Source organism: Butyricimonas sp. DFI.6.44 (assembly GCF_022132345.1).
GTDB lineage: Bacteria > Bacteroidota > Bacteroidia > Bacteroidales > Marinifilaceae > Butyricimonas > Butyricimonas muris.
The window spans coordinates 1-115,343 of the sequence record NZ_JAKNJD010000004.1; the positions used below are offsets into that span (position 1 = coordinate 1).

At 45.3% G+C, this 115,343-nt stretch carries 85 protein-coding genes (1 of these 85 running past the window's edge); 62 read left to right on the plus strand and 23 right to left on the minus strand.

What is annotated here, in order from left to right:
* Positions 1-95 precede the first annotated feature (95 nt).
* From L0M98_RS06715 to rsmA, 4 genes are all read right to left on the minus strand, one after another.
* Positions 96-1,445, minus strand: a complete 1,350-nt coding sequence (locus tag L0M98_RS06715; protein ID WP_099290054.1) for a deoxyguanosinetriphosphate triphosphohydrolase — start codon at positions 1,443-1,445, stop codon at positions 96-98.
* Positions 1,446-1,524: 79 nt separating this feature from the next.
* Positions 1,525-2,832 carry an acetyl-CoA hydrolase/transferase family protein gene (locus tag L0M98_RS06720; RefSeq protein ID WP_099290055.1) on the minus strand — a complete coding sequence of 436 codons (1,308 nt, stop codon included), beginning with the start codon at positions 2,830-2,832 and terminating at the stop codon, positions 1,525-1,527.
* Positions 2,833-2,969: 137 nt separating this feature from the next.
* A complete protein-coding gene (gene mgtE, locus L0M98_RS06725) occupies positions 2,970-4,337 on the minus strand; it encodes a magnesium transporter (protein WP_099290056.1) in 1,368 nt (455 codons plus the stop codon).
* A 28-nt stretch (positions 4,338-4,365) separates the two neighbouring features.
* Positions 4,366-5,154, minus strand: coding sequence for a 16S rRNA (adenine(1518)-N(6)/adenine(1519)-N(6))-dimethyltransferase RsmA (gene rsmA / locus L0M98_RS06730; protein WP_227215460.1), 789 nt, complete (start codon positions 5,152-5,154; stop codon positions 4,366-4,368).
* A 130-nt stretch (positions 5,155-5,284) separates the two neighbouring features.
* Between rsmA and L0M98_RS06735 the strand changes: the two genes are divergently transcribed.
* The 5 genes from L0M98_RS06735 (at position 5,285) to nifJ (ending at position 13,942) form a co-directional block, all read left to right on the plus strand.
* Positions 5,285-6,289 carry a lysylphosphatidylglycerol synthase transmembrane domain-containing protein gene (locus L0M98_RS06735; protein WP_186977992.1) on the plus strand — a complete coding sequence of 335 codons (1,005 nt, stop codon included), beginning with the start codon at positions 5,285-5,287 and terminating at the stop codon, positions 6,287-6,289.
* Positions 6,276-6,902 (plus strand): 16S rRNA (guanine(527)-N(7))-methyltransferase RsmG, encoded by a 627-nt coding sequence (gene rsmG / locus L0M98_RS06740; RefSeq protein WP_227215470.1) that lies wholly within the window; start codon positions 6,276-6,278, stop codon positions 6,900-6,902. Before L0M98_RS06735 ends, rsmG begins: the two co-directional genes overlap by 14 nt.
* 130 nt (positions 6,903-7,032) lie before the next feature.
* A complete protein-coding gene (rho, locus tag L0M98_RS06745) occupies positions 7,033-9,033 on the plus strand; it encodes a transcription termination factor Rho (RefSeq protein WP_227215459.1) in 2,001 nt (666 codons plus the stop codon).
* A 141-nt stretch (positions 9,034-9,174) separates the two neighbouring features.
* Positions 9,175-10,350, plus strand: coding sequence for an AAA family ATPase (locus tag L0M98_RS06750; RefSeq protein ID WP_099290061.1), 1,176 nt, complete (start codon positions 9,175-9,177; stop codon positions 10,348-10,350).
* A gap of 55 nt (positions 10,351-10,405) precedes the next feature.
* Positions 10,406-13,942, plus strand: a complete 3,537-nt coding sequence (nifJ, locus tag L0M98_RS06755) for a pyruvate:ferredoxin (flavodoxin) oxidoreductase (RefSeq protein WP_227215458.1) — start codon at positions 10,406-10,408, stop codon at positions 13,940-13,942.
* 112 nt (positions 13,943-14,054) lie between these two features.
* Here nifJ and L0M98_RS06760 read toward each other — a convergent pair whose 3' ends face one another.
* Positions 14,055-15,377, minus strand: a complete 1,323-nt coding sequence (locus L0M98_RS06760; protein WP_227215457.1) for a TIGR01777 family oxidoreductase — start codon at positions 15,375-15,377, stop codon at positions 14,055-14,057.
* Positions 15,378-15,538: 161 nt separating this feature from the next.
* On the opposite strand from L0M98_RS06760, the gene L0M98_RS06765 reads away from it, so the two are divergent.
* Positions 15,539-16,312 carry a glucose 1-dehydrogenase gene (locus L0M98_RS06765; protein WP_227215456.1) on the plus strand — a complete coding sequence of 258 codons (774 nt, stop codon included), beginning with the start codon at positions 15,539-15,541 and terminating at the stop codon, positions 16,310-16,312.
* A 57-nt stretch (positions 16,313-16,369) separates the two neighbouring features.
* Here the strand turns inward: L0M98_RS06765 and L0M98_RS06770 are convergent, their stop codons facing one another.
* Complete coding sequence (locus L0M98_RS06770) at positions 16,370-17,131, minus strand: SecDF P1 head subdomain-containing protein (RefSeq protein ID WP_227215455.1); 762 nt, start codon at positions 17,129-17,131, stop codon at positions 16,370-16,372.
* Between the two features lie 128 nt (positions 17,132-17,259).
* Here L0M98_RS06770 and L0M98_RS06775 point away from each other — a divergent pair, with 128 nt between their 5' ends.
* From L0M98_RS06775 to mgtA, 3 genes are all read left to right on the plus strand, one after another.
* Complete coding sequence (locus L0M98_RS06775; RefSeq protein ID WP_186977980.1) at positions 17,260-17,949, plus strand: response regulator transcription factor; 690 nt, start codon at positions 17,260-17,262, stop codon at positions 17,947-17,949.
* Positions 17,946-19,313, plus strand: coding sequence for a sensor histidine kinase (locus tag L0M98_RS06780; protein WP_099290065.1), 1,368 nt, complete (start codon positions 17,946-17,948; stop codon positions 19,311-19,313). The genes L0M98_RS06775 and L0M98_RS06780 overlap by 4 nt, the downstream gene beginning before the upstream one ends.
* Before the next feature lie 114 nt (positions 19,314-19,427).
* Positions 19,428-22,082 carry a magnesium-translocating P-type ATPase gene (gene mgtA / locus L0M98_RS06785; protein WP_099290066.1) on the plus strand — a complete coding sequence of 885 codons (2,655 nt, stop codon included), beginning with the start codon at positions 19,428-19,430 and terminating at the stop codon, positions 22,080-22,082.
* Positions 22,083-22,198: 116 nt separating this feature from the next.
* On the opposite strand, the gene L0M98_RS06790 is transcribed toward mgtA, so the two are convergent.
* Positions 22,199-22,549, minus strand: coding sequence for a DUF1622 domain-containing protein (locus L0M98_RS06790; protein ID WP_186977974.1), 351 nt, complete (start codon positions 22,547-22,549; stop codon positions 22,199-22,201).
* A gap of 128 nt (positions 22,550-22,677) precedes the next feature.
* Between L0M98_RS06790 and L0M98_RS06795 the strand changes: the two genes are divergently transcribed.
* Together L0M98_RS06795 and pepT are read left to right on the plus strand one after the other, a co-directional pair.
* Positions 22,678-24,642 (plus strand): OPT family oligopeptide transporter, encoded by a 1,965-nt coding sequence (locus L0M98_RS06795; protein ID WP_186977972.1) that lies wholly within the window; start codon positions 22,678-22,680, stop codon positions 24,640-24,642.
* 123 nt (positions 24,643-24,765) lie between these two features.
* A complete protein-coding gene (gene pepT, locus L0M98_RS06800; protein WP_099290069.1) occupies positions 24,766-25,983 on the plus strand; it encodes a peptidase T in 1,218 nt (405 codons plus the stop codon).
* A 122-nt stretch (positions 25,984-26,105) separates the two neighbouring features.
* On the opposite strand, the gene L0M98_RS06805 is transcribed toward pepT, so the two are convergent.
* A complete protein-coding gene (locus tag L0M98_RS06805) occupies positions 26,106-26,708 on the minus strand; it encodes a hypothetical protein (RefSeq protein WP_227215454.1) in 603 nt (200 codons plus the stop codon).
* Positions 26,709-26,875: 167 nt separating this feature from the next.
* Here L0M98_RS06805 and L0M98_RS06810 point away from each other — a divergent pair, with 167 nt between their 5' ends.
* The 4 genes from L0M98_RS06810 to L0M98_RS06825 all read left to right on the plus strand — a co-directional run bounded on the left by L0M98_RS06810 (position 26,876) and on the right by L0M98_RS06825 (position 31,096).
* Positions 26,876-27,448 carry a Crp/Fnr family transcriptional regulator gene (locus L0M98_RS06810; protein WP_227215453.1) on the plus strand — a complete coding sequence of 191 codons (573 nt, stop codon included), beginning with the start codon at positions 26,876-26,878 and terminating at the stop codon, positions 27,446-27,448.
* Positions 27,449-27,518: 70 nt separating this feature from the next.
* Entirely contained in the window at positions 27,519-28,370 is an 852-nt protein-coding gene (locus tag L0M98_RS06815) for a GNAT family N-acetyltransferase (RefSeq protein ID WP_227215469.1), read from the plus strand.
* Positions 28,371-28,450: 80 nt separating this feature from the next.
* Positions 28,451-29,299: an AAA family ATPase gene (locus L0M98_RS06820; RefSeq protein ID WP_227215452.1), complete on the plus strand. Its 849-nt coding sequence runs from the start codon at positions 28,451-28,453 to the stop codon at positions 29,297-29,299.
* Positions 29,300-29,308: 9 nt separating this feature from the next.
* Positions 29,309-31,096 (plus strand): cobaltochelatase CobT-related protein, encoded by a 1,788-nt coding sequence (locus tag L0M98_RS06825; RefSeq protein WP_227215451.1) that lies wholly within the window; start codon positions 29,309-29,311, stop codon positions 31,094-31,096.
* 118 nt (positions 31,097-31,214) lie between these two features.
* Here L0M98_RS06825 and L0M98_RS06830 read toward each other — a convergent pair whose 3' ends face one another.
* Both L0M98_RS06830 and crcB read right to left on the minus strand, forming a co-directional pair.
* Positions 31,215-32,414 carry an aminopeptidase C gene (locus L0M98_RS06830; protein ID WP_227215450.1) on the minus strand — a complete coding sequence of 400 codons (1,200 nt, stop codon included), beginning with the start codon at positions 32,412-32,414 and terminating at the stop codon, positions 31,215-31,217.
* 66 nt (positions 32,415-32,480) lie between these two features.
* Positions 32,481-32,897, minus strand: a complete 417-nt coding sequence (gene crcB / locus L0M98_RS06835; protein ID WP_227215449.1) for a fluoride efflux transporter CrcB — start codon at positions 32,895-32,897, stop codon at positions 32,481-32,483.
* Positions 32,898-32,990: 93 nt separating this feature from the next.
* On the opposite strand from crcB, the gene L0M98_RS06840 reads away from it, so the two are divergent.
* The 27 genes from L0M98_RS06840 to L0M98_RS06970 all read left to right on the plus strand — a co-directional run bounded on the left by L0M98_RS06840 (position 32,991) and on the right by L0M98_RS06970 (position 76,078).
* Positions 32,991-35,096: a M3 family metallopeptidase gene (locus L0M98_RS06840; protein WP_227215448.1), complete on the plus strand. Its 2,106-nt coding sequence runs from the start codon at positions 32,991-32,993 to the stop codon at positions 35,094-35,096.
* A 217-nt stretch (positions 35,097-35,313) separates the two neighbouring features.
* Positions 35,314-38,424: a SusC/RagA family TonB-linked outer membrane protein gene (locus L0M98_RS06845; protein ID WP_227215447.1), complete on the plus strand. Its 3,111-nt coding sequence runs from the start codon at positions 35,314-35,316 to the stop codon at positions 38,422-38,424.
* 12 nt (positions 38,425-38,436) lie between these two features.
* A complete protein-coding gene (locus tag L0M98_RS06850; protein WP_099290074.1) occupies positions 38,437-40,062 on the plus strand; it encodes a SusD/RagB family nutrient-binding outer membrane lipoprotein in 1,626 nt (541 codons plus the stop codon).
* Between the two features lie 222 nt (positions 40,063-40,284).
* Positions 40,285-40,770 carry a Dps family protein gene (locus L0M98_RS06855; protein ID WP_227215446.1) on the plus strand — a complete coding sequence of 162 codons (486 nt, stop codon included), beginning with the start codon at positions 40,285-40,287 and terminating at the stop codon, positions 40,768-40,770.
* A 120-nt stretch (positions 40,771-40,890) separates the two neighbouring features.
* Positions 40,891-41,961 (plus strand): A/G-specific adenine glycosylase, encoded by a 1,071-nt coding sequence (mutY, locus tag L0M98_RS06860; protein WP_227215445.1) that lies wholly within the window; start codon positions 40,891-40,893, stop codon positions 41,959-41,961.
* Between the two features lie 58 nt (positions 41,962-42,019).
* Positions 42,020-42,595, plus strand: a complete 576-nt coding sequence (locus L0M98_RS06865) for a sigma-70 family RNA polymerase sigma factor (protein ID WP_186977956.1) — start codon at positions 42,020-42,022, stop codon at positions 42,593-42,595.
* 383 nt (positions 42,596-42,978) lie between these two features.
* The gene (locus L0M98_RS06870) at positions 42,979-45,060 is read left to right on the plus strand and encodes a hypothetical protein (protein ID WP_227215444.1); all 2,082 of its coding nucleotides are present in this window, start codon (positions 42,979-42,981) and stop codon (positions 45,058-45,060) included.
* Positions 45,061-45,151: 91 nt separating this feature from the next.
* Positions 45,152-46,315: a FecR family protein gene (locus L0M98_RS06875; protein ID WP_227215443.1), complete on the plus strand. Its 1,164-nt coding sequence runs from the start codon at positions 45,152-45,154 to the stop codon at positions 46,313-46,315.
* Positions 46,316-46,422: 107 nt separating this feature from the next.
* Entirely contained in the window at positions 46,423-50,034 is a 3,612-nt protein-coding gene (locus tag L0M98_RS06880; protein WP_227215442.1) for a SusC/RagA family TonB-linked outer membrane protein, read from the plus strand.
* Positions 50,035-50,046: 12 nt separating this feature from the next.
* Complete coding sequence (locus L0M98_RS06885; protein ID WP_227215441.1) at positions 50,047-51,507, plus strand: RagB/SusD family nutrient uptake outer membrane protein; 1,461 nt, start codon at positions 50,047-50,049, stop codon at positions 51,505-51,507.
* A gap of 4 nt (positions 51,508-51,511) precedes the next feature.
* Positions 51,512-52,813 (plus strand): hypothetical protein, encoded by a 1,302-nt coding sequence (locus L0M98_RS06890; RefSeq protein ID WP_227215440.1) that lies wholly within the window; start codon positions 51,512-51,514, stop codon positions 52,811-52,813.
* Positions 52,814-52,915: 102 nt separating this feature from the next.
* Positions 52,916-54,091, plus strand: coding sequence for a hypothetical protein (locus L0M98_RS06895; protein WP_227215439.1), 1,176 nt, complete (start codon positions 52,916-52,918; stop codon positions 54,089-54,091).
* Between the two features lie 28 nt (positions 54,092-54,119).
* Positions 54,120-55,094 (plus strand): metallophosphoesterase family protein, encoded by a 975-nt coding sequence (locus tag L0M98_RS06900; protein WP_227215438.1) that lies wholly within the window; start codon positions 54,120-54,122, stop codon positions 55,092-55,094.
* Entirely contained in the window at positions 55,094-56,227 is a 1,134-nt protein-coding gene (locus tag L0M98_RS06905; protein ID WP_255723090.1) for an alkaline phosphatase, read from the plus strand. The genes L0M98_RS06900 and L0M98_RS06905 overlap by 1 nt, the downstream gene beginning before the upstream one ends.
* Before the next feature lie 4 nt (positions 56,228-56,231).
* The gene (locus L0M98_RS06910; RefSeq protein WP_227215437.1) at positions 56,232-57,899 is read left to right on the plus strand and encodes a metallophosphoesterase; all 1,668 of its coding nucleotides are present in this window, start codon (positions 56,232-56,234) and stop codon (positions 57,897-57,899) included.
* On the plus strand, positions 57,896-60,784 hold the full coding sequence (locus L0M98_RS06915; protein ID WP_370645593.1) for a GH92 family glycosyl hydrolase: 2,889 nt from the start codon (positions 57,896-57,898) through the stop codon (positions 60,782-60,784). The genes L0M98_RS06910 and L0M98_RS06915 overlap by 4 nt, the downstream gene beginning before the upstream one ends.
* Before the next feature lie 45 nt (positions 60,785-60,829).
* A complete protein-coding gene (locus L0M98_RS06920; RefSeq protein ID WP_227215436.1) occupies positions 60,830-62,239 on the plus strand; it encodes a thioredoxin family protein in 1,410 nt (469 codons plus the stop codon).
* Between the two features lie 147 nt (positions 62,240-62,386).
* A complete protein-coding gene (locus L0M98_RS06925) occupies positions 62,387-63,292 on the plus strand; it encodes a S1 family peptidase (protein ID WP_227215435.1) in 906 nt (301 codons plus the stop codon).
* Positions 63,293-63,377: 85 nt separating this feature from the next.
* Positions 63,378-63,917: an RNA polymerase sigma factor gene (locus L0M98_RS06930; protein WP_186977930.1), complete on the plus strand. Its 540-nt coding sequence runs from the start codon at positions 63,378-63,380 to the stop codon at positions 63,915-63,917.
* A 92-nt stretch (positions 63,918-64,009) separates the two neighbouring features.
* Positions 64,010-65,179, plus strand: coding sequence for a FecR family protein (locus L0M98_RS06935; protein WP_227215434.1), 1,170 nt, complete (start codon positions 64,010-64,012; stop codon positions 65,177-65,179).
* Positions 65,180-65,325: 146 nt separating this feature from the next.
* Complete coding sequence (locus L0M98_RS06940) at positions 65,326-68,763, plus strand: SusC/RagA family TonB-linked outer membrane protein (RefSeq protein WP_227215433.1); 3,438 nt, start codon at positions 65,326-65,328, stop codon at positions 68,761-68,763.
* Between the two features lie 6 nt (positions 68,764-68,769).
* Positions 68,770-70,323, plus strand: coding sequence for a RagB/SusD family nutrient uptake outer membrane protein (locus tag L0M98_RS06945; RefSeq protein ID WP_227215432.1), 1,554 nt, complete (start codon positions 68,770-68,772; stop codon positions 70,321-70,323).
* Positions 70,324-70,347: 24 nt separating this feature from the next.
* Positions 70,348-70,971, plus strand: coding sequence for a hypothetical protein (locus L0M98_RS06950; RefSeq protein ID WP_227215431.1), 624 nt, complete (start codon positions 70,348-70,350; stop codon positions 70,969-70,971).
* Complete coding sequence (locus L0M98_RS06955) at positions 70,968-71,537, plus strand: hypothetical protein (protein ID WP_227215430.1); 570 nt, start codon at positions 70,968-70,970, stop codon at positions 71,535-71,537. The genes L0M98_RS06950 and L0M98_RS06955 overlap by 4 nt, the downstream gene beginning before the upstream one ends.
* A gap of 14 nt (positions 71,538-71,551) precedes the next feature.
* A complete protein-coding gene (locus L0M98_RS06960) occupies positions 71,552-74,344 on the plus strand; it encodes a M16 family metallopeptidase (protein ID WP_227215429.1) in 2,793 nt (930 codons plus the stop codon).
* A 729-nt stretch (positions 74,345-75,073) separates the two neighbouring features.
* Positions 75,074-75,442 (plus strand): hypothetical protein, encoded by a 369-nt coding sequence (locus L0M98_RS06965; protein ID WP_141560859.1) that lies wholly within the window; start codon positions 75,074-75,076, stop codon positions 75,440-75,442.
* 105 nt (positions 75,443-75,547) lie between these two features.
* Positions 75,548-76,078, plus strand: coding sequence for a hypothetical protein (locus L0M98_RS06970; RefSeq protein WP_099290095.1), 531 nt, complete (start codon positions 75,548-75,550; stop codon positions 76,076-76,078).
* A gap of 170 nt (positions 76,079-76,248) precedes the next feature.
* Here the strand turns inward: L0M98_RS06970 and L0M98_RS06975 are convergent, their stop codons facing one another.
* A complete protein-coding gene (locus L0M98_RS06975; protein ID WP_227215427.1) occupies positions 76,249-77,646 on the minus strand; it encodes a CCA tRNA nucleotidyltransferase in 1,398 nt (465 codons plus the stop codon).
* A gap of 135 nt (positions 77,647-77,781) precedes the next feature.
* Between L0M98_RS06975 and L0M98_RS06980 the strand changes: the two genes are divergently transcribed.
* A complete protein-coding gene (locus tag L0M98_RS06980; RefSeq protein ID WP_317198013.1) occupies positions 77,782-78,465 on the plus strand; it encodes an HAD family hydrolase in 684 nt (227 codons plus the stop codon).
* A 25-nt stretch (positions 78,466-78,490) separates the two neighbouring features.
* On the opposite strand, the gene rsxA is transcribed toward L0M98_RS06980, so the two are convergent.
* From rsxA to L0M98_RS07030, 10 genes are all read right to left on the minus strand, one after another.
* Complete coding sequence (gene rsxA, locus L0M98_RS06985; RefSeq protein ID WP_099290099.1) at positions 78,491-79,066, minus strand: electron transport complex subunit RsxA; 576 nt, start codon at positions 79,064-79,066, stop codon at positions 78,491-78,493.
* Between the two features lie 75 nt (positions 79,067-79,141).
* On the minus strand, positions 79,142-79,729 hold the full coding sequence (locus L0M98_RS06990; protein WP_227215426.1) for an RnfABCDGE type electron transport complex subunit E: 588 nt from the start codon (positions 79,727-79,729) through the stop codon (positions 79,142-79,144).
* A gap of 21 nt (positions 79,730-79,750) precedes the next feature.
* The gene (locus L0M98_RS06995; RefSeq protein ID WP_227215425.1) at positions 79,751-80,347 is read right to left on the minus strand and encodes an RnfABCDGE type electron transport complex subunit G; all 597 of its coding nucleotides are present in this window, start codon (positions 80,345-80,347) and stop codon (positions 79,751-79,753) included.
* A 73-nt stretch (positions 80,348-80,420) separates the two neighbouring features.
* On the minus strand, positions 80,421-81,395 hold the full coding sequence (locus tag L0M98_RS07000; RefSeq protein ID WP_227215424.1) for an RnfABCDGE type electron transport complex subunit D: 975 nt from the start codon (positions 81,393-81,395) through the stop codon (positions 80,421-80,423).
* Between the two features lie 77 nt (positions 81,396-81,472).
* The gene (gene rsxC / locus L0M98_RS07005) at positions 81,473-82,804 is read right to left on the minus strand and encodes an electron transport complex subunit RsxC (protein ID WP_227215423.1); all 1,332 of its coding nucleotides are present in this window, start codon (positions 82,802-82,804) and stop codon (positions 81,473-81,475) included.
* Positions 82,805-82,854: 50 nt separating this feature from the next.
* The gene (locus L0M98_RS07010) at positions 82,855-83,730 is read right to left on the minus strand and encodes a Fe-S cluster domain-containing protein (protein ID WP_227215422.1); all 876 of its coding nucleotides are present in this window, start codon (positions 83,728-83,730) and stop codon (positions 82,855-82,857) included.
* 66 nt (positions 83,731-83,796) lie between these two features.
* Positions 83,797-84,216, minus strand: a complete 420-nt coding sequence (locus L0M98_RS07015; protein ID WP_227215421.1) for a SoxR reducing system RseC family protein — start codon at positions 84,214-84,216, stop codon at positions 83,797-83,799.
* A gap of 137 nt (positions 84,217-84,353) precedes the next feature.
* The gene (gene der, locus L0M98_RS07020; protein WP_227215420.1) at positions 84,354-85,661 is read right to left on the minus strand and encodes a ribosome biogenesis GTPase Der; all 1,308 of its coding nucleotides are present in this window, start codon (positions 85,659-85,661) and stop codon (positions 84,354-84,356) included.
* Positions 85,662-85,731: 70 nt separating this feature from the next.
* The gene (gene era, locus L0M98_RS07025) at positions 85,732-86,616 is read right to left on the minus strand and encodes a GTPase Era (protein ID WP_099290106.1); all 885 of its coding nucleotides are present in this window, start codon (positions 86,614-86,616) and stop codon (positions 85,732-85,734) included.
* A 271-nt stretch (positions 86,617-86,887) separates the two neighbouring features.
* Positions 86,888-88,627 carry a hypothetical protein gene (locus L0M98_RS07030; RefSeq protein WP_227215419.1) on the minus strand — a complete coding sequence of 580 codons (1,740 nt, stop codon included), beginning with the start codon at positions 88,625-88,627 and terminating at the stop codon, positions 86,888-86,890.
* Between the two features lie 289 nt (positions 88,628-88,916).
* Here L0M98_RS07030 and L0M98_RS07035 point away from each other — a divergent pair, with 289 nt between their 5' ends.
* The 9 genes from L0M98_RS07035 to L0M98_RS07075 all read left to right on the plus strand — a co-directional run bounded on the left by L0M98_RS07035 (position 88,917) and on the right by L0M98_RS07075 (position 101,842).
* Positions 88,917-89,366 (plus strand): YhcH/YjgK/YiaL family protein, encoded by a 450-nt coding sequence (locus tag L0M98_RS07035; RefSeq protein ID WP_186977898.1) that lies wholly within the window; start codon positions 88,917-88,919, stop codon positions 89,364-89,366.
* Positions 89,367-89,431: 65 nt separating this feature from the next.
* Complete coding sequence (locus L0M98_RS07040) at positions 89,432-90,580, plus strand: serine hydrolase domain-containing protein (RefSeq protein WP_099290393.1); 1,149 nt, start codon at positions 89,432-89,434, stop codon at positions 90,578-90,580.
* Positions 90,581-90,668: 88 nt separating this feature from the next.
* Positions 90,669-91,256 carry a sigma-70 family RNA polymerase sigma factor gene (locus L0M98_RS07045; protein WP_227215418.1) on the plus strand — a complete coding sequence of 196 codons (588 nt, stop codon included), beginning with the start codon at positions 90,669-90,671 and terminating at the stop codon, positions 91,254-91,256.
* A gap of 42 nt (positions 91,257-91,298) precedes the next feature.
* On the plus strand, positions 91,299-92,429 hold the full coding sequence (locus tag L0M98_RS07050; RefSeq protein ID WP_227215417.1) for a FecR family protein: 1,131 nt from the start codon (positions 91,299-91,301) through the stop codon (positions 92,427-92,429).
* A 249-nt stretch (positions 92,430-92,678) separates the two neighbouring features.
* Positions 92,679-96,167 (plus strand): SusC/RagA family TonB-linked outer membrane protein, encoded by a 3,489-nt coding sequence (locus L0M98_RS07055; protein ID WP_227215416.1) that lies wholly within the window; start codon positions 92,679-92,681, stop codon positions 96,165-96,167.
* A gap of 21 nt (positions 96,168-96,188) precedes the next feature.
* The gene (locus tag L0M98_RS07060; RefSeq protein WP_227215415.1) at positions 96,189-97,640 is read left to right on the plus strand and encodes a RagB/SusD family nutrient uptake outer membrane protein; all 1,452 of its coding nucleotides are present in this window, start codon (positions 96,189-96,191) and stop codon (positions 97,638-97,640) included.
* Positions 97,641-97,659: 19 nt separating this feature from the next.
* Positions 97,660-98,577 carry a hypothetical protein gene (locus L0M98_RS07065; RefSeq protein ID WP_227215414.1) on the plus strand — a complete coding sequence of 306 codons (918 nt, stop codon included), beginning with the start codon at positions 97,660-97,662 and terminating at the stop codon, positions 98,575-98,577.
* Positions 98,578-98,639: 62 nt separating this feature from the next.
* A complete protein-coding gene (locus L0M98_RS07070) occupies positions 98,640-100,661 on the plus strand; it encodes a TlpA family protein disulfide reductase (RefSeq protein WP_227215413.1) in 2,022 nt (673 codons plus the stop codon).
* A complete protein-coding gene (locus L0M98_RS07075; protein ID WP_227215412.1) occupies positions 100,658-101,842 on the plus strand; it encodes a TlpA disulfide reductase family protein in 1,185 nt (394 codons plus the stop codon). The genes L0M98_RS07070 and L0M98_RS07075 overlap by 4 nt, the downstream gene beginning before the upstream one ends.
* A 78-nt stretch (positions 101,843-101,920) precedes the next feature.
* Here L0M98_RS07075 and L0M98_RS07080 read toward each other — a convergent pair whose 3' ends face one another.
* Positions 101,921-102,415 (minus strand): hypothetical protein, encoded by a 495-nt coding sequence (locus tag L0M98_RS07080; protein WP_237961677.1) that lies wholly within the window; start codon positions 102,413-102,415, stop codon positions 101,921-101,923.
* Between the two features lie 169 nt (positions 102,416-102,584).
* Between L0M98_RS07080 and L0M98_RS07085 the strand changes: the two genes are divergently transcribed.
* The 10 genes from L0M98_RS07085 (at position 102,585) to L0M98_RS07130 (ending at position 114,982) form a co-directional block, all read left to right on the plus strand.
* Entirely contained in the window at positions 102,585-103,178 is a 594-nt protein-coding gene (locus L0M98_RS07085) for a type 1 glutamine amidotransferase family protein (protein ID WP_227215410.1), read from the plus strand.
* A 296-nt stretch (positions 103,179-103,474) separates the two neighbouring features.
* A complete protein-coding gene (locus L0M98_RS07090) occupies positions 103,475-103,834 on the plus strand; it encodes an MmcQ/YjbR family DNA-binding protein (RefSeq protein WP_186977854.1) in 360 nt (119 codons plus the stop codon).
* Complete coding sequence (locus tag L0M98_RS07095) at positions 103,818-104,585, plus strand: alpha/beta fold hydrolase (protein WP_227215409.1); 768 nt, start codon at positions 103,818-103,820, stop codon at positions 104,583-104,585. The genes L0M98_RS07090 and L0M98_RS07095 overlap by 17 nt, the downstream gene beginning before the upstream one ends.
* Before the next feature lie 63 nt (positions 104,586-104,648).
* Positions 104,649-105,206 (plus strand): RNA polymerase sigma-70 factor, encoded by a 558-nt coding sequence (locus L0M98_RS07100; protein WP_099290120.1) that lies wholly within the window; start codon positions 104,649-104,651, stop codon positions 105,204-105,206.
* A 286-nt stretch (positions 105,207-105,492) separates the two neighbouring features.
* Positions 105,493-106,734, plus strand: a complete 1,242-nt coding sequence (locus L0M98_RS07105; protein WP_227215408.1) for a FecR family protein — start codon at positions 105,493-105,495, stop codon at positions 106,732-106,734.
* Between the two features lie 98 nt (positions 106,735-106,832).
* The gene (locus L0M98_RS07110) at positions 106,833-110,540 is read left to right on the plus strand and encodes a SusC/RagA family TonB-linked outer membrane protein (RefSeq protein ID WP_227215407.1); all 3,708 of its coding nucleotides are present in this window, start codon (positions 106,833-106,835) and stop codon (positions 110,538-110,540) included.
* A 33-nt stretch (positions 110,541-110,573) separates the two neighbouring features.
* Complete coding sequence (locus L0M98_RS07115; RefSeq protein WP_227215406.1) at positions 110,574-112,178, plus strand: RagB/SusD family nutrient uptake outer membrane protein; 1,605 nt, start codon at positions 110,574-110,576, stop codon at positions 112,176-112,178.
* A 20-nt stretch (positions 112,179-112,198) separates the two neighbouring features.
* Positions 112,199-113,386, plus strand: a complete 1,188-nt coding sequence (locus L0M98_RS07120; RefSeq protein WP_227215405.1) for a TlpA disulfide reductase family protein — start codon at positions 112,199-112,201, stop codon at positions 113,384-113,386.
* Positions 113,387-113,407: 21 nt separating this feature from the next.
* On the plus strand, positions 113,408-114,565 hold the full coding sequence (locus L0M98_RS07125) for a TlpA disulfide reductase family protein (protein ID WP_227215404.1): 1,158 nt from the start codon (positions 113,408-113,410) through the stop codon (positions 114,563-114,565).
* A gap of 198 nt (positions 114,566-114,763) precedes the next feature.
* Positions 114,764-114,982, plus strand: a complete 219-nt coding sequence (locus L0M98_RS07130; protein WP_099290126.1) for a DUF3791 domain-containing protein — start codon at positions 114,764-114,766, stop codon at positions 114,980-114,982.
* Between the two features lie 83 nt (positions 114,983-115,065).
* On the opposite strand, the gene L0M98_RS07135 is transcribed toward L0M98_RS07130, so the two are convergent.
* Positions 115,066-115,343, minus strand: the 3' end of a protein-coding gene (locus L0M98_RS07135; RefSeq protein WP_099290394.1) for a glycoside hydrolase family 10 protein. It continues 1,204 nt past the right edge of the window; the window shows 278 of its 1,482 coding nt (coding positions 1,205-1,482); the start codon falls outside the window, past its right edge; the stop codon is at positions 115,066-115,068.

Genomic DNA, 115,343 nt, shown 5'->3' on the forward strand with positions numbered 1-115,343 from the left:
ACTCCTCCGGCACTTCGTGCCACCTCCTCTATAAACAGAGGAGGAGCTGGAATACTATCTTGCTTCGGAAGATATTTCTCTATTTTCAATTGTTTTTACCTGATTTCGGGTAGTTCTATGCCTTTTATTTTTCGATATAGGTTTAAGGCATAGGAGTCTGTCATACCGGAAACGTAATCCGTTACGGTTTGTATTTTCGTGTATATGGAGTCGTCTTTATGTACTTTGTATTGTTCTGGCATAACGGAAAGGATATTGCGGGCATAATAAGTTTCCGGTTTTAGAACGGCATCAATGTATTCTTTTAGTATGGTCGCGAGTATTTTGAAACCGGCAATCTGTATTTGGGTGACGATGTTCGTGTGATAAATCCGAGAATATGCCACTTCCGTACAAGCTTCGTAAGCTATTTTGTTAGTACCACTAAGATGGCTTATTAAGCTGCCCTTGAATGTACCGTTCATGATTGCCTCGTAGTTCTGGCAAAAGATGTCGGCACAGGCGTTGATTAATTTATTGATGATCCCGGCTCGTAAGAAGGCGATATATTCATTCTTGTCCGTTACAATTTTGAAGGTACGCGCAATGGTTTTCAAGTCTTCTTTGTCTGCTTCTTTATCGTAGAAATTGAGTAGAATTTTTGTTGTCTCTTCATACGATAGGATTTTCAGTTTGTGGGAATCTTCGATATCCATGATTTGATAACAAATATCATCCGCGGCTTCCACGAGATAGACTAATGGATGGCGGACGTATTGCAGCGGTTTTTCGCTTAATTGGATAATTCCGAGTTCTTCGGCTACTTCTTTGTAAATTTCCTTTTCACTTTGGAAGAAACCGTATTTATGTCCCTTGAGGGAGGCTTTGGATTCAAAAGGATATTTAACGATGGAAGCGAGGGTGGTGAAAGTCATGGTATATCCCCCCGGGCGTCTTCCGTTGAAACTGTGAGTCAATAGACGGAATGCGTTTGCATTTCCTTCAAAGTGACTGATGTCAGCCCATTCTTCGTCAGTCAATAGTTTTTTGAGGTATTGTCCTTCGCCTTCGATGAAAAAATAAGATATGGCTTCTTCGCCCGAATGTCCGAAAGGCGGATTTCCTAAATCGTGGGCGAGACATGCCGTACTCACGATTGTTCCGATTTCTTCCAGTATTTCCGGGTGTTCCAGAATTTCTTTGGTTTTGACAAATTGAGCTATCTTATTACCTAGTGAACGTCCCACGCTGGCAACTTCAAGACTATGAGTCAAACGGTTGTGCACGAATATATTTCCCGGGAGGGGAAATACTTGTGTCTTGTTTTGTAAACGGCGAAAGGGGGATGAGAATATCAAACGATCGTAATCTCTTTGAAATTGTGAACGATCGTGTGAATGAAACATCGTGATCGTGTTTCCCGGTTGATAGCGTCTTGACGATAATAATTTATTCCAATCCATCATAGAGGTTGCCAGTTTATTTGTGTCACACAAATGTAGTAATAAAAAAAAGAGGAAGCAACCGGCTTCCTCTTTATTGTTCTTATTTTGAAATGAAGTGGTAGTGACTACCAAATCTTTCGAATGCTGCTTTGTCAAGCGACTCTCTGTGATCCGGGTGAGCGATGTTTATAAGTGCTTTCGCTCTGTCTTGGAGTGTTTTTCCGTAAAGGTCCGCAATACCGAATTCCGTTACGATGTAGTGTACGTCGAAACGAGTGGTAACGACTCCGGCTCCATTCAACAGTGTCGGGCAGATTTTGCTAACACCTTTGTTGGTTACGGCGGGAAGGGCAATGATAGGTTTACCACCTTCGCTGGCTGCCGCACCGCGGATGAAATCCAACTGGCCGCCGCTACCGCTGTAGAATTTGGTTCCGAGTGAATCGGCATTTACTTGTCCGGTGATGTCAACGGAAAGTGCAGAGTTAATAGCCGTCATTTTCGGTTGTTGAGCAATGATGAACGGATCATTCGTGTAGCCTACGTCCATCATGGCAACTCCCGGGTTGTCATCAATAAAGTCGTACACTCGTTTTGATCCCATGAGGAAGGTTGAAACGATTTTACCTTTATCGAATTTCTTGTTCATGTTGTTTACAACGCCTTTTTCGTATAACGGTAATACTCCGTCTGCGAACATCTCCGTGTGGATACCCAAGTTTTTGTGGTTTCCCAATTGTGAAAGTACTGCGTTCGGAATGGCACCGATACCCATTTGCAGGGTAGCCCCGTCCTCGATTAGGGTAGCCACGTTTTTACCGATAGCGATATCTTGCTCGGTTAAAACTGACGGGTGAGCCTCGATTAGCGGAGTGTTGTCTTCGCAGAAGATGTCAATGTCAGATAATCTGATGATGGCATCTCCCCATGCTCTGGGAACATTCGGGTTGATGACGCCAATAACCGTTTTCGCATTCTGTACGGCGGCTAACGTGGCGTCCACGGAGGTACCCATGGATACAAAGCCGTGTTTGTCGGGAGGACAAACTTGAATCATAACAACATCCACCGGGTGAATGCCGCTTCTGATTAATTTTTGAGTTTCGCTCAAGTGAACAGGTACATAATCAGCGTATCCTTCTTGGGTGGGTTTACGCACGTTACCGCCCACGAAATAAGACTCCAAACAGAATACACCCTCGAATTCTCCCTCCGCGTAAGGGGCGCTACCCTCGGTGTGCAGGTGTTGTATTCTCACGTTTTTTAATTCGCCGGCACGACCTCTTTTGCAAAGTGCTTGAATTAGACCTTGGGGGGCACAAGCCACGCTGTGAATGTGAATCCGATCGTTGGATTTTACTACTTTTACAGCCTCGTCAAATGACACTGTTTTTATTCCCTGATACATAGTAATTTATTTTATTCTATTCTTATGATTTAATAATAGCTTTCTTGTCTAAAAAACGCCGCAAGTTAGCAACACTCTTTTAATTAAACAATTTTTTCCGTAATTATTAGCTGCCAAATTCGAGCGTTGTGGAATCGTCACATTAGCCACCCCAGAATGGCTTTTCCGGTGAAAAGGTAGATGTTCAGTCCGATAATATCATTTGTCAGTGTGATAAACGGTCCGGTTGCCAGCGCGGGGTCGATTTTCATTTTGTTGAGCAATAGAGGAAACGCGGTTCCGAATATGGATGCGAACATGATCACGATGAATAAGGATATGGTTACCGTGATTGGCATCGCGTAGGAGTTCAAGTTGAAAAAGAGGGATAATATGAAGATGATCGAGGAGCAGATACAGGCGTTGATAGTGGCACACGATATTTCTTTCGTGATACTTTGAAAGATATTTTTCGTGTTGAATGAATTGGAGGCAAGTCCCTTTACCACGATAGCCGAGGATTGTATACCCACGTTTCCGCCCATGGCGGTAATGACGGGAATAAACATTGCCGTGGCAGGAAATAGGGCGATATCCGCCTCGTAGAAAGAGATCATGTATGCCGCTAACATTCCCCCGAATAGCCCGATAATTAACCACGGAAGACGGGCTTTGGTTTGATCCCAAACCGTGTCGGAAGATTCCACGTCCTGACTGATACCGGACATCATCTGGTAATCTTTTTCGGCTTCCTCGCGGATGACGTCTACCACGTCGTCAATCGTGATACGTCCTACTAATCGTCCGATGGAGTCGACAACGGGAATGGCGACCAAGTCGTATTTCTGCATGATGCGTCCCACTGATTCGGCGGATTCGTCTGTCGTCACGTAAGTGACGTCCGGGTTATAGATATTTTTTATTTTCGTGGAGGTGGGGGTCAGGATCATTTTCTTTAAAGATAATCTTCCCTTGAGGATGTTGTCATCATCCACCACGTATATGTAGAATATTTCGTCCAGATTTTCGGCTTGCCGACTGAGTTCGCGCAGGCAGGTAAGGACGGTCCAGTTTTCGTTGACTTTGACAAGCTCTTTTCCCATAAGTCCGCCGGCAGAGTCCTCGTCATAATGCAACAAGTCCACGATGTCGCCGGCTTGTTCAAGGTCTTCCATGTGGGAAAGTACTTCTTGTTGCTGCTCGTTGGGCATACTACCGACAAGGTCGGCTGCATCATCCGAGTCCATGTTGTCAACGAAACGTTTCGCGATTACCTCGGGAGGGAACGAATCAATGAAGCGTTGCCGTTCGTCTTCCTCGATCTCGGCGAGTACGTCTCCGGCTTTCTCTTCATCTAACAGTAGAAACAGGTATTGGGCTTCTTCGGTGTCCAGTTCCTCTATAATTTCTGCAATATCTGCCGGGTGTAACGGTTCTACCAGTTTGGCGACGTCTTCCTTGTTATTGGCTTGAATGAGTTTCTCCAAATGGGAAACAAATTCTTCAGAGAGTTCAAACTGTTGCATATTCTACTGTATTTAGAAGTTTAAAAGCCTATTTTTCAGAGGCTTTTAAATTATTAAACGTTTCAATTTCTTTGCATAGAACAATAAAGTCATCCACGCTAAGCTGTTCCGGACGCAAAGATAATCTTTCTGACGTGAAATCGGGTGAAATTATCGGTTTTAACGAGTTGCGTAAGGTTTTGCGGCGTTGGTTAAACCCGGTTTTCACGACATTGAAAAATAGCCTCTCGTCACAATCCAGTTTTTCCCTTTTATTGCGAATCAGTCGAATAACGGCCGATTTTACTTTTGGAGGCGGGTCGAACACTTGTTCCCCCACGGTGAACAGGTATTCAATGTCGTAGAATGTTTGCAGGAATACGCTGAGTATGCCGTATGTTTTATTGCCGTGGGGGGCACTGATACGTTCCGCCACTTCTTTTTGGATCATGCATACCACTTGGGGGATAAGTTCCCGGTTCTCGAGAATTTTGAAAAAGATTTGAGAAGATATGTTATAAGGCAAATTCCCGATCACGGAAAACGGTTCTTGGTAGAAAGTCCGAATATCCGATTTCAGAAAGTCGCCGTATATGATTTGCTGTTTGTGTTCGGGCAATTCCTCGTGTAGATAGTCGATGGATTCTCGGTCGATGTCGATTGCCAACACGGTGAAGTCGGCATCGGCGAACAGGTGGCGAGTGAGTACCCCCATACCCGGACCTATTTCTAGTACCCCTTTGGTTACGGGTAATAAACTTTCCGTGATTTTACGGGCTATATTCTGGTCTTTCAGAAAATGTTGTCCCAGATGTTTTTTTGCACGAACAATACTCATAGAATGAAATCAGGGTGTTATGGGTTAAACTTCCAATTATTTATTTACTTTTGCATCCAGCTTACAAAATAAAGGTTTTATTTTGAGTTGTGAAAATTATTGGAATGTCAATCTTGACTAAATTTTTTGAATGAAGCCGTTTTATAAACAGATTATAAAATTTTTTGCATTCTTGTGCGTGACGGTCGTTTTATTTTGGCTCGTGTACCGGGATCAGGATCCTGCCGAGTTGATGAAGGCGTTGCGAGAAGATGTGAATTACACGTGGATTTGGGTTGCTATCGGGTTGGGAATGCTTAGTCATATAAGTCGTTCTTTGCGTTGGCAGATGCTTACAAAATCAATGGGGTATAAAATATCGTTCATGAATAGTTTCATGGGGGTGATGATCGGTTACTTTGCCAATTTGGCGATACCGCGCATGGGAGAGCTTACCCGGTGCGGGGTGGTGAGTAAATACGAGAATGTGCCTTTTTCAAAATTGCTGGGAACGGTGGTGACCGAGCGGGTTTTCGATATGATCATGTTGTTGTTGCTCACGTTGATTGTCGTGGTGACCCAGTTTAAACAGGTCGGGATATTCCTCGATAATAATGAGGATATTAAAGAAAAGTTATACGGGATGTTTTCTTCTCCCGTGACATGGGGAATATTGGTGCTGTTGGTGCTGGGGTTGATCGGGTTTATCTGGTTTTTGAGAAAAGGCTCTTTCTTTACCCGGTTGCATCATTTTATGACGGGATTGAAAGAAGGTTTGCTGACCGTGAAAGATGTCGATCATAAATGGTTGTTTATAGGATATACGATTTTCATTTGGTTGATGTATTACTTGATGTTGTATGTTTGTTTCTTCTGTTTCAAATTTACATCCGGGTTAGGTCCCTTGGTGGGATTGACTGTTTTCGTGCTTTCGAGTTACGGGATGGTTGCCCCGGTGCAGGGAGGCGTGGGAGCATGGCATTTCATGGTGATTGCCGCCTTGATGATTTATTTGCCGCACACGGAGGGAATCGAGAGTATGACGAAGACTTTCGCTTTGCTGACGCACGGCACGATGACGCTTTTATACATCGTAGTCGGGGTGATTTGTTTGCTGGTATTACCGATATATAATAGAAATAATAGGAATGATTGAGAAGTATTTTACCGGACTGAACGAGATACAGATAAAACAGTTTAACCGGTTGGAAGGACTCTACCGGGAGTGGAACGAGAAAATCAACGTGGTTTCGAGGAAGGATATTGATGCGCTGGAGATTCATCACGTGTTGCACTCTTTGGCTATCGCGAAAGTGATTTCATTCAAGCCCGGAACGCGGGTGCTGGATGTCGGTACCGGAGGAGGCTTCCCGGGCATTCCTTTGGCTATTTTATTTCCGGAGGTTCATTTCCATTTGGTGGATTCTATCGGGAAAAAGATAAAAGTGGTCAACGAGGTTGCCGTTGCATTAGGATTAAAGAATGTGACGGCAGAGCAGGTGCGGGTGGAGAGTATGAGCGAGAAGTTTGATTTTATTGTCAGTCGTGCGGTGACAGCTTTCCCGGCGTTCGTGGCGTTGACGAGAAAACGTCTTTTGAAGGAGAGTTTCAATGATCTCCCTAACGGGATTATTTATTTGAAAGGGGGAGATTTCGAGGAAGAAATACAGGATTTTAGGGAGCGGATTACCGTGTATAATATCCCGGATTTTTTTGAAGAAGAATTTTTTGAGACCAAGAAGGTTATTTATATGAAATATATTAAATAATTTTTTTTACTAACAATTTGTGAGTAAGAAGAATTCTTTATAAATTTGTCGCAGTTTACATTTCCACTTGGTTCATGCCGAGTGATTTTTACTTACTGAAAAAGAAATAATCCAAATATAACGATACTCTATGTATGATATTTTAGAACTGAATGAAAAGTTACTTTCAGAATTGCGTCAAATAGCAAAGGAACTGAATGTTAAAAGGATTGAATCCTATAAAAAGAAAGAATTAATATACAAAATTCTGGACCAGCAGGCTATGGTGGCTACAGAGGAAACGGCTCCGGTGGAAGCGAAAGAGAAAAAACCTCGTGTGCGTGTCATAAGAGGTGGTGCCGAAAAAGTGGGAGATTCTAAAGGCGGGCTACCTAAATTCAACAAGAATAAGGATAACAAGAAGGTAGAAGACAAGCAGGAGCAACCTCCAAAAGAAGAGGAAAAGAAGCAACCCGAAAAGCAGGAACGCGTGAAGGTGAAGGAAGAGGCTCAGCCGATTAATGTCGTACATAGTGATATTCTGGATCAGGATTTGGTCTTGAGTCGCACGGAGAGTGGGATTGTGGTTGAGAAGAAAGCCGAGGTACAGCCGGAAAAAGCAGCCGAGGTGAAAAGTGAGGAAGTTGTCGAAGCGAAACGTGAGCCGGTTGTTCAAAAACAAGAGCGGAAGTTCTTCGAGAAACGGATAAATAAGAAACAAGATAATAAGGAAGCTGCTGTACAAGGAGAAGAGAAAAAAGAAGAAAGTACAGGAGAGAAACCGAAAGAAGAGCAAGGGGAAAGAGTACGTCCTAAATTTATTAAACGCAAACGCGTTGAACGTGACGAGGATGCCATTCGTCAAGATGAAGACGAGGCGAACTTTGAGGAGTCGGAGGGGAAAGAATTTATGCCTGCCAGAGATGAATACGGCAATGAAGGCTATGACAATGCTTCCCCGGAAAATGAAGACAGAAGAGAAAGTGCAAGTAATAAAATGCGTTTTGACAAGCGCGATAAATATTACGAGTTCGAGGGGATTATCTTAAATTCCGGGGTGTTGGAAATCATGCCCGACGGGTACGGGTTCTTGAGATCGTCTGATTATAATTACTTGAATTCACCGGATGATATTTACGTGTCTCAGAGTCAGATCAAGTTGTTCGGTTTGGCAACGGGTGACACGGTCGAGGGTACGGTACGTCCCCCGAAAGAAGGAGAGAAGTATTTCCCTTTGATTAAAGTTTCCAAGATTAACGGCAGGACTCCGGATGCTGTTCGTGACCGGATTCCTTTCGATCACTTGACACCGCTTTTCCCGAACGAGAAGTTCAACTTGACCGGAAGCGGACGTGCAACTATCTCTACCCGCGTGGTGGATATGTTTGCCCCGATCGGTAAAGGTCAGCGCGGATTGATCGTGGCTCAGCCCAAGACGGGTAAGACGATGTTGTTGAAAGAAATTGCCAACGCTATTTCAGCTAATCACCCGGAAGTGTATCTGATTATCCTTTTGATTGACGAACGCCCGGAGGAGGTTACCGATATGGCTCGCAGCGTGAAGGCAGAGGTGATTGCTTCTACTTTCGACGAGCCGGCGGAACGTCACGTGAAAGTGGCTAATATCGTGTTGGAGAAAGCGAAGAGAATGGTAGAGTGCGGACATGACGTGGTAATCCTTTTGGATTCTATCACTCGTCTGGCGCGTGCTTATAATACAGTATCTCCCGCATCCGGTAAGGTTCTTTCCGGTGGTGTGGATGCCAACGCCCTGCACAAGCCGAAACGTTTCTTCGGTGCTGCGCGTAATATCGAAAACGGTGGTTCTTTGACGATTCTGGCAACGGCTTTGACGGATACCGGTTCGAAGATGGACGACGTGATTTTCGAGGAATTCAAGGGAACGGGAAACATGGAGTTGCAGTTGGATCGCAAGTTATCCAACCGTCGTATATACCCGGCTGTAGACCTCACGGCTTCCAGTACGCGTCGTGATGATCTGTTGTTGGAAGACTACACGTTGAACCGGATCTGGATATTGCGTAACTATCTGACTGATATGAATTCAGTGGAAGCTATGCAGTTCGTGAAAGATCGTTTGGAGAAAACTCGGTCGAACGAAGAGTTCCTGATTTCCATGAATGACAAATAATAGGATTCAGGGAAATTCTATAGTATATAACATAGAAAAGCGGGTTAAGGATTACTTAACCCGCTTTTTGTATGTTTTGCAACATGTGGATTACAAAATCCGGCTTTTTTTATTACCTTTGCGTTGCAAAAGAATAGAAAAATGGAGAGCTTACGTAACACGCATAAGATTCTGATGAAAGAAAGAACGTCGGCAATTCGGCGCGGATTGTTGGATACGATAGATAATCGTGCCCGATTGATCGCGATAAAGGGAAGCCGGGGTGTGGGTAAGACTAATTTCCTGTTGGATTTTTGCAAAGAGCATTACAAGGATGATCCCTCTTGCCTGTACGTGAATATCAATAATTTATTCTTCGCGATGGAGGGATTGTACAATTTTGCGGAACGTTTTTACAAACTCGGGGGGAAGGTATTGTTGTTGGATCAGATACACAAGTACCCGAACTGGGATAAAGAGTTACGCGAGGCTTACGACCGTTTCCCGGAATTGCAGATTGTATTCACCGTTTCTTCCATATTAAGAGTAAAGTCAAATAAATACCTTCAAGGCATTGTGGAGATGTACAACTTGAGCGGGTTGTCTTTCCGGGAGTTTTTGGAATTGGAAACGGGACACAAGTTCCCGGTCTATTCTTTCGAGGAAATCGTGGAACGCCACGAGGAGATCGTGGACGATATCTTGGAAAAGGTTCGTCCGTTAGCTTTTTTTAATAACTATTTGAAATATGGTTATTATCCCATATATTTGGAGGAGAAATCACATATTGATTATTTACTGAAGAATATCAATTTAACATTGGAGTTTGATATCCCGTACAATAATCAGATCGAGTTGAAGTATTTGACGAAGCTGAAACAATTGCTTTATATCGTGGCGAACGGTAACAGTAATATAAATATCAGCAAGTTGAGTGCCCGGATCGGAGTTTCCCGTGCAACGGTGTTGAACTACCTGCATTACATGAAGAACGCACGGTTGTTGACGTTGTTGTTTGACAAGGAAAGTGATGATGAGAACGGGTTGAAACCGAATCAGGTGTTTCTGCATAATCCGAATCTGCTGAATGCGGTTTGTCTGGATAATACGGATGCGCTGATGATTCGGAAGACTTTTTTAGCGAGTCAGTTGTGTGCCGTGGCGAGATTACATTATTCCGGAAACGAGGATTTGCTCGTGAACCGGAAATATGAGGTTTCCGTGCGGCAGTCGGACGATAAAGGGCGGGTCCGGGATTCAGTGATTCTGATGACCGATATGATCGAAAAGGGTGAGAAAAATATTATACCCTTGTGGCTTGCCGGTTTCGTGTATTGAGAGAAAATGAAGAATAAATAGAGTGATCAACTATTGTTAGTTAATGTTTAAAAAAATGGCAAAAGAAAAGAAATTTATCACATGCGATGGTAACGCGGCCGCTGCTCATGTAGCTTACATGTTCAGCGAAGTATCGTGTATCTATCCTATTACTCCGTCGTCCCCGATGGCAGAGTATGTTGACGAGTGGGCAGCGAAAGGTCGGAAGAACCTGTTCGGTGAAACTGTTCGTGTAGTTGAAATGCAATCGGAAGCCGGTGCGGCAGGAGCTGTTCACGGTTCATTGCAAGCTGGTGCTTTGACCACGACTTACACGGCATCACAAGGTTTGTTGTTGATGATCCCGAACATGTACAAGATCGCGGGTGAGTTACTTCCTTGCGTTTTCCACGTTAGTGCTCGTGCTTTGGCCGCTCATGCGCTTTCTATTTTCGGCGACCACGCAGACGTTTACGCTGCTCGTCAAACCGGATTCGCTATGTTGGCATCCGGCTCTGTACAAGAGGTAATGGATCTTTCTGCCGTGTCTCATTTGACCGCTATCAAATCGAGAGTTCCTTTCGTGAACTTCTTTGACGGATTCCGTACTTCTCACGAGATTCAAAAGATCGAGGAGATTGATATGGAAGAAATCCGCGGTCTTGTGGATATGGAAGCTTTACAAGCATTCCGTGACCGTGCTCAAAACTCGGAACATCCTGAAACAAAGGGTACGGCTCAAAACCCGGATGTATATTTCCAAGGACGTGAAGCTGCTAATAAATTCTATGATGCAGTACCGGATGTAGTGGCTCATTATATGGATGAAATGTCCAAGATTACAGGACGCACTTATCGCCCGTTCGTGTACTATGGTGCAAAGGATGCCGAGAACATCATCATTGCCATGGGTTCGGTAACTGAAACGATTCGTGAGGTGATCGACTACAAGGTGGCGCAAGGAGAGAAAGTGGGTATGGTTGCCGTTCACTTGTATCGTCCGTTCTCTGCTAAATATTTCATGGAAGCGATACCCGCTTCTGTAAAACGTATCGCTGTGCTCGACCGCACGAAAGAGCCGGGAGCTAACGGCGACCCGTTGTATCTTGACGTGAAAGAGGTGTTCTACGGTAAGGAGAATGCCCCGGTGATCGTTGGCGGTCGTTACGGTTTAGGTTCCAAGGATGTAACCCCGGGACAAATTATCGGTGTTTACAAGAACTTGGCGATGAACGAGCCGAAGAATAATTTCACCATGGGTATCGTGGACGATGTCACTTTCCACTCTTTGCCTGTTGAGCCAGAAGTGAAAGTGAACTCCGATGCCATGTACGAGGCTAAATTCTACGGTTTGGGTTCTGATGGTACGGTAGGTGCCAACAAGAACTCTATCAAGATTATTGGTGGTGCTACCAATAAATATTGTCAGGCTTATTTCGCTTACGACTCCAAGAAGTCAGGTGGTTTCACCGCTTCTCACTTGCGTTTCGGTGACGAGCCTATCCGTTCCACGTATTTGATTACCACGCCGGACTTCGTGGCTTGCCATGTGCCTGCGTATATTCATATGTATGATGTGTTGAAAGGATTGAAGAAAGGCGGTTCTTTCTTGTTGAACTCTCTTTGGGATGAGAACGAGGTTGCCAATCACTTGCCGAATCACATGAAACGTTATTTGGCAGAAAACGAAATCAATTTCTATATCATCAACGGAACAAAAATTGGTCAGGCGTTAGGTTTGGGTAACCGTACCAACACGATCATGCAGTCTGCCTTCTTCAAGATCACGAACGTGATTCCTTATGATTTGGCTGTCAACGAGATGAAGAAAGCTATCGACAAGTCATACGGCAAAAAAGGAGAGGCTATCGTGAAGATGAACTATGCTGCTGTTGATGCCGGAGGTATTGATACCAACGTGGTGAAAGTGAACGTGCCCGCTGAATGGAAAAACTTGAAAGATGAAAATTGCGCTCCCGATGCCAACCGTCCGGAATTTATCCGCAACGTGGTTGACGTGATGAACGCTCAAAAGGGTGATGACCTTCCCGTGAGTGCTTTCGTGGGACGTGAAGACGGTTCATTCCCTGCCGGAACTTCCAAATTCGAGAAACGCGGTATCGCTATCAACGTGCCGGAATGGCAAGTAAACAATTGTATTCAGTGTAATCAATGTGCTTACGTTTGTCCTCACGCTGCTATCCGTCCGTTCTTGTTGACTGATGCAGAGTTGGCTGCCGCTCCTGCCGGAACGGAAACGAAGCTCGCTATCGGTAAAGAACTTGCCGGTTACAAATTCAAGATTCAAGTATCCCCGTTAGACTGTACGGGTTGCGGTAACTGTGCCGATGTTTGTCCCGCGAAGGAGAAAGCGCTTATCATGAAGCCGCTTGAATCTCAAGAAGCCGAGATTGCTCGTTTCAAGTACATGGACGAGAAGGTTGGTTACAAACAAGTTGTTGAGCCTAACAACGTGAAGAATTCTCAATTCCAACAACCGTTATTCGAGTTCTCCGGGGCTTGTGCAGGTTGTGGTGAAACTCCTTATATCAAGTTAATCACTCAATTATTCGGAGAACGGATGATGGTGGCTAACGCTACGGGATGTACTTCTATCTATGGTGGTTCTGCCCCGTCAACCCCGTATTGCAAAAACTACGTTTCCGGACGCGGTGTGGCTTGGGCTAACTCCCTGTTCGAGGATAACGCGGAATACGGATTTGGTATGGCTGAAGGTGCTAATCGCCTGCGCGACCGTGCCAAGAGATTGTTGGAAGAGAATTTGTCAACCTTCTCCGCTGACACGCAAGCCGCTATCAACGAGTGGATTGCTGCTTACGAGGATGGTGACAAGACTTTGGCTACCAGCGACAAGATGTCTGCCGCTCTGGCAAAAGAAACTTCCGCTACCGCTAAAGAGATCATGACGTTGAAACCTTACTTCCCGAAGAAATCTCAATGGATATTCGGTGGTGACGGTTGGGCTTATGATATCGGTTACGGTGGTTTGGACCACGTGTTGGCAAGCGGTCACAACGTTAATGTGTTGGTTGTCGATACGGAAGTTTATTCTAACACCGGAGGTCAATCATCCAAGTCAACCCCCGTGGGTGCTGTGGCTAAATTTGCTGCCAGCGGTAAACGCGTACGCAAGAAAGACTTGGGTGCTATGGCTATGTCTTATGGCTATGTTTACGTGGCACAAGTTGCCATGGGTGCAAATCAGGCTCAATACCTGAAAGCGTTGAAAGAAGCTGAAGCGTATGACGGACCGTCTTTGATTATCGCTTATGCGCCGTGTATCAATCACGGTCTGAAAGCAAGCATGGGTAAATCCCAAGCTGAGGAGAAGAAGGCTGTAGAATGCGGGTACTGGCAGTTGTACCGTTACAACCCGATGTTGGAGGAAGAGGGTAAGAACCCGTTCCAATTGGATTCCAAGGAACCGGATTACTCTAAATTCCGCGACTTCCTGATGGGTGAAGTTCGTTTCAACTCGTTGGCTAAAGCTGCACCGGAAGAAGCAGAGGCACTGTTCGCTAAAACGCAACAGGATGCCAAGTGGAAACTGGATGGCTACAAGCGTCGTGCCGAGATGAAATACGGCGAATAATATTCACAATTATTATAGCGAAAACGAGGTTACTTTCGAGTGACCTCGTTTTTATTATATGCGAAAAAAGTATAAATATCTTTTCCTGCTTGATTGGCTTTGCGGGGGAGTGCTAGGATATGTGTTTGCTTTGGTCTGTCCATAACAGATTGCTTGTGTCGTACCCGCGGTGTGTGGCATTGGCGAGTAATGTTTCTTTTATCTCGTCGGGTAAACTGGGTGTTCGGCTGAGTATCCACAAATATTTGTCGGAACTGCTGCCGATGAGTGCGTATTTGTATCCTGCTTTATCCAGTTCGAGGATGTAATAATCGGCGTAGAACCAGAGGAAGAATGCGACTTTTAGTTTGCCCGGTTGTGTGGTATCGGGCATTTTGGCTCGTCCGACGGCACGTTTGAAATGGTCGTTGCCGTTTTTACCCGTTTGGTACCCGGCATTTTCTACCCGCACTTTTCCGTCGGGGAGTAGCGTGTAGGTTGCCGTCACGTTGGAAAGCCCTCGTTCAAACAGGTGATCAAAGCGGGCGATCTCGTACCAGCGTCCCATGTAACGGGACAAGTCGAGTTGGCCGATCGTGGCGTGGTCTGTTTGTCGCAGGAATTGCTCTATCGTGGCATCGGTGAAGCGGAACCCGGATTCAGTTAAGCGGGTGGGTTTCACGTCTTGCCCCGTGGTGAGAAATGCGGCTCCCTCGCCATACAACGTGCGGAAGCAGAAGCGGGGAATGGTCACAGTACCCCAAGTGTGGCAGGCTTTTGCCACGGCACGGGTGAAGGCATGTTGCGTGAGTCTTCCCGGTGACACGAGATTGACAACGCCTTCTATCGATTTATTCCCGATAATGAATTGCATCGCCCGGCACAAATCATGGATACTGATCCACGGGAAAGGTTGTGTCCCCGGTGCGATGACCGCGGCGAGTTTCATTTTCAAGGGGAGTAACATCTGCCGCATGGCTCCCCCGTCCGGTGAAAGGACGATGCCGAAACGGGTAATGACCAACCTTGTTGCCGGGGGACAATGCCGGGCTTCCTGTTCCCACGCCTCGCAAAGTTCCGGCAGGAAACCGTTTCCCCGTCTGCCCGTGTATTCGTCGTGTGTTCCCTCTGTCGGGTAATATCCTACGGCGGATGCCGAGATCATCAATTCGGGTTTACGGGGAGCGGCGTTTAAGGCTCTCGTAATACTCCGTGTCACCCGGATACGGCTATCCTGTAATTCTTGCTTGTACGAGGCGCTCCAGCGTTTATTGACGGGAGCTCCCGCCAAGTTGATAATTACATCACAGCGTGAAAGTGTTTGTACCAGTTGTTCGAACTTTTTTTCTTGAAAGAATGACCTGTCCAAGGGGACAATCTCGTACCCCGCTTCTGATAGTGAGTTCGTGAGGTGTTTGCCAATAAAACCGCTGGCTCCGCTGATCGCTATATTCATATCCCGTGAATTGTTGTTAATGTATGATATGAAAACGTATTTTGATAATGGAAAGTTGCTTTGAAAGGATAAAATGAACGGGTTGAATGAACATTTTTGAGCTTAAAGGTAACCGGGACGGGGTGAAAAGCGTAACGTGTAAAAATAAAACAAATAAAACTATGGATTTGAATAAAATGTTGAATTTGACGGGCATGGTGGCTGTCGTGACGGGTGGCGGCAACGGTATCGGGTGCGGGAGCGCACATATATTAGCCCAAGCGGGAGCCGACGTGGTGATCGGTGATGTGAATTTGGCGGATGCCGAGGTCGTGGCAGAGGATATACGAGGTATGGGACGTAAAGCGCTGGCATTGAAGTGCGACGTGACGAAGGACGGGGATTTGATGAATCTGGTGCAACGTACGATCGTGGAGTTCGGGAAGTTGAATATTCTGGTGAACAACGTGGGTGTCGGCGGGGGCGGGCAAGAGAATCCTTTCCGCGTGACTGAGGAGTATTTCGAGCGTATATTTAAGGTGAATGTCTTTAGTGCTTGGCGGTTGTGCCAGTTGGCAGTGCCTTACATGAAGCAGGCGGACTACGGTTCGATCGTGAATATTACTTCCATGGCGAGTATCAACAGGAGTCCGGGCATGAGTGCCTACGCCTCGTCGAAGGCGGCGTTGAATCACATGACGGCGAATCTGGCGATGGATTTCGGACCGGACGTGCGGATTAATGCGGTAGGTCCGGGTGCGGTGGAAACGCGGGCTTTGGAATCGGTACTGACACCCGAGATAGAGAAAAAGATGCTGGAACACACGCCGATCAAACGATTGGGGGAGATAGACGATATTGCCGGTGCCGTACTTTTCTTTGCCGCACCCATCTCGAGTTGGATCACGGGACAGGTTTTGTTCGTGAACGGGGGCGGGGTGCAGACGCTGGATTAGAGAGGAAAGGCGGAATCCGTGTTTCGCGATTCCGCCCGATATGCCGGTAGATGAATCTTAATGAGGTCTTCTTTGAGCTCGATTCTTTTTGTATTCTGCCGTTTCGTCAGGAGATGCCGGTTCCACCTTCGCTATATAGCCTCGGGAGGAGGTGTATTCTCCTTTGGGCGTGTTTATTTTTTTGTCGATATTTTCAAAAAAGACTCTGAGCGGAGTGTCTTCTTGTTCTGCTTTTTGTATTTTGTCGAAAACTTTTTTGCCTTCTTCGTGGGTGAGGTCGATGAAAAACATGGCAGCAAAATATGAAACTCCTACACGGGCTTCTTTTTCGTCGTGACTGATGATGTGAGGAATAGAAACATGATAATTTCTAAGTTTCTGTTTGAATAATTCAAGTTCTTCCAGTGAATAGGGATATCCGACCATGGATGCCCCGCTTTGGATTTCGTTTTGGACGGTAGGTGCGCTGATCACGACATTCGTGATAACAAAAGCGAGTTTCTTCCCGATGGATTCACGGGTCGCTTTTGCCCATGCCGGGATTTTATCGGCTTTCAAGGAGAAAAGAAGTTGTGGCGTACCGACAGTGTCGAGTCGTATTTGCTCGAAGTCATCAAGAGTGACAATCGGTGTCGGGTCGAGATAATAGGTTTCGAATGTTCTGTACATTTTTCCTTCGACGCCATGGATGGAATCGGTGACATAATACCAGCCCGTGGGGAGGTATTTGTGTTTTTTCGTGTTATTCTTTTGTGCTTGTAACAAGGGACAACAGAGAATTAGCATGATGAAACAGAGAAACAGATTTTTCATTTTCATAGCTGTAAAAGATTGGTTTATTCACAAATATAAGATTCTTTTCTTTAAGTGTGTTTAGAAATAGGTAAGAATCACCCGTTTAATTTTATACCTTCGCGGGAAGGGCAGAATTGTAATAGTTATTGTTTATGGTTAGAATATTAGTTGTAGAAGATGAACAGCGGGTAGCCGATTTGTTGAGAAGGGGATTGGAAGAATCCGGCTATCAGGTGGTGTTGGCTTATGACGGACAGATGGCTCTCCGGTTGTTTAAATCGGGTGATTTTCAATTAATCATTTCTGACGTGGTTTTACCCAAAATGGACGGGTTCGAGTTTTGTAAAGAGGTGCGCCGGGAGAATGCCGGAGTCCCGATTATCATGCTCACGGCTCTCGGGCAGACGGACGATAAGTTGGAGGGATTTGATGCGGGGGCGGATGATTACATGGTGAAGCCGTTTGATTTCCGGGAGTTGGATGCCCGGATAAAGGTGTTGCTGAAACGGGGAAGTAATGACGTGCAGGCTGTTGCCCCGGAAGAGTTAGTGTACGCCGATTTGAGAATTGCTCTCCGCACGAAAACGGTGTACAGGGGAACGGATGAAATAAGGCTTTCACCCAAGGAGTACAATCTGTTGTTGTATATGGCGGAGAACCCGGAACGGGTGTTGAGCCGGGTGGAGATCGCGGATAAGGTGTGGAACACGCGTTTTGACACGGGAACGAATTTTATCGACGTGTATATTAATTATTTGCGCAAGAAGATAGACCGGGATTACGAGGTGAAGTTGATTCACACGAAACCGGGTATGGGTTTTATTTTTATGGCAGAGAAATGAAGATCAGGAGTAAGTTGACATTGAGGTACACGGGGGTGACTGCGGTTGTTTTTCTGGGGTTGTTGTCGGCAATCTATTTTTTCTCGGAACGAAGCCGAAGCCGGGAGTTTTTCCGGGATTTGAAGAGTGAGGGAATCACGAAAGCAAATCTTTTTCTGAAAAACCAAGTGGATGCCGTTACCATGCAGTCGATTTACTTGAATAACCGGGAGTTTATCAACGAGGTGGAAGTGGCGGTTTATGATACTTCTTTTCAATTGCTATATCATGACGCGAAGCAGATTGATTTGGTAAAGGAAACCCCGGAGATGATGGAAAGGATAACGCGGAATAAAGTTATCGAATTTTATCAAGGGCGTTATCAAGTCGTGGGGATGTTGTACGAGTTCGAGGGAAAGGAGTATATTATAACGGCGGCGGCTTATGACGGGTACGGTTATGCGCAACGGGAGGCGTTGCGCGTGATGTTGGCTTGTATGTTATTGCTGGGACTTGCGATATTGTTGGGAGTGGGATATTTGCTCGCGCGGGGAGCGCTGACTCCCGTGTCGGATATGGTGGAAGAGGTGCGGGCTATTACCGCTTCGAATTTGGATACGCGGGTACCGGTACGGTACGAGAATGACGAGTTGGGGGAGTTGGCGGTGACATTCAATCGGATGCTCGATGGACTGGAAAAGTCTTTCGAGGCACAAAAGATGTTCGTGAGTAATGTGTCCCACGAGTTGCGTACCCCGATGGCGGCTCTTGTTGCCGAGTTGGAGTTGGCTTTGTTGAAAGACCGTGCGCCGGAGGAGTACAGGGAAGCGATACGCAACGTGCTGAATGATGCCCAAGGGGTGGTGAGGCTTTCGGAGGGATTGTTGAATTTAGCGAGAGCCGATTATTTGCCGGAGCGGGTGAAAATGGAGGACGTGCGGTTGGATGAATTGCTGCTGGACGCGCGGGAAATGGTGTTGAAAGCAAATCCTGATTATAAAGTGGAGTTGATTTTCGAGGGGGAAGCCGATGATGACAGGGTACTCACGGTACTGGGGAATAGCTATTTGTTGAGGACGGCTTTCGTGAATCTGATCGAGAATAATTGCAAATTTTCGGGGGATAAGACTTCACTCGTGCAGATTACGTTTTGGGAGGATATGTCTATTATTCGTTTCTCGGATACGGGGATTGGCATGACGCCGGATGATAGGGAAAAGTTATTTTCTTTATTTTACCGCGGGAGTAACAAGGATTACGCCCCGGGAAACGGGATTGGCATGGTATTGACACGTAAGATCGTGACGATGCACAAGGGGACGATACAGGTAAATTCCCAGCAAGGGGAGGGAACTGTTTTCACGGTGGAGTTGCCGCACGTGTAGAGTTTGAATTCTAACGGTTTTCTAATGGTGTTATAATGTTTCTCTAACGGCTTGTCGTGAAGGGGGTGAGTACTTTTGTCCGTGTAAAGTATAACCCTCTAAAAGAAGACAATTATGATTTGGAGAAAGCACAATAGAAGAGAAGGTGCGGCGTTTAATACGGAGAAGGTGTTTCTTGCTGCCACGCAACCATTGAAAACGGTGTACGCCTATTTTCAGACTTCCTGCCGAGGGTTGACGGACGAGGAGATTAAGGAACGGCAAAAGGAGTACGGGCAAAACGAGATCGTGCATGAACAGGCGCAAAAGGCGGTGGTGATGTTCTGCAAGGCATTTATAAATCCTTTCATCGGGGTGTTGATGGCTCTGGCTATCGTGTCGCTTGTGATCGACGTGTGGATGGCAGCACCCGAAGAACGGGAATGGACGAGCGTGGTCGTGATTTCGACGATGGTGTTGTTGAGTGTCGTGTTGCGCTTTAGCCAAGAGTGGAAATCGAGCAGGGCGTCGGACGCATTGAAAAAGATGGTGAAAAATACTGCCAGCGTGTACCGGAACGGACGGGAAGAAAGCGAGGAAGTGAATATCACGGAACTGGTGCCGGGGGATGTGGTCTACTTGGCGGCGGGAGATATGGTTCCTGCCGACGTGCGTGTCGTGGAGTCGAAAGATTTGTTTGTCAGCCAGTCAGCCTTGACGGGAGAGTCGGATGCCGTGGAGAAGAGTACCGTGATTTCGGGCAACAAGCACCGGAGCGGGAGTGTCGTGGAGCTGGATAATATTTGTTTCATGGGTTCGAACGTGGTAAGCGGTTCGGCTATTGCGGTCGTGTTTGCCACGGGTAAAAACACGTATCTCGGGACGATAGCCAAGAGTATCGTGGGAGTACGGGCGCAGACTGCTTTTGACAAGGGAATCAGTAACGTGAGTTTTTTGTTGATTCGGTTTATGCTGGTGATGGTGCCTTTCGTGTTTCTGGTGAACGGGGTGACGAAAGGGGATTGGTTCGAGGCTTTTATTTTCGCCATATCCGTGGCGGTGGGGCTGACGCCGGAGATGTTGCCGATGATTGTTACCGCTAATTTGTCGAAAGGGGCGGTGGTGATGGCGAGGAAAAAAACGATCGTGAAGAACTTGAACGCCATTCAGAATTTCGGCGCCATGAATATTCTATGCACGGATAAGACGGGCACGTTGACACGGGATCAGATCGTGCTGGAAAAGTATATAAACTCGGACGGGAGTAGCGATGACCGGAAACGGGTGTTGAGGCACGCTTTTTTCAACAGTTATTTCCAGACGGGATTGAAGAACCTGATGGATAGGGCTATTTTGTCGCACGTGAAGGAGTTGCAGATGGAGTACTTGAAAGATAATTACATGAAGATTGACGAGATCCCGTTTGATTTTACCCGTCGCCGGATGTCCGTCGTGGTGGAAGACAGGCTCGGGAAGTGTCAGATTATCACGAAAGGAGCCGTGGAGGAGATGTTGGATATATGTGCTTTTGCCGAGTTTGACGGGGAGGTACACCGGATGACCGACGAGTTGCGTGCCAAGGCTTACGCTATCAGCGAACGGATGAACCGGGAGGGGATGCGGGTACTTGCCGTTGCCCAAAAGAGTTGGATCGAGAAAGGACGGGAGTTCGGGGTGGATGACGAGGCGGAAATGGTGTTGATTGGTTATCTGGCGTTTCTTGATCCGCCGAAACCTTCTGCGGCGAGTGCTATCAAGCAATTGCATGAGCATGGCGTGGAAGTGAAGGTGTTGTCGGGAGATAACGAGGCGGTGGTGAAGACGATTTGCCGGCAGGTGGGAGTGGATACGACTCGTACGCTGACGGGGCAGGAGATCGAGCGGATGACGGACGGGGAGTTGAAAGGAATGGTGGGCGAGGTGACTGTCTTTGCTAAATTGACACCTATGCAGAAAACCCGGATTATCACCTTGTTGCAGGAACAGGATAACACGGTCGGTTTCTTGGGTGACGGGATTAATGATGCTTCTGCCCTGCGGCAATCGGACGTGGGTATATCCGTGGATACGGCGGTGGATATAGCCAAGGAGAGCGCAGATATTATTTTGCTGGAAAAGGATTTGATGGTGTTGGAGGATGGTGTTATCGAGGGACGCAAGACTTTCGGCAATATCATGAAGTATATCAAGATGACGGCGAGTTCTAATTTCGGGAATATGTTCAGCGTGCTGGGGGCGAGTGCTTTTTTGCCTTTCCTGCCGATGTTGCCGATCCATTTGTTGGTACAAAATTTATTGTATGACGTATCGCAAATCACGATCCCTTTTGACCGTCTGGATGCGGAGTACCTGCAAAAGCCCCGGCGGTGGGATGCTTCCGATTTGAGCCGGTTTATGATTTACATCGGTCCTATCAGTTCAATCTTTGATATAGCGACCTATCTGGTGATGTGGTACGTGTTCAAATGTAATTCACCGGAACATCAGGCTTTGTTCCAATCCGGGTGGTTCATCGAGGGGCTGTTGTCGCAAACGTTGATCGTGCACATGATTCGTACCCGTAAGATTCCCTTTATCCAGAGTACGGCGTCATGGCCGGTGGTGGGGCTTACACTTTTGATTATGGTGGTCGGTATCATACTCCCGTTTTCGAACGTGGGGGCGGCAATCGGGTTGGTGCCTCTGCCTTGGAGTTATTTCCCGTGGCTGGTGGTGATATTATTGAGCTATTGCGTGCTGACGCAGGTGATCAAACAATGGTATATTAAACGGTTTACTCGCTGGTTATAAAATGAATGAGTCATGGAATTGATATTTTTTATCTTGCTGTACGTTCTCGGTTGCCTGTGTGCCATGTGGCTCACGAATAGGAACAGGAAGCAGCGGAAAAAGAAAAAAAGAATGTATTAGTCTGTTTCTTTCTGTGCTTGCAATTCCCGGATTTCTTTGTTGAGGAAGATGGAGAGAACGGTGCGCAGGACGACAATCCCGCCCAAAATGGCTAACTCGTTCAGACCGGGTTCCAACACGGTTTTGAGGATGTCGGAAGCGATCAGAAATTCAAGTCCCAGAAGAAGATAGGTTCCCAAATCAGCCCGGAGTTCACGTGTTGCGGTAAATGAATATTGCCCCGTGATTCTTCGGGCTTCATTGCGTAAAAAGGCACAGAAAGCGATGATTGCCCCGTAGACAACGATGATCAGGCTGATGACACTGATTGCTGTGGATAGTATTTCCAGATAGTGCATGATTTTCATGATGTTGAGTTTATATCTATGGTTAAAAATACGGAATCGTTTGAGAAAGGTTGTTGCAATTCCCGTTTTTTAGTTAAAATCGTTATCTTTGGGGGCAGTATAAAAATAAATCATTTACTCATATAAAAATGGAAGAAAACAAACAAATGAATTCACTCCCGGATAATGCTTACCGGGAACTCGCCCCGGGCGAGGAGTACAAGCCAATGATGCCGGCTAACACGAATCCCAAGGAGGTGACGCCTTACTCGGTGACGTTCGGTATTATCATGGCAATTATTTTTTCCGCGGCAGCCGCTTATTTGGGACTGAAAGTGGGACAGGTGTTCGAGGCGGCTATTCCGATCGCTATTATTGCCGTTGGTGTGGGCAATATGATGGGTAAGAAGAATATGCTGGGACAAAACGTGATCATCCAGTCTATCGGGGCAAGTTCCGGTGTGGTGGTGGCGGGTGCTATCTTCACGTTGCCGGCCTTGTATATTCTCGGGTTGGAAGCGCAGTTTTATCAAGTGTTTCTTTCCTCTTTGTTCGGAGGTTTCTTGGGAATCTTGTTGTTGATCCCTTTCCGGAAGTATTTCGTGAAAGACATGCACGGGAAATATCCTTTCCCTGAAGCTACGGCAACGACCGAGGTACTGGTATCCGGGGAGAAAAAGGGTAATCAGGCGAAATTGTTGGCGGTGAGCGGGCTCATTGGCGGTTTGTATGATTTTTGCGTGAGCACCTTCGGCTGGTGGGCGGAAGGAATCTCTACCCGTTTGATGGGTTGGGGCGAAGTGCTTGCCGATAAAGTGAAAGTGGTATTCAAAATTAACACGGGTGCGGCGGTACTCGGTTTAGGATATATTATCGGTTTGAAGTACGCGGCTATTATCTGTGCCGGTTCTTTCACCGTGTGGTTCGTGTTGATTCCTTTTATCAGCCATTTTGCCGATGGGCAGACTTTGGCAGTAGGAGAGGGAGTTTCGATGCTTTTGAGGGACATGAGTCCGGAGCAAATCTTCACGAATTATGCCCGTCATATCGGTATCGGTGGTATCGCTATGGCAGGGGTAATTGGTATTATCCGTTCTTCCGGTATTATCAAACAGGCGTTAGGTCTGGCGGTTAGTGAACTTGGCGGTAAGAAGAATATAGAGGGCAGCGTGGAGCGCACGCAACGGGATTTGAGTATGAGATTGATTCTTTCCGGGGTTATCTCCGTGTTGATTGCGACCTTTGTGTTTTTCCAATTCGGAGTGTTAGGTAATCTGATGCACACGATTATCGCCACGTTGATCGTATTTATTATATCTTTCCTGTTCACGACGGTGGCGGCTAACGCTATTGCTATTGTGGGTTCCAATCCGGTGTCGGGAATGACGTTGATGACATTGATACTGAGTTCTCTGGTGTTGGTAAGTGCCGGGTTGAGCGGAACGAGTGGTATGATGGCTGCCATGATTATCGGTGGTGTGGTTTGTACGGCTTTGTCTATGGCAGGTGGTTTTATCACGGACTTGAAGATCGGTTATTGGCTGGGAACGACTCCCGCCAAGCAGGAAGGTTGGAAATTCTTGGGAACGGCTGTTTCTGCCGCAACCATTGCCGGGGTGATGATGGTATTGAATAAAACTTACGGTTTCGTGGGCGAGGGTGCCTTGGTTGCCCCGCAGGCAAACGCGATGGCGGCAGTGATCAAACCATTGATGGAAGGTGGCGCAACCCCGTGGTTATTGTATTTCGCGGGTGCTGCTCTGGCATTGATTCTGACGATGATCGGGGTGCCTGCCTTGGCTTTTGCCTTGGGTATGTTTATCCCGTTGGATTTGAATACCCCGTTGTTGATCGGTGGTATCGTTAGTTGGTACGTGGGAAGTCGCAGTAAGGACGAGAACGTGAATAAGGCTCGTCGTGAACGCGGTACATTGATAGCTTCCGGGTTTATTGCCGGAGGTGCGTTAATGGGTGTGATCAGTGCTATATTGAAATTTGCCGGACTGGATTGGTTCATGTCATGGAGCGGTGCCGAGATGTTGGCGGTCGTGATGTATATTCTGATCATCCTTTACTTCATCTATGATTCGATGAAAGCCAAGCTAACAGATTAATTGATTTTAAATTTTAGATTGTAAATTTTAAATTGAATAATACAATTTGAGATTTACAATCTAAAATGTTGATAAGGTAGTTTCAATTTAAAATCTAAAATTTAAAATCTAAAATATAATACGATGGATTTGAAAGATCGTTTTTTGAAATACGTGAGTTTCGATACGCAGAGCGACGAGGCTAGCGAGACTTTTCCGTCTACCGAGAAACAGAAGGTGTTGTTGAAATATTTGGTAGAGGAGATGAAGGGACTCGGGTTGACCGAGGTAGAGATGGACGAACACGGTTACGCGATGGGAACTATTCCCGCGACCCCGGGATACGAGGATCGTCCGGTGATAGGTTTTATTTCTCACGTGGACACGAGTCCGGATATGAGCGGGGCGAATATCAAGCCGCAGATTGTCGAGAATTATGATGGGGAAGATATTCGTCTGAACGAGAACTTGATGATGACCGTGAAGGATTTTCCGGAATTGTCAGCGTTTAAAGGACACACGTTGATTACCACGGACGGTACGACATTGTTGGGTGCGGATGATAAGGCCGGTATTGCTGAAATCATGACGGCTGCCGAGTATCTGATGGCTCACCCGGAGATCAAGCATGGCAAGATTCGTATCGGTTTCACTCCTGATGAGGAAGTGGGACGCGGTGTGGATTATTTTAACGTGGAGAAATTCGGTGCCAAGTTCGCTTACACGATAGACGGCGGTTTCGAGGGAGAGTTGGAATACGAGAATTTCAACGCTGCCAGTGCTAAAGTAAGTATTCAAGGACGTAACGTGCATCCGGGATACGCTAAAGATAAGATGATTAACGCGCTGCAAGTGGCTGCCGAGGTTAATAGCCTGTTGCCCGCTTGGGAACGCCCTGAACACACGGACGGGTACGAGGGATTCTATCACCTTGTCGGACTGAACGGTACGGTGGAAAATGCAGAGATCAATTATATTATCCGTGATCATAACCGGGAGAAGTTTGAAGCTAAAAAGCAATTTATCACGAAAGCGGTGGAATTGTTGACGGCTAAATACGGCGAGGGTGTGTTGACGTTGGTATTGAAAGACCAATATTACAATATGCGCGAGATGGTAGAACCGCATCCCGAAGTGATTGAGAAAGCTTTCGAGGCGATGACTCAAGCCGGGGTAACCCCGATCGTTCGCCCTATCCGCGGTGGTACCGATGGAGCTCGTCTTTCATACATGGGATTGCCTTGTCCGAACTTGTTCACGGGAGGTATGAATTTCCACGGGAAGTTTGAATACTGTTCTTTGGACACGATGAACAAAGCGATGCAGACAATTTTGATCTTGATTCAGCTTTGGGCGAAATAGAATAAAGCCGATACCGTAAGGTAAAGAATTGCCCCGTAAGTATCTCTACTTTACGGGGCAATTTAGTAATCGACCTACTGGGATATAGTAAGAGGGGGAGGTCTTGGCGTTTAGTAGAGGTGTTACATGTTAGGGATAGCCGTAGATATATAATCCGATGGAACGGTAAAACTTACTGAAGGAGCACTCTCTGAGAATGAGATGGCTTCAAATGAGTCGTCTTTGTCCTTAGAAAGCATGACAATACGCTTGTATCCACCGTATTCATAGGAATTGTTATTTTCCGTCCATTTCCATACGGTACATTTTTTTCCGGCAATTGTTTTTTCGCTTTTGGTTGCACCCGCTGCCGCCGCAGTATAACCTATGTCATCACCTAAAAAGATGAAAGGATTAGCGCTGGTACTGGCCTCGTCAGTTAACGTTATATACGTTTTGGTTTCAGGGGCAAGTATATAGCACTTTTTTGCTGCCCGGTCGAGGAGCATCACCGCGGTTATGTTACCGTTTTCATCCTTGTCTTCGATACGTTGTTTTTTTCCTTTCTCGGTAAAGTATAGAATCGTGTTGTCGTTGTAAGTCACTGTTCCATGGTCTACCCCGAAATCCATGGAAAGAAGAGCTTCAATTTCTTCCTCCTTCGGGTCATCATCATCACTACAGCTAACAAGGCTGAACGTGATGAAGAATAAACAAAGCAAGCTGTAAAAAATAGTTTTTTTCATAATCATTCGTTTTTAATTTTTAATCTAATACAAAGAGATGAATAAGTGAAGAAAGAAAAAAGTATTTGACGGTTCGATTTGTCCGACAAACGTGTATTCGGACAAAAAAGATGTCCGAATTTTTAATATCGGATTTTTATTCACTATATTTGAGATAAAATCAATGAATGAATGCAGTAGAGCAGATATTAAAGGGAGAACTGGATTTGTCGGACGAGATGTACGACAGGTTTATCGAGTTGACGGAAGAGGAATATCTGAAGAAAAAAGAATTCTTTGTTCAGCAAGGGAAAGTCTGCTATCACCTCGGTATTGTCGAGAGTGGTGTATTGCGTTCTTACATAGAAAAAGATTCCGGGGAATTTATAAAAGACTTTTATTTTCCCGGTTCAATTGTTGTTTCATACGGGAGTTTTCTTATCGGGGAACAGTGTATTGGCAGTATACAGGCGTTGGAAGATACCCGTCTTGTCACGCTTTCCCGGTCTGCCTATGCTCAACTGTTGAAAGAATCGAACGAGTGGTTTAAATTCGGGAAGTATATTTCCGATTGTCTGTTAATCCGCAAATGCCGGAAAGAGACTTCGTTTTTGATGGATAGTGCTTACGAGAGGTATAAACTGTTGTTGAAGACTTATCCCCGTGTCGAGCAACACGTGTCACAGCATCATATCGCTGCCTATCTAGGGATTAAGCCCGAATCGTTGAGCCGACTTAAATCTCTTAACATAGATCAATGAATTTCTTCTCCGGTTGAGGTATTTTTGTAAAACCGAAATGGAGAATATAAAATATATAAAGATGATAGATATGGAAATCAAATCTTTGAGTAATATCAATTTTGACGAGTTATTCGGGGCATTCGAACAGGCTTTTGCCGATTATGAAATCCAATTGAATAAGGCAGAACTCATGACCATGTTGAAAAGGCGCGGTTTTAATCCGGAACTTTCTTTTGCAGCATTTGACGGGGATAAAATCGTTTCTTTTACTTGTAATGGGATCGGGGATTTTAACGGAACGCCGACGGCTTATGACACGGGTACCGGAACACTGAAAGATTACCGGGGAAGAGGGTTGGCGACACGAATATTTGAATATTCCATTCCTTATCTGAGAGAAGCGGGTATAAAAGAATATTTGCTGGAAGTATTGCAGCATAACACGGGGGCTGTTTCCGTGTACAGGAAATTAGGTTTCGAGGTGACACGCGAGTTTTATTACTTCAGACCGGAGAACGAGCGGATTAATAGAGACGTGAAGGCTATTGACCTTTCGTATTCGTTACGGGCTATAGATATGAACGAGTATGAATCGATACCCGGTTTTTGGGACTTCAAGCCTTCGTGGCAAAATAGTTCCGACGCTATAAATCGGGTGCCGGAAGATTTTATATGTCAAGGTGTTTTCACGGGGGACAGGCTTGTCGGGTACGGGGTTTTTGAACCGATGTCCGGGGATGTTACCCAGATAGCGGTAGATAAGCAATATCGACGTAAAGGTATCGGCTCGTTGCTATTCCAAAAGATGTTGGAGTCTAATAAATATAGCTCTGTCAAGATCGTGAATACTGACGTAGCCTGCGATTCGATGACCGCTTTTTTGAAGTCAAGGAATATTGAACCGACAGGAAAACAGTTCGAGATGATAAAGAAATTGTAAAGAATTAAAAGACTTCTGTTTCTCTTGTTTTGCCGGAAAAGTGTTAACTTTAGCGGTGAATTTAGCAAGATAAATAAAGCATGACAAATAGTACGTATGTAGCCGGACAGGCTACTCTTTTCCCTTTCACGCCCCCGAAGCATTCGGATGATTTGTGTATTCCCGTGCAGACGTGGGAGTTTTTGTGCCACACGTTATACTTGAAACGTTATCCTTTTCTGTTGGGTCCCAAGGGCTGCGGTAAGTCCTCTATTGCCAAGGAACTGGCAACAGCCATGGGCATGGAGTATTTTGCTTTCGACATGGGGCAGGCCTTCAAGCCGAAAAAGATGTTCGTGGGCGGGTTGATTATCGGGGATGACGGGAAGACAAAAGCGGTGCGCTCGGAGTTCTTCAAGGCTTTCGTGTCAACGAAACCCACGTTGATTTTCCTTGACGAGTTGACGCGTACGCCCATGGTGGCGGCGAATTTCCTGATGACGATTCTCGACAGGCAGCAATCGTATATTTATGATGAGGATTCAGGAAAACGATACAACAAAGGAGATAACGTGCTATTCGTGGCGGCGGGAAACGTGGGGTTTGCTTACGTGTCCACGCAACGGTTGGATACGGCTTTTGAAGATCGTTTTATCAAAGTCCGGTTGAATTATCTAACTTCCGCGGAGGAGGCTGATTTGATCCGTGTGCGTTTCCCGAAGGTATCCCGTGACGCGGCGGTACAATTGGCTAGGGTAGCCGAGGTGTTGCGTCTGGCAGAGCAGAAGGAAACTCTATCCGTGTCGCTTTCCACCCGGCAGGTGTTGGACGCGGCGGCATATATGCCTTTGGGCTATCGGTTGAGCGAGGTGATCGAACGGGTGATTCTCACGAATTACGTGATTACGGGAGAGGAAACGATAGCCCGTTCGTTGATACAGACCCTTTAATCGGACGATATGGATTTCCGGCGGATAGAAGAGATATATGACGAGCAATTTATTGATCGGGATTGGTGGGGTGATTTCCCGGCAGCCCGTAATTTGTTGGATCGGGATCTGGGGACGACGGATATATTGAAATTGATCCCGGTATGTGCCAAGATTGCTTATCATATTACGGGGGAGATTCCTAAAATGGTACTCTCGAACAGGGTACCCGCTTTGTCGATGAACCCGAAGCACATTGCCTTGAATCTGAAATTACTCCGTTTCGAGATTTCGGATGAAACACGGGTATTTGTTTTTTTCGGGTATTTCGTGCACGAGTTGGCACATTGGATTTACACGGGAAAGGATATTGCCGGGTTGAGCGAGGAAGAGTTGCTTTATACCCCGATGCATTATGATATGATTCATTTTATAGAGAATCGGCGGGTGGAGTCCAAGCTGGTAAAGGATTTCCCGGGATATCACTATTATTTGTATGCTGCCCGGAAGTTGGGACTTGCCATGGGATTGAATGTCGTGGAATCCCGCATGGGGTACTACGGGGGACAGAGCGAAGACGGTTTGCACCGGGGAGGCGACGGGTCGGAAGCTCTGTATGACTACATCTGTACCAAGATATTATATCCGAATTTGCTGGACGAGAGTAATTATATGCGAGAGGTGTTGTCCTTTCCGGGTAATGACGTGAAGGTGAGGCAGGTGAATGCGATATTGAAAGGGATCAAGAATTACGCCGATCTGACTTACAAGGAAGTGGTATGGTATGCCGGGGCGTTGGCTGATTTGTTTCATGTAAAAGATGTTTGTCCGGATAATTTCTTCTTGCAGGAGATGAAAAAAGCGATGAAGGGGATTGAGGATTTCAAGACGGACAAACAGATTAAAATGGCGGAAACGGTGATTCGGGATCTCCGTAAAACGCTGAACAAGGATACTGTGTTTTCCCCGCAGTTGTTTGTGAGTTCGGAGCGCCAGAAGTTGGAGTGGAAGGGATCGCTGGGGGCGTGTGATCGTTTGGTAGAGATTGATGCGGAAGTGGCGGAAATCTCCGATGATTTGCTGAACCGGGCGAAAGAGTTGGCAGCCAAGATACAGGTGAGTCTTGCCATGTTTTCGGGAAAGATGGATCGGACGAGGGTGATATACGAGCAGGATTCGGGGGAATTGGATGAGGATGAATTGTATCAATCCCGTTACAACCGGAATATTTTCTTTGAGGAGGTGCTGGCTCCCTCTGCCATATTGGAGGTGGTGATATTGCTGGATCTTTCCGGTTCCATGTGCACGGGTGACAAGATTCCTTTGCAGATTGTGATATCTTCCGCGTTGGCACTGGCTTTCAACAAGTATCCCAATGTCGTGTATTATTCCATATACGGGCATCGTTGTGGTGATGACGGGATAGAAATCACCCGTTTCCATGCTCGGGGGGAGAGGTTGCAATTGGGGAAGCTATTTTCACAACAGGCTCTGAACGCGAATGCTGACGGGTATGCCATGTTGTATTGTTTCGATAAATTCAAATCGGATGCGAAGAATAAATTGTTCTTTATGATCTCTGACGGTGCACCTTCTGCCACGGGATATGATGGTGAAGATGCACGTGAACACGTGTGGGTGGTGGTGCAGGAGGCGAAGAAACGGGGGATTGAAGTATTATCTATCGGGATTGATAATTTCGACCAGTCGGATATGTATGAAGAGTTTATTCCTTACGAGGGACCGGAGATTACTACCCGTATTTCGCGATGGATTCGCGAGAAGTTTATGTCGATGGCGGAGGATAATTCGTTTTAAATAGTCCATAAAGTCTGTAAAGTCCGTAAGGTCATGATATCCTTCGCGCAAGTTCATGAACTTTTGACCTTATGGACTTTACAGACCTTACAGACTGGAGGTGTGTCAAAACACACCTTTACAATCCTAATTTCTTGCGGAGCGCTTTCGGGATAGCATCCTTGTGAACCATGATTGCCACGGTTTGCAAGCGGCAGAAAGGTTCGGACATATAGAGATAGCCGCCGAATTCGCTTCTTTCATCACCCCATGAATTTTTTGTTTTATAGTATAGGGTTCCGTTTTGGTCTTTAAGCAATCCGGTGATGTGCATCAAGTGGTCGTCCGTGGTCTGGCGATTGTTGAACGTGAATTGCCGTTTGGCATCGTCCACTTTCATTTCCGGCACGGGAGATTCGAATGATTGCAACTTACTTTTTCTTTCTTTTTCGCTGAGGGTAGTCCATTTGTCAATCTCGGCGTTAATCATTTCTTCCGGGTTATCCGTCGGGAGAATTGCCAATCCGCTAGGATGGCTAAAGCCATTGTGGCTCACGTCACCGTCCCAACAAACGGAGTAACCGTTTTTAAGCGCGTTGTTCATGACTTCCATTAACTCGTCAATCGGCAAGTTGTAATATTGACCGTGCAACCAGTTGTCGGGGATAGGAAGCACGATAGATTTATAGAACGGGAAAGCCTCAAAAGAGGTGAGTTCCACGTAATCGTCCAAGTTTAAGTCCAATGATTTCGCGAAACTTTGCGGGGTATATTCTTTTCCCTCGTAAGTGAAAGTTTCGGGAGTATCCCCGAGGTATGCTTCGATATAGCGCATGAAACCCTTGGTCCACACGGGAGTAATTTGTCTGTTCGGGTTTTTATTTACCCCGTCGAGGATGCCTTGCAGGGCAGCAACCATTTCCGCGTGGATGTGGAAATCCCGTCCGTATTGCAATCCGGGGTACACGTCTTCCGGAACGATACCGTATTTCCCGATAGCGTACAGCACGTCATGTGCTTGTCCGCCTTCACTGAAATTGGTTTTCCCGTGGAATTGGATGTAGCGTAGTCCTTTCTCGAAGTAAACGTTTTTGGCAACGTATAGTTCTGCCAGATCATAGACCGGCTTGCCTTTCCGGAGCAATTCGGATTCGAGGAAAGAGAGTGCGGCGTAATCCCAACAGGTGCCGACGCTTTGTTGATTTTTTACCGGGGTTGCTTTTAAGTCCGCCACGGTTGTAAACTTGTACCCGGAACGGGGACCACCCTTTTGGGCAAATAAGGTCGTGCTGATTACGGAAAACAAAACGACCATGCATAATGAAAGATGTTTAATCATGTCTGAGTTATTTTTAGCATTTCTGGTTTGGTCACAAAGCTAACGAAATTTATTTATTGACTAAACTTATTTGGATAAACTTTGCACCAGATAATATCCGCCCCACGTGGCGGCAAGCCCGAGTATCACGCTTAACCCGATATTAAGGGAAAGCAAAAAATAGGCTTTCGCGCTTAATAATTGCAGGTTATCCAGCGAAAAGGTCGAAAAGGTAGTGAAACTCCCGCAGAACCCCACCGCTAGTAACAGTCTATGATTGTTCGAGAGGACGTTGGCGTGGGCTAATAGTCCGGCGATGATGCCCATGAGAAAACAACCCGCGATGTTCACGATAAAAACTCCTACCGGGAACGCCGTATCGAAATTCTTTTGAATAAAACCACTTAGCCAGTAACGGGAAACCCCGCCGAACATGGAACCGAGCGCGACAAACAATAGATTACTCATGTTATATTTATATAGATTGGTAAAAAATCTTTTCATGACAAAATTAATGCTTTGTAGTAGATAATCTATATCTTTACCTTGTTTTTTGGATTGGTGCAGAAGAACGATTTAAATATCAAATTATTATTTATGAAAAAAAGAGTTATATTACTTTTGAGTGTTACCGCTTTGGTCGCATCTTGCAAAGAAGGAGCGAAGCAGACGGAGAATCCGTTGATGCAGAAATTTGAAACCCCGTTTCAAGCGCCGCCTTTCGATAAAATCAAACTGGCAGATTACAAACCTGCTTTCGAAGAAGGAATGAAACAGCATAAGGCTGAAATTGAGGCAATCGTGAACAACCCGGAAGCCCCGACTTTCGAGAACACGATCGTGGCTTTCGATCAATCCGGAAAGTTGTTGAACCGGACGTCGGCTATTTTCTTTAATCTTTGCGAAGCTGTCACGAGCGATGACATGTTGGCGTTGGCGATGGAAATCAGTCCTGCCGTGACCGCTCACGGGGATGAGATAAACATGAACCCGAAGCTGTTTGCCCGCATCAAGACGTTGTATGACAAAAAAGAATCGCTGGGCTTGGACCCTTTGGCATTACGCACGCTGGAAAAATACTACGATGATTTCGTGCGCGGGGGTGCTAATCTGAATGATGAGGACAAGGCTAAGATGATGAAAATTAACGGAGAACTGGCTAAGCTGAGTTTGCAGTACGGCAACAACCTGTTGAAAGAAACGAATGCTTTCACGCTGGTGATTGATAATGCCAAGGATCTGGAAGGGCTTCCCGATAACGCGATTGCTTCAGCCGCTGCCGAGGCAAAGAATCGGGGAATGGAAGGGAAATGGGTATTCACGGTACAGAAACCGAGCATGTTGCCTTTCCTGACGTACGCCAAAAACCGGGATTTGAGGGAAAAATTATATAAAGGTTACTATATGCGGGCAAATAACGATAACGCTAATGATAATAAAGCGGTACTTGCCCAAATGGTGAACCTCAGAACGGAAAAAGCTAAATTGTTGGGTTTTGATACTTATGCCGCTTACGTGATTGACGTGAATATGGCAAAGACACCGGAAGCGGTACATGCTTTCTTGGAGAGGGTATGGACTCCCGCGTTGAAAGTTGCCAAACAGGAATTGGCTGAAATGCAGAAGATCGCGAACAAGGAAGGCATGCGGGAAAAGTTGGAGAGCTGGGACTGGTGGTATTATGCCGAGAAGCTGCGGAAACAGAAATATGACTTGGACGAGTCTGAAATGATGCCTTACTTGAAACTGGAGAATGTACGCGACGGAATGTTCGAGGTGGCAAACAAACTCTACGGCATCACTTTGGAGAAACGGACGGATATACCTTTATATCACCCGGAAGTGGAAACTTACGAGGTAAAGGACGTTGACGGTAGTTCGTTGGGTATCCTTTATCTGGATTATTTCACCCGTGCCAGCAAATCGGCGGGTGCGTGGATGACGGAATTTCGCCATTACACGAAAGAGAACGGCAAGGAAGAGATGCCGTTGGTATCCGTGGTCTACAATTTCTCGCCTGCCGTTGGCGATGCTCCCGTGTTGCTGACTTGGGACGACACGGAAACCATGTTCCACGAGTTCGGTCACGCCCTGCACGGGTTCTTTACCCGCGGCGATTATCAACGTATAGCCGGGACAATACCTCACGATATGGTGGAATTGCCTTCACAGGTTATGGAAAACTGGGCAAGCGAACCGGAAGTATTGAAAATGTATGCTAAACACTATCAGACGGGTGAACCGATGCCGGACGCGTTAATCAAGAAAATACAGGAGAGCGGGCATTTCAATCAAGGATTTGCCACGGTGGAATATGTTGCCGCTTCATTGTTGGATATGGACTGGTATTCACAAACCGAACCGCAACAATTTGACGTGAACGCTTTCGAGAAAGCATCCATGGATAAATACGGGCTGATCAAGGAGATTTTACCCCGCTATCGTTCCACTTATTTCTCCCATATTTTTGACGGGGGATATTCTGCCGGTTATTACGTGTATCTTTGGGCTGAAGTATTGGATGCCGATGCGTTCCAAGCTTTCAAGGCTTCCGGGGATATTTACAATAAAGAATTGGCTGCTAAATTCAGAAAGTATATTTTGTCTGAAGGCGGGTATGACGATCCCATGGGGCAGTACGTCAAGTTCCGGGGACAACAACCGTCCGAGGAGCCGCTTTTGATGAAGAGAGGTTTAAAATAGTAATAATAAGGAGTTGTGTCAAGAGTTAATGTTTATTTTTTGAACTCCTCCGTCGGCTTCGCCGCCACCTCCTCTATAAACAGAGGAGGTGCTGGTGACTCTTCCCGAAGACGGTGAGTAATTCAGCTCTCCCTCTGTTTATAGAGGGAGTACCCCGAAGGGGGGAGGGAGTTAAAAAAAACTTTTGACACAACCCCATACTTCTTGAATGGCGTTTATGGCATATACGCGTCTGTGTATAATCGTGATTTGTGTGTTAGCGTGTGGAAAAGTAACTTTTTCCGCGGAGAAGTATCGTGTTCATTCGTTTCGCGTAACCGATACAATCATTGCCGGGGATGAGCGAATTGTGGTGCATGGTAAAGTTCTCGATACAACGCGTCTTCCTATGGTAGGAGTCCACGTACTGGAAAAAGGAACGACGAACGGGGTCGTTACAGATTGGGAAGGAAATTTCTCCATGAAAGTAAGGCGAACCGGAACGTTGATCGTTTCTTTTGTCGGCTACCATACTCAATTTGTGGCTGTCGAGGGCAAAAAAGATATCCGGATCACGCTGGAACAGGAGAGTGTTCTGTTGGACGATGTCATCGTGACGGCATTGGGAATCCGTAAAAAAGAAAATTCCTTGTCTTATGCCGCTTCCCGGGTGAACCGGAATGAATTGATTCGGGTGAAAGATCCGAATATGATCGTGACACTTATGGGAAAGATCGCGGGAATGCAGGTGAACCGGAGTTCTTCCGGTATGGGCGGTTCCGTGAAAGTCGTGATGCGCGGTAATCGTTCGGTGGCGGGTAATAATCAGCCTTTATACGTGATAGACGGAATCCCGATGCTGAACGAGAGCAGCGAACAGCCGAGTACGTCTATCGGGGGTACGGCTGATGCCGGAAACAGGGATGCCGGGGATGGTATTTCCAATCTTAACCCGGAAGACATAGAGAGTATCAGTATATTGAAAGGAGCCCCGGCAGCCGCTTTATACGGAACGCAGGCTGCCAACGGGGTTATCTTGATTACCACGAAACACGGGGAAGCGGGGAAGCAGGAAGTTTCTTTCTCTTCGAGCGTGTTGATTGATAAAGCCATGATGCTCCCGAAACTGCAAAATCATTATGGCGTGAGCGACGAGGTGGAAAGTTGGGGAGAGAGAAAAGATATAAACACGGGGAACCCGATTTCTTCTTTTTTTAAGACGGGAGTGACCGCGATTCATTCCCTTACCTTTTCAACCGGAAATGAACGCACGCAAACTTATTTCTCCTACGCGAACACGGAGGGAAAAGGGATTATGGAAACGCATCGTTTATCAAAACACAACATGAACCTGCGGGAAAGTGCAACTTTTTATGACGGGCTTTTAAAAATAGACGGAAGTGTCAATTTATTGAAGCAAACGGTGAAAAATCGTCCGGTGCCGGGCGGCTTTTACATGAATCCGTTAGTCGGGTTATACCGTTTTCCCCGGGGAATGGATATCACGGAGTATAAAAATCATTTTGAAGTGTGGAATGAAGAGCGCCGGTTGAACGTGCAGAATTGGCACGCCCCGACGGAGGACTTCGAGCAAAATCCCTATTGGGTACTGGAACGTATCAAAGGGCAGGATCAGAGAACACGGGTGATAGCCTCTATTGCCATGCGTCTGATTCTTTCTGCTCATTTTTCGTTGCAGGCCCGCGGAAGCGTGGATTACTTGAACGATAAGTTCCGTCAGAAATACTACGCTTCCACGGCTCCGGCGTTGGCGGGAAGTAATGGACGTTATATCGACGCGAGCCACGAGCAGACTTTGACTTATGGAGATGTGCTCGGGACTTATAAACGAAAGTTCGAGAACTTTTCTTTGGATATATCTTTAGGGGCAAGTATAAATAATAACAAGACAAATGAACTGCGCTACGATTCGAAAACAGCTTCATTGAAATATGCCAATGTATTCAATATCGCGAACATCAATATGACGACGTCCGCTTATATTGCCGAGCAAATCGATGCCACGAGGCAGATGCAATCCTTGTTTGCAACGGCACAGTTGGGTTTCCGGGAATACTTGTTCCTCGATATTTCCGCCCGTAATGATTGGAGTTCCACGTTGGCTTATACTTCCCGTGAATCCACCGGCTTTTTCTATCCTTCCGTGGGATTCTCTTGGTTGATAGACCGGACGTTTTCCCTGCCCGAGTGGATCACGGGCGGAAAGATTCGCGGGGCATGGAGTATGGTCGGGAATGATATCCCCTTGTATATCACGCACCCCGTGTCACACGTGTTGGCGGGAGGCGGTATACAGGCTTCCGATGCCGCCCCTTTCGAGGAAATGAAACCGGAGAAAAACGTGGCGTTTGAAGCGGGAACCGAGTGGCGGCTGTTCAACGACCGCTTGCGAGTGGACCTCACGTGTTACAACACGGTCACGAAGAATCAGTTTTTCAAACTGGCGGCGAAGGATGGCGACACGTACGCTTATCGTTACGTGAATGCCGGGGAAATACGGAACACGGGGGTAGAGATCGAGTTGAAAGGAACCCCTTTTGAGGATACAAAAGTCAAATGGGAAACCGGGATAAATTACGCTTCCAACAAAAATAAAGTACTTCGCTTACACGAAGAACTGCCTGTTTTCCAGTACGGGCCTTATGGCTTTTCGTCAAGTTACGCGATGAAATTGAAAGAGGGAGGTTCCTTCGGGGATATCTACGGCAAGGCTTTCAAGCGGGATGCTAACGGGAAGATTCTATACGAGACGGAAGGCGATTTGAAAGGATTACCACGAGTGGAGGGTGACGGTAACACGGTGAGAGTGGGGAATGCCAATCCAAATTTCACGTTGGGATGGACGAATACCTTCTCGTGGCGGAATTTTATGATGACATTCCTGATAGATGGGCGTGTCGGTGGAAAAGTGTTGTCACAGACACGGGCGGATATGGACTTGTACGGGGTAACGAGAGCCACCGGGGATGCTCGTGACCGGGGGTATGTCATGCTGGAGGGCGAGAGGATCACCAACGTGAAAGGATTTTACAAATCCATTGTCGGGGGACGTGCGGGAGTGACGGAATACTACATGTACGATGCCACGAATTTCCGTTTGCGGGAATTTTCCTTGGGATACTCTTTCCCGAAACAATGGTTGGAATCGGTACGGGTACTACGGGATATACATCTGGCTTTTACCGCCCGGAATCTGTTTTTTATATACAGGAAAGCACCTTTCGATCCGGATTTGATTCTTTCTACCGGGAACGATAATCAAGCGATAGAAGTTTACGGGATGCCTACTACCCGTGGTATGGGATTCAGTCTGCGTGTTACCTTTTAATCGGATGGCGGTATGGAAAAGAGAGTATTTGTCTACATGGTTCTGTTTCTGGGATGTATCGCTTGCACGGGACATTTTAAGGATTTGAACACGGATAAAACCGGGATCACGGATGAGGATACGCGTATCGACTGGAACCATATCGGGATACCTCTCGGTGTGGTGCAGCAGGGCATCTATTTTAATTATGATTTCGGCAAGGGGAAGAATTGGACATACCAGATCATGCAGAACCTGAGCGCCGATATGTTCAGTGGTTATATGCACGATTACAAGCCGTTGAACGGCGGTTCCCACAATTCTGATTATAATCTTCAAGACGGGTGGAACGGGACGTTCTGGGGATACACGTACGCTTATATCATGCCGCAGATCAAACGGTTGGAGGATTCCACGAGAACAGAGAATCCTCTTTTCTACGCGATCACGAAAATATTGAAAGTCGAAGTGATGCATCGGGTGTCCGATTACTACGGTCCGATCATATATTCCAATTTCGGGGGGATGAAATCGGTGTATATGCCGGATACGCAACAGGATGTTTATCATGCTTTTTTTGACGATCTGAAAGAGGCGGTAAAGACGCTGAGCGATTATATGGATAAGCCCGATGAAGTTTTTGATTTTTCCCGTTTTGATATTCTGATGGACGGGGAGATCCTTTCGTGGATTAAATTTGCCAATTCATTGCGTATGCGTTTGGCGGTACGGATAGCAATGGCTGAACCGGAAAAAGCCAGAACGGAATTTCAGTCGGCTATCAGTGATGAACACGGGTATTTTGAAGACCCTTTCGAGCTCGTGAAGGTATCTACCCGCGACGGGTACACCAATCCTTTGGGCGAGATCAACCGGGTATGGGGGGAAGTGTACATGAATGCTTCCATGGAATCCATTTTAAACGGTTTCGATGATCCCCGGCGGAAAGTGTTTTTTGAGCCCTGCATGGAAGACGTTTGTTTGCCGGATAAGAACGGTAAGGATTCCGTCATTATTCCTTTAAAGGGACAATACCGGGGGATTCGCCAAGGTACAATGTTCGCACACCCTTATTACGCGGCTCTGTCCAAGATATACGTGAACGTGAATACCGACGCGATCTTGATGACGGCGGCAGAGGTATGGTTTTTACGGGCGGAAGCAGCTCTGCGGGGTTGGACATCGGAAGAAGCCGGGGATTGCTACGAGAGAGGGGTGAAATGTTCTTTCTCGCAATGGCAGGTACCCGACGCGGACGCTTATTTGCAGGGTGATAACCGGGCATCAGATTTCAAGGATGTATTCACGCCCGAGAATGATATCAAAGCCCGTTGCAAGGTATCCCCTTGTTGGGATGAATCCGCATCGCCGGAAATAAAGCTGGAAAGAATTATCACGCAGAAATGGTTGGCTATTTTCCCGGAGGGATGTGAGGCTTGGGCGGAACAGCGAAGAACGGGATACCCGAGACTTTTTCCCGTGAAATACAATAATAGCCGGAATGGTTGTATCGACACGGAAATCATGATACGTCGTCTGAACTTTCCTTCGACTCTTCTGGATGAAAGCGCGGAACAATACAAGGCATTGGTGGATGCTCTAGGGGGAAAGGACAACGCTGGAACCCGTTTGTGGTGGGATACGGGGAGAAATTTTTAAGAAATAGAAGGATTCAAAGATTCATAGGGATTACCTTATCGCGGGTAAACTTTTATTATGGAAATGTAAAGCATCCGAAATATGGGTATTTAGTCGTTCTTTGGTTAGAGTGTCGAAAAAATATAGTAAAAATTAAATGTTCCGCGTGAAACTTTATCAACCGCTTTTCGTTTCTATAGGTGTTTACAATGAAATACAAAGAACCTTTAAATATTTATAGTTATGATGAAAGGAAATATTGGTTTAGACGCATCAATGATCAAATCAAGTAAAACAATTTTAAATAACCTGCTTGCTGATCATTTTGTTTTACTGGCTAAAACATGGAATTACCACTGGAATATGAAAGGCGCGAGCTTCAGATCTTATCACACGTTCTTGGAAGATCTTTATAACGGCCTGATTGAAGATATCGACAGTATTGCCGAGCGTGTTCGTGATTTGGACGAACGTCCTATCGGGTCTTTGAAAGGCTGTCTGGAGCACAACCGCATCAAAGAACAAGACGAGGAGAAACCGCTTCCCGATGCAAAGGGGATGTTGGCAGCCTTGTTGGATGACAATGCAGAAGTTATCCGTCAGATACGTTCTGATTTGGAAACCATGGATAAAGAAGGCTCGAAAGATTTCGGAACATCCAATTTCTTGGAAGACATGATTGAGAAAAAGGAAAAAGTAACTTGGATGATCCGTGCCCATTTGGAATAAGGATAGATTTTTATGTTATGAGTGAATGAGGGGGACTGTCGATTATCGGCAGTTCTCTTTTTTTATGTTCGCCTTGTATTCCGATGTTTTTTGTATCTTCGTACCCGTTAATCAGGAGATATGGATGATAGAGAGATAAGTGGTATTTTAATCCACTGGTACGAGAAGAACAAGCGGGAATTGCCGTGGCGGGAAACCGGCGATCCTTACTTGATTTGGATCTCGGAGATTATACTCCAGCAAACCAGAGTGGCGCAGGGGTTGGATTATTTCAACCGTTTCGTGCAACGTTTTCCCGATGTGCGTTCCCTCGCGGAAGCTGACGAAGATGAGGTGATGAAATACTGGCAAGGTTTGGGGTATTATAGTCGTGCCCGCAACCTGCACGCGGCGGCAAAGCAAATCGTGGATTCTTTCGACGGCGTTTTTCCCCGGACGAGAGAGGATATCTTATCACTGAAAGGGATCGGGGATTACACGGCTGCCGCGATAGCTTCTTTCGCCTATCAACAACCTTACGCCACGGTAGACGGCAACGTGTACCGGGTGTTAGCCCGGCTGTTCGATTTGGAGATGCCTATTGATAGCGGCGAGGGAAAGAAGTATTTCACGGAATTGGCACAATCGTTACTGGACGAACGGCATCCCGATCTGTTTAATCAGGCGATGATGGAATTCGGGGCTTTGCAGTGTGTCCCGAAATCCCCGGCTTGCGATTCTTGTCCTTTGAACGGGAAGTGTCTGGCATTGGCTTCCGGGCGAGTGGAACAATTACCCGTGAAGAACGGGAAGACCATGGTTAAACCCCGTTATTTTAATTATTTGCATATCCGCGGTCAGGGTAAAACCTTGCTTTCCAAGCGCACGGGAAATGACATCTGGCGTAATCTTTACGAGTTCCCGTTGGTCGAAACGGCATCTCCCGTGTCTTGGGGAGAGTTGCAACAAGTGACCGGATTCAATACATTATTCGGCGGAATGACGGGTATCAACGTGAAACGGGAGTTCACGGCTAAAAAGCACGTGCTGTCCCACCGGGTAATTTACGCCGTGTTCTACGAGATTCTGGTAGATGCTTTCTCTCCTGCCATGCAGAAGTACCTTCAGGTGCCGGATGAGGAGGTAGGTAATTACGCGGTATCCCGTTTGGTGCAGTCTTACTTGGAAAAGCGGGAAACTTTGTTGTTTTGATAAATAAAATTATTCCTTTTTGGTGTGTCACTGGTGAAAAAGATTTATTTTTGTATTGATGCGGAAAGATGATAGAGATATACTTGACAGGTTCACGAAGAATCGTAAGGACGGGATTCGCGTGCTGTTTGATCGTTACTATCGTCCTCTGGTGTTGTATGCCGGGACATTGATTAGTGACGACACGATGGCGGAAGATCTCGTTCAGGAATTTTTCGTGCGTTTGTGGGAAGACGATTATCTCGAACGTATCGAGAGCAAGGCGCTCAGTTCTTATCTTTTCTCTTCCGTGCGCAATAGTTGTTATACATACTTGCACAAGAACGATGTGATGCGTGCCCGCGTGGACTTCACGTCCATTGACGTGGCGGCAGATTCGGCGGCGGCTTTAAGCCAAGAAATCGTGGATAGGGTAACTGCTGTGATAGCCCGAATGCCCGAACAGACGGGACGAGTGCTGAATTGCGTGTTGATGCAGGACATGAAATATCAGGAAACAGCCGACGAGTTGCATGTATCGCTGAACACGGTGAAAACTTTGTTGCGCAACGGGATGCGGCTTTTGCGTGAAGAACTGCAAAGCGAACAGGAGTTGATTCTATTATTCGTTTGCGCGGGTAATTCGGAAAGTTGAACTGACGCGGGGTAACGTAGCTATCCTGAAGCTATACTCGTGCTACACCATATTGAGCCTTATTGGTTTATGCTTGTTTCCCGTTGGAATGTTCATGGCAGGGATGGCTTGAATATTTGTCAAGTTAAATTAGATTATTTCTTGTTAAAACGTGGGCGAAGAGTGGGCTATAAGTAGGCTAAGTGTAGGCGATGCCGCCTAATAGTCACCTAATAGTCGCCCAAAACTCACCCAACTCGGTTTTATATCCTGCTTAAAGCCCTCTTAAAGGTTATATGAAGTGATAGCTTTGCGTGAATATTTTAAAATATATATATTTGCCACCCTTTTTCATGAGGAGTAATTATTTTCAAGTAGAATGTAGTTTTAAACAGAGACAGACGATGAAAAGATTTTTTTCAACCTGCCTGTTGTTTTGGGTGGGTATATTCTTACTATTGGTCGGTTGTAAGAAGGATGAGGTGACAGTTGTCGAAGACGAGGATATTGTGGATAATGAATTACCCGTCAGGTTGACGGTGGCGGATTATAACGAGAATAACACGTATTATTTGTTGAATGATGACGAATCCCCGGATGTTTATTTCGATTCGAAGCAGCGAAGTTTTCTCGTGACGCAGCCCTTGCAAATTTCGCTGGATGACGAGCTCAATTTCCAGATTCGTTTTTATAGCCCGAGAGCCTTGAAAGGCGTGACGATTTGGGCAACCATCGAGGGGTACGACGAGGAGGTCGAGTTTATGTCGCTCGAGAAAATCATGCCGTTCCAACAGCTTCGGGTGCCTGTGCCTTTTGTCACCACGGATATGACCGCGTACACTCGCGGCGGAAAAAAGATTCTTATCACGGCAAACCCGGACTTGACGGCGGAGGATATCTCTTTTAGAATCGAGTGTGACGATCCTTATTGGGCAAGGTTGCAATCTATCCGTTGTAAATGGAATATCGCTTTCGGCAGGTATAGCGACACGCAGGCAAGCTGGAAGTATAAAATGAAGGCTTCACACACGCGTGAGGCGGTGGCGATCGCGTTGAACATGAGTTATATGTTTTCGTCGGAGAAGTTCGAGAAGGCGTTGCACGAGTTCGGACCTCTACATAGTAACAATGACAGGGTGGAGATTGACAAGCATGCTTTATTGACAAGAGTGCTTAATCACCGCGGGTTGGTTTTCGGTTATACCACGGGTGTGATGGGATTGGGTGGCGGCACGACGTACGGGATGCACGAGGTGTGTTACCTTGAGCATTATGCCGATGATAAGAGCATCACGGAAACCCTTTTTCATGAGTTCGCGCATTGCGTGGGATACGGGCATGCCGGGAATATGACCTATGAGCAGACGGGACCCGGGTGGATTACCTTGTGTAATAACGTGTACGTCGAGTTGTCGCGTGAAAAGGAGTTGCCCGTTTACTCCCGCCGTTTCCTGCATACCCGTAAGTGCAAGAACAGGTATTTTGACGATATATACGTGGCGTCAAAATATATTATCGAGGATCCGGAACTTGATGCCCTAGATGGTGGTTTGTCCCCGTTGCGCGGAGTGACGGACACGGGTGGGGATGACGGTATGCCGCTGACTTTCCGGTTGGATTATGCGGATGTGCCCGGGGCAACGGCAGCCACTTTCCGCCCGAAAGACGTGTACGCGTACGGGAATACCTTGTACGTGGTGAATGATGCTGACAATAATTATAGCGTGGAGGTGTTCAATCTCGAGCCTAACAGTATGAAACAGCATTTGCATAGTATCCGGGAATGGTCGCGGGGGGACGAAACGGAAACGTTCGGTGGTAGACCGAATGGTGTTACGCGTGCTAACGGGAAGATATATGTCACTCACGAGGGGAGTCGCACGGAGATTTTCGACGCGGGGGATTACCGGTTTGTCACGTGTATCGGAACCGGGGCGTGGGGTACGGGGCCTTCTCAAACCGTGCACGCTTTCGACGTTGTGCTTTACAAGGGGATGGTGGCGATTCATGACAAGCGTTATGTCAATTTCGTGGAAGAGGGGGTGTTGACGCCCGGAAACGTGGCACCGCGTTTGTACATTCGGTCGGAGCATTTGGGCGAGGTGAGCGCCGCTTACGGCATGGCGGTCGATGAACGGGCGGGATTGCTTTATTCCACCCATCCGTCCAAGCGTATAGATGTTTTCGCTCTTGGTGATATACGCGAGGGTGTGACGCTTAAACGTGTCAAGCAGTTGGCTTATCGTAACATGCCTTACGCGCTGGATTTTTACAAGGGTAGGTTGTTCGTGACTTCTAACGGCAACGAGAAGTTTTGCGAAGTTGACCCGGAAACGGGGGATATCGTGAAGGATTACACGACGGTCGGTGGCATCACGTTGCAAGCCCCCGAGAAGTTCTGTATCCGCCGTAGCACGTTGTTTATTGTCGACCGCACGAAGGACGGGCCGTGTCTTTACGCTATTCCCACGCGGGAGTTGAAATAGGAGCGTATGGTTGTTTTTTTTCAAAAAAAAATACACCCTTCATTCACCCGTTTTGATTTTTATTTAGTCTTACTTGTGTAAAAAACAAAGTATGACTATATCGAATTACATAGAAGAGTTGATTTACCGTGTGTTAGCAAGAGATGCAAGCGAGGAGGAACGATGTGAGTTGGAGGCGTGGGTGCGGGAGAGCGAGGAGCATCGAGTGTTTTTTCACAAGGTGGAGCGGGCTTGGTACACGGGGAAGTATGCCGTGAGATGGAAAAATGTGGAGATGAGTTCCGCGTGGAAAGCTGTGGAGCACAAGCGGGGAGCCCGTGGGCGGAAGCGTGTGGTGCGTATCGGATGGAGTGTGGCGGCGGCAGTGGTGCTGGCGGTCGGGTTGGCGTGGATGTTTTTGCCGTCGGGGGAAGAGAATATGCCCGTGGCGATGGTGCAGGCTCCGGTGGGTAAGCCCGGGGAGTCGAAGGCGTTGCTGGTGCTTTCGTCGGGAGAGCGGGTTGCTTTGGGAGGCGAGCAGGCGGACACGATACGGGAGAACGGGCAATCGATTTTGCGGGAGAAGGATTATATTGATTATAGCCGGGAGAAAGGTGGTGGAGTGACGGAAACGGTTTATAATGAGTTGATTGTGCCTGTTGGTGGGGAGTACCGTTTGTTGCTTGCCGATGGGACTGTCGTTTACATGAATTCGGAATCCCGCTTGAAATATCCGGTACGGTTCACCGGGAGCGAGCGATTGGTGGAGTTGGAAGGAGAGGCTTATTTTGAGGTGGAGCGGGATGAGGAGCGTCCTTTCGTGGTACGCACGAGTCGGTTGGACGTGACGGTATTGGGCACCGGGTTTAACGTGATGGCTTACAAGAAGGATGCCCGCACGGAAGTCACTTTGGTGAACGGGAAGGTGGACGTGACGAGCGGGAAGATTAGCGAGGTGTTGACCCCGAACCGACAGTTCGTGATGAATAACGAGAGTGGTGAATACGAGGTGCGTACGGTGGATGCGGATGCTTATGCCGCGTGGAAAAAGGGGACTTTGAATTTTGACGCGATGCCGTTGGAGGAGTTGGGGGATAAGTTGGCACGTTGGTACGGGGTGAGTTTCTTTTTCAGTAACGAGCGTTTGAAGCAGTTGAAGTTCACGGGTGCTTTCAGGAAATATAATGACATGGATTATATTCTTTCTTTGATAGAGGCAACGACGGATGTAACTTTTAAAATCAATGGAAATGCAATTATAGTTAGCGGAAAATAAAGTAGAAAACCGCTTCCGAAGGGGCATAAAAATACCGGAAAGTGTTGGGAGCACGATCCGGTAGTCACTCCCGGGGGAGCATTAAGAATCACTTAATTCACAAATGTATGAAAAAAAGTAATGTAGTGTGGCTTGTTTTGTCAAAAAATAAGCGGCAGCAATTATGGAGAATTATGAAACTAACATGGATTTTGTGTGTCTGTTTCGTGTGTACGTTATCCGCGAACAGTTTGGCACAGCAAAAATTGAGTATGAATTTGGGGGAAACGTCGATTAAGACGGTTTTCGAGGAGATTCGTAAGCAAACGAACAAGATCGTGATTTATAATGACGACCGGTTGGCGTTGCGGAAGAAGGTGAACGCGGATTTCAAGGACATGGAGTTGGCAGATGTGCTGGAACGTGTACTTGCCGGAAGCGGTATGACGTACAAGTTCGTGGACGATTATATCGTGATTACTCCTGCCGTGAAGCCCGCGCAGGATGAGAAAAAAGCGTTTCGGGTAAAAGGTTTCGTGTACGACCAGAACAAGGAGGCTTTGCCGGGAGTGACGGTGAAAGTGGCAGGGGTACCCCTCGGGACTTCTACCGATGTGAACGGGTGGTTTACCATGGAATTGACCGAGAAAGCGACTTTGGAATTTTCATTCGTGGGGTATAAAAGGAAGACTTTGGCTTTGACCGATCAGATGTTGAAAGACACGATTCGGGTTTACATGGAGGAAGAGGTGAACGAGATGGATGAGGTTGTCGTGACCGGTTATCAGGAAATCCGCAAGGATCGAATGACAGGTTCGGTGACGGTGATTACTGCCAAGGAGTTGGAGAATAGTGCATTCAAGAGCATAGACCAAATTTTGGAAGGTAAGGTTGCCGGGTTGTATTCTTTCAAGACCAGCGGAGCTCCGGGAACACGGGCGAGTGTTCGTATCCGGGGTGACAACTCTATATCGGGTAACAAGGAGCCGATGTGGGTGGTAGACGGTCTGCCCTTGCAAGGTGGTGTGGCATCCATTAACGTGCTTAACGCGGGAAATATTCAGGAGTCTGCACTTGATCACGGTATCGGTAACCTTTCTCCGGCGGATATCGAGTCAATCACGATTTTGAAGGATGCGGCAGCATCGGCTATTTACGGTGCGCGAGCTGCTAACGGTGTGATTGTGATCAAGACGAAACGCGGTTTCGAAGGGGATGCTACTTTTAGTTATAACGGTAGTTTCGGTATAGTATCGGCACCGAGCATTGATTTGGATTTTATGAACGGTCGCGAGAAGGTGGATTTTGAGCTTCAGTTGATGCGGGATTTCCATCGTGCCGATCAAGCCGGGTTAGCGGGTAAGATTTACGATAATTATAAACAAGGACGTATTAGTGCGGCAGAATATGATGCCGAGTTAAATCGGTTGCGTTCCACGAACACAGATTGGTTTGACGAGATTTTCCGGAAAGGATTTTCGCATTCTCATTTCTTGTCGATGCGCGGAGGTTCAGCTAAAACAAACTACTATGCTTCATTGAATTATAGCGGTCAAGACGGTGTATTGAAAAGTAATCACTATAATAATTTGGGCGCAAAATTGGAAGTTCGTCATAAACCTATAGAGAATTTGGAATTGCATTTCCAAGTAGAAGGAAATTATCGCGAGGATGTTGATCATGCTTCTGCTGTAGACCCGTTCAAGTATGCGGTTTTTGCTAACCCGTACGAAAAGCCATACAACGAGGATGGTAGTTACGCTGCTGATTTGAGTTATTTGGGTGACAACTGGAGTGATTTGAAATATGGTTATAGGTTCGATACATTCAATATCTTGCGTGAGTTGGATGAAACGCAGAATAAGAGTATTGCCTCGGATGTGTCTGCCCGTTTGGGATTCAATTACAAAATCATGGAAGGATTGACCGCAGATGTAAGCGGATCGTTGACGTATAGTACGAATAACACGGAGAAGTGGGCAGGTCCTGAAACGTATGCTTCTTACGCGAATGCAAGTTTCGTGAGAGCGGCATTGATGATAAATCCGGAAAAAGAAATACCGGCGGGTTATAATAACGGTTATTTGAGAGAAGGTTCCGGTCGTTCCACTGCTTTTGCGTTGAGAGGATTGCTTAGCTATAATAACGATCAGTTGGAGGGACATTTTTTCTCTGTTGTTGTCGGTTCTGAGATTTCAGGTAGTAAAAGTTATAATAACTTCCATGACTTCCCGGAATTTAATCAGATCTATCGTTTTACCACGTTCCCCTCTTTTTATGATCCGGAAGGGCAAATCAAGTATGATAACTTTGTAAGACAAAACATATTCAATAACATGATGGGTACAGGTGAGGCGCAGGACCGTTCGGCTTCTTTCTTTGCGGCATTTACTTATACATTACGGGATAAATATGTATTCAACGTGAACGCTCGTTTTGATGGGGCGGATATTATCGGTACGGATAATCGTTTTACCCCGTTGTGGTCAGCCAGTTTCCGTTGGAATGCCATGCGGGAAAATTTCTTGAAGAACGTGAACTTTATTTCCGATTTGGCGGTACGTGTTTCTTACGGGTACACGGGAAATATTGACCGTAGTTCTTACCCGATGCCATTGGTTTACTTGAGTGGAGAGAAATATGACGGTTTGTTTATGGCAGAAAGCGTGACTTTCCCGAACCCGAATATCAAGTGGGAACATAAAGAAGACCGGAATATCGGTTTGGATTTCGCTTTTTGGAACAACCGTATCGGTGGTACGTTTAACTATTACTGGAATACCACCCGTGATTTGTTGGGAGACATGACTACTCCTATTTCTTATGGTCGTGAAAGCATTCGTACCAATGTATCCTCGTTGGAGAATAAGGGATGGGAGTTTAATATCAACTTCCGTTTGGACTTGGGTAAGGATGTGTATTGGGTAAACTCCTTCAATATCGCACAAAACAAGAACAAAATTACGAACACCTTTATCAAGAATTTCGAGGAGTTTCAAGATGTGAATTGGTATGGTAGTACTGCCAATATCGAGGGGTATGCTACCGGAACGATTTTCGGACACCGTTTTGCCGGAGTAAATCCTGCCACGGGTAATGCAATGTTCTATTTGACAGAGAGAGCCAGAGAGGTATGGGCGGAGCGTAAAGAGGTGTCAATAGATGAGATCCCGTATGTAATGGAGGATACGGATAGCGAGTTTGACGAGAATGTTATGACCGCCTCTTTGGTAAATTTGGGGACCTTGAATCCGAAGGTGACCGGAGGATTTACTTCTACATTGTCTTGGAAACAGTTGGAGGTACGTTTAGGTTTTTCTTATAGCGCAGGTCATTTGTTGGAGACGTTTAATGAGCGAGAATATGCTCCTCGCGGAGGAAGTTCCGAGATACATGTTTCCAGAACCAATCGTTTGAGAAGTGCAATGAATCACTGGAGAACCCCGGGAGATATTACCGATTCACCTCGTTATAGCTTTAAAGATCGTAACTATCGCCGGATGTTGACGGATGATAGGTATGAAAAGGCTGATTTCTTGGCATTCCGCGATTTGACGGTATCCTACGATTTGCGTGGTGATTGGTTCAAATATATCGGATTGAGCCGTTGTCGCGTGGGATTGCAGGTGAGCAATGTGTTTGTATTTACAAAGTACAGCGGTTTGGACGTGACTACCGGAGGAGCATTCAACTACCCGAATCCTCGTACTTATATGTTTAATCTTTCTTTGGGCTTTTAAAAGACAGATGTTATGAGAAAGTTTATATATTTAATTAGTTTTTTATTGGTTTTAGGAGTTACCTCTTGTAAAGAGTTTTTGAATGTAACCCCTAAGAACGTGATCTCGATGGAAGACTTGCAAAGTATCAAGCAGGCATTATCTAGCTTTTTGTATAGTATGCGTGCTGATGGTGATGCGTATGGTATGGGGGGAACAGTTGCACCTTTCGGTCGTTTTTATGATTATAAGGCGATGATGCTTTATACCGGCGAGTGGGATTTATCTAATTTGGCGGCAGATGATGCAGGAATGACGGTTGAGGATGTAGAACAGGCTGATTGGCGTTCAGAAGATACTCAAACTTATTGGAGAAGATTTTATAAACCTATCGGTTTGATGAATTTACTTATCCATGAAGCTAAAACGGCAATGGGGGATGAGGATATGCGCGATTATATCATGGGAGAAGCATACGTTATGCGTGCTTACTGTTTCTTTAAATTGGTTCAGTATTTTGCTCCTTATGATAATAATAAATTAGGTATTCCTTTGTGTTTGAACTCTTATGATGACTTCGAGGACGTGAATTTGTCTCGTGCTCCTCAGACGGAGGTGTATGCACAAATTTTGAGTGATTTGCATGAAGCGGAAATTCGTTTGGAGCGGACTCCTATGCGGGATGGTTTTAATAGGATGTATGATACTCATATCGTGAATCGATTGTTTGCGCAGGTTTATTGTTTTAAAGCACTTTCCCCTGCGGCAGAGGTCAATGATTGGAAAAATGCAATCTTATATGCAACTAAAGAGACGGATGGGGTTGTATTGGAGAGCGATCCGAATAAGTTGTCAGATTTGTTTAATCCGAATAAACAGAATAGTGGAATTTCGACTAATGAGGCTGCTTTGCGTTTCAGAATGTCAAGTAGTATTTCTATGAATAATACTTCAATATTGAGAAATGCGTATATAAGTAATGAGTTTGTAAATACTTATTTTCCTGTATCGGAAGGAGATATCCGTAATGAGTATTATTTTACGGGTAGCGGTACTAATATTCGCTTGGATAAACATTCTACTGATTATGGTTGGAGTGGGGACTGGGGGATCGTTTTTGTCGGATTCCGATTAGCAGAGACTTTCTTGATTCAAGCAGAGGCTTTGGCGATGACCGATCAGTTGAATGAAGCAAAAGCTATACTAGAGTGTTTTAAAGAGGCTAGATATACAGGGACTTACACGATTCCTTCAGATAAAGAGGGATTGTTGCAGGAAATTTACCGGGAGCGTCGTAAAGAATTTGTGGGAGAGGGTGATTACGTGTGGATGGACATGAAACGCTTGGGATTGAAAGCAGAGCGCACAATTATTGGTCAGACTTATACGTTGAATGGTGCGGGAGATTATCGTTACACCTTCCCGATCCCGACGAGTGAGTTGGAGAATAACAAGTATTTAGATCAAAATCCGGTTTGGCAATTAAAAGATTAACATTATGAAGACAAAGAATTTATTATATTTGCTTTTATCGCTAGGCATTTTTATCGGATGTACACCGGAAGAAGGAGAGGTGCTCGATTTTAGCAATGTTGAAATTGAGAAAGTGGAGTTAGGTGCAGATGCTGAGCAGTTGATCGCTGATGGTGTAGCTACTTTGACATTGGATCCGAAACTTTATCAAGTAGCAGAGGGAAAAGACGGGGAGAAAGTATATGGTAGAATACCGGTAGATCGGATTTCCGGGGATATGGTTAAGTATTTCTTGGAAGATGGTACCGAATTGGGAGGACCGGAATACAGAACGACTGATGTGTCAAAAGGTAAAGTGAGTTTTTATATCACGGCAAATGGAATGAAATCAGACTTGTTTACCGTGAAATTACGAGAGCCTTTTGCAGAGAATGAGTATGAAATGATCACTTATCCGGTGGTGTTCCATGTACTTCAAACCACAGAAAGTGTAACAGGAGGATCTAAGTTGGATGCAAGTTTGATTTACGAGTTTTTCAACACAATGGTGAATACTTTTGAGCGTAAAGTTGCTTTTGGTCCGAATAATGTAGATACCCGTATTCGTTTTCAACTGGCAGAATACGCTCCTGATGGAACAAAAATGGAGGAAAAGGGAATAAATCGTTGGACAAGGGGTAAATATCAGAATGAGTGGTGGTATATTGAAGGGGATGGTGTTGAGTTTTGTATCAAAAATGATTTTAAAAAAGACCTTTTATGGGATTATAAAAAGTATTTGAACATTTGGATTGTAGAAACTATGCCTGGGACAATAGGAACAGTTACAATACCTCCTCGGTTTATCTTGACAGGAACAGAACCTTTGGAAGGAATACCTGTTATGCAGGAAAAAAACGCTGAGGAATTTGAAGCGATGGATAAAAATGACTGGAAGCTTAGTGACATTGGTATGATGTTTGATCTTGGGCAATTTTCGACAGGTGACAAATTATCGTTGGGACAACTTGGGCAAGTGGGACAGTTCTTTGGATTGTTGCCGACAGAGTTTACGAGAGAAGGGATAACATCGGATTATTGCGAGGATACTGTGCCTTACGAGATTTATCGAGAAGAGTGGTATGACAATAATGGAAATGATGCTAATAATCGCTTAAAGGTGACAGAGAACGGATTATTATTCTATTCCACAAATATCATGGATACCTATTCTTTTAGAACTGCCATTACTATGGATCAGATGAAACGTATCCGTACTATCACGGATAACTGCCCGCTCCGTTGGGCTTGGAAGAGCAAGTGGGCTTTTACAGGAAAAGAAGATTAATAATAGTCTTATATGTTGTGAATTAAGAGAAGGGGGAAGCTGAAAAAGGCTTCTTCCTTACTCTTCTTATGTAGGGAAAATCGAAGTTAAACTTAATAAATTGTGGATATGAAATATCGTTTATTGTTTATCGTTTTTTTATTCGCATGTTGTTTTGCTTGTGAAAGTGTGATAGAAAATCAGCAATTCAATGAGTTGGATTTGGAAGAAAATATTTTGATAGAAGGTGGGGGATTATCTCGCTCTGTGGATAGGGGAGTAACTGAGAATATGAATGCATTCCTTCAACGTGTTGATTTGTTTGAGCGTCAATTTATAGAATTGTACCAGTCTTATGATACAATTATTTCTGAAGGTGTACTAAGACAAAAATGGTATGAATGTATTAATCGTTTCGATAAAGATGCTGCTCGAGTATATCAAGATTTGTGTATAAATAAGTCTAGAGATTTATTTAAGAATGATGAAGATCTCGAAAACTATTTTAGAAGTTTTAGAATATATAGTTCTCGTTGTAAGCAAGTTGTTGATTTAATAGTTCGTTCTGTAGAAGATTTAAGAAGTGAAATTATACATGAGTTAGAATATGGCATAAAGCCAATTGAACCAGATGAGCGTCCGGAAACTATTCGTTATACACTTTCGGAAACAGTAAAAAAAGCAATGCCGTTTTGGGGAACATGGGAAGAAATTAGTAAAGTTGGGGTTTCTGGTTCGTTATTTGTTCCGTTGGATCAATTTGATTTTATTGATGTTGCTTGTTTGGTGGATAATTACAATAGGCAAAATTTGTACACGTATGATGATTTTGCTTTTTCTACGCCTCGAAAAGCAGAAGGCTTTCAAGCTATTATGAAGTATGTTAATAATGCGGGAACTATGATTTTGTTAGAGGCTCGTGTTCATTATGAGGATAGTCATACGTTCTATCTGTATTTGATAGATGCTCAAACTTATGAAATTTGTGATCGCCTTGAAGTAGGTACTTGTTATCGACATGACTTTAATGATCGGTTTGAAACGGAGGCGGATACTCGTAGATTTATTGTTAAAGATTGGTTATTTGATAAGGATTATACTGTAGTTGTAGGAGAATTGAAAACGGATATTGCTGCTAAATTTAATGAAGATTTTGGGACATTGGAGGCAGAAGTGATTAGAACGACATACAAATATAATGGACGTAAATTTGTACAAGTGGAGCAAAAATCTGTTGGTAAATTGCACTATTATTCTGAAAATATATATTCTAATTCGACTCCACTTGCTTACGATTAATTTTATTATTTGAGAATAAATTAGCATTATGAAAAAAGTAATTTGCTCCATCAGCCTATTGGCGTGTTTTATGGTACAAGTCGCAGAATTGGTTGCACAGCCTCGTTTGAAGTTTGACGGGGAGGGACGGTTTAAGATTGTGCAGGTGACTGATATGCACATTAACTTGAAGAAGGGGCAGTCGGAAGTGTGTTTTGAATTGTTGGAGGAGGTGATACGGGAGGAGCGACCGGACTTGGTGGTGTTTACCGGGGATCAGGTGACAGAGTTGAATCCGCAAGCGACATGGGGACGGTTGGTGGAGCAAATGAGAACGTGCGGGGTGGCGTGGACGATGGTTTTCGGGAATCATGATCACGAGCAGGGAATGAGTCGGGAGGAGATTTACGAGATGGTGAAGGAGGCTCCCAATTGCTTGATGAGCAAGGGGAACGTGAAGGGTGTCGGGAATTACGTGTTGGAGATAGAGGGGAAGCAGAGCCGGGCGACGGCTGCTGTGCTTTATTTTTTGGATTCGCATAGTAATTGCGAGTTGAAAGAGGTGGGGGGATACCAGTGGGTGGATTTTTCACAGATAGCTTGGTTGCGGGAGCAGAGCGCAAGACGAGAGTGTCCGTCGCTGCTGTTTATGCATATCCCGTTGTCGGAATATAACCATGCTTGGAACGGGAAGACGTTCGGGGTGAGGTTGGAAGAAATTTGTTGCCCGCGGCTGAATAGCGGGTTGTTTACCGTGTTGAAAGAGTCGGGGCAGGTGATGGGGGTGTTCGCGGGGCATGACCATGAAAATGACTTTATAGGAGTATATTATGATATAGCGTTGGGATACGGGCGTGTGTCCGCCGGGAAAAATGCCTACGGGTGTTTGGAACCGGGGGTGCGGGTGATTGAATTGACGGAAGGGAAACGGGAATTTGAAACGTATGTCCGGCTGAAAGGCGGGGAGGTGAAAAACAGATGCAAGTATCCGGTAGATTTTGAAGACTTGAAAAAATTGAAGTAATGATTAGATTGTGTTTTGTGTTGTTTGTGTGCGCTTTGCTCATTTGTCCGGCAATGGTTGCTGGACAGGGCAAAGACCGTGAAATTAAAGTGACTTGGGACAAAGAGAGCCCGGTGAAAAAGATTGTATCCCCGACGAAAGGGAAGGTGAAGAACGTGGTCTTTATGATTGGCGACGGTATGAGCCTGATGACGATGTATTCCACATGGGCTGCCAACCGGGGAAAGTTGAATATTGAGAATTGCCGATGCGTGGGGTTGGCGAAGACTTATTGTTATGACCGTTTGATTACCGATTCCGGGGCGTCCGGTACGGCTTTGGCGACAGGACATAAGACTCGCTACCATTCGGTGGGGGTTGATCCGGACGGGAAGCCGTTGACTACTTTGACGGATTTGGCTGCCGCTAAAAACAAGTCCACGGGGGTTGTGGTTACCTGCCGTTTGAATGATGCCACCCCTGCCGCTTTCTGTGCGCACAACAGTGACCGGGAGCAGGCGGAAGCGATTATCGCGGATTACGTGGGGTGTGGTGTTGATTTTATTTTTGGTGGCGGTAAGCGGTATTTTTGTGAACGGGAGGATGGTCGTGATATTATGGAAGAGATGCGGGCGTTGGGGTACCGGACTCCGGAGAATAAGGAGCAATTGGACGCTATCGAAAGCGGAAAAGTGCTTGCCGTTTGGGCGGATCACGATTTGCCTCGTCCGGCAGAGCGGGGAGAGATGCTGACGGAGGGTACCTTGAAAGCCTTGGAACTTTTGTCACGTAACAAAAAAGGTTTTTTCCTGATGGTGGAGGCGTCGCAGATAGACGATTACGGGCATTCCAATCAACTTCGTCCTCTGGTGGAGGAGGTACTGGATTTTGACCGTACGATAGGCAAGGTGTTCGAGTGGGCGGCTGCCGACGGGAATACGCTGGTGGTGGTGACTGCCGATCATGAAACCGGAGGACTGACTTTGGTGGGCGGTGATTTGGAACGAGGTGAGATCGTGGGTAAGTTTTCCACGGGTAGCCATAGCGGTGTTATGGTTCCGGTTTATGCCTTTGGTCCCGGGGCGGAAGCGTTCACGGGTATTTATGAAAATACCGATATTTTCGAGAAGATTAAATCGCTGTTGAAATTATAAAGAGATGGTGAAATATATTGCATTGTTTTTTATCCTTGTCGTGTGGGCGGGAGCGGGGAAGGTTGCTTGCGGACAACGGGATGTTACCTTTATCATTGCGGCTGATTTGCATTTCGATTTTTTGCCCGAGACGGATCAATACTATCACGTGGTGGCGATGAATCGGGTGCCGGGACATTTCGTGATGCCCGACGGGGAGGTGATTAGCCGGGTGGACGGCGTGGTGATAGCCGGTGATATATTTGACCGTTCCCGTCCGGAAATCATTGACCTTTACCGTCAGCGGTATGAACGCGGGGAGGGGGAAAGGCGGATTCATTTTCCGGTTTATCCCGGTTTTGGGAATCATGATTTGGACGTGGCGAGGGATGGCGCACCCAATAACGAGGAACATTTGCAGTTGATAAAGAATTATTTGGATTCTCTTTTGGCTGTTCGTTTGCGAAACGGGGAGATTCTGAACTGGCATCCTTCCAGCCGGAGTTATTCGTGGAATGCGGGGGATGTGCATTTCGTGCATGCGCAACGGTACGCGGGAGATACTTCCTATTGCGAGAGTAATTTGGAGTGGTTGAAAGCGGATTTGCAGACGTACGCTTCCAACGGGGAACCGGTTGTTTATATTCAACACTATGGCACGGACTCGTGGGCAATCGAATGGTGGCCTCGGGAGGCACGGGAGGAGTTGTTCGACGTGCTTGACAAATATAATGTTGCCGCTTTCTTTGCCGGGCATACGCATACCGCCATGATGTCGGAGTACCGGGGATACCCGATTTACGAGGTGAATAACGCTTGGAAAGACGAGGATGGCAATGGCTCTTTTGCCGTGTTGCGCATCAAGGATGACCGGGTGACGGTGGCTTCCTGCCGTTGGAAAAACGGGGAGGGGGAGTTGGAAACGGTGGAGCCGGTGTTGAATCGTACGCTTCCGGTAAAGGCTCGGGAGAAGATTCACTATAATGCGTTTTCGCATAATGACTATTGGCGCCGCCGTCCGTTGGAGGACGCCCTGTCCTGTCGCTTTAATTGCGTGGAGGCGGATTTGTGGCTGATAGACGGGGACGTGTACGTGGGACATAGCAAGCCGTTTTTTCGTCGAGCTGCCCGCACGTTCGAGAATATGTACTTGAAACCTTTGGTGGCACGGATAGAGGCAAACGGGGGAAAGGTGTATCCCGGTAGTGAACGCCCTTTTTTCTTGATGGTTGAGTTTAAAAGTGACGCGGAGGAACTCTATCGAGTGTTGAAAGAGAAGATGGAACCTTACCGGAAATATTTTTGCTCGCTGGACGAGGGGGAATACCGGGAAGGAGCCGTGTTGCTTTTTATCTCCGGTAAACGTCCCACGCGTGTGTTGTCGCGAGAACAGAGTCGCTTTATGTTTCTCGACGGGATGATTCGGGATCTCGGGGTCGGGAAGCCGACCACGTTGATTCCGGTGGTCAGTGATCATTATTCCCGTTATTTTACTTGGCGGGGGAGAGGGAAGATGCCGGAAGAGGAGTACAGGAAGATGAAGGAGATACTGGATAAGGCTCATGGCGAGAATAAGCTTTTCCGCTGGTGGGGGGAGCCGGAGAGGAAAGCGGTGAAGAAATTGTTTTTAGAGATAGGTGTTGATTTGGTGGGGACGGATGATTTGAAGATGTTACGTAAGTTGCTTGAATGATGAAAATAATAAATACGGCGTACATGGCGTTGTTGCTGTGTGTGGCTTGTTCCGAGCCGAAAGATTCGGCGGTTAATGTAGTCAATCCTTTTATCGGGACGGGATTCCACGGGCATACGTACCCGGGGGCAACGGTGCCGCAAGGGATGGTGCAGTTGAGTCCGGATACGCGGCGAGGGAATTGGGATGCCTGTTCCGGTTATCATTATAGTGATTCAACTCTGTTCGGGTTTTCGCACACGCATTTGAGTGGGACGGGTTGCATCGATTGGGGTGATATTCTGGTATATCCCTCTTCCCGAGAGCTTTCGCCTGACGGGACTGCCGACTGGATGCCTCCTCATCCGTTTTCTCATGAACGGGAAGAGGCTATGCCCGGTTATTATCGGGTGGAGTTGCCCGCGGAGGGAATAGAAGCGGAACTGACCGCAACCCCTTACACGGGTGTGCATCGTTATACTTTCGAGCGGGGTGGCGAGGTGTCGATTGTTGTGGATTTGGCGCATGCGTTGAGTGACGATAAAATCAAAGAGGCACGGATGGAACGAACCGGTGATAACGAGATACGCGGGGGACGTAATACTTCCGGGTGGGTGGATAATCAGCATATTTATTTTATAGCCCGTTTCTCCCGTCCGTTTCATTCTCTACGATGGGTGAAAGAGGGAAAAACGGTTGATTCTGTCGATTCCATCACGGGAGAAAGATTGCAGGTTATTGCCACGTTCCGTCTTTTACCGAAGGAGTCCGTGGAAATGTATGTGGGGTTGTCGTGTGTCAGCGAGGAAAATGCTCGCGATAATCTGGAACATGATTTCACGGGAGATGGATTTGACCATTTCCGCCGGGAAGCGGAACAACGGTGGCGGCAAGTGCTTTCCCGCGTACGGGTGAAGGGGGGCACGGCGGATGAATGTGCTAATTTTTATACCGCCTTGTATCATAGTTTTCTCACGCCTAATTTAGTCAGTGATGCCAATGGTGACTATCGGCGTCATGATATGAAGACGGGTAAGGTTGACGGTCGCCGTAAACAGTATTCTACTTTTTCTTTGTGGGATACTTTTCGTGCATGGCATCCTTTGATGACGCTTCTGGATACGACTTTGGTCGGCGATATGGTCAATTCCATGCTGAATATTTATGATGTCACGGGAGAACTTCCCATTTGGTCGCTTTCCTCGGGTGAAACGAATACGATGATTGGTTATCACGCCGTTTCCGTGATAGCGGACGCGTATTTGAAAGGTATCCGCGGTTTCGATGCCCGCCAAGCGTTGGAGGCAATGACTCGTTCTGCCGAGAAAAACGCCAAAGGGGCGGCTTATTATATCCGTTATGGTTTTATTCCTTCCGATTTACGACGGGAATCCGTATCCTGCCTGTTGGAATTTGCTTATGACGATTGGTGTATTTCCCGTTTGGCTACGGCATTGGGAGAGAGTGAAACAGCACGGCGTTTCGCTCTCCGTGCCGGTAATTACGCGAATGTATTTGACGGTTCCGGGCGTTTTTTTCGTCCCAAGCGATTGGATGGTAATTGGGAACCGGCGTTTGACCCTTGCCGGGTTGGGCGTGCTTACACGGAGGCTAATGCTTGGCAATATCGTTTCTTTGTTCCTCATGATGTACGGGGGATGATACAGCTTTACGGGGGAGAGGCGATGTTTCTCGCGGGTTTGGATTCTCTTTTCCATGGGACTTCGACGGTCGAGAGCGATTTGCCCGATATTACCGGATTGATTGGTCAGTATGCCCATGGCAATGAACCGAGCCATCATATGGCGTATCTTTATACTTACGCGGGACAGCCTTGGAAAACGCAGGAAATGGTACGTCGCATCTTGAAAGAGATGTACCGACCGACTCCTGACGGCATTTGCGGTAACGAGGATTGTGGGCAGATGTCCGCTTGGTACATTATGAGCAGTCTGGGGTTCTATCCCGTGTGTCCCGGTTCCAACGAGTTTATTCTCACGTCCCCTTTGTTTCCCGAGGCGACGATTTGTTTGGCAAATGGCAAACGATTGGTCATTACGGCCAATGAGCCCGCTTCTAATACTTACATCCGCCGGGTGTGTCTGAATGGTAGGGAAATAAAGCGTTGTTTTATTACTTACGAGGAGTTGATGCAAGGAGGTGAGTTGTCGTTTGAACTTTCGGCGGAGCCTTGTACGGAATGGGGCGGTTACAGTTCGGGGCAACCTTATTCCATGACTCGTGATAAGCAGGTTGCCATTCCCTATGTTTCGCGAGACCTTTATCTTTTCGAGGATGCCGTTGTTTTTGAAATAGGATGTACGACTTCCGGTGCCGAATTGCATTACACGCTGGACGGTAGTGAGCCTACCCCCTTTTCTCCCTTGTATCACGAGGCGATTCGTTTGGATTCTTCCGCAATTCTTCGCGTGCGGGGTTTCAAGGAGGGGTATCTCCCCAGTCGATTGCTGGAATTGCCTGCGGTAAAAGCCGTCTATCGTCCTGCTGAAAAACCGCACGCCCTGAATAAAGGTTTTCGCTATCGCTATTACGAGGGTAAATTTACCAGCGTGGAGGATATGGAAAAGATACAGCCCGCGGATTCCGGTTATATGCCCGTGATTCGCATCGACCAAGCTCCTCGTGAGGACCACTATGGTTACATTTGGGAAGGCTGGATTCGGGTGCCGTCACGGGGTGTTTACGAGTTCGAGTTGAAGTCTGACGATGGTAGCGTACTTTACGTCGGTGACCGGAAAGTGGTTGATAATGACGGTTCTCATGCAGCCGTGTCGGCATTCGGGCATATTGCCCTGCAACAGGGGTATCACCCCTTTCGACTTCTCTATTTCGAGGATTACGAGGGGCAGTTTTTGGAATGGAAATGGAAAAAAGTGACTCGCTAGAGTGAGTGTATGGATAAATAAATTATTAACAGTATATTTTAGAATATGAAAAAAGTAGTACTATTGTTGGTTTGCGTGATGTTTGCTTCTCTATCGGTTGAGGCGCAAGGTGTGAAGTTCGAGTCGGGTACTTGGGATAAAGTTTTGGCTCAAGCAAAGAAGAAAAATAAAGTGGTCTTCGTGGATGTTTACACCACTTGGTGTGGTCCCTGTAAGCAAGTGGCAACTAAAGTTTTCCCCCAAGAAAAGGTGGGTGCGTTTTATAACTCGAATTTTATCAATTATAAAATAGATGCCGAGAGTCCGGAAGGTAAGAAATTCACGGAGAAATATCCGGCGGATGCTTACCCGACATTCTATTTTATCAATGGTAAAGGGGATGTGGTGCATAAAATGACGGGAGCCGGAAACGCAGAGCATTTTATTTCCGAAGGGAGAATGATTGCCCTGTACGAGCGTCACGGGGGAAAAGATAATTTTGTGGCAGCCGTGAAAAACGGAACAGCCGATAGGGATATGCTGTATGAATATTATCAATCTGCCAATGAGCGTAATAAGCCGGCAGCCGTGAATCTTTGTTTGAAAGCTATGCCGACCGAGGAGTTGATTAGCAAAAATAATAAGTTACTCGAAGAGATGTCTGTGTATGACAAGGAACTGATGACTCGTTTGGTGGATGAAACGATGAAGGTTAGCAATGACGGGCGGATTTTGGATGAGAAGTTTTACGAGGATTTTATTTATTACACGGTATTTCCCGTGCAGTATCATATTTCGAGATTTTTGAAACAGAGTATTCAAACGGCAAACTGGGAATGGTTGAACGAATTGTTGGTTTTGAAAGCGAAGTTCGCCGATTATGGAGGGAAGATATACCCGAACGGTAACGTGTTGGATGGAGATTTGGATATCTCTCGAGGGCGTGGCTTGTTTTTTGCTACGCCTCAGTATATTAAGCTTTGCTATTGGGTGGAAAATCGTGTTGGGGAAGAGGAGTTCAAGGTGGAATTTCCTCGTTTTATGGAACGGTTGATGCAAGAATATCCCCTCGATACTTTGATGAAGGCGGAGAAGGATCGTGTGATAGATGAGATTCGTAAGGAAGGGCAGACGGAGTTTTTGAAATTGTTTGCCAGAGGTATTTTGAAGCGCGGGGAACTCACGACACCCCGTATCGTGGAGTGGACGGATTATTTCTGGAAACTTTCACTTTCGGATGAAAAGACTAAGGAGGCGTGTAGAGAGTGGGTTCTTTATGCTTTTAACGCTAATCGTTTGTATGGCGAAACGGCTTTTTATGTAGCTGATTTTTTGGCTCGAATCGGGTATTTCGAGGATGCCAAGACGGTGCTGGAACAAGCGATTTATTTCCAGAAAGATATTAGGAGTGACAATAAAGCACTTATGAAAGAGTTGGAATGGAAATTGAGGGATGTGAATAACAGGAAGTTGTAAGTAGAAGATAATGCATTTTTGTGGTTACCGCCACTTCTGTTTCATTGATACATGAAAACGGGAGTGGCGGAATTTTTTTTGCGGCGGATACCTCTTTTGCCTTTCTGAATTGTTATATGAGTGTACATTAAATTTAAAAAGATGATTATGGAATTTTGTAGTAAGTTATCGTGTATTTTGTTGTGTTGTTTTTTAGTAGGGAACGGGAGAGGCATGGCGCAAGAGGTGGTTTACCGGGATTATACCCGGCAGGAAGCCGCTTTGCTTGATTCGTTGAAGAAGGAAGGGGTGTTGCCTTTATTCAAGGGAATGCGGGCGTTGCGGCAACAAGCGCAAGGGGTGAAGGAGAGTACCCCGGTGAATATCAAGCCCCGGCATGCGGGGAAACGGGTGATGACACCGGAGAATATAATCAAGGAAAGGCGGGCGAGTGTGTTGACGGTAAATAAATACCAAGGAGTGACGACACGTCCGGATATGGTTTACGGGTGGGCAACAGCCGTCGTGTTGACAGCGGACGGTGTTTGCGTGACTAACTTTCACGTGTTTTGGGAATTACTCGAGCCGGCAGCGAAGTTGAACCCGGCGGATAGCCTGATATTCGTGGCGACAGAGGACGGTCGGGCTTACCCTATCACGGAAATTCTCAGTTTTAACAAGGCGGCGGATATGGCTTTCTTCAAAATTGATACCCGGGGGGATGTGCTTACCCCGATGCCCTTGGGCGATGATCTTCCGGCGGGGGCGAACGTGCATTTGTTGAGTAACCCGGAAGGCTACCCGTACGCGTACACGCACGGCAGGGTGTCACGGACGATTGCCTTGAACCCGGGTGATCCTTTTTCCCGCAGGATGGAGATGACCGCTGATTTCGCGAAAGGTTCAAGTGGCGGTCCGATCATGGATGACCGGGGAAATATGGTGTCGATGGTATCGAGTATCCGTGCGATATACTTTTCCAATCAACCGCCTTATCATTTGCAAATGAACGTGAAGTTGACCATTCCGGTGAGTTCGTTGCGGCGGGTGATAAAATCACCAAAACAAAAGTGAAAAAATTTTGGATGAGATATTGATGTATTTCCAAATGGAATTTCAGTATTGGATTAATTGAATAAATCATTACTTTTGCAACATCATGGGTGTTGTTATTAAGTCAGATAAAGAGTTTGAGAAATTCTTTCGGGAGAATTTTCCAGCCGTGCAGGCGTTTATGCGACGCTACACGGGTGACGATGAATTGGCGGCAGATTTGGCACAGGAGGCATTCATGCGGGTGTTTGAGCGGCGGGAGGAGATTATTTCCGTGGAGTACGGGAAGGCCTTTTTATACACGGTGGCGAGGCATTTGTACTGGAATCATTGTAAACATCAGCGTGCGGCGGAGCATTATTTCGCGCAGTTGGATGAAGATGATGCGGATGATTATAATTTTCTGGAAGAAGCGACACGTCAGGAAACCATACGGATTTTATACGCGGCAATAGAGCAATTGCCACCCCGGACTCGTGAGATTATTCAATTGAACTTGCAAGGTATGAATAACACGGAGGTTGCCGAAGAGTTACAGATTTCCGTGAACACGGTGAAAGATTTGAAGAAATCGGCTTACGTGGTTTTAAGAGATTTATTATCAAAGAATTATTTTCTTATTTTGATATTCCTTTTAGGTGATTAAATGTTAAAATCGTCTTTTTTTTGATTTTTTTTTGCTGTTTTACCCACCCACTTTGGTTTTGAAGTAATCTCTTGGGTAAACAACAATAAAATATGGATTTATTAGAACGACGAATGATGATTGCCCGGCTGATAGCGAAAGAACTGACGGGAACGATGGACGAGAGGGAACGGGAGGAATTATCCCGTTGGCTCGCGGAAGACGGGCGACATCAAGAGGAGTACGAGCGGTTGAAAATATCGCTGGAAACAAACGATAAGGTGTGGGAAGAACAAGCCGCGGGACGCCGGATGACGGATGCCCGTTGGGAACTCACGAAACAACGGATAAGGAAACAACGGCGTATCGTGTGGAGCAGATATGCGGCGGCGATAGTACTGCCGCTGGCAATAGCGGCTTTCTGGCTTATGAGCCGGGATACATCACGGGAGCAAGTACCCGTGCCGATGGTTGCCATTACTCATGGTGTGGTGAAGGCCCAATTGCAATTGGCTGACGGGCGCAAGGTCGAGTTGAACGATACGACACGATTGCGCATAGAAGAGGCAGGAGGAACTGAAATTCAAACATCGGACAAAATGGTAAAGTACACGGGGAGTGATTCCGTGGAGATACCGTTAGCGGGCGAGAGGTATAACACGTTGAGAGTTCCCCGTGGTGGAGAGTTTGCTTTGGAGTTGGCGGACGGAACCCGTGTTTGGTTAAATTCCGAGTCAACCTTAAAATATCCCGTTCATTTTACCGGGGACCTGCGAAAAGTGGAGATGACGGGAGAGGGATATTTCGAGGTGGCGAAGAATGCCGGGAAACCCTTTGTCGTGGCGGTAAATGGTGTGAATGTTAGGGTGCTGGGTACAAGTTTCAATGTTTCGGCGTACAGCGAAAAGGTGGTCACGACGTTGGTCGAGGGGAAAGTACAATTGCAAAGAGGAGCAGATAGCGTGACCTTGATACCTAATCAGCAAGGTATATGGCGAAACGGGAAATTCGGGTTCGAGGTGAAACAGGTTGAGGCTAGGAATTATTCGTTGTGGCGTGAGGGAATTTTTTATTTCGAGGATACGGATTTGGAAACGATTTTGGATGTCATGGCTCGCTGGTATAACGTGAATATTTTTTACGTGAACCCGGGGGTGAAGTCCATGAAGTTTTCCGTGGAAGTTAAACGCTACGAAAATATAGAGCAAATATTAAGGAGGATAGAACAGACAAAACGAGTGAAATTTGATATAAAAGATAGAACTATAAACGTGTGTGAATGAAAAAAAAGACAGGTAACGCCCCCACGCTACCTGTCAGAATACATTCAATAAATTAATTCAATGTAAAATTCAGAAACAAAGTTATGAAAAAAAAGTGTAACTCGAGTGGTCTTATGAAAATAAGACTACGTAAAAAGTTGTTGACTATGAAATTTTTTGTGCTTTTTTTCTTGTTATCCGTGTCTGTGTCGGCAACGACTTATTCGCAGGAGGCAAGATTGACACTTTCGCTGGAAGATGTTTCTTTAACGGAAGTATTTTCAGCGATTAGAAAAAACACTGCGTTCACGTTTATTTATAACGTGGATGACGTGAGAAGTTTGCGGGTGAAATCCTTGAATGTGAAGGATGCCACGGTGCAACAGATTTTGGACAAAGTTCTTGTCGGTACGGGGTTTATCTATCGGATAGAGGATGAGGTTATCGTGCTCCTACCACAAGAATTGAAAGAGAAGAAAAAATCGGTTCGAGTGAAGGGATTCGTGTACGATATGCAAAAACAACCCCTACCGGGAGTGACTGTAAAAGTAGTTGGTGTTGCCGTGGGCACGGCTACTAATGAAAAAGGATGGTTTGCTATCGATTTGCCGATGCAGAGTGGCTCGTTGGAATTCTCTTTCGTGGGATTCAAGAAGAAGGTGATTGAATTCTCTGAAAAAACGACGAAAGACACGTTGCATATAACCTTGGAAGAAGATGTACAATCGTTGGATGAAACCGTGGTGGTTGCGTATGGTACTACCACGAAACGGGAGGCTACAGGTTCAATCTCCGTAGTAAAAGCGAAAGAGTTGGAGGGTATTCCTTCTTCGAGTATTGCTAATTTGTTGCAAGGAAGAGTGGCCGGTTTGGATATTACCAATATGTCTGGTTCCCCGGGAGCGGGTGGTACTTCTATAGTGATCCGGGGATACAACTCGTTGGATCAAGATCTTTATCGACGCTTTTCCAATCCCTTGTGGGTGGTGGATGGTGTGCCGATGAATTCTTTCACCTCTCCGGTAACCGGAACGAATATGTTGGCAGACTTGAATCCGGATATGATTGAGTCCGTACAAGTTTTGAAAGATGCCTCAGCAGCCTCTATCTACGGTTCTCGAGCTGCTAATGGAGTGATTATTGTTACGACAAAGAAAGGGAAAAAGGGACAGGATGCAACATTCTCTGCTAATGTTTCTTATACTTGGTCTGTACTTCCGGAATTACCGCCCGTTACTATTGGACGAGGTGAAAGAGATCTTCGTCGTTATAGGCAGAAATGGAGATCAATGAAAGCTTATATGGATCCCAATACGATGTCTTATGTTTACCCGACTACGCATAAAGAGGTGTATGATCATAAATATACTAGCAGATTGGATTACTATTGGATTCCTGATCCCGCGGGAAATAGAATGAATGGTGGGGGAATTCTTCAAGATAGTTTGAATGACTTCTACAATAATTCTACCAATTTTTTCCCAGTTTATTATCGTACGGGAAAGGTGACGAATGCAAATATTCAAACTTATGCAGGTTCAGAGCGGATGAATTATAGTATTGGTCTTGGTTTTTATGACGAGACAGGAGTTTTACGAGGTACGGGGTATACGCGAGTAGATTTGAGTTCGTCAATGACTGTACGACCGGTGAAAAAATTAAGCGTGGATATGTTGTTGAATGCTACTTTGGCTAATAGAAAAAGAGGTGATCATAATAGAAATGACATAGAGGTTGTTCCGGGAGATCCATATGAATTAAGTTCTTTAAAACCGGGAGAAGGAACTGCTGTTTGGAATGAGGTATTGGAAAAATTGAACGGGTCGGATGATAAGAATCGTTCTGTTCGTTTGCGTGCTAATTTCCGGTTGACGTATGATATCTGTGAGAGGTTATTGTTTTCGACTTCTGGTGCGGCGGACTACATGATTAATCGGCGAAATTATTTTCAACCTTCCACGTTGAATTCTAGTGGTTATTCCAAGAGCACGGGGGAGACGGGAATAAACCTCATGGTATTGAACGAGAATACATTGAATTACAAGAAGAGTTTCAACGAAAAACACAATATGAATTTATTGGTGGGGTTCTCTTATCAGTATGACCAATTAGAAAATAATATGGGATATGCTCAGAACTCCCCGAGTGATAAAATTCATTATGCACCTACTTCACTCCCGCTTTTTGGATCAGAAGTAGTGGGTGGTTATACGCGTTATTTTGCGTTTAAAGATTATACTTCGGATATGCAGGAAAAAATATTGCTTTCTTATTTTTTCAGGGCAGAATATAACTACTTGCAAAAATACTTGTTCTCGTTGAGTTTGCGGGCTGACGGAAGTTCGACTTTCGGAAAAAACAATAAATGGGGGTATTTCCCCTCCGTGGCGGGGGCTTGGGCGTTTTCCGAAGAACGTTTTTTTGCTTCTCAATCGCATTGGTTGTCGTTTGGTAAAATTTGGGCTAGTTGGGGACGTTCCGGGATGGATTTCGATCATTGTTATTTAGCGCAGGGGCTTTTGGAAGTCGGTAATCCTTCTGAAGGAAATTCCAGTTTGCAACCGAATTATAAAGAAGGACTGTATAATGATGATCTTTCATGGGAACAAACAGACCAATATGATTTCGGGTTGGATTTAGATATGTTTGATAATCGTTTTGGCATAGTGGTGGATTATTATTATCGTTACACGAACAAAATGTTAGCTTCTGTTGCATTACCAGGAGCGGGTGCTATTTCCGGCTTTGTGAAACAATGGCGGAATGCTGCGGCTCTTTCTAATGAAGGCTTAGAATTGTTAGTAAAGTACGAGATTTTCCGGACTCCGGATTTATATTGGAAAATTAGCGTGAATGGAGCTCGAAATTGGAATAAACTTAGAGAAACTTCGGATGGGAGGGATTTGATAGGAGTTATTGGACGGAGTATTAATGATATAAAAGTATTGAAAACGGAGGGATTCATCGATTATCAAGATGATATACCAGCTTATTGGAGAGCGGATGGATACAAAGCTTATTTGAATCAAAATCCTACTTCTTATTATAAACCGGGTGATTACAAATATGTAGATTTGAATGGAGATGGTACTATTGACGGGAAGGACGTGATATATGTAGGTAGTGCTTTGCCTATCTTTTCAGGAGGATTGGTGAGTGAATTTAAGTGGAAAGATTTTGATATTAATTTGTCGATGGCTTATCAAATGGGGCGTCATATGATTAATGCAATGCCTATTTTCTCGTTGCAGCAGAATGAAGGAGTACTTTTGTATGATGCTCGAAAAATTACGTTTTGGAATCAGCCGGGAGATAATGCTGATTATCCATTTGCAGCACAAGCGACAGTAGTTGATCGAGATGTTGAGAAAGTAAATTGGTTAAAATTGAAGACATTAACGATTGGTTATAGTCTTCCAAGAGCGTGGATGGCAAAAGTGGGATTGAAACAAGTACGTTTTTTTGCAAGTGGTGAGAATTTATTGACATTCTCGAATTATTCCGGACTTGACCCGGAAACGGTGGATATTCGTACCGGTTATGATGGCGGACGTAATTATCCATTGGCACGTAAATTTACATTGGGTTTAACTGTAAAATTTTAAACAAATATGATTCGTAAAATAATCGAGATATTGTGTATATCACTTTCATGCGTGGCTTGTGGTGATATGTTGGAACTGGATCCTGAAAATTCCTTGACATTTGAGAATGGTTTGGACTCGGAGTTGGCTTTGGAAAGTACGTTAAATAGTGTGCAATATAAGATTCGGCAAAGTTTAGGATGTGGGCAATGGGGAATGATTGTACGTGGAATCATGTGTGATACGACGGAGGCAAGTGTTGCTCGTAATTTTGAATATACGACTGCTCCCAAAAATTCTTGGGACGATCATTATGAAGTGATAGCGGGAGCGAACGTGGTTTTACATTACGTGGATCAGATTTCTATGCAACAAGAGCGTCGTGATTATTATCGGGGTGCAGCTTATTTCTATAAAGCTTTTGCATACCTTGAATTGATACAATATTGGGGTGATTGTGTGTTAGTGGAAGAAGATGTCCCCATGGAATCATTGGCAAAATCCTATTGGACGCAGGTTGCGGACCATGCAATTGAGTTGGCCGAGAAAGCTGTGGCGTTATTGCCTGATTTTGATAAAGTGACGGCCTCAAATGGAGATGCGGTAAAGTATAAATCTGCACCTTGTAAAGGTGCTGCCAATACGGTATTAGCTCAATTGGCAGCTTGGAAAGCAGGTTGTAAGTGGTTTGTCCAGTCCTCTGAGCGAAATTACGATGAAAACGAGTTGTGGGAAAAGGCCGAGGCGGCATGTACGGCAATTATAGGTTCTGAGAGTGGGCCTGCCACGGGTATTTACCAGTTGGTATCTTCTCCGGAGGAGGTATGTGGCAGTGTATTACTTGGCGGGAGTAAGGAAAGTTTGTACGAGAGTCAGTATATTGGATTTTGGGAGGAATTTGATCTCTACGGATGGCATCCTTTACAGGATCAGGCCTTGCTATTCCAGACTTGGCCGATGATGGATTGGGGAGAAGAAGAAGTGAAAGATGTTAACGTGCGAATTTATGCGAATACTGTGAAAAAGATGTATGCGGAGAGTGATTTGCGTCGGGAAGCATACTTTTATAAGTTGGATTCTATGTCGCACGATACTTTATTGGGTATTACCGGTGGATTTGCATATCCTTACAAGTATCGCAAGGTGGCCGTGATGACAAGTGGTTCTCAGATCGGGGAATTTTGGCATATTGACCAGAATCGAGTTTGGTGGAGATTGGCAGATATTTATTTACTAAGAGCTGAATGTAGGGCACGTTTGAATAAAACTGAATTGGCTATTGCAGATGTGAATGAAATTAGGAAACGGGCAAACGCTCCTCTTTATGAGGCTTCCGAGAATGGAGGTGATTTGCGAATGACTGTATTCAAGGAACGGGAGAAAGAGTTGATTTTTGAAGGATATCGTTACTTGGATATCGTGCGTAACAATTACGTACGTGGCATGATGGGAAGAGGTTATCGTGCGGCTTCCGATCAGGATTATATTGATGGTTGTTTATTTTGGGCTATCAATACCTTTGCTTTTCATTCTAATCCTCGGATGCGGCAGAACACTTATTGGCAAAAATATGCGAATTGATATTATTAATTAAGAGAGAAATATATGGGAAGAATAGTTATAATTTTCAGTATATTATTGATTTCTGTAGCATGCACGAAGCAAACCGTGTACGATACGGGAATATGCAGTCCTTATCACGATTGTTCAATCATGGATTATTTGCGGGGCAATGATTACGAGTGGGGATACACGGTGGAGTTAATCGAGCAAGCCGGCTTGGTGGATCTTTTCGAGGGGAAGGTAGATTCATTACCTGAAATTACTTTTTTAGGTATCCCGGGTATGTCGGTAGAGCGTTACTTGTATGATCATGGCTATGATAGTGTTCAACAAATATCATCTAAACTCTGTAGAATGATGGTGTTACAACACGTGGCGAAAGGAAAAATATTGCAACAGGATATTGCTTTTCGTAACTTGGAGTACACGGGAAATTCTCCATTGCAAGACGGTTGTACAGATATCACTATGTTGAATGGTAATACCGTACGCTTTTGGTTAGATAAATCGGATTATGCGGGAGTACCTGATGCCGGTCCTGTTGCCATGAGCGCTTGGTCGTTACAAACGAATTTGCAAATACCTTTAGCCTCTCCTAATATTCAACCATTGAACGGGGTTGTACATTCTTTGAATTATAATTACAAATTAGATTTTAGACTATGAAAATGATGATGAAGATATTGTTGTATAATTTCGTGATTATTAGTTTATTCGTAGCTTGTCATGATGTGCCGGAAGGGTATCTTTTTGTTGAAGATGCCGGGTACTTGCCTGATAGTATGGTTGTTAAAGTTAATTTGGATACGGCTTCTGTGCCGGGTCCCAATCCTATTTGGGAAAGTTACGTGAACGAGTATTACGAGTATGGTTATGAAATGTATCCTTCCTTGGAGGAGTGGAAAGAGTTCTTGAATGAAAATGGTATTTATGAAACGATACTGGTAAAAGGTGAAGATTACGATCGAGAACGTTTGGATATACCTTGGGTAAGTACGGCCATTCAAGGAGTGGAAGGAACGAATCCCATTTACGTGACAATCACGAGAGTGACAACCGACACGGGGGATGTGGATAAAATGATGAAGTATTTGACTGTTCGTAATAACGGCATGTTTACTATCCCTTGCCACCATGATATTCCGATAGGACGTTATAAAGTATCTCTAAATTTTAAAGGTCCCGGTTATGAAGCGAATTTTGATAATATTTTCACAATTGTAGTTAAATAGATTTTTGTGTTTGTATGAAAACGTGGATTATATTTTTCCTGCTATTGGCGGGAAGCGTGGGGACGTACGCTCAAAAAAAAGGAACCCTTCCCGAGGATAAGACTATACGCAAGGGGATATTAAAGAATGGAATGACGTATTACATCGTGAAAAATGATAAACCCGCGAAGCATGCCAGTTTTTATTTGGTGACGCGAATAGGGGCATTAATGGAAGATGATGACCAGAACGGTTTAGCCCATTTTTTGGAACACATGGCTTTTAATGGCTCCAAATTATTTCCTGGTAATTCTTTGATTTCTACAATGGAACGTCAAGGAATAGTGTATGGAAAAAATTTGAATGCTTATACCTCTTACGGGGAAACGGTCTATAATATTACGGATGCTCCAGTAACGAATTCAAACGTGATTGACACGTGTTTGATGGTCATTTCCGAGTGGAGTGATGGTCTGCTCTTACGCGATGAGGATATTGAAGCAGAGAGGGGAGTGATCGTGGAAGAATGGCGAACGGATAGAACTTCCGATGCCCGTATCGGGGAACAAGTGATGGATGTGATGTTTAATGGGGCAAAATACGCTCGTCATAATGTTATTGGTGATGTAGATGTTATTAAAGGTTTTGCCCCTCAACGTTTACGCGACTTTTATGAACGTTGGCATCGTCCGGATCTACAGGCAATTATCGTGGCTGGTGATATTGACGTGAAAGACATGGAGCATCGAATCATCAAGCGATTTGAGAATTTGCCGGTATTGGAAGATGCTCCACGGCCCGTGTATGACACGATTCCGGATCAAGTTACCCCTCGTTATGTTGCGGCAATGGATCCGGAGCAGGAAAATATAGTGATTTCTATCGCTTTTCGTCATAAAAATGTGACAGGAAAAGACGTTGATTACGAGTGGTATAAAAATGATTTTATGACTCGTTTGTATAATAATTTGATCTCGGAACGTATAAAACAGTTGAAGAATGAACGAGATGCTTTATTGCATGTTCAGATTGCTTACGGTGAATTTATACCTGGTTATTCGACTTATTCTTTGATCATCGTACCTCGTCCTGGCAAAGAATTGGAGGCAGTTCAACAGGCTTATTTAATTCATGAAAATGTAAGAGTTAATGGGTTTACTCAAGATGAGTTTGCGCGGGTAAAAGCGGAATTAATGCTTTCCATGTCTATGGCTTACGGGCAAGGGAGTAAGTCTTCAAATGAAGGTTATGTGCGTCAGTGTAAGGAAAATTTCTTGTACGGGATGCCGATGGTGAGTCGGGATACTTATTACAAATTTTTTTCTCGGGCAATCAAGGAAATTAAATTGCAAGATATTAATTTATTGGTTACTAAATGGGTGAATTCTCCCAATCTGGGAATTGCCGTGGGAGGACCTACTCGAATGAAAGAAAATTTCCCGACAGAACGGCAAATTTGTGATATACTCGGTAAGACCGTGTTAGGTCAAGATAATCTGACACGTCAGCAAGAAACTCCTAAAACAATCTTTACCCGGAAAGTGATTCCGGGTAAAATCGTGAAAGAAGAAAGAATCGAGGAGTTGAAAGCAGAGAAGTGGATGCTGTCCAATGGGGCTACGGTCGTGTATAAATATTGTGATAAATCGAAAACACTCGTGAACGTAAAGGCTTCTAGTGATGGGGGATTATCATTATATTCTCCGAAAGAACTTCCCTCCGCTGCATTGATTCCGTTGTATACTCGTCACGGTTTGGGTGATTATGATTTTGAAGCGATTTCTCGTTACATGATGGGGCGTAATGCTGCCCTGTCTCTAAGCGTAGAGGAGTTGTCAGAGGATTTGGATGGTGGTGCAGACGTGAAAGATATTGAAACATTGTTTCAACTTATGCACCTCGTGTTCGTGAAACCTCGTTTTGATCAGAATGTATTTAATATGATGGTTTCTAACACGATGGTTCAAGTGCGTCAACAACAAGCTAACGTGAATAAGCAATTGCAAGATACGATTACGGCTATTTTAAACGGGCATTCTCCTCGGGTTCGTCCTATGAACGAGTCTTACGTTGAGGATATGGATTTTGAGGTTTTCAAACGAATCATTAAAGAACGTTTCGGTGATGCTGGCGATTTTGTCTTTTATTTTGTCGGAAACATCCAGAAAAAAGAACTGGAGAAATTAGTGGAAAAGTATATCGCTTCTATTCCATCTTCGGGTAAAAAAGAGAAATTCGTGATTCATGAATCTACCCGACCGAAAGGGAAATTTTCTTATCGGTTACAAGCCCCGATGACTCAAGCTAGAGGAACGGTGATTCTCTCGTATAATAAAGAAATGGCGTTTGAGCATAAGTCCGCATTCTGCTCTTTGATATATTGCGAGATATTAAAGATGCGTTTATTTGAGGTGATTCGCGAAAAAATGGGGGGAACTTACGATGTTTCCGTGCAAAATCACGTGTTGCGTGTGCCTCGGGAGGAAGTGAACGTCAATGTACAATTTCAATGTGACCCAACTCGCTTGGATATTTTACATGATTTGGCGTTAAAAGAGATTCAAAATCTGTTGGAAAACGGTGTGCGGAAAAGCGATTTCGTGAAAGTGGTAAGTGCCTTACAGAAACAGATGAATATTTCGGTTAAAGATAATGATTACTGGATGAATTGTTTGGAACAATACATCCAGTTTGGGGATAATCTTGATACACCGGGAATGACAACTAAGTTGGTCGCTTCTTTAACCATGGAAGATATTAATGCTTGGATGAAAGCTTATTTCTCTGATATAAATATAGTAGACATTAGGGTTTGTCCTTGTGATTAGATTTATCGAGTAAGTGAACACTTGTGCAAGAAAGTTGTATGGCTTGAATTCTTGATATACAATTTGTATAAATGGCTTGGGAGTTTTACTGCCGGGGAATTCTTTTTTTGTGTGAAGAGAGAAATTTCTCCGGCTTTCTCATGAAAATGCATAAATTAAATCTGTCAGGAGGAATGTTTCTTGGGACATAATATCTAATTATTATGACACAAAAACAATCTGAAATGGAGATAGTAAACAACCTCCCGGACTGGTTAAATGGGAGGCTTACAAAGTCTCGATTTCTTTAAAATGGAATTTTACAATGGTAGTTGTGTGGAATTGCATATTGTTGGGAGATTGGTTCTCCCGAGCTCGAATAATAAACTTGCGTTCGGCTATGCCGTGTTTTATTTTGGTTGATAGGAACCTTGGGGAAACGAGTGGGGGTATCGGGGAGAACGGGAAGAAGAGAGGGTAAGAATAGGAAGAGAACGGGCTACAACTCCAGTACAACACTTGACGACCACCCGTTTAACACCGGAGATGTCGAATGTTGGTTGATTATGGTTGAGAACGTGAATGAATTGCCATGCTTTATTTTTCCCTGTTTTTAACCCATGCGTAACGGGAAATTTTCCTAAAGTTTATATAACAACTTTTGAAAAATCATGTGATGTGGTGTATTTCCTCGAATGATTTTGTATCTTTGTTCTGAATTTATCGTAGAAAAGTGGTATGAAAGTTTTCATGAAATATTGTGTGCTGCTTATTTTGGCGGTAGTCTATCTGGGACAACGGGTAGATGCCACTCGCTACATGGAAAAGGTAGTGAGCCAAGAGAGGCTTGTTTCCAATGAAAAGGAGGCTTTCGAACGCTTGGCAATGTTGACGGCGATGAACGGGAATGCGCTACCGGTGAACGTGGTGCATGAAGTGTCTAACATACAGCCTCCCTGCCGTCATTTACAAAGAAATAGTTTCTCGATTCAGTTCGAGGAGTATAAAAGGGTATTTACACCTTACTTCAGGTATGTCGAAAATGATTATCTCGACTTTTTCGCGTTAAGACAGGACGGGGGATACTACGTCTTTGCTTTGCGTGAAATCATTGTATGATTTAGGTTTATTTCGTGGGAAAACTTTGCTCGTTCGTGAACGGGTGAAGTGTGTTTTGGTGTGCTGAAATTTAAACATTATAAATTATACATAGAAATCATAATTATGGAAACAAAATTTGACTATATAGATGACGTAATCTTGAAAGTAGATGAAGGTAAAGTAGAGAAAAAGAAAAAATCACCCGTGAAACCCTTGGGCTTGTTGATCGTGGGAGCCGCTATTCTTTGGGTGGGGGCAAATCATATCAACACGGCACAAAGCGATACGCTTTCTTCTATCATTATTATGCTCGGGTTGGCTGTTGTGGGTTGGGGAATTATGGCATTTATCATTAAAAAAGAAAAGTACGTGTACAAACCGACGGGAAAAGCCATGAAAAAGCACAAAGTGTACGTGGCTGCCAATCAATCTTCACAGTTGTATGATATCATTGAACAGAATAAATTTGATAATCTTCAGTCATTGAGTCGTTCTGATCAATCCAATTTGAGTTTGGAAGTATTTTGTAGCGAAGATGAACAATACGCTTTATTGCAGGTGATGGAATTTGTTCCTTACAACGATGTGCCGAGAACTGAGGTAAAAGTTTACGAGGGAACTCCTGCCAAACAAATAGCTTACTTCTTAAAATAAACGGGGACTCCCGTTTATTTTATAGTCCGTAAAGTCCATAAGGTCCGTAAAGTCCATAAGGGTACGGTGTTCTTCGAACAATGTTTATCGGCAGCTCAAGCTGCCGTGAGCAAAGCGCCTGCGGGATCAACGACTTTATAGACCTTACAGACCTTATGGACTTTATAGACTTATTTTTTTTGTATTCCCAATTCGGCAGCTACCTTGAACATGTATTCTCGGGCTTCTGCGGGATCGTTACTTATGATGCCGTCGAGGATAGCTTCTTTGATGGCATTTTTAATATCTCCGATGGCTTTGCACGGGGGTAAATTGAAGATTTCCATGATTTCCTCGCCGCTTACCGGGGGTTGGAAGTTCCGGATGGCGTCTTTTTCCTCGACTTCTTTTAATTTTTGACGAACGATCCGGAAATTGTGCATGAAGCGACGCACTTTCTCTTCGTTCTTGGAAGTTATATCCGCTTCGGCAAGGGTCATTAAATCGTCGATGTCGTCCCCGGCGTCAAATAAAAGACGGCGGACAGCCGAGTCGGTTACGATTTCTTCCGAAAGGACAATTGGACGCATGTGCAGGAATACGAGTTTTTGCACGTATTTCATTTTTTCGTTCTGGGGCAGTTTGAGGCGGTTGAATAATTTGCCGACCATGCGTTCGCCGACGTGGTTATGCCCGTGAAATGTCCAGCCTTGTCCCTGCACGAATTTTTTGGTAACGGGTTTGCCTATGTCGTGAAGCAAGGCTGCCCAGCGAAGCCATAGATTGTCTGATACTCGGCTAACGGAATCCAGCACGGTCAACGTGTGATAGAAGTTGTCTTTATGCCCGATACCGTCCATGGACTCTACTCCCTTGAGTGCGGTGAGTTCCGGGAAGAATACCTCCAGTAGCCCGGATTGTTCCAGTAATTTCAGCCCCACGGAAGGACGGGGGGATAGCATGATTTTATTGAATTCATCAATGATACGTTCTTTCGACACGATTTTCAGACGCTCTTTGTTGGCGATAATGCCCTCGAAAGTGATCGCTTCAATCGTGAAATTCAATTGCGAGGCGAAACGAACGGCTCGCATCATGCGTAACGGATCATCCGAAAAGGTAATCACGGGGTCGAGCGGGGTTCGTAATATCCCGTCTTCCAAGTCTTGTATTCCTCCAAACGGATCGACCAGTTGCCCGTAGGTATCTTGATTTAAAGAGATCGCCAAAGCGTTTATCGTGAAGTCTCTGCGTTTTTGATCATCGTCAATGGTTCCTTCTTCCACGATCGGTTTACGGGAGTTCCTTTGATAGGATTCCTTACGTGCCCCGACAAATTCGATTTCCATTCCTTTGTATCGAAACATGGCTGTCCCGAAGTTTTTGAACACGGAAACAGTCAGATTGCCCAATTGTTTTGCCGCGGTTTCTGCCAATTCTATCCCGCTACCTAAAACTACAATGTCAATGTCTTTGGAAGGGCGTTTTAAAATCAAGTCGCGGACATATCCCCCGATCACGTATATCTCTAAACCTTTTTCTGCTGCTATTCCGGATAAGATTTTAAAAATGGGATGAGTTAATTGCATATTTTGAGACATAAACTTTAGTAAACTGATTCGCGTACAAAATTATCAAGTTATCCCTTACAGACCAAATAATTTGATTCTGATTTGCGGAGGGAGATTCTTTTTCGATATATTCGCGAACAGTTTTTTAAGGATATGATGAATAGAGAAAGAAGATTGGCTGCATTGTTTGATATGGATGGAGTGGTTCTCGACACGGAAGGACAATACGATCTTTTCTGGATAGAACAGGGAAAGCGTTTTCATCCCGGAATGCCTGATTTTTACAAGAAGATTAAAGGGATGACGACGGAGAAGATTCTGGAGGATTATTTCGGGGGTAATATGGATTTACAGCAGCAGATTTCCCATGAGTTGGAAGAGTTCGAGAAAAAAATGAGTTATCCTTACGTGCCGGGTGTCGAGAATTTTATTCGAGTATTGTTAGGGCATGGCGTGAGGATTGCTTTGGTGACGAGTTCCAATAACGTGAAAATGTCGTATGTCTTGAGGGCTCACCCGGAATTTACCGAGTATTTCGAGCGAATAATTACTGCTGATAAGATCACGAAATCCAAGCCTGCTCCGGAATGCTATCTACTGGCGGCCAAAGAGCTGCAGATGGAAACAGATGTTTGTTGCGTTTTCGAGGATTCTTTTGCCGGTATTGAGGCTGGACGTAATGCCCGCATGAAGGTAGTCGGGGTGGCTACAACAAACGCGAAAGAGAAGATCGTGGGAATGGTGGATCGGGTAATCGAGGATTTCACGGGATACTCGTATGACGGGTTCGTGGATTTGACCTTACGACCTTATGGACTTTTAGACTTTATGGACTAGAGGGAGTGGTCGACCACTCCCTCTTTTATTTGACGATTCCGGAGAAGCCCATGAATGCTAAGGCTAACAATCCCGCGGTTACTAGAGCGATTGGAGTTCCTTTCATGCCTTTGGGGATAGAGGAAAGTTCCAATTGTTCGCGGATGCCGGCAAAGATGGTTAAGGCGAGCCCGAAACCGATAGCGGTAGAGGCAGCGAAAACCACGGACTCGAGTAAGTTGTAGTTTTTTTGGATAACCATGATGGCAACTCCCAGTACGGCACAGTTTGTCGTGATCAAGGGAAGAAATACTCCTAACGCCTGATAAAGCGAGGGGCTTACTTTTTTCAGAATGATCTCCACCATTTGCACGAGTGCTGCAATAATCAGGATAAACACGATAGTTTGCATGAACCCTATGTGGAACGGATCAAGTACCGTTTTTTGCACGATGAAAGTAACCAACGTGGCCAAAATCATCACGAATGTCACGGCTCCGGTCATACCTAAAGCCGTGGGAACACTCTTGGAAACCCCAAGGAACGGGCAGATACCCAAGAATTGCGCCAATACGATATTATTGACAAATACTGCGGCTATGAATATAAATATGTATTCCATTTTTCTGATTTTAAATTTTAGATTTTAGATTTTAGATTGGATTTTGATTTGCAATTTAAAATCTAAAATTTACAATTAGTTGGTTTTTCTTATTCTATTAATAAACGCGATCAAGTAACCTAGCGCGATGAAAGCTCCGGGGGCTAACACGAAGATGATCATTCCGTAGTTTTCACTGTACAGGGTGATGTTGAAGATTTTTCCGCTACCCAATACTTCACGGATGCATCCCAACAAGGTCAGTGCCATCGTGAATCCCAAACCGATTCCTAATCCGTCGAGCATGGAAGGAATGGCTTTGTTCTTGGAAGCAAAAGATTCGGCACGTCCCAGCACGATACAGTTTACCACGATCAACGGGATGAATAACCCGAGTGATTCGTGCAAGCTAGGTAGATAGGCTGCCATACACATATCAACGACGGTAACGAATGCCGCGATGATAACGATAAATCCGGGAATACGGATTTTATCGGGAATCGAGTTTGCCACGAGCGAGATAGCAAGGTTGGATAACACGAGCACGAAGGCGGTAGCCAATCCCATTCCCAAGCCGTTGATTGCCGACGTGGTGACTCCCAGCGTGGGGCACATCCCGAGCAATAGTACAAAGGTGGGATTTTCTTTAAAGAACCCTTTGGTAAAGTTTTGCCAGTTGTTCATATCTTTATTTTTTCGATTGTTCTACTTTTGTTTGGTATCTTTTTCCAGCGCTTTGGCTGCCCGGTTTACCGCATCCAAAAAGGCACGGGATGAAATAGTGGCAGCCGTGATAGCGTCCACGTCCCCTCCGTCTTTTGAAACCTGCAGTCCTTTTGTTCCCGGTGTTTTCCCGGTAATGTCACCTTTGGCGCCTTTCACGAACCATGTATCCATTTTGGAACCTAACCCCGGGGTTTCTTTGTGGCTCAACACGGAATAATTGTAAATTGTTCCGTCGGGAGTAAAACCTACCATTAATTCTATTTTTCCCCCGAATCCGTCGTTCGTGTAAGTTTTAATGGCTGTTCCTACTAATTCCCCGTTCTGTTTGGCAGGATAAAACTCAACTTCTTCTTCATTTTCCGAAGGTTTTACCGTGTATTTTTCTGTCATGGGGTCATTATCGAAAGTCGGGACCACGGCACGTATTGCTTGTGTCTGTTTTTCGATTTGTACCTTCTCGATTAATCCCGACGTGAATGAGTTGACAACTCCCACGGCGGCTGAGGATATGAGTGTTACCAAGAATAACACCAATACCATATTTTTAAAGCTCGATTCTAATTTCTTTCCCATCATCTTGTGATTTTAAATTTTAGATTTTAAATTTTAAATTTCAAGTGTAAGTAATTTACAATCTACAATTTAAAATTTAAAATCGAACGGGTTTACAATATCTGTTGATCAACGGGGTGAAGCCGTTCATGATCAATATGGCAAATGACATTCCTTCCGGATAAGCACCGAAGGTACGGATTATCACGGTCAGTAGTCCGATACCGATACCGAAAATGATCATACCTTTATGCGTCATGGGGGATGTTACGTAATCCGTTGCCATAAAGATCGCTCCCAACATCATACCTCCCGTGAAAAGATGGAACAGGGGATCAGCAAAATGCGCGGGATTTGCCAAGTGTAATATTCCGGCAAACAGGATTACCGTGGCGAAAATTGTCACGGGGATATGCCATGTAATAATTTTACGAATCAACATATAGGCGAAACCGAGCAGAAGACCGATAGCGGCAACTTCTCCCAAGCTACCTCCCATGTTACCGATAATCATGTTGCTTGTCGAGATTCCGCTGGATGCGAGTGCATCAGCCACGGATTGCCCGTTCTTTACTGCTTCTTTCACGATAGCTAAAGGTGTAGCCCCCGTTACGGCATCTACTGTCGAAAATCCGTGAGGTACAGGCCAAGAAGTCATTTGTACCGGGAACGAAATCAATAAGAATACGCGTCCCACGAGTGCCGGGTTGAAAATATTGTTTCCCAATCCCCCGAAACTCATTTTGCCGATACCGATTGCCACGATAGCACCGATTATCACAATCCATAAAGGAAGGGATGAGGGAAGGTTGAACGCTAATAATACACCCGTGATGATAGCCGAACCGTCCCATATCGTGGGGCGTTGTTTCATCAGGTATTTCTGGATAATAAATTCAAAGATCAGACAGGCTGCCACGGAAGTAAGGGTTACCAGAATGGCTCCTATCCCGAAAAACACGATAGAAAAGATAAACGCGGGGATTAAGGCAATCAGTACCCCGTACATGTTTTTTTCTATCGAATCCCCGCCATGAATGTGAGGGGAGGGTGATATGGTGAAATTACTCATATATAATGATTTTAGATTTCTTGATTTTAGATTTATGATTGAGAATCATCAATCGTAAATCATCAATCATCAATTATTTAGTTTTTACGTGAACGTATCATTTGTCCTGTTCTGGCTTTACCCAAGCGAATCACGTCGAGCAGCGGACGGTTTGCCGGGCAGGTATAGCTACAAGAACCGCATTCGATGCAATCCATTATTTTTTCGGCTTCCAAAGCATCCAGCTTGTTGTGTTCGCTAAGTTGCATCAGGTAATACGGTTCCAATCCCATCGGGCATACGGTAACGCATTTCGAACAACGGATACAGTTGCGATACTCTTTCCGGACGGATTCTTCCTGCCGCATGAGTAATACTCCACTTGTTCCTTTCGTGATAGCAATGTTGGTTGTCGTCAAGGCTTTTCCCATCATCGGACCGCCACCGATCACTTTTCCCGTGTCCTCGGGAAGTCCTCCGGCTGCCTCGATGAGTTGAGAGAGTGGTGTCCCGATACGGCATAGATAGTTACCCGGTTCTTTCAGCGATTTCCCGGTAACGGTGACCACCCGTTCGAATAACGGTTTGTGTTTCATGACAGCCTCGTAAACGGCATATACTGTCCCGACGTTTTGAACGACGGCTCCCACGGCGATAGGTAGTCCGCCGGACGGAACGAATTTACCCGTGGTGGCTTGTATCAATTGTTTCTCTCCTCCTTGCGGGTATTGTATTTTTAACGGGCATATCTCGATGCCGTCGCTCAATCTGGCGTGTTTGCCAAGTTCTTCGATAGCGTCTTTTTTGTTGTTCTCGATGCCCACGATAGCACGTTTCACGTTAAGAGCTTTCATTAGCAGTTCAATCCCGGCGATAAGCTCTTTCCCGTGTTCCAGCATCAGACGGTGGTCTGCCGTTAAATACGGTTCACATTCGACACCGTTGATGATTAATACTTCAGCCGTGTTTCCGGGAGGCGGGGATAGTTTTACTTGCGTGGGAAACGTTGCTCCCCCCATACCCACGATACCGGCGGCACTGATAGCCGCGATGATTTCTTCTTTCGTGAAAGTATTGGGATGCTTCGCGATCGGTTCCTTCAATATATTCTCGTCCCATTCGTCACCCTCGACTTTTATCGTGATCGCTGGTCTGGGATAACCGCTGGCATCTACCACGGGATCGATACTCGTGACTGTCCCCGATACGGAACTGTGGATGTTGGCGGAAATGAATCCGGCGGCTTGACCGATAAGTTGTCCTACTTTAACTGTATCACCTTTTTTCACCGTGGGAACGGCAGGTGCCCCGATATGTTGAGATAGTGGTATGATCACTTGTTCGGGAAGGGGTAGCGTGATGATTTCCCCTTGTGCTGATAATTTATTTTCAGGTGGGTGTACACCCCCAATTTTAAATGTCTTAAGCACGGCGTATTAATTTTAGATTTACGATTTTAAATTTTAGTTTGAATCGGCAATCACTGAATCGATTCGTTGTTTTTCACTTCCGTGGTCGCTGGTTCGGTAATCTTTCTCGGGGGGAAGTTTACCTCGTGGATCGCGTGTGTCGGGCATGCGCTCACGCACTTCCGGCAAAGTTTACACTTGCGGAAGTCGATGTAAGCCAAGTTGTTTTCCAAGGTAATTGCCTCGAAAGGACATTCTTTGACGCATTTTCCACAACCGATGCAGGCAACCGTACAAGCTTTGCGGGCGATGTTTCCCTTGTCTTTGTTCACGCAACACACGAAAACCCGGCGATCTTTGGGACCCTTGTTTCGCAATTCGATAATGTTTCTCGGGCAAGCTTTGACGCAAGCACCGCAGGCAACACAATTTTCTTCGGAAACAACGGGCAGACCGTTGGCGTCCATGTGAATGGCATCGAAAGCGCAGACGTTGACGCAGTCGCCACAACCAAGGCAACCGTACGTACAATCGGTTTCTCCCCGGTAGAGAGAATGTTCGATAGCACACGATTTGTACCCGTCGTACGTGCTCGTGCGTGGACGATTGTCACACGTGCCGTTGCATTTCACGACAGCAATCTGTGGTGTCTGAGCTGTTACTTCCATGCCTAAAGCGGAAGCGACTTTCGCCATCGTATCCGCTCCTCCCACCGGACAAAACAGTCCATCTAATGAAGTGGCTTTCACCGTGGCTTCCGCGAAACCCCTACACCCGGGTTTGCCGCATCCCCCGCAATTTGCGCCGGGAAGGATACTTTCCACGATATCGATTCTAGGATCTTCTTCGACCTTAAACTTTTGTGCCACGAAATACAGGATTACGGCAGCCGCAATACCAATGGCACACAAAGAAATAATAGTGTAGATAATGGTAGTAGTCATCATAAAGGTGTTTATTTTGTCTCCTCTAGTTTGTTATAGCGCCCGTAAAGTTATTATTTTTTTTCTAGGTTATGCTATTTTAACCTTGAATTTTATTTTCCGGGTGAAGCTATTCCTGCATAAATATAGGATAACAAAGTAAACAGCAACGGCTAAAAGTACAATCGCGGCGGCTATAACTTCACTTGTCCCCGCCGTGATCAAGAGGGCAAGAAGTACTATTATTAACGCGGACGGAATGATATAAGCAAACGCGACCGAGAGCATGGCATTGCGGGTACTGGCGGTAACAATAACTTTGTCGCCGACAGCCACGGGAACATTCGGTTTTTCCGCCGTGATATTCTTTTGTGCTACTTCCGACAGGCCACACGCTCCCTTGGAATGACAAGAAGCACAAGCCGATTGATTTTGTATCTGCACGATAATGGCGTTATCTTCTACTTTTATAACAATTCCGTCGTGTTCTATTGTGTCCTTTGCTGCCATGATGAGTTTTTAAGGTTTATAAAGTTCATAAAGTTACCCCTTCGGGGGGTAAAGTTTATACGATACACGTACTATAAAGTATTCACGAGTTTTTCACCTTATAAACTTTACAAACCTTATGAACTTTATGAACTCATTTATTTCTTTCGCATAAATATTTGAATCGGCACCCCGGTGAAATTCCAGTGTTCACGGATTTTGTTTTCCAAGAAACGTTTGTACGGTTCTTTCACGTATTGCGGTAAGTTGCAATAAAACGCGAAAGTCGGCGTTTTCGTGGGTAATTGAGTCACGTATTTTATGCGGATGTATTTTCCTTTTAAACTTGGTGGGGGGTAGTTCTCGATTTCCTCCAACATGATGCGGTTCAATTCCGAGGTTTTCAGTTTTTGAGCCCGGTTGCGATAGGTTTCAATGGCGGCTTCCAGTGCTTTTAGTAAACGTTGTTTCGTGAGCGCGGAAGTGAAAATAATTTCTACATCATTGAATGGTGCCATTTTAGCACGCAGGTCTTTCTCGAAGTTAATCGTTGTTTTATTATCTTTTTCGATTAAGTCCCACTTGTTTACCAGTACCACGACACCTTTTTGGTTGCGCTCTATCAAGTGGAATATATTCAAATCCTGAGCTTCCATACCCCGGGTGGCATCAATCAGTAGCATACAGACGTCACTGTCCTCTATGGCACGCACGGAACGCATCACGGAATAGAATTCCACGTCCTCGTTTACTTTGGCTTTTTTACGTAGTCCGGCAGTATCCACCAACAAGAAATCATGCCCGAAGCGGTTGTACCGGGTGGTCAGCGTGTCACGGGTAGTCCCCGCGATGTCCGTAACAATATTCCGTTCCTTGTCTATCAGGGCGTTAATGGTGGAAGATTTTCCCACGTTAGGGCGTCCCACGATAGCGATTTTGGGAAGTTCATCCTCGTCTTCCAACGGGTCGCTCGTGAAATGAGATACCAGTTTATCAAGTAATTCACCGGTTCCGGAACCGTTTATAGATGAGATCGGGAATATTTCTTCCCCGACACCCAATTTATAGAATTCGTGAACATCATAAAGACGTTCGCCATTATCCACCTTGTTGGCGATGAGGTAAACAGGCTTCGTGACTTTTCGCAACATACGGGCGAAACTGTAATCCAAATCAGTTATTCCTAATTCCACGTCACACACGAACAGAATCACGTCTGCCTCGTCCATCGCCAGCAGTACCTGTTTGTTGATCTCTTCCTCGAAAATATCTGAGCTGTTAGAAACGTACCCACCCGTGTCAATGACGGAAAAATCTTTACCGTTCCACACTGATTTCCCGTAATTCCGGTCACGGGTCACACCGCTTTCCTCGTTCACGATGGCTACTCGTCCACCGACCAAGCGATTGAAAAGTGTTGATTTTCCCACGTTGGGGCGTCCTACTATGGCAACAATATTACTCATTTTATAAATTGAAAATTGAAAATTGAAAATTGAAAATGATGATTTGCAATCTCAATTTTAGTTATTAATGTTATAGTTGTTTGTAACCGAAGCGTTTCAAATCGTTTTCTTTGTTCCGCCAGTCTTTCAGTACTTTGACGTAAAGGTTAAGGAACACTTTCTTGGCGAAGAAAGCTTCGATGTCTACTCGGGCTTCCGTGCCTACTTTTTTCAAGGCGGCACCTTGGTGTCCGATGATAATGCCTTTCTGTGAATCACGTTCGACGTTAATTACCGCCATGATATTGATTCTTTTGGCTTCTTCTTTGAATTCTTCTACGACCACCTCGACGGAGTAGGGGATTTCCTTGTCGTAGTGCAACAGGATTTTTTCCCGTATGATTTCCGTCACGAAGAAACGAGCGGGCATATCGGTTATTTCTTCTTTATCGAAATAAGGTTCTCCGACGGGAAGCAATTCCAGTATCCGCTTGTACAGGTTGTCGACGTTGAAGTTCTCGGTTGCCGAGATGGGGAATATCTCCGCTTGCGGGATGATTTCCTTCCATTTCGCGAACAGGGCATCCAGCTTATCCGGCGTGGTCAGATCAATTTTGTTCAATACCAACAAGATGGGTACTTCGCTTTGCTTCACTTTATCGATGAAGTCGGCGTTCTTCTCGAAATTTTCCACCACGTCGGTCACGTAGAGAATAATATCCGCGTCAATAATGGCGGTTTTCGAGAAGTCCAGCATGTATTCCTGCATCTTGTAGCTTGGTTTCACGACTCCCGGGGTGTCGGAAAACACGATTTGAAAATCCTCCCCGTTCACGATACCTTTAATGCGGTGGCGCGTCGTTTGGGATTTAGATGTGATAATCGATAATTTTTCTCCGACTAATCGATTCATCAAGGTGGATTTCCCCACGTTGGGGTTTCCTAAAATATTGACAAAACCTGCTTTATGCTCCATGTACTCAAAAATTTATTGGGCACAAAAGTACAATTAAAAATTGGAATTGAGAAATTTGTACTTCTAAGTTGGATGGTCTGAAGTAAAATGTAAGGTCGGATTAACCTTAAACCTCGGGTATTTCTACCGTAATACTATATCTACTTGCTTACGGGCTTGCGATAAACCACTTCTTCCACCGTTAGGTAAGGGCGAAAGAAGTGAGGTGTATCGACCCGGTAAGCGTGTAGAAGTAGGATTACCCTAGGATTACTCGAGTAATACCGTGTGTTTATTTATAGGTATATTCTATCTTTTCCGTGTTGGCGGGATTTTGAGGATCGGTTTTAGCGATCCATGCCCCGGTGTTGTCGTACTCGTATTTGTATCGAGGATCGACTTGATTACCGAATTCATCGTAATGGATGGTAATGTTACCCGTGATTTTTTCGTTTTGCAAATTTTCCTTCTCGTATGATATAACGGTCAAGTAACCATATGGGTTGTAATCGTAATGTGATGTTTGTTTCGTGATCGGGTTGTGGATGTCCGGTTTGAGGTTTATTTTGATTTCTTGTGTTAAACGTCCCTTGTTGTCATATGTCAAGTCGGTCTGGGCGTATATTTGCCCGTTGTCGTATTCTTGTATTTGAACGAGTTGTCCTTGATTGTTATAGGTTTCCGTGTGACTCTTGTCGTTATTCCATTTGATGTTTTTCATGCTGATATGCCCTTGTATGTTGTATTGACAACTTACTTGACACAGAATATTTCCGGATAGGGAATCCACGGATTCTTCCTCGAAGCATTTGCCGAGGTTGTTGTATTTAAAGGTGGTCGTGATGTTTGATAAACAAGAATCTTTTACACGTGTTTTTTTCACGGATTGCAGCAGGTAGCCGTGGTCATTGTAATTATAATAAATATTCGTGGTGGTGTCCCCCGAAACAAGGATTTCTCGGATGATCTTGTCGCCCGTGTAGTATTTGGTGTACGACGGAGTGGTCCAAATCATGGAATCCACGAATTGTTCTCTTAATTGGATGGCTTTATCTCTGAACTGTTTATACTTGTGTTCTTGTAAATATTGTTTTACAAGCGGGAGTTGCGTGGATGAATCAACTTGGGCTATGAGGATTACCAGATCAACGCTGTCATTCGTGTATTCGACTTCCGGGAGAAAGTTTCTTGAATAGCCGGAAAGATACGGGCAGTTGATGTACGCGTTGATGGCAGTTTTCATCTCTTCCGGTTTTTTGGCGTTTTTGACCATGTCGTATAAATGGATGTCATACATCTTTTCCACGTCGGTTTTATAAGGACGGGGTTCTTTCGCTCCCGCGTAGAATGTTTTCAGTATAGGGTTGTTGAAATATAACAATATGGTTGAGTCGGTCGTGCAAGTGCAAACATTGTCGTACAATAGTTTATTATAGATGGTAGCGACGGCGGGATAGTTATACAAGGTGTCGAAATCGGTGAAATAGGTTTCACATTTACCCAAGGTCGGTTGTGCTTTCAAATCGGCGAACTGTACTTTTTCTTTTAGCGCGATGATCGAGTCGAATATTTTCGGGGTTATCATGTACTTGTATTTTGTCAATAATCCGAGTACGGCGCGTGAATCTTGTAATTGTGTGTCGGAGTAGGTCAATAGAGCGTAGATCGTGGAATCGGCTTTCCAGACGAAAGTTTCGAAATTTAAGCCGGCATCCCGGCAGATGGAACGAACACGAGCCCCGTCATCTTGCCGGTTTTCTTCCATACTGGTTTTCAGATAAGGTTCTACAGCCCCGAGATTCGGGTCGAAAAGAAGTGTTTCCAGAGCATCGGCAAGAGCGATTTCATGTTTATACGTTTCGGCACTTTTGGGGTCGATCCTCTCTTTTACCCTCGCGTATTTGTCCCGTTCGGCTCTCGCGATATGCTCGTAAAGTTTTTCAATCCTGTTTTGCTTTTGCGCGAAGAGATTCGTGTTGAATATCCCCGTGAAAAGGGTACAGATGATAATCGTTGGTAGTAATTTTTTCATATCGTTCTCAAATTTAGCGTAGTATCTACGTAAAATTAGGGATAAAGTTTGATATGAACAATATTTTTATTGGTGTTTTTTATGAATAAAGTTTACTTATATTGTTGATTTCGATGGGTATAGGCTTCTATAGGTAGAACTGGGTACTTGGTATCTTTTTGGTATTGGAAAGCGTAATAAGAGGAGAAGATTAAGGGGGAATCGTGTGATGTCGATATATTTTATCATGAGGAATGGATGGATTTTGAGGTGTATATGTTATCTTTGTTAGGCATTATAAATAAATGTTATGGTTATAGATATAATAGGTAATAGCGAGAGAATAGAGAGTCTGAATCCTTATTTCAAGGCTGTGTTCGATTATATAAAGACGCACGATCTGGCAGGTATGCCCGTGGGCAGAGTAGATATTGCCGGCGAGGATGCTTTTATTAAAATCGAGGATGCACGGGGACGAAGCGTGGAAGAGGCCGTTTATGAGCGACATGATAAATATATAGATATTCAGATGCCGCTGCTCGTGTCGGAGTCTTACGGGTGGAAAGCCAAAAGTCGGTTGGGGGAGGCTTCTGCTTCTTATAACGAGGAAGGGGATTATACTTTTTATAAAGATAAGGTGGAAGGTGTGTTCACGCTTTCTCCCGGTGAGTTCGTGATTTTTTTTCCGGAGGATGCTCATGCGCCTTGTATCGGTGAAGGGGTAATCCGGAAGATGGTGGCGAAAGTTAAACAATTGTAGATTTAGTGATTGACGATTTACGATTGTTGCGTGTGAACTTTTTGGTAAATTACAAATTCAGTTGTATGAAGAAATGGCATAAGATAGTTTTAGCGGTGCTGGTTGTTTTGACAATCGTTTATTTCTGTCTGCCTTATTACGCCCGGCAGGCTTTGATATACTGGTATCCTTCGATTGATGATTTGTCGATGTTCGAGAAACACACGGTGCAGAAGGCCGATTCGTCATGGACGTGGGCACACGCGAAAGATTATAACACTTACGAGATGAGTCCGGAGGATGATGCTTACCTGAATGATTTCCGTACGGTATCTTTTCTGGTGATTCAGAATGACAGTATCGTTTACGAGGAATATCGTTCCGGTTGGAATGACACGAAGACATCGAACATTTTTTCATCGACGAAGAGTATCGTGGGGTTGTTGATCGGGGCGGCTTATGACGAGGGGAAGATCGAGAGTCTGGATGATCCCGTGTGGAAATATATTCCGGAATTCAAGGTCGGGGAAAAGAAAAATATCACGCTCCGCCATTTGTTGACGATGAGTGGCGGGTTGAACTGGGACGAGGCTTACGCTTCTTTGTTTTCCGTGACGACGCACGGGTATTACGGGAATGATTTATACGAGTTGGTGACCGGGTTGGACGTGATTGAAGAACCGGGGAAGCAATTCTCTTACCGGAGCGGCGATACGCAGATATTGGCGTTTATCGTGGAAAAGGCAACCGGGAAAACAATTAGCGATTATGCGGAGGAGAAGTTGTGGCGACCGATGCAGGCGGCACAGGATGCCTATTGGTTGTTGGATAAAAAGGACGGGGATGAGAAGTCATTCTGTTGTTTCCATACCACGGCGAGGGAAGTGGCACGTTTTGCCCGTCTGATGCTTCATCACGGCAACTGGAACGGGAAGCAATTGATCTCGGAAGAATATATCAATGAAGCCATGAGCCCGGCAAGTTACTTGAAAGACGAGTGGGGTAAGGATTCGTTGGATTATTACGGTTTCCAGATATGGATTATGAATTATCACGGTCAGCGGAACCCTTATTTCCGGGGAATGCTGGGGCAGTATATTATCGCTATACCGGAACGGAATGCCATTATTGTTCGTTTGGGACATAAGAAAGATGAAAAACGTATCAGGGAAACTACCCGTGACGTGTATCGCTACATGGATATCGGGACGAAGATTTTGGATGGTAGAAAATAGGGCGACTTTGTCATATATCCTATTTGTAAATTCAACGGATAATGCTTATTTTTGTTTTACAAATGGGTTATAATAAAGAGTTTTACAGATGCAAGGGAGTGATGACAAGATATGTTTACTATTGCAAAACGGTAAGGAAGAAGGGATCGACTTGCTTTTTGTGAAATATTACAAAAGCTTAGTGCTTTGGGCTGATACCTTTTTGAATGATATCGTGAAGTCGGAAGATATCGTGCAGGAATTTTTTGTCAAATTATGGGAAAGGCATTTGATAGCTGATTTGCGTCCGGATACTTTAAAATATTATCTTTTTACTTCTGTAAAAAATTTAGCTTTGAATGCACTCGAGAAAGTGGATCCTTTAAAAAAAGCATATGATGTAAATTTGATTGATACTCCCCAGATTGAATACGATGATTTGACCGAGGAATTGTTATGTCGGGTGGAGAGTGAGATCGAGAAATTGCCTCCTCGGAGTAGAGATATCGTGAAAGCGATTTATATGGAAGGGTTGCGATACAAGGAGGTAGCGGATAAATTTAATATTTCTGTCGCCACGGTTAAAACTTTATTAGTGAATGCATTGAAGAAACTGAGGGCGAATTCGACGGGAGTAGATTCTATTCTTTTACACTTTTTCTTGAAAAAATCAGCGATAAGATTCAACCGTTTTTAAATTCTTTCTGTATTATAGTTAGAAAAGTAAGATGACTGTAATATGGAAGATATAGAATCAAGGTTAATGGATTTTTTTCTTGGCGAACTTGATAAAGAAGAAGAGAAAGAAATTTTGCATCAAGTAGAAACTGATGAGGAATTTCGGAAAATATTTATTCAAGTTCGTTCAAAACATTTGGATATGCGATGGGGTGCCCGGGGGAAATTAGTGAAAGGCGACGTTCATCGAGTGAAACGGTTGATTAAACGTCGGCGATTGATAAAGGTGGGTATGCGTGTGGCTGCTGTCTTTGTATTGCTATTAGGTGTGGGTATTCTTTGGATGCCATCCGATTCTAAGGTTGAAGAATTTGCTCAAGAGCATCAGATAACTCCGGGAAAAAATCAAGCGTACCTTTATCTTTCCAACGGGAAAAGTGTTTTACTTTCTCGGGAAAATCGAGAATTACGTGAAGATAACGGGGTTTCCATTTCGGTGAGCGCTGAGGGGAAAGTGCACTATAATGTTGAAGAGAAAGACGGGGCGGCTCGTTCTTTGTTCAATCGTTTGGTTGTGCCTAGGGGAGGGGAATTTATGATCACGTTGGAAGATGGAACGAAAGTTTGGTTGGATGCGGAAACCGAGTTGCGCTATCCGACTAATTTTGATGCTCAAAACAGGGTAGTCTATTTAAAAGGAGAGGCTTATTTTGAGGTGGCGAAAATGGAGGGTAAACCTTTTGTCGTGAAAATAGATCAGATGTCGGTCAATGTATTGGGGACTAAATTCAATGTGAATAATCGAGAGGCAGGCGTCGTGCAAACCGTGTTGGTTGAAGGAAGTGTTAAACTAAAATCCCCAAGGGGAGAAGTTTTAATGGTACCTAATCAAAAAGCTGAATACCATGGTGGTGATGAGTGGGTTGTTGAAGAGGTGGATGTTTCTCCTTATGTAGCGTGGAAAGATGGTAATTTTGTTTTCAATAATGAATCGTTAGAGCGTATTATGAATAAATTATCCTCGTGGTATGATGTCGATGTTTTTTACGCGAATGAAGAAGTCAAAAATGTGAAATTGACAGGCGATATGATGCGATATAAAGATATCCAAGAACTATTGTATTTTTTTGAGAAAATATCGGATGTTAAATTTTTAATTAAAAATAGGACTGTAACAGTAAGTTATAAATAAAATGATGAAGATGTGCAACCATCTCCATCATCTGACTAAAATCATGAACAAGCACATTGGGAAGCGTCCTTGTTCAATCGTTTAATTATTAATTACAAATCTATGAAATGTAAATTGATTTTTGCCTTATTGAGGCGAAAAAAAACAAGAATGTTCAGAATTATGAAATTATTTTCGGTTTTTATGTTTGTATTTGTCTTTGGGACAGCTGCTAGCAGTTTTTCTCAACAACAAATTGTAACGTTGAATATGCATCAATGTGATGTAGGTACATTGTTGAAGGAAATTCGTAAACAAACGGGTTTGCGATTCGTGTTTAACGAGGAACATATTATGAAAGTGGACCGTTTTGATGTAGTTGTAAAAAATAAAACGGTAAAAGAAGTTTTGGATAATGTATTTGCAAAAAGTGATTTGAAATGGTATTTTGAAAATGATGTCATTTTTATTGTTCATCAAACTTCCCCGAAAGTGGCGCAAGATTCTATTTTATCGGTAAAAGGTATAGTGAAAGATGAAAAAGGGGAGGTTCTGCCGGGTGTTACTGTTTTGGTTAAAGGTACGACGCTGGGTGTAGCGACAGACGTGAACGGAAAGTTTACCCTGCATATGCCACAAAGAGATTCGGTTGTTTTGCTGGTATCATTTATCGGGTATCAGACGGAAACAGTTTATGTGGGAAAAAACAATAAGGAATTGGATATTCAATTAAAACTTGATGTGACCGAGATTGCGGAAGTAGTGATCACGGGTTACGGGAAAGTAGATAAGCGATTGTCCGCCAGTGCGACCACGTCGATAAAGATGGATGATATCCGCATCCCGAACGTGGCTTCGGTGGATGCCATGTTGCAGGGACGGGTACCGGGATTGATGGTGATGACAAGTTCCGGTAGCCCGAACGCAACCCCTCGAATGAGAATCCGCGGTTCTTCCACGATTCATGGTAACGCGGCTCCGGTATGGGTAGTGGACGGGATAATTCAGGAGGACCCGGTGGACTTATCAAATGACGAGATTAATAACGTGATTGCCGGTACGGATGCCACGTTGCGGGGACAATTGAATGATAACGCCAGTTTCAGTTTGTTGGGTAACGCTATTTCCGGGTTAAATCCGAGTGATATTGAAACCATTACTTTTTTGAAAGATGCGTCAGCCACGGCAATATATGGAACCCGTGCGGCTAATGGTGTGATAGTGGTTACGACTAAGAAAGGGCAAGTCGGTAAACCTTCTGTCAATTTTTCTTCTTCTTTCGGGTTCACGGCTCGTCCGAGATACGAGGATTATCATTTGATGAATTCAAAAGAACGTGTTGGGGTGTCGAGAGAGGTGGCAGAGAGCGGTTATCTGTATTCGATAATGCCATTTTCTACCGGTTACGAGGGAGCTTTGTTTGATTACTATGACGGAAAGATAAATAAAAATGAATTTGATGCACGTGTGGCCTCTTTGGAAACGATGAACACGGATTGGTTTAAAATCCTGTTCCGGAACGCTTTCAATCAGGACTACGCTTTGAGCGTATCCGGCGGAACGGAAAACACCCGCTATTATCTTTCCGTGGGATTTAATGACAGCAAGGGAAGTACCAAGGGCGATAATTTACGGCGGTATAACGTGAACATGAACGTGAACACGAAAATCGGTCGTTTCGTGGATGTCGAGGGTAAATTAAGTTTTTCAGACCGGAAATCCGACGGTTTCTACATGGTAAATCCTTTGGATTACGCGTTGAAAGCGTCACGGGCTATCGGGAAGGATGAATTTTACACGACTCGGTTGACGACGGTTGCGGGTTTATCATCTAATTATCCGTTGACATATAATATCTTGAACGAGCTCAAGCATACTGGCAATGAGGCAAAGGTTCGCCAGACAAACGCCAGCGTGGGTGTTAATGCCAAGATTTTACCCGAGTTGACACTGAATACGCTTTTCGGGGTGACTTATGCCAACACGTTGAACCAGAAGTGGGCGGGCGAGCGTTCATTTTATATTGCCGAAATCCGGGGATATGATTACGGGAGTGTGGCACCGAATAGCGCGGAGGAGAAAGCTTCCCGTTTGCCTAAAGGGGGAATTTTGATTTACGAGAATAAAAATAACACGACATTCACGGCTCGTGCGTCCATGAATTATAATAAGGTATTTGCAGAGAATCACGTGGTGAATGCCATGCTGGGGTACGAGATTCGTTCCATCAAGTACGACGGTTTCAACACGACGGAATGGGGGTATTTCCCGGATAGGGGACTGGGTATCAGCTACGAGTACGACACGGGAACTTCCGGAAGCACATCCCTGAATGGTAATTCCTCGTTGGATAAACATACCGCGAAACTAACCAATACGATATCCAACACGGTTTCGGGATACGCTACCTTGGTATATGCTTTTAAAAACCGTTACGTGTTGAATGCCAATATTCGTATGGATGCTTCCAATCGTTTCGGGCAATACACGAACAACAAGGCTCTGCCCGTGTGGAGTGTGGCAGGACGTTGGAGTGTGTCGGAGGAACCTTGGTTCCGCCGTTTGGGTGAACAGGCTGAATTGAATTTGCGTGCTTCTTACGGTCGGCAGGGAAACGTTCCTACATCCGTGGGACCGAACTTGGTGGTGAAATACCCGCAAACGGTAATTAATCGCTGGTCGGGAGAGTACGTGTTGAATATTAGTCGTTTGCCTTACCCGAATTTGCGTTGGGAAAAGACGACCACGATTAATCTCGGGTTGGATTTTTCATTCTTGAAAGGACGTATCAGCGGTACGATGGATTACTACTACAAGAAAGGAAACGATATTATCTTTAGTCTGGATGTACCTGCCGAGTTCGGTGTTGCCAAAACTTACAAAAACGGGGCGGACATAAAGAATACCGGTTTCGAGTTGGCTTTGACCTTCGTGCCCGTGCGGACAAAGGATTTCACGTGGACGATATCTCCGATTTATTCGAAGAATAGCAACAACGTGGAGAATACCGGAAAGAGCGAGTACACGTACACGGATTACTTGGTAGGAAACGCTTTCGAGAGCGGTAAACCGGTGAACGCTATTTATTCATGGAAATTCACGGGATTGGACCCGCAATACGGTTACGCGACCTTCGCGCATACTTCACGAGTACAAGGTGACGTGGAAAAAATGGATGACCCGAAACAATACTTGGTTTATTCCGGTCAGAAAGACCCGAAAATCAGTGGAGGTTTCACCACCAGCCTGCGTTACAAGAATTTGACCTTGAATGCTAATTTCGCTTATAGTTTCGGGAACGTGAAGCGTTTGAACTTCTTGTACGAGGGCAAGTTTATGATGCCGTCGCCGCAAGATAATTTGCATTCCGATTTGTTGAAGCGTTGGAAGAAACCGGGTGACGAGGCAAAGACCAATATTCCGGGATTCGTGCTTGACGGAACGAGCGAGTATAATTTGTATGTACCTATCCCGTCAACCGTGACGTTGAACTCTTATGATATGTACAATTACTCGGATATTCGGGTGGTAAAAGGAGATTTCCTGAGATGCCGTAATTTGTCGGTATCTTACGTGGTGCCATCGAAATTTGTACAGAACTTGGGATTATCCACGGCGTCCTGCACGTTTAACGTGACAAACCCGTTGACGATTTGCAGTAGCAAATTCCGTGGGCAGGATCCGGAACAGGAAGGAACGGGAGGCACGGCTTTGCCGATAATCAAGACCTACACGTTTTCTTTAAACATCAGTTTTTAATCTTTCAAAACGAGTGTAACTATGATTTCTAAATTGAATATAATCTTATTGACCGTGCTCGTTTTAGCGAGTGTATCTTGCGGTGATTTTTTGAAAGAAGTTTCGCAGGATGAGTTTGAACCCTCGACAACAACTGCTTACACGGAGTTGTTAAACGGGGAAGGGTATTGTTTTAGCACGTTGGATGCCTTGACTTGGTATATGGATGACGATGTAGACGGGTGTACATCTTATACTCCGACTAAAGAACAGATGGCCTATAAAGATGTTTTCACGTGGCAATATGATATGGACCAGTCTTTAAAAGAGGCACTTTCTCAAGATCAAAGTACGTATGAAAATTTTTATGCCAAAATCATGGCTTGCAACGTGGTGATTGATAATGTAGAAAACTCTTTAGGGACAGAATCCGAAATTGCGAATGTTTTGGGTGAAGCTTTGACCTTGCGGGCGTATTATTATTTCCATCTGGTAAATATTTTCGCTACCCCGTACAATGATGCACGCTCAACTCCCGACCGGAGATTAGGAGTTCCGTTGGTTATAAAATCCGAGATATTGGATGAAGGCTACGCCCGTAACACGGTGGCGGAAGTGTACAAACAGATCACGGGAGATATCGAGCGGGCGATTGTTTTGTTGGAAAAAGACAAAGTGAATAACGGACGTTTCCGGGTGAACTATGTGGCAGCTCACTTGATTGCTTCTCGGATTTATCTTTACATGGAAGAATGGGATCAAGTGATTGACCATGCTACGAAGGCTATGGCGGGAGCACCGAAATTGGTGTATTTACCGGATTACGTGTATAATGTTCCTGCCCGTCCAGAAAATTCAAAGAATCCGGTCGTTTCATCCGATTTCCCGGAAACGATATTCGTTTACGGGGCTATGCCCGGAAGTATGACGTTTGCCGGAACTCCGGTTTGCCTGTCGGATGATGTTGTCAATAGTTATACGGATAATGGAGATAGCCGGAACGGAAAATATTTCAAGAAAACAGAAAGTGGTTATTTGTATCCTTACAAAGAGTTGAAACATGGAATTGCGGAGCGGGGTTATGTATGGCGTACAGCTGAGTTGTACTTGAACCGGGCAGAAGCGTATATGCAGAAATACAAGGCAGGAGAATCGTCCGCGGGACAGTTGGCTGTGGACGATTTGAATGAATTGCGGAGTAATCGGATTACGAATTACTCGGATTATCAATTGAGTACGGCAGAGGATTTGGAGAAACTTTGCAAATTGGAACGTCGTCGGGAATTGATATTCGAGGGACACCGTTGGTTTGATTTACGTCGTTACGGGATGCCGCGGATTCAGCATAAATGGATTGCCGACGAGGGGAAAACGACCACGTACACGTTGAGCGAGAAAGATCCGAGTTACACGGTGCCTATACCTCAAGCCGTGTTGGATAGGAACAAGAATTTGGTTCAGAATGAATTGGCTCCGGATAGACAAGGTTATTAATTGATAAAACATAAAAGAGATGAAAAATATATTGTTTCTGTTATTGTTGATGGCGGGCGTTATTGTGGCTTGCGATGAGGATAAGCTGACTCCGTCCGCTCCTCAGGAATTTTACGAGTTTCCACAAGGAGATTCCGATTATGATAGGGAATTTGTGGCTTTCTACGAGAAATACAACACCCAATTCTTGTATAAATACAAGGAAAGTGACTTCCGTTGGAACGTGACGAGTTACATTCCTTTTTATTCAGTTCCCGCGGATGAGGCATACGTGGAGAAAGCTTACCGTTTTATCAAAGATCGGTGCCTGAACCCGTGGGGTGAGAATTTTTACAAAAATATTTTACCGATGCGAATATTATTGGCATCGCGGATTTATAGCGTGGAGCAAAAATATGGTTCTGTTTGGGATGAAGGAACGCAACAGTGGGAGTATAAAAGCTATAATGATACGACTAATCATGCTTCCGCTTACGGTCTGAATCATATCGCGTTTGGTTACACGAGCGAGCAATTGGATGAATTGACTCCGGAGGAACAATTGAACACGGTGGGAGAGTTGAACAAGTCTTTGATCGGTTATGCTGCTTCCCGGAATAAAATTGAAATACCGGCAGAGTTTGTAGAATGGTACGATAAATACAGAAACAATGTTTGGGATGGAGGTGAGTACGGTTGTGGTTTCCTTGAATACTACAAGGATATGGATGCCGCCTATGACTTCGGACTTTACGTGAAATACTTGACCACGATGAGCGAGGAGGCTTTTAAGGCATGGGCGTTATCGGATGAGGTAGACTCGAGTCAAGATTGGGATCAGGCGTCCGGCACGTATAAGCGTACCCATGCGATTAAAAACAAGTATGAGATTGTGTTGCAATATTTTAAAACTCAGTTTAATATTGATCTTCACGCGATAGGAAATCAAGCTAATTAAATAATTCTGTGATTGATTATCGATTAATCAATCACAGAATAGATAAAATATAGATAATCACTATGAAAAGTAAGTTCGTAATTATTGTAATGCTGTTATGTAGCCTTGCTGGCAGAGTATTCGGGCAAGAGGAAAACGTCGCTCAAGACCCGCGAGAGAACTCTCGATTAACATTAAATCCGGAGGTTCCGATTACCGGTCAGCCTTTAGAATTGGTTTATGCTCCGGCAGGCGGTCCGCTAGAGGGGAAGACAGACTTGGTCGGGATAGTGTATATGTATAATTTCTATCGTTGGGAGATCAGCGACGTGCAGTTGAAACAAGACGGAGAATTGTGGAAAGGTACATTCGACGTACCGGATAATTGTGCTTTCATTGCCTTTAAATTTCAATCCACGTTTACTTTACAACCGGATACGACGGATAATAATGAAGATAAAGGATATATGTTTATCCCGAAAGACGTTGTCGGGGATTACCTGCCGGGAAGGTATCTTGCTTGGGGAGTGTTCCGTATGCCTTCATTTGGTGAAGGTACTGGAAATTATTTCTCGGGGAACTACAAGGAAATTACCGATGAAGCCTTGATGTTTTGGGTAGATCAGGAAACGAAACATTATCCCCAGTACGGACGTCATTTTTTCGGTATAATGAAGTCCGTTTTGAGAAAGATGTACGGGGAAAATGCCAGTCGGGGAATAGCACATTTGCTTAAAACAATGGAGAGCCAAGCTGATTTGACAGAGAATGAATACATGGAAATAAGCCATACCTATCGTTATGATTTAAAGAATAAAGAAAAAGCGGATAGTGTAGATCAGGTTATTCTCGAAATGTTTCCCCGTGGCGGTTTAGCCCGGTTTAACCGTTCTTTTACTTTAAACACCGTTCCTCCCGATGAATATTTTGTCGTTGCCGAGCAATTCAGGAAAGATTTCCCGATAGCGGAGTGGCGAAAGAATCCCGATTCGAAAGGGTTCGTGTACTCTAATTTTTACCGGGAGCTGGCTGTAAAATATTATAAGGAAAGCGACTACAAGAAATTGGAGGAAATATTGCCGGAAATGGATATGGTTATGCTTAATGCTGTTTACAAGAAAACCGTGGAATACGCGATTCGGAAAACTCTCATCCCGGCAGAAACTTTTGTCGACATTTCCAAGAGATTTATTGACGAGATGATACGGAAAGTGAATGACGGTTCTTATATGCAGGGATTGCAATATTCACCTCGGCAAGCGGAAGAATTAGCTCGTCAGTGGTTGTATTATTATATTAGTGTTCACGCGCAGGTGGCAGAGAAAAGTGGGCGTTACGAGGAAGCCGTCAACACGATGAATGCGATAGAAGAAGAGCAACGATATCTCTTTTATCCGGCAGGGAACGAGGCGTATGTGGCAAGTTTGGAGAAATTAGGACGTCAGGCTGAGGCTTTCGAGGCGATGAAAGGGGCAGCAGGTTCAGGACAGATGACTCCGGTTATCTATGACAAATTGAGAGTGTGCTACAATGGTTTAAAAAAGAAACCGGCGACTTTTGAGGCTTGGGTATCATCGTTGAAGCCCAAAAGTGAAGTGGAAAAAATAAAGAATAAACTTCGGGCAAAGATGATAGATATACCTTTTGAGCCGTTTGCTTTGGAATCGCATCTCGGCGGTAAGGTAAAATCTGCAAGTTTCAAAAAGAATGATATCGTGATTCTCGATTTTTGGGCATTGTGGTGCGCCCCGTGTATCGCGGCGTTAGACGGGATGCAAATGGCTGTAGACCTTTATGCCGGTGATTCAAGCGTGAAATTCTATTTCATCATCACGCAGGACGAACCCAATAAAGAAAAAATAGATGCCCTGTGGAAAAAGAATAATTTCCACGGTATGGAAGTACTTTACGATGCTAACCGAGAGGGAAAGAAATCTCGTGATATGGTGTATAAATCCATGTTCCCCGGGACTTCGGGCATTCCCCAGAAAGCCATCCTTAAAAACGGTCGTATCCGTTATCTGGCAGAGGGATACGGTGGAAGCCCCAGCGGTTTGATGGATGAAATTTCTTACGTGGTTGAAATGCTAAAAGAGGAAAAATGATGGTATTCAAAAATAGTTTTATAGTCCTGCTGCTTGCGGTAGCGGGACTCTTTTGCTCCTGCGGGGACGGGAATAATTACACGCTTACCGGTAGTCTGCCGACTCGCTATGACGGATGTCGGGTATTGTTATCCCCCGCGACATATTATTTCTCGTCGGATAAATCCATTCCGGTAGATAGCGGTATAATCAAAAACGGGGAGTTCCGGTTTCGGGGAACGGTACAGGAACCCGCGGTGTTTGTATTGACCATCGAGGACGTTCGCGACAACAGGATTCCGGGAATATATTCCGTGCCGGTGATTATCGAGAGTGGTAATATTAGAGTCCTTTATGACACGACAGGGATAACCTTGTCCGGAACCCTTGCTAATGACCGTTACATGGCGACAATCGGGAAAGGAAAACAGGAAATTCAACGCAGAAGCCAAATATTATTCCGCGAGCGGGATAGCGTGCAGCAATTAGCGGGCAATGTCAGTAACGAGATAAATAATTACTACAACGAGCAAAGTCGAATTATCTTTAGAGAAATCATGGTACCCGCTGCCGAGGAATTTATCAGCGAGTATGCCGGAACAAGCACGGGTGATTACTTTTTCTTCACTTGTTGCTCGAAAGATATTTATAGTGATGCATTTGTCGAGAGAATCTACCCGACAATCAATCCGGAACTTCGGGAACAGTACGAAACGTTCATAAGGACACGTCAGGAAAAGCAGAATTATTTTTCTAGTTCGCAAAAAGCAACGGAAGTGGGGAGGCCTTTCCGTGAGATTGTCGCGCGAACTATCGAGGGGAAAGAAGTCCGTTTGTCGGAACAAGTGAAAAAAGGAGGACTCGTGTTGTTGGATTTTTGGGGTTCGTGGTGCGTGCCCTGTATTCAAGAAATGCCTTTGTTGAAAGAATTGCATGAAAAATATGGGAAAAAAGGATTGGTGATCATCGGTATTTCGCTCGACAAAGAACGGGAAAAATGGCAAAGTTCTCTTGAAAAACACAAACCGATAGGAATTCAAATTTCCGAGTTGAAAGGTTGGGAAAGCGCTTCCCGTAATGATTACGGGGTTCAAGCCATACCGTTCACGCTGCTGATAGATGGTTCCGGGAAGATTATTGCCCGCAATCCGCACGGTCCGAAATTGGTCGAAGCCGTAGAGGAATACTTTAATCGTAAGTAAGTTAGTGCTTTTCAGTTAAACAGGAGGGAGTTAAAAGTCATTTTAAACTCCCTCCTGTTTTATATTCTTAAGGTAGGCTCAATTATTCTCTTCGCAACCGCCGCATCCTTTGCAGTCATGCTTCTTTCCGTTCACAGCCGGGTTATCTTGTCCGCCCCGTTGTCCGCGGTGATTCATGCCTTCTTTGCGGCGTTTTTCCATTTCTTGTCTTCTCTTTTCCAAGTTGGTTTGGTAAATTTTATATTGCTCTTCCGTCAATATTTTCTTTAAGGATAAATTTTGTTGGTCTTCCATTTTCTTGTTGTAGAACATCACGGAATCTCGTTGTCCTTGGTATTTCTTCATGAGTTCGCCTCTTTTCTTGAAGTTTTCCGTGAACAATTCCTTCACTTGTTTTTCTTGTTTCTCGTCGAGTTTCAGCTCGGTTTTTATTTGCTCTACCATTTTTTTGACCATTTCTTCGGGGTTCATGTGACCTCTCGGGCCTCGATGTTGTGGACCTCGTTCTTGTGCGTTCAAGCTTACTGTCATTAAAAGGAATAATGACGAAATGATTAGGGTTAAAGTTTTCATGTTTTATTCTTTAATTGTTTATAATCGCGTGGAATCCATATATATAATTCCATGCTCGTTCTTTTAATCTATCTGATTCTAAGACAAAAAACAAAGAGAAAGGTTTATTGTTTCCATCCCTTGTTTGAAAAAATAGTTACTTTTGTTATTGGATAAAATGATAATTAATATGAAGCAAGAAGTTTTATTTATTATTCTGGATGGATATGCCGATTGGGAAGGGGCATTCCTCGCAACCGCGTTGAGTACCGGAGTTATGCCGGGCAGTGAAGTGAAATACACTGTAAAGACCGTCGCCCCGACTTTGGAACTCGTGCCCTCGATAGGGGGATTCCGCACGCAACCCGATTATAGTTTTGAAACCATGCCCGATGATTACGCGGCTTTGGTTCTGGTCGGCGGAACGAGTTGGTTTTCGCCCGAGGCGGAACAAGTAGTACCTATCGTCCGGAGAGCCTTGGAACGAGGGAAAATCGTGGGTGCGATTTGCAACGCTTCCGTCTTCATGGGTATCCACGGTTTCTTGAATGACGTGAAGCACACGAGCAACACGCTTCCCTACCTGAAACAATATGCCGGAGAACGGTACACGAATGAAGCGGGTTACATCGAGGCACAAGCCGTCGGCGACCGGAATATCGTGACCGCTAATGGCTGCGGGTACATCGAATTTACCCGTGAATTGCTGTTACTGCTGAAAGCCGACGAACCCGCTAGAATAGAGGAAGCCTGTGATTTTTACAAGAATGGATACGTGAGGTAGGGAAACGTTTGCTTTGGATTCTTTACATGAAAACCTATTTTTTGCTTTGGAATCATTACAAATATTGATTCCATTTGCTTTGGTTTTGTTACAAACGTGCTCATCTTCGCTCGCTTCATATTTTTATGTCTGATGCTCCGCACGACTTGGCAATCAGGGTTTGGAGCAATCGAATGAGCGTAGACGAAGTGAAAGAGTCTAGTACGGGAAAAATATTCAAGTTACTTAATATCCCTTATTACTACGTGGGCGTTTTGGATAAAATTTTGGATAACGTGTTATTATAAACTTTACCGATGAATATTGAAGAATACAGAGATTATTGCCTGTCTGTTAAAGGGGCGACGGAATGTATGCCGTTTGACGAGTACACCTTGGTCTATAAAATCATGGATAAGATGTTTACTTTTGCCCCGTTGCGCACTAAGGACGGACGATTCTGGGCGAACTTGAAATGTGATCCGGCTAAATCGGTGGAGTTGATGGAGCGTTACGAGGGGATTTTCTTTGGTTTCTATTCGGATAAAAAATATTGGATAACGGTATATCTGGAAAGTGATGTGCCCGATAAACTAATCAAAGAATTGATAAATCACTCGGTGGAAGAAGTGGTCAAAAAGCTGCCTAAAAAGAAAAGGGATGAATATAACGCGTAGATACGGGAGTGCCCCGTACTCCGTTGTTTTGGTTCATGGCGGACCGGGTGCTAAAGGTTCTTTAAAGCCTATGGCTGAAGAACTATCTTTACAAAACGGAGTGTTGGAACCATTCCAGACCCGCTATTCGATCGAGGAGTTGATACAGGAACTTCACGAGCAGGTTTGCCGTGAAACCGATGGGGCGGTGACTTTTGTCGGTCATTCATGGGGGGCATGGCTGATTATCTTGTTTGCCGTGCGATACCCGGAACGGGTAAAACAACTTGTGCTGGTCGGGTGTCCCCCTTTCGAGGAAAAGTATGTACCTCAAATCATGGATAATCGTTTGAAAAGACTTTCGCCGGGGGAGCGGGAACGTTTTGAAAGATGCCTGCGGGAATTATCGGGAAACGCCACGGATAAAGATATGGAAGAATTGGGTAAGTTCGTTGCCCAATGTGATAACTATCATGTATCGGATTTCACGAATGAATACGAACCGGACGGACAGATGTATGCACGGGTTTGGGCGGAGGCGGCAACACTCCGGCGGGAGGGATATTTCATGAAGATTCTTCCGCGGCTACGATCCGAAGTACACGTTATTCATGGCAGCTTGGACCCGCACCCGTTAGATGGAATAATCGAACCTTTGCGCGAGGCTAAAGTCAATTATGATCTACACGTGTTGGAACGTTGTGGGCATTCCCCGTTCTTGGAGATTGAAGCGAAAGAGGAATTTTATAAAAGTATCGGACGTGTTCTGTAAATCACGGGGTAAATAAGTTATTCCATTTTTTATTGTATTTTTGTAGAAGAAAATGGCGTTAATTTGGACACGAGAGAAGTAGATATAATTCAAGAATTTGCTCGCGGAGGGGAGAAAGCGTTCCGTGTGCTGTACGACAGGTACGTGGTTGCCTTGCGTTATTTTGCGGCGAAGTACGTGACAGACGAGGATGTGATCGAGGATGTCGTGCAGGATGCTTTCGTGGCGTTGTGGGAAAAAAGGATGGAATTTCGGGTGGAAAATGCCGTGAAGGCTTATCTCTATAAAGCAGTGCGGCACGATTGCTTGAATTTGCTCCGGCATCGGCAGGTGGAAAATAAATATGCCGAAAGGATGATTCGGGAAGGGGATGATTCGGAGTCTTTTCTCGATCAGATTCTGGAATCCGAGATATTTCAGGCTTTGCTTTCCGTGTTCGACGAACTGTCCCCCGCCTGCAAAGAGGTGTACCAAATGAGTCTGGACGGGTGTAGCCACGAGGAGATTGCCCGGAAATTGAATATTTCGGTTAATACCGTGAAAAAGCACAAGAATAACGCCAATCATTACATGAAAGAGCGTTTGAAAAATGTGTTGTCTATCCTGTTGTGGATTTCCTAAGAACGAGTTGCGTTAATCCTTAATTTTATAAAATAAGTAATATTTTACATTATATTGATTTGTACTTGCTTTATAGCATCTCCCATTCAACTCCTATTCAACTCCCATTCATCTCCTATTATAATAGGAAATAAATAGGAATTATTTAGTAATTGAATACAAATTTATTCAATTGAAATACTTTGTATGTAGTAGAAAGATAAATATCTTTTGGAGGATTACCCCTAAATTTTTTCAGAAATTGTAGCTATATAATAGCTTGATTTTTAGCGTAAAATAAAAAAGTATGAAAAAAAGTGTGTTTTGGTATTACACCAAACGCTACTTTGCGTGCTTTAGTATAAAACCAAAGAACAAAAGTATGCAAATACGGGATGACGATAGGATAAAACGATTGATTTTGAACCACGTGAAGGGTGAGTTGGATGACGCGGGTGAACGGGAGTTGAGGGCTTGGCGGGAAGCAAACGAAGAGCACGAAGAGATGTTTCAACGATTGGTGTCCACGCGGAATCTGGAAGAAGGATTCCGTCGGTTCGTGAAATCGCCGGAGGCGGAAAATCGGGCGTGGGAGAGGATTTTGAACCGGACGACACGCGGGGAACGGCGTGCGCGGAGATTGTCGTGGATTCGGTACGCGGCGATGTTTGCTTTACCGTTGGTTATCGGGGGAATTGTTTATTTTTCCCTGAATCGTGAGGGCGAGAAGGCACAGGTGGCTGTTGTGGCGGAAATAACTCCGGGGAAGGCAAAGGCTGAACTTATTTTGCCGGGTGGTGACAAGGTTTTGTTGACAGACGGGGCAAACCGGACGGTGGGGAACGGGGTAAGTAATGCAGGCGATACGTTGCGATATGAAGATGCGGAAGGGGGACAACCGGGCGGAGCGGAGGAATATCATTTGTTGCGGATACCGCGGGGCGGGGAATACACGCTCGTGCTGGCGGACGGGACAACGGTGTACCTGAATGCCGAGTCTGAGTTGAGGTATCCCGTGAAGTTCTCGGGCGAGAGGCGGAAAGTGTATTTGCGGGGAGAGGCTTACTTCGACGTGGTGCGTGATGAACAGAAGCCTTTCACGGTGGAGGCGAGAGGAGTGGAGGTATTGGTGTTGGGAACATCCTTCGGGGTACGGGCATACGAGGGAGAGGAAAACGTGTTGACCACGCTGGTGCAGGGACGGGTGGACGTGTCGGCAGAAGGACAGCGTGTGAAGTTGATACCCGGACAACAGGCTGATTTCAATCGGGAGAGCGATCGGTTGACGGTGGCGGAAGTGGATGTAGAGTTGTATGTCGGTTGGAAGGACGGGCGATTGGTGTTTGATAATCAACCGCTATCTGTCATCTTGGATGAATTGGGACGCTGGTACTCGTTCGACGTGACTTACGCTAACGAGGAGTTGAAGCGGATTCCTTATTCGGTGAATATCAAGAAGCACGAGGATATCGCTCACGTGTTGAAGTTTATCGAACGGACGGGAAAGGTAAAATTTGAGATTAATAAGAATAAAATTGTAGTGAAATAAAAACAAAAGAGCGGTGCTGCAAACACTGCCCCTTGTCAAACTTTTCAATCCTGCTGCAAACAGGTGTTGAAATATTGTCGAATCTTAAACACAAAGTTATGGAAAAAAAATGTTATGCCTACATGGATAGGCATAGAAAATTAATGAAGTTGATTTTAATGATGAAAGCGACGTTTATTTTATCGGTTTTGTTCGCGCTGCAAGTGCATGCCGGAGCCTATTCTCAGGAGGTACGAATGAGCATGGAGTTGGAGAGTGCCTCGATGAAACAGATCATCAACGAGATTAAATCGCGGACGGAGTTTAGTTTCGTGTACAGTGATGCCGATTTGAGGGGTATTGAAAATCGGAATGTCGTGTTTAAAGATGCCACGGTGGAGGAGATTTTGGCAACTTGCTTGAAAGGCACGGGGTTGAAGTTTTCGATCGAGGAGAAGACAATCGTGATTTGGAAGGAGGCTGTTCAGCAGCAGAAAGAAGTGGAGGAAAGGATTGTCAGGGGAGTGGTGGTCGACAAGCAGGGAATCCCGCTGCCGGGAACGACTATCGTGTTGAAGGGAACGGCTTCGGGAGTCGTGGCGGATTCGACGGGTGGTTTCCAGATTCGTTTGCCGGAGAAAGGGCCGCATGTGCTTGTTTTCTCGTTCGTGGGCATGAAGAAGCAGGAGATCGCGGTGGAGAAAAAGGAATTTATCCGGGTGACAATGGAGGAGGATAGCGAGAACTTGGACGACGTGGTGGTTACCGGTTACCAGACGATTTCCAAGGAGCGTGCCACGGGTGCTTACTCGATCGTGGATGCGGAGACATTGGGGCGGAAACCGACGTCCAATCTTGCGCAAGCGTTGGTCGGGTTGGTACCGGGATTGACGGTGGTGAGCGCACCGGTGGACGGACAGGTACGATTCGCTATCCGGGGACAAGGTACTATATCGCAAGTCAGTATGGGTGATGCAAATTTTAAGGCGGATAACGATCCGCTGATCGTGGTGGACGGGTTTCCCATCAGTGGTTATATGCTTGAAAGTGATCCGTTTGCGTCGATTAACCCGAACGACGTGGAGTCTGTGACGGTGTTGAAGGATGCGGCAGCGACTTCCATTTACGGGGCGCGTGCGGCGAACGGGGTAATCGTGATTACCACGAAGAAAGGCAAGGCAAAGAGCAAGTTGGAAATTTCGGCGGATGCATATTGGTCGGTGAGTTCCCGGGCGGATTTGGATTATTTGTTTAACATGGCGTCGGCGGAGAATCAGTTTCGTTTCGAGGAATTGATGCACAAGTACAAACCGATTAATTTTGCAGGTAACGACCCTTACATGCGAGCTTCCGCACGGAGGCGGTATATGTCGGCTCCATACAGTATGCTGTACGAGCGGGATAATAGGAAGAATCTTACCGCGGGGGAGTACGATGCTAAAAAACAGGAGCTTATTGAGCGAGGAAACAGCGGGACGTGGAAAGATGATTTGAACGAGTATATTTTCCGGCGTATGGTGCGTCAGCAGTATAACGTGTCGTTGCGGGGTGCCGCCGATAAGTTGGATTACGCTTTTTCGGCTTCTTATGATGACGAGGATAGTTACCTGCAAGAGAATGGCAAACGGCGCGTGTTGCTGAATCTGGCGAGTAACGCCCGCTTGACGAGGAACCTGACGTTCGAGTTCGCGGTGAACACGATGTTCAGCCGGGAGGAGAATAACGGAACGAGTGTTGTTGGCGTGCGGGAATGGCTTAGCCCGTGGACTCGTTTGAAGGATGACGAAGGGAATTTCACGCATATATCGACCTCGCGGACTGTGTACGAGCCTCTGTTGATGTCGGAGGAATATTATGCCGGCAAGACTCCGGTGGACTGGACGTATAATCCTGTTGCCGATAGGGAATACACGGATAACTATTCGAAGACGATGAATTACAGGGTACAAGGTGGTTTCGAGTACCGGACGGACTGGGGACTGAACGTGAGTGCCAAGGGACAGTACGAGCACCGCAAGTACGACAAGCACGTGTCTTACGAGCCGGAATCGTTTTTCGTGAGGGATTTGTATAATACTTATTCTGCGTTGGGCGAAACGGGGCGGTATGTTTCTTATTTCCCGACCGGGGGCGTGTTCTCGAACGAGGGGCACACGTACGAGGCTTATAATTTGCGCGGGCAGGCTGATTACAGTCTGACGAAAGATAAACACGCGTTTAACGTGCTGGCGGGTACGGAGGTTATTTCCGCCACGACGGAGGCAGACCCGAAAGTGACGCGTTACGGGTATAATAAATATACCAATTCCGTGTTGACGGAGCTGGATTACGTGACGAAGAAAAACAATATTTTCGGGGTATCTTCGTATATGCCCTTCGAGAAGTTGGGGAGCCTATCGACATTGGAAGACCGTTTTTTCTCGGTGTACGCGAACGCGGCTTATACTTATGACAACCGTTATTCGGTGACTGCCAGTTTCCGCACGGATGCTTCCAATTTTCAAGCGGAAGACGTGCGTGATAAGTTTTCCCCGTTCTGGTCGTTCGGTGCTAGTTGGTTGATTTCAAACGAGCGGTTCATGGAACGGGCTTCTTGGATAGACCAGTTGAAGTTGCGTGCATCGTACGGTATCGCGGGTGTGGCGGCAGGCAAGTCGGGGACGTCCAGCGTGACGACGGTGGCAGTGCACCCGGGTAGCCTTATTTATTCCGGGGGAGAATCTTTTAACACGATAGCGGAACGCGGCAACAATACACTGACGTGGGAGAAGTCGCGGACGCTGAATATCGGTGTGGATATGGCGTTTTTCGGGCATAAACTGAGCGGTAGCGCGGAGTTTTATAACAAATATTCTTATGACGTGTTGGCGAACACGACGGTACCGGTGATTTCGCAGGGTGTGGAGTCTATGTTGTTGAATAACGCGGAAATTGTGAACCGGGGCGTGGAGTTTTCAATCGGTTCGGACTTGTCTATCACGGGAGATTTGAGCTGGAGCGGGATACTGAATTATTCGTACAACCACAACGAATTGAAAAAATTCGGTTTCACGGGTCCTTATCTGGCGGTTGGTAACTCTTATGTCGTGGGGCGTCCGATCGGTTCTTTCACCGTTCTGAAACCGGTGGGGTATTCGCCGGAAGGCTACGTGTTGCTGGGCGGGAAAGACGGTTCACGGGAACCCATTTTGGATGATGAATCTTCTCACATGATGGATTTTGTGACTCCCCGGGAAGGGCAAACGCTTGGTGATAATAACTGGGCTTACTATTTGGGAACGATGGAACCGAAAAGCACGCTGAGTTTCAGTAATATGTTCACATGGAAAGGGGTGACACTCTCTTTCATGCTCACGGGGCAGTTCGGTTATTATGTTATGACGAGTTATAATGACAGTTTCTCGCCCAATAGCAGAAATCTTGCTGCTTATTCTAAACGTCTGGACAAGGCTTTTGAGGTATATGACAAGGGGTATGCCAATCAGGCATCTTATTCCGAATTGCCGCTCTATAACGATGATAATAAACCTAATTTCTTGAGTGGTAATGGATATTCGTCCATGATACAGGTTAGCACGTATTTCAGAAACAATTTTATAAAAGGAGATTATATCCGTTTGAACGAGGTGTTTCTGGGGTATGACTTGCCGCAAAGCCTGTTGTCGAAACAGGGGGTGTTCAGCCGTATCCATGTTTACGCGCAGGCGAGCAACTTGGGATTGATTTGGAGCGCGAACGGGAAAATGGATCCTGATTACCCGCTTGGGAGTCTAAAGCCAATGCCTGTTTTCACGTTTGGGGTGAAACTCGGTTTCAAGAGTTGGTAAAATGAGTATGAATGGATAAAAACAGTAAGGAATATGAGAAAAATATATACAATCATTGCCTTGTTGGGAGCCTTGGTAATGGCTTCGTGCAGTGATTTTCTGGATGAGACCACGGACAAGTCGGGCAGCGCTTACATATACCACATGGACCAGCTCTATGGGCTGACCGGAAGTATCGATCTTTATTTGTTTGAACGGGTTGATGATGTAACGGGGGAAGGTACTTCTTCTGGTGCTTACTTGACGGAAGCTCTTCCGTTGACGGACGCGGTGGAGTTGACACCGGAGTTTTACGTGCACGGGTTGCGGGCAAGTGAACCGACCACGTACGAGTCATATTGCTGGCAGGGAGAGACGTTGATGACATCGATGTGGATGATGTGGACTTGGACTCCGGTTTGGGAACGAATTTATCGTTTTAACACGGTGCTGGAGTATCTGGATAAGGTGATTCAGACGACGGAAGCTATCCATGATCAAGTGGAAGGCGAAGCTCGTTTCGGGAGGGCGTATTACCACTTTATGCTGTTGACGCAGTATTGTTTGTGGGGAGACGATAAACCGGGTATCGGTTATCGGGATAATGCCACGGCGGGAGAAGTTCCCGGACGGAAAACGGTGGGCTACACGCTGGAACGTATCTACGAGGATTTGAGGCTGGCGGAAAAGGCGTTGACTAAAGCGGGGCGCACGACGTTTGACAAGGCGCATAATTTCCGCCCGACGGTGCCGACCGTGCAGGCATTCCGGGCGCGGGTAGCCCTGTACAGGGGAGATTACGAGCTGGCATTGTCGAATGCGACGGAGGCGTTGAAAGCTCATAATACTCTGGTGGATTTTAAGAATGAACCTGAATACGAGTTGGAAGAGTGGAATTGGATTAGCGTGTTGGATGAAGAAGGTGAGCCGATGGATGAAATAGTCGTGAGTTCGATGTTTGAACTGGATGATATGGATACGGAGGCGGTGGCGAAGTACGAGGAGTTGTATTTGCCCAACGTGTCTTGGGAAGGATTGGGTGGCACTTGCCCGATTTCCGAGTCTTTTTATGAGCTTTGGGACCGGGAGAATGATGCCCGCTGGATTCATTTCTATAGCTCTTGTACGCCTCTTTTGATGACCGGTGAGAATTTGGTTGAAATGGATACGAATACTTTCGAGCAATATATCAGTTATGAAAACTGGCAATATTTGAAACCTTGGAATCTATACAGTTATTCGCGTTTCGCGGGTAATTCGCTTATCGGCATGACGACGGCGGAGATGTACTTGATTAAGGCGGAGTGTGAGGCCCGGGGCGGACACGAGGGAACCGCGGCAGAGACGTTGAAGACGTTGCGTCGCACCCGCTTTATGGACGATGTGTCTGCTGAGGCAGGGGTTACCGGTAGCGTGCAGGAGGTGTTGGACGAGCGTTTGCGCGAGATGGGAGCTTTCTGGCGGTTCTATGATGTTAAACGTCTGAACGGGGCGGAAAATGCCGGTATCTATGTTCGCCGCGAGATTTTGACAGACCCGACTGATTTGAGTACTCGCGTGCAATTGGAAATAGCTCCGGATGACCCGCGTTGGGCATTGCCTTTCTACACGTTTGAAGCGGCGACCATGGGTTGGGAACAGAATGGAGGTTGGAAATAATAATGAATTGATTTTATCGGATGAAAACAAGTATGTTTGTTGTGCTTGCAAGCCTGTTTCTGGCTTGCGGCACACCCAAGGACGGGTATGTGCTAAAGGGAAATTTGAAAAACGCTGGGAACGGGTACGCGGTGATCTCCGTGACCGACCACGCGGGTGCATCAGTGATAGCGGACACAGCCGAGATGAACGGGGGAAAGTTCCGTTTCGCAGGTAAGACGCCTTTCGTGGCAGCATGTTCTTTGCGGGTGGCACCCGAAGGAAAAGAGGTGTTGGATATGCTTATCGTGTTGGAAAATAGCCCGATTGAGTTGCAAGGCGACTGGGTAAATCTGGAAAGGAATGCCGGGGGGAGTTTCTTTATCCGGGATATGAAGGTCACGGGCGGTAAGAACACGGAGGTGTGCAATCTTCTGGATGAAGTGTATTTCTCGTTACGGAAATTGCCGGAGTTCAAGGATTATGAACGGTTGGAAAAGTGGTTCGCTTCGTTGGATGACAACGCGGAGTTGACGGACGAGGTGATGCGGAAGGCGGATACGTTGCAGGTGCTGGAGGATCGTTTTCGAGAGTTGATGTTTACAAGGCAACTGGAAATCATGGCGGCACATCCGTCGTCGGAAGCGGCAGCGTTGTATTTGACACCCATGATAGGCGGCATGGAACTGGAAGAGTTTGAACGGGTTTTCGGGCTGTTTGACGAGGCGGTGCGGAACAGCGAGATGTTGACCGAAATACGCGAGGAATTGGAAACCCGCCAGCGTTTGTCTCCGGGACGGATGGCTCCCGTGTTCTCGTTGGCACAGCGTGACGGGCAGGTGCTGTCGCTTGCCGATTTACGCGGTAAGGTGGTGTTGGTGGACTTTTGGGCGAGCTGGTGCGGTCCGTGTCGTGCGCTCTTTCCTTGGTTGAAGGAGTTTTACAAGAAGTATCACGACAAAGGGGTGGAAATTCTCGGTGTCAGCGTGGATAAGGACGTGAAGGCGTGGGAAAAAGCACTGGACGCGGAAAAATTACCGTGGTTGCACGTGCGGGACAAGAAGCTCTCGGGTGGAAAGCATACGGCAAGTGACTTGTATGACGTGACGGGTATTCCGCACTTGGTGTTGATTGACCAGGAGGGAAAAATAGTCAAATGCGGTTATCTGGAGTATGAATTGGAGGAGTTGGTAAATGGATTATTAATGGATAAGGAAATAGGGAAGTAATTAATTTAAAAAAGAATAGAGATGAAAAAATGTTTGATATTATTGGTAATGAGTGTGCTATTCGCTTGTAACAGCCAAGCGGGGTACGTGTTGAAAGGTGTGTTTAAAGGTGCGGGAAACGGTAACGCGATTTTGACGATGCATGCTAAAGGAGGGTTGGTGATTTGTGACACGGTGAAGATGAAGGGGGGAAAGTTCGTGTTCGAGGGAGAGGTGCCGTGTGTGGGATTTGCCTTGGTGACGGTGGCTCCGGAGGGGAAGGAGGCGGTTCAGATGAGAGTGGCTTTGGAGAACAGTAAGATAGAGATGCGGGGGGATTGGAGAAACGTGGGAATAAACGAGGAAGAGGAATTGGTTATCAAGGGAATGACGGTTACCGGTTCTAAAAATAATGATGTAAATGAGGAGATTAATAAACAATGGTACGTGGTGGAGGCAATGCCGGAGTTCAAGAAATACGCGGAGTTGGCAAAAATGGTATTCGATGCTCCAGAAACGTTAGAGGATACAACGTTTTATTGGGTGTATAGAAAGGAGTTTGACGCGTATATGGCACGGGTAAAGGAAGAGCAGTTGAAGATTATGGCGGCTAACCCGTCCGTGGAAACGGCTGCTTATAACTTGAATTTCATGATGAACGAAATGTCATTGGAGCAGTTGGAACAAGTTTTCGGCTTGTTTGACGAGAAGGTGCGGGAGAGTGAGCTGGTGAAAGAAGTGCGAGATTGTATCGAGTTGAGGCAACGGATTGAACCGGGACGTCCGGCACCCGAGTTCACGTTAGCACGGCGGGACGGTTCTTTGTTGAGTTTGTCTGATTTCCGGGGTAAAGTGGTGGTGCTTGATTTTTGGGCAAGCTGGTGTAAGCCGTGCCGCGCTTCTTTTCCTTGGGTGCGGGAGTTTTACAAGGAGTACAAGGACAAGGGCGTGGAGATTGTCGGGGTGAGCATCGACAAGAATAGAGCCTCGTGGGAGAAAGCATTGGACGAGGAGCAATTACCATGGCCGCAGGTGATTGACGAATGGGTGAAAGACACTTATCGCGTGGGAGGTTTGTTCTACGTGCGCGCTGTCCCGATGTTCGTGATTGTGGACAAGGAAGGGAAAATCGTGGTGCGGGCACACATGGAGAGTAAAGAAGAGTTGTCGGCAGTGGTGGAAAAGGCGTTGAAGAAATAGAAATATTGATATCGCAAGCATGTGAACAATTTAAATATTAGCAGCTTCTCGGAATTGTGCATGCTTGCGAATTTTTCAATATGCTCTGTTTGGGGAGTATATTTGTTGCTGAATTAGAAAAAAGTACGGTTCAAATGTCCGGTTGAACTGTACTTTTTGTATTTTTGTGTGTATCAAATTATTTAATATCTATCCACGATGAATGATAAATATAAAATACCTTATATGAATGCTTGCATTCGTGCTTTTGCCAAACGCTTTCAGCTTTCGGTTAAAAGTGCGTTTTTGTATTTGTATCATTTCAAAGGAATTCATTTTTTGGATGAGTTCTACGAAACGGAGCATCTTCAGTCTATAGATGATGCGGTGGATGATCTGATTGTTTTATGTCGCAAAAATGGAGGGCAATTGCAATGATACTTTATCATGGGACAAATGTAGATTTTGATAGGATTGATATATCTTACAGCTACTTATCTATAATGTTTTTCATGTGAAAATTATTTAAGTTTTATCTTTTTCCCTTTTGACTCGTTGTGGAAGCGGTCGACGGCGGTGATCACGTAACGGTATTTTGTTCGGGGAAGCGGTAGGTAGCATTCCGTGTAGTGCGTGATGGCGGCTATTTTGGAGGGATCGTTGAGGTTGATGCTTTCTTTCGGGGCGAAGCGGTAGATCACGAAATACTGGGGATTGCGGGGATCTTCACGGTCGCCGACGGAGAACCATTTCACGGTGTAGCCTTTGTCCGTGCGTTTGGCACGGGGTTTGGCGATTT

What these genes read in the sequence shown, in the direction of transcription:
- L0M98_RS06715 (WP_099290054.1), bottom strand. Translation starts at nt 1,445, where the DNA reads ATGATGGATTGGAATAAATTATTATCGTCAAGACGCTATCAACCGGGA.
- L0M98_RS06720 (WP_099290055.1), bottom strand. Translation starts at nt 2,832, where the DNA reads ATGTATCAGGGAATAAAAACAGTGTCATTTGACGAGGCTGTAAAAGTA.
- mgtE (WP_099290056.1), bottom strand. Translation starts at nt 4,337, where the DNA reads ATGCAACAGTTTGAACTCTCTGAAGAATTTGTTTCCCATTTGGAGAAA.
- rsmA (WP_227215460.1), bottom strand. Translation starts at nt 5,154, where the DNA reads ATGAGTATTGTTCGTGCAAAAAAACATCTGGGACAACATTTTCTGAAA.
- L0M98_RS06735 (WP_186977992.1), top strand. Translation starts at nt 5,285, where the DNA reads ATGAAGCCGTTTTATAAACAGATTATAAAATTTTTTGCATTCTTGTGC.
- rho (WP_227215459.1), top strand. Translation starts at nt 7,033, where the DNA reads ATGTATGATATTTTAGAACTGAATGAAAAGTTACTTTCAGAATTGCGT.
- L0M98_RS06750 (WP_099290061.1), top strand. Translation starts at nt 9,175, where the DNA reads ATGGAGAGCTTACGTAACACGCATAAGATTCTGATGAAAGAAAGAACG.
- nifJ (WP_227215458.1), top strand. Translation starts at nt 10,406, where the DNA reads ATGGCAAAAGAAAAGAAATTTATCACATGCGATGGTAACGCGGCCGCT.
- L0M98_RS06760 (WP_227215457.1), bottom strand. Translation starts at nt 15,377, where the DNA reads ATGAATATAGCGATCAGCGGAGCCAGCGGTTTTATTGGCAAACACCTC.
- L0M98_RS06765 (WP_227215456.1), top strand. Translation starts at nt 15,539, where the DNA reads ATGGATTTGAATAAAATGTTGAATTTGACGGGCATGGTGGCTGTCGTG.
- L0M98_RS06770 (WP_227215455.1), bottom strand. Translation starts at nt 17,131, where the DNA reads ATGAAAATGAAAAATCTGTTTCTCTGTTTCATCATGCTAATTCTCTGT.
- L0M98_RS06775 (WP_186977980.1), top strand. Translation starts at nt 17,260, where the DNA reads ATGGTTAGAATATTAGTTGTAGAAGATGAACAGCGGGTAGCCGATTTG.
- L0M98_RS06780 (WP_099290065.1), top strand. Translation starts at nt 17,946, where the DNA reads ATGAAGATCAGGAGTAAGTTGACATTGAGGTACACGGGGGTGACTGCG.
- mgtA (WP_099290066.1), top strand. Translation starts at nt 19,428, where the DNA reads ATGATTTGGAGAAAGCACAATAGAAGAGAAGGTGCGGCGTTTAATACG.
- L0M98_RS06790 (WP_186977974.1), bottom strand. Translation starts at nt 22,549, where the DNA reads ATGAAAATCATGCACTATCTGGAAATACTATCCACAGCAATCAGTGTC.
- L0M98_RS06795 (WP_186977972.1), top strand. Translation starts at nt 22,678, where the DNA reads ATGGAAGAAAACAAACAAATGAATTCACTCCCGGATAATGCTTACCGG.
- pepT (WP_099290069.1), top strand. Translation starts at nt 24,766, where the DNA reads ATGGATTTGAAAGATCGTTTTTTGAAATACGTGAGTTTCGATACGCAG.
- L0M98_RS06805 (WP_227215454.1), bottom strand. Translation starts at nt 26,708, where the DNA reads ATGAAAAAAACTATTTTTTACAGCTTGCTTTGTTTATTCTTCATCACG.
- L0M98_RS06810 (WP_227215453.1), top strand. Translation starts at nt 26,876, where the DNA reads ATGAATGCAGTAGAGCAGATATTAAAGGGAGAACTGGATTTGTCGGAC.
- L0M98_RS06815 (WP_227215469.1), top strand. Translation starts at nt 27,519, where the DNA reads ATGGAAATCAAATCTTTGAGTAATATCAATTTTGACGAGTTATTCGGG.
- L0M98_RS06820 (WP_227215452.1), top strand. Translation starts at nt 28,451, where the DNA reads ATGACAAATAGTACGTATGTAGCCGGACAGGCTACTCTTTTCCCTTTC.
- L0M98_RS06825 (WP_227215451.1), top strand. Translation starts at nt 29,309, where the DNA reads ATGGATTTCCGGCGGATAGAAGAGATATATGACGAGCAATTTATTGAT.
- L0M98_RS06830 (WP_227215450.1), bottom strand. Translation starts at nt 32,414, where the DNA reads ATGATTAAACATCTTTCATTATGCATGGTCGTTTTGTTTTCCGTAATC.
- crcB (WP_227215449.1), bottom strand. Translation starts at nt 32,897, where the DNA reads ATGAAAAGATTTTTTACCAATCTATATAAATATAACATGAGTAATCTA.
- L0M98_RS06840 (WP_227215448.1), top strand. Translation starts at nt 32,991, where the DNA reads ATGAAAAAAAGAGTTATATTACTTTTGAGTGTTACCGCTTTGGTCGCA.
- L0M98_RS06845 (WP_227215447.1), top strand. Translation starts at nt 35,314, where the DNA reads ATGGCATATACGCGTCTGTGTATAATCGTGATTTGTGTGTTAGCGTGT.
- L0M98_RS06850 (WP_099290074.1), top strand. Translation starts at nt 38,437, where the DNA reads ATGGAAAAGAGAGTATTTGTCTACATGGTTCTGTTTCTGGGATGTATC.
- L0M98_RS06855 (WP_227215446.1), top strand. Translation starts at nt 40,285, where the DNA reads ATGATGAAAGGAAATATTGGTTTAGACGCATCAATGATCAAATCAAGT.
- mutY (WP_227215445.1), top strand. Translation starts at nt 40,891, where the DNA reads ATGGATGATAGAGAGATAAGTGGTATTTTAATCCACTGGTACGAGAAG.
- L0M98_RS06865 (WP_186977956.1), top strand. Translation starts at nt 42,020, where the DNA reads ATGCGGAAAGATGATAGAGATATACTTGACAGGTTCACGAAGAATCGT.
- L0M98_RS06870 (WP_227215444.1), top strand. Translation starts at nt 42,979, where the DNA reads ATGAAAAGATTTTTTTCAACCTGCCTGTTGTTTTGGGTGGGTATATTC.
- L0M98_RS06875 (WP_227215443.1), top strand. Translation starts at nt 45,152, where the DNA reads ATGACTATATCGAATTACATAGAAGAGTTGATTTACCGTGTGTTAGCA.
- L0M98_RS06880 (WP_227215442.1), top strand. Translation starts at nt 46,423, where the DNA reads ATGAAAAAAAGTAATGTAGTGTGGCTTGTTTTGTCAAAAAATAAGCGG.
- L0M98_RS06885 (WP_227215441.1), top strand. Translation starts at nt 50,047, where the DNA reads ATGAGAAAGTTTATATATTTAATTAGTTTTTTATTGGTTTTAGGAGTT.
- L0M98_RS06890 (WP_227215440.1), top strand. Translation starts at nt 51,512, where the DNA reads ATGAAGACAAAGAATTTATTATATTTGCTTTTATCGCTAGGCATTTTT.
- L0M98_RS06900 (WP_227215438.1), top strand. Translation starts at nt 54,120, where the DNA reads ATGAAAAAAGTAATTTGCTCCATCAGCCTATTGGCGTGTTTTATGGTA.
- L0M98_RS06905 (WP_255723090.1), top strand. Translation starts at nt 55,094, where the DNA reads ATGATTAGATTGTGTTTTGTGTTGTTTGTGTGCGCTTTGCTCATTTGT.
- L0M98_RS06910 (WP_227215437.1), top strand. Translation starts at nt 56,232, where the DNA reads ATGGTGAAATATATTGCATTGTTTTTTATCCTTGTCGTGTGGGCGGGA.
- L0M98_RS06915 (WP_370645593.1), top strand. Translation starts at nt 57,896, where the DNA reads ATGATGAAAATAATAAATACGGCGTACATGGCGTTGTTGCTGTGTGTG.
- L0M98_RS06920 (WP_227215436.1), top strand. Translation starts at nt 60,830, where the DNA reads ATGAAAAAAGTAGTACTATTGTTGGTTTGCGTGATGTTTGCTTCTCTA.
- L0M98_RS06925 (WP_227215435.1), top strand. Translation starts at nt 62,387, where the DNA reads ATGGAATTTTGTAGTAAGTTATCGTGTATTTTGTTGTGTTGTTTTTTA.
- L0M98_RS06930 (WP_186977930.1), top strand. Translation starts at nt 63,378, where the DNA reads ATGGGTGTTGTTATTAAGTCAGATAAAGAGTTTGAGAAATTCTTTCGG.
- L0M98_RS06935 (WP_227215434.1), top strand. Translation starts at nt 64,010, where the DNA reads ATGGATTTATTAGAACGACGAATGATGATTGCCCGGCTGATAGCGAAA.
- L0M98_RS06940 (WP_227215433.1), top strand. Translation starts at nt 65,326, where the DNA reads ATGAAATTTTTTGTGCTTTTTTTCTTGTTATCCGTGTCTGTGTCGGCA.
- L0M98_RS06945 (WP_227215432.1), top strand. Translation starts at nt 68,770, where the DNA reads ATGATTCGTAAAATAATCGAGATATTGTGTATATCACTTTCATGCGTG.
- L0M98_RS06950 (WP_227215431.1), top strand. Translation starts at nt 70,348, where the DNA reads ATGGGAAGAATAGTTATAATTTTCAGTATATTATTGATTTCTGTAGCA.
- L0M98_RS06955 (WP_227215430.1), top strand. Translation starts at nt 70,968, where the DNA reads ATGAAAATGATGATGAAGATATTGTTGTATAATTTCGTGATTATTAGT.
- L0M98_RS06960 (WP_227215429.1), top strand. Translation starts at nt 71,552, where the DNA reads ATGAAAACGTGGATTATATTTTTCCTGCTATTGGCGGGAAGCGTGGGG.
- L0M98_RS06965 (WP_141560859.1), top strand. Translation starts at nt 75,074, where the DNA reads ATGAAATATTGTGTGCTGCTTATTTTGGCGGTAGTCTATCTGGGACAA.
- L0M98_RS06970 (WP_099290095.1), top strand. Translation starts at nt 75,548, where the DNA reads ATGGAAACAAAATTTGACTATATAGATGACGTAATCTTGAAAGTAGAT.
- L0M98_RS06975 (WP_227215427.1), bottom strand. Translation starts at nt 77,646, where the DNA reads ATGCAATTAACTCATCCCATTTTTAAAATCTTATCCGGAATAGCAGCA.
- L0M98_RS06980 (WP_317198013.1), top strand. Translation starts at nt 77,782, where the DNA reads ATGATGAATAGAGAAAGAAGATTGGCTGCATTGTTTGATATGGATGGA.
- rsxA (WP_099290099.1), bottom strand. Translation starts at nt 79,066, where the DNA reads ATGGAATACATATTTATATTCATAGCCGCAGTATTTGTCAATAATATC.
- L0M98_RS06990 (WP_227215426.1), bottom strand. Translation starts at nt 79,729, where the DNA reads ATGAACAACTGGCAAAACTTTACCAAAGGGTTCTTTAAAGAAAATCCC.
- L0M98_RS06995 (WP_227215425.1), bottom strand. Translation starts at nt 80,347, where the DNA reads ATGATGGGAAAGAAATTAGAATCGAGCTTTAAAAATATGGTATTGGTG.
- L0M98_RS07000 (WP_227215424.1), bottom strand. Translation starts at nt 81,395, where the DNA reads ATGAGTAATTTCACCATATCACCCTCCCCTCACATTCATGGCGGGGAT.
- L0M98_RS07010 (WP_227215422.1), bottom strand. Translation starts at nt 83,730, where the DNA reads ATGATGACTACTACCATTATCTACACTATTATTTCTTTGTGTGCCATT.
- L0M98_RS07015 (WP_227215421.1), bottom strand. Translation starts at nt 84,216, where the DNA reads ATGGCAGCAAAGGACACAATAGAACACGACGGAATTGTTATAAAAGTA.
- der (WP_227215420.1), bottom strand. Translation starts at nt 85,661, where the DNA reads ATGAGTAATATTGTTGCCATAGTAGGACGCCCCAACGTGGGAAAATCA.
- era (WP_099290106.1), bottom strand. Translation starts at nt 86,616, where the DNA reads ATGGAGCATAAAGCAGGTTTTGTCAATATTTTAGGAAACCCCAACGTG.
- L0M98_RS07030 (WP_227215419.1), bottom strand. Translation starts at nt 88,627, where the DNA reads ATGAAAAAATTACTACCAACGATTATCATCTGTACCCTTTTCACGGGG.
- L0M98_RS07035 (WP_186977898.1), top strand. Translation starts at nt 88,917, where the DNA reads ATGGTTATAGATATAATAGGTAATAGCGAGAGAATAGAGAGTCTGAAT.
- L0M98_RS07040 (WP_099290393.1), top strand. Translation starts at nt 89,432, where the DNA reads ATGAAGAAATGGCATAAGATAGTTTTAGCGGTGCTGGTTGTTTTGACA.
- L0M98_RS07045 (WP_227215418.1), top strand. Translation starts at nt 90,669, where the DNA reads ATGCAAGGGAGTGATGACAAGATATGTTTACTATTGCAAAACGGTAAG.
- L0M98_RS07050 (WP_227215417.1), top strand. Translation starts at nt 91,299, where the DNA reads ATGGAAGATATAGAATCAAGGTTAATGGATTTTTTTCTTGGCGAACTT.
- L0M98_RS07055 (WP_227215416.1), top strand. Translation starts at nt 92,679, where the DNA reads ATGCATCAATGTGATGTAGGTACATTGTTGAAGGAAATTCGTAAACAA.
- L0M98_RS07060 (WP_227215415.1), top strand. Translation starts at nt 96,189, where the DNA reads ATGATTTCTAAATTGAATATAATCTTATTGACCGTGCTCGTTTTAGCG.
- L0M98_RS07065 (WP_227215414.1), top strand. Translation starts at nt 97,660, where the DNA reads ATGAAAAATATATTGTTTCTGTTATTGTTGATGGCGGGCGTTATTGTG.
- L0M98_RS07070 (WP_227215413.1), top strand. Translation starts at nt 98,640, where the DNA reads ATGAAAAGTAAGTTCGTAATTATTGTAATGCTGTTATGTAGCCTTGCT.
- L0M98_RS07075 (WP_227215412.1), top strand. Translation starts at nt 100,658, where the DNA reads ATGATGGTATTCAAAAATAGTTTTATAGTCCTGCTGCTTGCGGTAGCG.
- L0M98_RS07080 (WP_237961677.1), bottom strand. Translation starts at nt 102,415, where the DNA reads ATGAAAACTTTAACCCTAATCATTTCGTCATTATTCCTTTTAATGACA.
- L0M98_RS07085 (WP_227215410.1), top strand. Translation starts at nt 102,585, where the DNA reads ATGAAGCAAGAAGTTTTATTTATTATTCTGGATGGATATGCCGATTGG.
- L0M98_RS07090 (WP_186977854.1), top strand. Translation starts at nt 103,475, where the DNA reads ATGAATATTGAAGAATACAGAGATTATTGCCTGTCTGTTAAAGGGGCG.
- L0M98_RS07095 (WP_227215409.1), top strand. Translation starts at nt 103,818, where the DNA reads ATGAATATAACGCGTAGATACGGGAGTGCCCCGTACTCCGTTGTTTTG.
- L0M98_RS07105 (WP_227215408.1), top strand. Translation starts at nt 105,493, where the DNA reads ATGAAAAAAAGTGTGTTTTGGTATTACACCAAACGCTACTTTGCGTGC.
- L0M98_RS07110 (WP_227215407.1), top strand. Translation starts at nt 106,833, where the DNA reads ATGGAAAAAAAATGTTATGCCTACATGGATAGGCATAGAAAATTAATG.
- L0M98_RS07115 (WP_227215406.1), top strand. Translation starts at nt 110,574, where the DNA reads ATGAGAAAAATATATACAATCATTGCCTTGTTGGGAGCCTTGGTAATG.
- L0M98_RS07120 (WP_227215405.1), top strand. Translation starts at nt 112,199, where the DNA reads ATGAAAACAAGTATGTTTGTTGTGCTTGCAAGCCTGTTTCTGGCTTGC.
- L0M98_RS07125 (WP_227215404.1), top strand. Translation starts at nt 113,408, where the DNA reads ATGAAAAAATGTTTGATATTATTGGTAATGAGTGTGCTATTCGCTTGT.
- L0M98_RS07130 (WP_099290126.1), top strand. Translation starts at nt 114,764, where the DNA reads ATGAATGATAAATATAAAATACCTTATATGAATGCTTGCATTCGTGCT.